Consider the following 115,343-nt stretch of genomic DNA (forward strand, 5'->3'; position numbering starts at 1 on the left):
GTCGCCGAGCTGTCCGTCGAGATCACCGAAGAACTGCGTGGGGAGATCCGCCGCCATGGCCAGCACTGACACCACCGATCTCGCCGGGCTCGAAGCCGGCCTGGACGCCCTCGACACCGTCCAGACCACGCGGACGCCCCTGCGCGAGACGCTGGTCCGCCGGGTGCTGCCGCCGGTCACCGCCGTCGCGCTGGTACTGGTGGCATGGCAGGTCCTGGTCTGGGCCGAGGTCGCGCCCAGCTACAAGCTGCCCGCACCGACCGCCGTCTGGGACGAGGTGCGCACCGCCTGGCTGCAGGGCACGCTGTTCGACTACATCTGGACCAGCGTCTCGCGCGGCCTGCTCGGCTTCCTCCTCGCCCTGGCCATCGGCACCCCCCTCGGCCTGCTCGTGGCCCGCGTGAAGTTCGTCCGCGCCGCGATCGGCCCCATCCTGTCCGGCCTGCAGTCGCTGCCGTCGGTGGCCTGGGTGCCGCCGGCCGTGCTGTGGCTGGGTCTGAACAACTCGATGATGTACGCCGTGATCCTGCTCGGCGCGGTCCCCTCCATCGCCAACGGCCTGGTCGCGGGCATCGACCAGATCCCCCCGCTGTTCCTGCGCGCCGGACGCACCCTCGGCGCGACCGGCCTGAAGGGCACCTGGCACATCGTGATGCCGGGCGCACTGCCGGGCTACCTGGCAGGCCTGAAGCAGGGCTGGGCGTTCTCCTGGCGCTCCCTGATGGCCGCCGAGATCATCGCCTCCTCCCCCGACCTCGGCGTGGGGCTCGGCCAGTTGCTGGAGAACGGCCGCAACAACGCCAGCATGTCCCAGGTGTTCCTGGCGATCTTCCTGATCCTGCTCGTCGGCATCGCCATCGACCTGCTCATCTTCAGCCCGCTGGAGCGCTGGGTCCTGCGCGGCCGCGGTCTCCTGGCGAGGAGCTGAGTCCCATGCGCCACCGGCCGGTTCTTCTCGTCATCGCCCACGGCAGCCGCGACCCGCGGCACGCCGCTACCGTGCACGCCCTCGTACGGCGCGTGCGCGCGATGCGGCCCGGACTGCGGGTCGAGACCGGCTTCCTGGACTTCAACATCCCCTCGGTGCAGGGCGTGCTGGAGTCGCTGGCGGCACAGGGCGTGCGCGATGTCGTGGCGCTGCCGCTGCTGCTGACCCGCGCCTTCCACGCCAAGGCGGACATCCCCGCCGTCCTGCGGGACGCGCCGCCGCAGCTGCGGATCCGGCAGACGGAGGTGCTCGGCCCCTCCCCGCTGCTGCTCACGGCGCTGGAGCGGCGGCTGTACGAGGCGGGCCTCACGCCCGCCGACAAGTCCTCGACCGGGGTCGTGCTGGCCTCGGCGGGGTCCACCGACCCGGAGGCGAGCGCGGTGATCGCAGCAATCGCGCGGGAGTGGCGGCACACCGGTTGGTGCGCCGTGCGGCCCGCGTTCGCCTCCGCATCCCTGCCCCGCACCGAGGACGCGGTACGGGAACTGCGCGCCCTCGGCTGCGAGCGGGTGGCCGTCGCGCCGTACGTCCTCGCGCCCGGGTTCCTCCCGGACCGCATCGCGCGGGGCGCCGCCGAGGCCGACGTACTGGCCGATGTGCTCGGCCCGGCGCCGGAAGTGGCACGCGTGCTGCTGGAGCGGTACGACGCGGCTCGTGTGCCGGTGCTGGCGGCGGTCGGTGCCTGACGGGCCTGGGCGGATTCGGTAAAAGTCCCTCTCCCGCCCGGCCGTTCTGCTGGGATGGTCCCCCGGAGAGCGAGCGGGGGGAGAACGGCACCGGTGGCTGGTCGTGGGTTCGGGCACCACTTGGGCTTACCGCGGGCCCTGTCCGGGCTGCCGCTGGCCCCCCTCGTGCCCGGCTACGCCGAACTCGCCGCCGCCCAGCACGCGGCGGGGTTACGGCACCTCGGCGAGGCCCTCGCCCCGGACGGCGGCCTGCGCGTCCTCGACGGTCTCTACGTTCCCGCCGGACGCGGCCGGCGCCGGGTGGACGGCGCCCTGCTCGACGAACTCGCCCGCTCCGGAGGCTCCGTCCCCCGGCTGCTGACGGCGCTGCACCGGCGTGATCCGCAGGCACCGCGCCGCGTGGTGCTGTACCAGCTGATCTGCCTGCTCCAGGACGGCCCGGGCACCGTCCAGGACCTGGGCGTCCACCCGGACGAGACGGCCGGACTGCTCGCGGCGGCCCGCCACCGGGCCACCCTGGACCGGAGGCAGCGCGACGCTGCCGAGTCCCTCGCCGATGCCTGGCAGCACCGCCGTATGCACCGGGCCCGCACCCTGCTGGAGCGGTTACCGAAGGGCGACCCGGAGGTGGAGCGCCTGCGGCTCGCGCTGGCGGCCCGCGCGGCGGCGGTCGACACGGCGCTGACGGCGGCGCGGCGCGCGGAGGGGCGCGGCGGGAAGGACACCGCCAGCGATCACTACCTGCTCGCGCTGGACCTCGCGGCGGACGACCGGCGTGCCCTGCGCGGTCTGGTGCGCGTCCACCGGCCCGAGCATGTGGCCTTCCTGCGGACCGAACTCTCCTCGAACGGCGTCGAGTTGACCTGGGAACGGGCCGGTTCCGACTGGCGGCTGCTGTGTCTGTACCGCACCGAGGACGGCGCGGCCCGGGTGCGTGAGGTGCCCGAGCGGCAGGACACGGCCGTCCCCCTGGGCACGACCGTCCGCTACGCCGCCCTGCCGCTGGAGAACGGACGTGTGACCGGGCCCCCGCTCGTGTCCCACCGGGTGCTCTTCGCACCGGAGGTGACCGGGCTGACGCTGACGGACGGCCCGGAGCGGATCAGGGGGACCTGGCGAAAGCCGCCGGGCGCCGTCGAGGTGACGGTGGAGCGCACGGGTCCGGACGGTACGGCGGTTCGGGTGGAGGCCCGCCCCGACTGCTTCACGGCGGCCGGGCTGCCGGTCGGCCGCCACACGTTCCGGGTGGTGTGCCACTACCGGGCGCCCGACGGGCAGTTGGTGCCCTCTCCCGGGGTCACCGCCACCCACACCGTCCACCCCTGGCCCGAGCCGGTCCGCACCCTCACCGCCACACCCGACGGCCACACCGTACGGTTCGACTGGACCGGAGGAGGACAGGAAGCCGAGGTCCGCCTGGTGGTGTGGCCGGGCCGGGTACCGCCGCCGGCGACGGAGTTGCGCACGGCCGAGCTCCCGCCCGCGATCCTCGTACCGCCCGCCGGGCACACGCGCGTGGCCGCCGTCGCCGTACTCGGCGACCGTGCCCTGGCCGGTCCCACGGTCGATGTCGAGGTGCTCCCGCCGGTGACCGGTCTCGCCGCCCGGCGGCTGCCGCACGGTGCCGCCCTGGTCTCGCTGGACTGGCCCGACGGCACGAGTCACCTCACGGTCGTGTGGGACGGCCCGGACGGCGGCGGCGAGCGGACCGTCACCGCGCACGCCTACCGACGGGGCGGGCTGCGGCTGCAGGTGGGGCCGCGGGGGGTGCGGATCCGCGCGGCGGTCGTGCCGCAGGTGCCCGGTGCCGTCGTCGTGGCGGCGGCCGGCGCCGAGACCGTGCTGCCCCCCGACGCCTCCATCGGCTACCAACTCGTGCGCCACCGGCGCCGGTTCAGGGGCGGCAGCCGTACGCTGCTACGCGTCACCCTCTTCGCCCCCGCCGAGGAGAGCGGCCCGGACGTCCCGGAGTTCGTGTGCGTCGCGCGCAGCGGCACCCTCCGCCCGCGCAGCGCCACCGACGGGACGACCGTGCTGCGCATCCCCGGTGCCGACCTGACCCGGCACGGCACGGTCGAGCAGGAGTTGCCGGCCGCGCCCTGCCCGCTCCCGTACACCCTGCGCGGCTTCCTGCTGGGCGAGCACGCGGCCGCCGTACGCCTCGAAGAACCGTCCCCCGCGACCCTGGTGGTGCGCTGAGCCATGACGACCGTGATCTGCCCCTACTGCTTCGCCCGCTCCTCCGCCGCGAAGCTGCCGTACCGCTGTCTGATGAGCCCGACCGGAGTGCGCGGCGGGACGCCCTGCGGGCCCGAACGCGACGATATCTGGGCCGGGTTCATGGGTCCGGGGGTGCCGCCGGGCGCCCGGATGCGCGGGCCGGTGTTCGCGCCGGACCGGCGGGCCAGGTGGCGGTTCGGCTCGGGCAGCAGTGTGCCGTGCCCGGGGTGCGGGGTGGGCACGACGACCCGGGTGTGCGGGACCTGCCACAGCGACCTGCCGAGCGACTACTGCGACCAGGACAGCCGGATCATCGCGCTGGTCGGCGCGAAGGCCTCCGGCAAGAGCACCTACGCCGCCGTCCTGGTCAACGAGTTGAACCAGCGTGTCGGACAGGCCTACCACGCCTCGCTGGCCGCCATGGGGCAGAGCACCCAGCAGCGGGACCGGGAGATGGCGGAGGACCTCTACGAGCGGCTGCGGCTGCCGGACGCCACCAGACCGGCCGCCCTCGGCTTCAACGACCCGCTGCTGTACCGGCTCAGCGTGCCCCGGCGCGGCCGGCTCGGCTCGGGCACCCGGCACACCGCGCTGGTCTTCTTCGACGCGGCCGGCGAGGATCTCGCGGGCGCCGAGGCGATGGACCGCTACACCCGCTATCTCAGCGCCGCGGACGGCATCGTCCTGCTGGTCGACCCGCTCCAACTCGGCTCCGTACGCGACCGCTTGCCCGTCCACGACGGTCCCCCGCTGCCGGTGGTGGAGACCCCGCCGCAGCAGATCGCCGCCGACCTGGCGCGCCGGCTGCGCGCCCACGGCAAGGGCGGTTCGCGCGGGCGGGTGTCCACCCCGATCGCGGTGGCGGTGACCAAGACGGACATGCTCAAGCCGCTGCTCGATCCGCACTCGCCGCTGCTGCGCAACGCGGCCCACCCGGACGGGGAGTTCGACGAGGACGACCGGCTCGCCGCGCACGAGGAGGTCCGCGCGCTGATGGCGGAGTGGGACTCGGGCGCGCTGGTGCGGCAACTGGAGCTGGACTTCGCCGAGTTGTCGCTGTTCGGGCTGTCGGCGCTGGGTGCGCCGCCGCCCGCCGACTCGCCCGCGGACGCGCCCAAGTCGGGGCCGCAGCCGATACGGGTGGAGGACCCGCTCCTGTGGCTGCTGGCCCGGCGCGGGGTGCTGCCGGTCCGTACGACGGGGAAGGGGCGAGGCGAGTGACGCCGGCGCAACTGCACTACACGTCCGCGCCGCCCGGGCCCGACGGTTCGGGTTTCCGGTTCACGGCGGTCAGCCCGGGGGTGCCGCAGGGCGTGCTGCGGGAGGCCGAGCAGCTCATCGGCTACGAGCCGCCGCGGGACTTCCCTGCCCGGCCCGACGCCGAACAGCTCAAGGGCTTCCCGAAGGCATTCAGCTTCAGCGAACTGTCCGACGGCGGCCGCCTGTTGAGCCGCTCGGTCTACACGGGCGTCGACTACAGCGGCCGCTGGGGCAACTTCCACGCGCACGCCCTGCATCTGCCGCCCGGGACCCGGCTGCCGGACGGCGCGCTGCCCATCACCGCCTGGGAGTCGCCGCGCTGGGCCGACACCACTCCCCCGGACGGCCGGCCCGCGCCCATCGACCGGTTCGAGCCGTCGGGGCTGCTGCGCACCGAGGGGCTGGTGGCGTTCGCGGTGTCCCGGGCCGGGTGGCTCGCGCCGTTCTTCGCGGACCTGCGCGCGGTCGCGGAGGATCCCGGGACCGGGCAGATCGTGCTCGTGGAGCACGACAGCGCGGACGTGGCCCAGTGGATCGTGCTCGCCTGCACGGTGCTGCCGAGGGAGCAGGCGCACCGGCTGACGTTCACGACCTACACCCGGCGGCCGCAGCAGGCGCGCCAGCAGATCGTGGGGGCGCTGCCGTCGTCGGAGCAGGTGGCGCCGGATCACCGGTACCGGGTGCACGACTGCACCGGCCGGCCGCCGTCGGAACCGGTCACCGACACCTTGGCCGAGGTGTACGCCCGTATCTGGCTGGCGGCGCGGCCCGATCTGCTCCGTGACTCGGGAGACGGACTCGGTCCGCTCACCGTGGCGGCGCTGACGGCGGGCATCGAGCTGCGGCCGGACGCCCGGGCGGCCGCGGCACGGTGGGCGGCCGGGAACGCCCTGCCCGAGGCCACGCTGACCGCGTTGATCGCCGGGCTGTGCGCGGCCGGGGAGAGCGACGAGGAGGAAGCGGCCGCGCTGGTCAGCCTGTGGGAGCGGCTGGACGGACGGGTGCCCACGGCCGTGTCCGCGCCGCTCGCCGCGCGGGTGCTCACGTCCGCCGTGCGCGGCGGGGGCCCGGTGCCCGCGCTGCGCGCCGGGTCGCTCACCCCGGCGACCCATGCCGAACTGGCCCGGGATCTCGCGCCCGCCCTGCGCGCCGGGGTCGCGGACACCGGCCGGCCCGCCGACGGACGGCCGCTCGCCCTGCTGCGGGTCGCCGATCTGCTCGACGTCGACTGCCAGGATCTGCTCCCCGGGCTGGCGGAGCGGCTCGCCCGCGCCCTGGTGGCCGTGGCACCGGACGAGCTCTCGGCCGTGGCGGAGGAGCAGCCCGTGGGGCACCCCGCGTGGCGGGCGCCCGAGACGGCCGTACCGTCCGCTCCCGGGGTGGGCACCCCGGCGCTGCTCGACGCCGTGCGTGACCATCCGGCGCTGCGGATCGCGCTGTTCGCCGCGCTGGACGCGCTCGCGGCCGCCGATCCGCGGGGCGCCGCACGGCCGTTGGCCGGGTCGGAGCTGCCCGTGCAGTTGCCGCCGGCCTTCCCGCATCTGCGGATGTGCGTGCTGACGGAGCCGGCGCGCGAGGGCGATCGGCTCGGCCGTTTCCACGGTCTGCTGCGCACCGGCGGGGTCTCCCCGCACGCCGACACCGCGGTGCTGCGGACCGCGCTCGACCTGGTGTGGCCCGGGGAGCTGCCGACGGGGCAGGAGGCGAGTCTGCTGCTCAACGAGCTGGGCTCGGATCTGCACCGGGCGGCAGGGACCCGGGACCTGCTGATCGAGGCCGCGCTCGCCGCGCCGCCCGACGACCCCGACATCCCGGTGCTCGCCGCCGATCTGCTGCGCTGTTTCGGCACGGAGCTGCGGCACGGGCAGCGGGCGGCGCTGCTGTTGCTGGAGTTCGCGGGCCTGCTGGGTACGCCGGGTGAGGGCGAGGACTGGGTGGGCCGGGCGCTGTCGCTGCGCACGGGGGCGGGCGAACCGGTCCCCGAGCCCGTCACGGACCGGGTCTTCGAGGCCCTCGGCAGGCGGCTCATGCGGCCCGACGCGCCGGAGAGCGAGCTGTACGCCCTGGCCCGCTCGGACGAGCCCGCGCTGCTCGCGGCGTACGAACGCGCCGGGCGCTCGGACCGGGTGGGTGACCGGCTGCGGACCGTGCCGTCGTACGTCGCCGTCTGCTTCTGCGCGTGGAGCGCCTTCCCCGGCTCCAGTACCGCCTGGGACGAGACGAGTTCGGCGCTGCTGACGAAGGTGCTGCGGCCGATCGTGAAGGCACTGCCCGCCGAGGACCTGGCCGAGGTGGAGGTGGCGCTCGGCCGCGCGGGCCGGGGCAAGCTGGACGCGTTCCGGACCTGGAACCGGCCCGGCAAGCTCGGGCGGCTCGCGGGCCGGCTGTCCGGGCGCGGGCGGCGCGGTGAGCAGGGCGCCCCGTGGCCCGGGGATCTCGAACCGCCGCACCGGGGAGGCCCCCGATGAACCCCATGCTGCCGCTGTACATCTACCTCGCCTGGTGCGGGCTCATCGCCGCCGGCCTGGGCCTCGGTCGCGTGCTGTGGGAGTTCCTCGGGATCGGGGTGGGCGGCGTCTGGCGGGGACTCGGGCCCTGGCGCAGCGGCAGCCCCGATCAGCGCGTCCCGGCCGTCGTGAGCGACGCCGAGCCCGCCCGGTTCGCCTACTGGTGGCAGCAGATGTGGATCGACGGGGCGACGGCCTCGAGCTACGGCATACGGATCATGTGGACACGGCTTGCCGACCCGTGGCTGGCGCGGATCGCCAAGAACCTGTTCTGCGGCCGCTCCCCCGACGGACTGCGCGCCGACCACCCGGTCGGCGCGGTGGCCCTGGTCGTCTTCGTGGCTCCCGGCACCGCGGCAGGCGCGCTCGTGGGCACCGCCCTGGCCTCGCTGCTGCTCGGCACGGTCCTGGTGATGTTCGCGCTGCTGCTCGCCCTGATCTGGCTGGCCTGCGCGGCGGCCGCACCGGTGCTGTGGGGCGCGGAGCGGGCGTGGACGCTGGCCAGGGGGGTGCGGACCAAGTGCCCCTACCCCGGCTGCTATCGACCGGTGCCGCTCGCCGTGCACCACTGCCCCGGCTGCGGCAAGGGGCATGCCTCGCTACGGCCCGGGCGCTACGGCGTCCTGTGGCACGGGTGCGTGTGCGGGCGCCGGCTGCCGACGACCCGGTTCGCCAAGCGCGGCTCCCTGGCGACCCAGTGCCCGTACTGCGAAAAGAAGTTGCCGCAGATCACCGGCACCACCCGAGTGGTGCACGCGCCGCTGGTCGGCGGTACCTCCTCCGGCAAGACGATGCTGATGGCGGCCATGGTGGAGGGGCTGCACACCTGGGCCAGGCGCGGCGAGCTGACCGTGGAGTACGCCTCGGACGACGACCGCGCCACCGCGAACGATCTCAACCAGGAGCTGCGCCAGACCGGTTCGGTCCGCGCCACCACCGGCGGCCAGCCGCGCGCCCTGATGCTGACGGTCACCCGTGGGCGACGGCGCCGACTGCTCTATCTGTACGACCCGATGGGCGAGTCGGTGAGCGAGGCCGACCGGGTGCGCGCCCAGCAGTACTTGCAGCACGCCAACGGGGTCGTCCTGGTCGCCGATGCGCTGGCCGACCCCAAGGTGCGCGGACGGCTCGGCGCGGACGACAGCGCGAAGGCGAAGTCGGCCCGGCCCTCACCACAGGGCCCGTGGGACACGTTCCAGCGGCTGACGGGCGAGCTGGAGGCGCTGACCGGGCGGCGCGGTCGGCTGTGCGTGGCCACCGTCGTCACCAAGCGGGATGTGCTGGACGGGCTGACGACCCTGCCGGTGCCGGGCGCGGAGATCGATGTCTGGCTGGAACAGATCGGTCTGGGCCCGCTCGTCCGGGCCCTCGGCCACGACTTCAGGGCGGCCCGCTACTGGGCCGTCAGCGCCCAGGCGGCCATCGGCACCGGCCCGTTGGAGAGCGAGCAGCGCAGGGCGGCCGAGCCGGTGCTGTGGCTGCTCGCCGTCTCGGGGCTCGGCACCGGCGCGCTGTCCGGTCCCGGCGGTGGCAAGGAGCGCAGGATCCGGCTGCGCGCGAACGGCGACCAGGAGAGGAAGTACACCCCGGCATGACCGAGGTGACACCGTCCATCGGGCGCTGGCGGCGTGCCATGGCGGGCGTGTTCGTGGCCTCCTTGGCCCTGACCGTGCTCGCCCTGGCCGCGCTGGCGCGATGGCTGCTGACCTGAGACCCACTACCAGCGGAAAGGAAATGGCGTGAGTGACATTCCCGGCGGGCCCATGGCCAACCGGCCGGTCCACTTCATCTGGCTGCTCGACTGCTCGTACTCGATGCAGGGCGAGAAGATCGGCCAGCTCAACTACGCGATCAGAGAAGCGATCCCGGAGATGCGGTCGGTGGCGCACGACAACCCGGCCGCCCAACTCCTGCTGCGCACCATCACGTTCTCCACCTCGGCCCGCTGGCATCATCAGACGCCGGTCCGGGTCGACGACTTCACCTGGCAGGACGTTCAGGTGGACGGTATGACCAACCTCGGTGAGGCGCTCACCCTGGTCTCGCGGGAGCTGCAGAGCCCGCCGATGCCGCAGCGGGCGCTGAAGCCGGTGCTGGCGCTGGTGTCGGACGGGGTGCCCACGGACGACTGGAAGGCCGGTCTGAAGGCGATCGACGCGACGCCGTGGGGCCGTAAGGCGGTCCGGGTGGCCATCGCGATCGGCGCCGACGCCGATCGCACGGTGCTCCAGGACTTCCTCGGCAACCCCGAGCTCCAGCCGCTGGACGCCAACAGCCCCAAGCAGCTCGCGGCGGCGATCCGCTGGGCGTCCACCGCGGCCGTGAAGGCCGCCTCGCAGCCGGTCGCGGGGTCCTCGGACCCGCTGGCGAAGCAGCCGTACGCGCCCCCGGTCCTCGACGACGACGATGACGACGACGTGTGGTGACGCTCGGGGTGCGGCGCTGGGAAACGCTGGGCGACAGCGTCCAGGGCGTCGGCAAGCGGTGCAACCAGGACTGGTGGACCTGTGAGGGCGGCGGCTCCTGGGAGGAGCCGCTGGTGCTGGCGGTGGCCGACGGACACGGCTCGGCGGCGCACGCCCGCAGCGAGCTGGGGGCGCGGTTCGCCGTGGACCGCTTCACCGCGCTCGCCGTCTCCTTCGGACGCGCGGCCCGCGACTGCCATGAACCGGGGCGCCTGGCCCGGCTGATGGCCTGCGCCCGGGACGACTTCCCGCGCGCCCTGGTGCAGGAGTGGCGGACGGCCGCCCTCGGCCACTGGGAGCGGCACCGCCCGGTCGCCGACGACGGCGCGGCCGAGCCGGAGCCGGGCGCCAAGCTGCTCCTGTACGGCACGACCCTGATCGGCGCCCTGCTCACGCCGTCGCTGTTCGTGGCGTGGCAGATCGGCGACGGCGATCTCGCGGTGGTCGAGCACGACGGCGCGCTGAACCGGCCGCTGGCACCGGCCGAGGAGGATCTGGGCGACGAGACGGAGTCCCTGTGCGGCGCGCAGGCCTGGCGTGCGGTACGGACGCACTGGGCGCCGCTGTTCGACGAGGCGCGCGGGCCGCGACTTGTGGTGCTCTCGACGGACGGTCTGTCGAAGAGCTTCGCCTCGGCCGACGGCTACCGGGAGTTCGTGGCGGGCCTGGACGGGCGGCTGACGGCGCAGGGCGCCGCGGGGGTGCGGGCCGCGCTGCCCGAGTGGCTGGGGCAGGCCGCGCAGTACTCCGGGGACGACACGACGCTGGTGGCCGCGCTGCGGCCGGTCCACCGGGCACTGGAAACGGAAGAGAAGACGGGGAGTTGAGCGATGAGCGGCATGCTCGACAGTGGAACGCTGCTGGCCGTGGACAACGGCGACGAGGCCGAGATCATCGGCATGCTGGGCGCGGGCGGCCAGGGCGAGGTGTACCGGGTGCGGACCGCGGCCGGGGACAAGGCGCTGAAGTGGTACTACCCGACGAGTGCGACGCCCGAGCAGCAGGCGATCGTCCAGGAGCTGGTGCAGCGCGACTTCGACGACGACCGGTTTCTGTGGCCCGAGGCGTATGTGTCCGCGCACAAGGGCTCGTTCGGCTATCTGATGGGGCTGCGTCCGGAGCGCTTCAAGGGCCTGCCGGACCTGTTCCGCCGCCAACTGCGCACCAGCACCGGGGCGTTGCTGACAGCCTGTCTGTACACCGTGGAGGCCTACCAGGCACTGCACTCGCGGGGTGTCGCCTACCGGGACATCTCCTGGGGCAACGTCTTCTTCGACCCGGCCACCGGTGACGTACTGATCTGCGACAACGACAACGCCGTGGTGGAGGGCGACGCCAGCGGTATCTCGGGGACGATGAAGTTCATGGCCCCGGAGCTGGTGCGCGGCGAACCGGACGCGCGCCCGGGCACCCAGACCGACCTGCACTCGCTCGCCGTCCTGCTGTTCATGCTCCTGATGAACCACCACCCGCTGGAGGGCCGACGCGAGTTGGGCATCCACTGCTTCGACGAGGCGGCGGAGAGGCGGCTGTACGGCAAGAGTCCGCTGTTCGTGTTCGATCCGGCGGACGACTCCAACGCGCCCGACCCGATGGAGCACGCGACGGTGCTGGCGACCTGGTCCGCGGCGGCCGGCACCCTCCAGGAACTCTTCCGCCGCAGCTTCACGACCGGACTGCAGGATCCGCATGCCCGGGTGCGCGAGTCGGAGTGGCGCAACGCGCTGCGGGCGGTGCTGGATGCGCTGGTGGAGTGCGCCTCCTGCGGCCGGGAGAACATGACGGAACCCGGCGAGAACCCTCCCCCGCGCGTCTGTTGGGGGTGCGGGCAGCGGCTGGTGCTGCCGCCCCGGCTGACGGTGACCACGCCGCCGCCGCGCGCCGAGCACCACATCCGGCTGCGCCGGGGGGCCCGCGTCCAGGCCCACCATCTGCTGCCGGAACCGGCGCGGCACGACTGCTCGGACGCCGGCCTGGTGGCCGAACTTGTCGAACACCCGTCGAAGCCGGGCCGGTTCGGCATCGCCAACCGCTCGAAGGAGACCTGGACGGCCGGCCGCTCCGACGGTACGACCCGGCAGGTCGCCCCCGGCCAGACCGTACCGCTGCGCTCGGGTCTGGAACTGGATCTCGGGGGCGGGGTGCGGGCGGTCGTGCGCGCCAGGTGAACGCGGGGGTCAGAACCCGAGCAGGCGCCCGATCTCCTGGGCCAGGACGAGGACGCCGCTGCCCGCCCCGACTCCGGCACCGATGGTCTCCAGGGCGGCCCGGATCCGGCCCTGGTCGGCGGGCCGCCCCTGCTGTCCGGCGTCGGCCAGTTCACCCTGGACGACCTGGGCCTGGGGCACCAGCGCGGGGCTCTCCGCCCGCAGCCGCTCCACGAGCTGGTCGGCCAGCCGCAGCAGGACCGCGGGGTCGGTGCCGTTGTTGTTGATCTCGATCCGGCCGTTGTCGCCCAGGATGGCCGGGCCGTTGACGTTGTTGATGTGGTAGTTGCTGCTCATGGTCCGGCTCCTGTTCCGTTCCCGCGTCAGGGCTTGGGCGGTGGTGTCCCGCCGCCCTGGCCGCTCTGAGATCCACCGCCCTGGGGGCTGCTGTTCTGGTTGATGGTGCCGCCCGCGCCGAAGATGCTGGGCCCGTTGACGGTGTTGACGTGGTAGTTCTGCGTGATGATCTTCTGCGCGCTGTCGAAGGAGCTCGTGTCGACGTTGTGGTCCTTCAGGAAGCGCTCGGTCGCGGTCAGCACCCCCTGCTGCAGGCGGACGAGGTAGTCGAGCGCGTCCATGCGCTCCGCGTAGCCGGCCTGGTCCCAGTCGCCGTACTGCTCGCGCAGGCTGGTGGCGGCGCCGTAGTCGACGATGACGTGCTGGCTCTTGATCTTCCGGCGTAGTTTCCGCAGGGTCCGTTCGTTGTCGTGCAGCCATCGGGAGCGCTCCAGCATGCGTCCCGGGGCGCCGCTCAGTTCGGACCAGGTGTGACCGGTGGCGTACTTGACGAGGCTCCACCAGCGGTCGAGGCGGGCCAGCGGGAGGCTGTCGACCTCGTGGAAGCGGGCTTCGAGCGGCGGGATCGCGTAGGCGGCGACCTCCCAGCTGAGGCTGGGACGGGCGAGGATCGCCCGCAGGTACATGGAGACGATGAGCCGCCCGCCCTCACCGACCCGCTCCAGGCACAGATGGGTCCGCATGCCCGCGCCGGGCCGCTGCAGACCGGCCTGGACGAGCTGCTTGGGGACGTGCGGCTGCGGCCGTCCGGTGCGGTCGGGGACCAGCTCCGGGAGCAGACAGGCGTTGCTGCCGAGGACGTAGAGCCGGTTCCTGGTGCGCAGTCCGTCAAGGCCTGAGATGCCCTCCATATGGCGGGCGACGTAGGTGTGGAGGTCGATGGCGTCGAAGTCGGTCATCGGGAGCTTGGTGCCACCCGGGCCCTCGGCCGGCTCACTGACGTCGATGGGCCCCCAGATGACCTCGCGCTCCTGGAGCCGCTTGCCGCTGCCGACGAACGGATTGACGAGCGCCGTCTCGTCGGCGTACGGCAGGACGTTGGAGCGCTTCAGTTCGTGCAGCCGTGTCTCCGCCGCCTGCTCGACGGGCGGGACGAGCGTCTCGGGTTTCTCGGTGTCGCGGAACACCTGTTGCGCCGCGTCCCTGGCCCGGGCCTGCGTGTGGTGGACGAGGCACCAGGTGACGACGAGGACGCCGAGGGGGCCGTAGACCGCGACGAGGACGAGGGAGGCGCCGCCGGCGATCAGTGACCACAGGGCGAACAGCAGCGAGGCGAGGAACAGGGCGCCGAGCACGGCGAGTTGGCGGTCGAGGACGGTTCTGCGCCGGACGGCCGCGCGGGCATGCCGGGCGACCGCCACGAAGTTGACGCCGAGGGTGAGTCCGATCGCGGTGAGCCGGTCGCCGGTGAGGTCGCGGTCGATGTCCCGGGCGAGGTCGTCATGGAGATGGACCGTGGCGCAGATCCGGCGTGTCACACCGTCCTTGCGGTACTGCGGCAACGAAGGTAGGACTCTCCCCGCCACGGTGACCCCCCTGTCGCCGAAGTCTCGCGGAACTCACTTTAGGGACAACGGCAGTCACTTGTCCGCGAGTTGGCGAGGAGCGTCACGGCGCCCTAACTACGGGTCATGTCCCTGAGCCTGACCACGGTGTTCCAGTTGCGGCTGGTGGCGATCAGGCCCTTGTTCAGGCGCGGCTTGGAGAGCTGCTCGGCGAGCTTGGAGCGGCCGAGGCCGTTCGGGGCGTACAGATACAGACAGCGCTCCCCGAGCCGGAACTCCTCCGGCAGGAAGGCGCCCTGGTCGATCTCGGCGAAGCGCTCGGCGTGGACCGGCTCGGAGAAGTACGTGACGTGCAGCTGCTTGGCCTCCAGCTCCGCCGCCGGGAACGGACAGGCCTCGACGATCGCCGCCAGATAGGCGTGGTCGCGGACGATGACGGCGACCGCGAACCCGAAGCGCTGCTCGATCGCCCCCGTGATCTCCGCGGCCCAGGACTCCTCGTCGCCGTGCCCGGCGGAGAACACGGCCTGGCCGCTCTGGAGGTAGGTGCGCACATCGTCGAGACCGAGCCCTGCCATCAGGACGCGCAGCTCCGCCATCGGGACCTTCTTGGCGCCACCTACGTTGATCCCCCGCAGCAGCGCCGCATACGTCGTCGTCATCCGCACACCATAAGGCGGCCGTCGTGCCCCGTGGGGGTGGGCACGACGGCCGGGTCCGCGAACGCGGACTGCGCTGAACTCTGGCCGATCCGGAGGGTGTCGATCAACCGCCACACGCGCGTGTGACTTATTCAACAAGGTTTTGTAATGACAAACTCCACCCAAATAGATGTAAGGGGCCACCTCCTCCTCACAGGGGAGAAGCCGGGGTCCAGGGGGATGATTCACGCCGTCCTCAGTTCACCGATCAGCACGACGAGATGCCTTTATCCGCCCCATACCTTCAAAACGAAAGGTGACGGCAGGGGGCTGTCACCGCACACAAGGGGGCAAGCCCGTCATGGGGAACGGAGACATACGGGTGCGGGGTCTGGCCGCCCGGGCAGGCGGCTGGAGCGCCCGGCACCGATGGGCTGCCGTCGGCATCTGGCTGCTGTTCGTCGTCCTGGCGATGGGGCTCGGGTCGGCGGCGGGCCGGGTGAACGTGGACGAGAGCCAGTCGCTCAAGGGCGAGACGAAGACCGCCGCGCAGATCATCGACGACGCCGGGATCGACGAGCCGGCCGGTGAGACCGTCCTGGTCCAGGCGAAGGACGGCGGCCTGAAGGCCACCGACACCGAGTTCCGGGCCGCGGTCACCGCGGTGATGGACGCGGTCGAGAAGACCGGCAAGGTCACCGACATCACCTCGCCGTACGACACGGACACCGTCTCGGAGGACGGCCGCAGCGCACTCGTGCAGTTCGACATGCGCGGTGAGGCGGAGACCGCGAGCGAGCGGGTGGAGCCGGTGCTCGACGCCGTGGCGGAGGTCCAGAAGGACCGTCCGGCGCTGACGATCGAGCAGATCGGCGCGGCCAGCATGGGGAAGACGTTCGACGACGCGTTCGGGGACGACTTCCAGAAGGCCGAGTACTCGGCCGTGCCCGTGGCCCTCGGCATTCTGCTCATCGCCTTCGGCGCGCTCGTCGCGGCGCTGCTGCCGGTGCTCCTGGCGATCACCGCGATCATGGCGACGACGGGCCTGATGAGCATCGTCAGCCATGTGATGCCGATGGGCGAGGTCGCCAACTCGGTGATGCTGCTGGTCGGTCTGGCCGTCGGCGTCGACTACTGCCTGTTCTATCTGCGCCGGGAGCGTGAGGAGCGGGCCGCCGGACGCGACCCGCAGACGGCGCTGCGGATCGCCGCCGCCACCAGTGGCCGCGCGATCGTCGTCTCCGGTGTCACGGTGTGTGTGGCGATGGCGGGCATGCTGTTCACCGGGATCGCCGACTTCGAGGCGATGGGCCTGGCCTCGCTGATCGTCGTGGCGGTCGCCATGGTCGGTTCGGTGACCGTGCTTCCCGCGCTGCTGTCGCTGCTGGGCCACCGGGTGGAGAAGGGCCGTATCCCCTTCCTGCACCCGGACAGCAAGCTGCGTCGCAAGCGTGCTCAGGCCAACCGGGACAGCCGCCTGTGGACGGCCGTGCTGGGCGCCGTGCTGAAGCGGCCGATGGTCTCGGTGGTCGTCGCGACCGGTGCGCTGCTCGCGGTCGCCGCGCCCGCGATCGGCATGAAGACCCAGAACCTCACGCTGGACCAGGAGTTCGGCGACTCGCTGCCCATCGTGCAGACCTACAACCGCGTCAACGACGCCTTCCCGGGCGGCTCCGAGCCGGCCGAGGTGGTCGTCAAGGCGGACGACATCAACTCCGCCGAGGTGCAGGGCGCGCTCGCCGACTTCAAGAGGGAGGCCGTGGACTCGGGCGCCTCGCGCGGCCCGGTCGAGATCAAGCTGCACGACGCGCAGAACCTGGCCTTCGTCTACGTCCCGCTGGTCGGCGGCTCCGACCTCGACAAGGCGGGCGAGAACCTGGAGAAGCTGCGCGACGAGGTCCGTCCGGCCACGCTCGGCAAGGTCGACGGCGTCGAGGCGCCGATCACCGGACAGGTCGCGGGCAGCCATGACTTCAACAACCAGCTGGCCGGAGCGGTCGTCCCGGTCTTCGCCTTCGTCGTGGTCTTCGCCTTCCTGCTGATGCTGCTGTCCTTCCGCTCGCTGACGATCGCGATCACCTCGATCGCGCTCAACCTGCTCTCGGTCGGCGCGGCGTACGGCATCCTGGTCGCCATCTTCCAGCACGGCTGGGGCGCGTCCCTGGTGGGCGCGGAGGGCGTCGGCGCCATCATCAGCTGGCTGCCGCTGTTCCTCTTCGTGATCCTGTTCGGCCTGTCGATGGACTACCACGTGTTCGTGGTCTCGCGGATCCGCGAGGCCCGGCTGAAGGGCCGTACGACGAACGAGGCGATCAAGCACGGCGTGGTCACCACGGCGGGTGTCGTCACCAGCGCCGCGGTCATCATGGTCGCCGTGTTCGCGATCTTCGGCACGCTGTCCATGCAGTCCATGAAGCAGATGGGCGTGGGCCTCGCGGCCGCGGTGCTCATCGACGCGACGATCATCCGGGGTGTGCTGCTCCCGGCGGTCATGGCGCTGCTGGGCGAGCGCAACTGGTATCTACCGAAGTGGCTGAACCGGCTGCCGGACCTGACGCACGACGAGGCGCCGGAGGCGGTCACCCGGCAGGCGCGGGACGACGAGGGGGAGCGCGTCCCGGTCTGATCCTGACCCCCATGACAGAGGGCCCGTCGGTTCACGGGGGGAACCGACGGGCCCTCACCTGTGCCTATCGCTGGGGGAGTTCGGCCTCGATGCGTCAGCGGGCGTGGCTCCCCGGGCCGGTCAGGGCCCCGAGGCCACCGCGCATCCGATGGAGTCCGTGCAGCCCCGGCCGAGACCGGAGATGTTGATCGCGTTGCGGGCTCCCACGGACGGTACGTCAGGAGGCGGTGCCGGGGGGTCCACAGCTGGTTTTCACCTCTGGTAGCGGGCGAGGACCAGGTTCCCGTCCTCCTCCAGCCGTTCACGCAGCTCGTCGAGTCCGATGGCCCCGCTGTAGTACTCCTGGAGGGCCGGCGTGGCGACCTTGTCCTTCCACTCCGGGTAGCCCCGTACGGACTGGGCGGGCGCCGAGCGCAGATGGGCGGCGAGGGCGGTGCCGGTCGCCCAGTCGTACTCGGCCGTGCGCAGGGCCGGATCCTTGAGGGCCTCGGTGCCGGTGGGCAGCATCCAGTCGCCGAGGGCGAGCCGGACCATGTTCTCCGGCTGGAGCAGGAAGTCGATGAACGCTGCCGCCTCCTTCTTGTACGGGCTGTCCTCGGCGATGGACAGCGTCTGCGGGCTCACGCCCTGGATCAGCCCGTCCGCGCCCGCCGGGGCGGGCAGCACCTGCCAGTCGAAGCCCTCCGGGGCCTGCTGGACGATCTGCTGGCGGTAGGAGAAGCCGAGCGGGACCATCGCGTACCGGCCGCCGAAGAAGCCGGGCAGGGTGTCCGAACCGCCGCTGCCGAGGGTCGAACCGGACGCGCTGCCATCGGAGTTCACCTGATCATGGATCGTCTTCGGGACCACCTCGTCGGCGGCCTCGAAGCGGACCTCGGCCTTGCCGTCGGCATCCCGGTGGAAGAGCTGTCCGCCGGCCGACAGGGAGAGGTTGAGCGTGGCGGACACGGGTTCCTTCAGCGGCCAGGCCACGCCGTATTTCCCCTCGCCGCTGAGCTCCTCGGTGATCCGCCGGAACTCCGGCCAGGTCCAGGGCCGTTCGGGCGTGGGGATGCGCACGCCGGACTCCCTCAACCAGGTGGCGTTGGCGATGAGCACGCGCGGCTCCTGGAGGAACGGCACGCCGTAGATGCCGTCCCCGAAGGTCGTCGTCTGCCAACTCTGCTGCGGGATGTCCGACTTGAGGCGCTCGGGCAGCAGGTCGGTCAGGTCGGCGAGATGGCCGCCGTAGGCGAAGTCGGCGAGGTCGTCGGAGGCGTCGTGGACGATGTCCGGTGCCTCGCCGCCCTCGAAGGAGGTGAGCAACTGGTCGTGGACGCTGTCCCAACTGCCCTGGACATACTCGACCTTGACGTCGGGATGGCTCGCGTTCCACTCCTCCACGAGTTCCTTGTTGACGGCGACGGACTCCTCCTGCCAGGCGAGGGACTGGAAGCGGAGGGTGATCCGGCCGTCGTCGGTGTCACCGCCGCCGGTACAGCCCGCCAGCAGCAGAAGAAGTACGACGATCCAGCGTGCGCGCATCAGTTCTTCACCGCCCCGGCCAGCATGCCGCCCGTGATCCGGCGTTGGACGATCGCGAAGACCACCAGCGAGGGCAACGTGGCGAGGAAGGCGGCCGCGGCCAGCGGGCCGAGGTCGGCGACACCCTCCGCGCCGATGAAGTGGGTGAGGATCACCGGCAGGGTCTGTTTCTCCGGGGTCTTCAGCAGGACCAGCGCGAAGAAGAACTCGTTCCACGCCGTGACGAAGGCGAACAGGCCGGTCGCCACGATGCCCGGCGCGAGCAGGGGCGCGGTCACCGAGACCAGCGTGCGCAGCCGCCCGGCCCCGTCGACGGCGGCCGCCTCCTCCAGCTCGGTCGGCACGGCCCGGACGTATCCGACGAGCATCCACAGCGCGAACGGCAGCGCCCACACGACGTACACCAGGATCAGGCCGAGGAGCGAGTCGATCAGCCGCAGGTTCTTCAGCACCAGGAACAGCGGGATGATCACCAGGACCAGCGGGAAGGCCTGGCTGACGACGACCCAGCCGGTCGCGGCGCGCGCGAGGCGGGTGCGGTGCCGGGCCATGACGTACGCCATGGGAGTCGCGATGACGACGGCGATCAGCGCGCGGAGAGGGCGGCGATCAGGGAGTTCGACGCGGCTTCCAGGAGCGGCTGTTCGTCGAAGGCCTGACGGAAGTTGTCCAGGGTCGGGTTCTCGGGGATCCAGGTGGGGTGGAGGCTGCCGAGTTCGCGGGGCGGTTTGAAGGCGGTGGAGATCAGCCAGAGGAAGGGGAAGGCGAGGAAGACGAGATAGGCGAGCAGGGCGGCGTACTGGCCGACGCGGGCGGTGGTGCGGGTCCTCATGACTCGTCGCCTCCCCTCAGCCGGCCGACGAGGAAGAGGGCGAGCAGGACCGAGATCAGGGCGACCATCACACATCCCATCGCCGCGGCGTAGCCGAACTGCCCGTAGCGGAAGGCCTCTTCGTAGGCGAAGAGCATCGGCAGCCGGGTTCGGCCGCCGGGGCCGCCGCTGGTCAGGACGTAGACCAGGGCGAACGAGTTGAAGTTCCAGATCAGGTTGAGCGCCGTGATCGCGAGGGCGACCGGTCTGAGCGCGGGCCAGGTGACGGTCCAGAAGCGGCGCCAGGCTCCGGCGCCGTCCATGGCGGCGGCCTCGTGGAGTTCGCGCGGGGTGTTCTGGAGGCCGGCGAGCAGGGCGACGGTCGTGGTCGGCATGCCGGCCCAGACGCCGACCACGATCACGGCGGGCAGGGCGGTGGCGAGCCCGGCGAGCCAGTCACGGCCGTCGCCGAGGCCCAGATCCCGGAGCGTCTCATTGAGGACGCCGGCGTCCGGGTTGTAGACCAGCCGCCACATCACCCCGACCACGATCTCCGGCATGGCCCACGGGACGATCGCGAGGGCGCGGGCCGGCCAGCGCAGCTTGAGGTCCTGGTTGAGCAGCAGGGCGAGCCCGAGCGCGAGCAGGAACTGTGGCACGGTGACTCCGACGGCCCAGACCAGGCCGATGCGGAACGACTCCCAGAACAGGGTGTCCTGCAGCAGATCCCGGAAGTTGAGAGCGCCGATCCACTGGGTGGGCTCGGTGCGCCCCGACTGCGAGTCGGTGAAGGCCAGCAGGATCCCGTAGAGCAGCGGACCGACGCTGAGCAGCAGGATCGGGATCAGTGCGGGCAGCACCAGGAACCAGGCGCCGCGGTCGAGCGGCACCTTGCGCGCCGACCGCCTCGTCGCGGTCACCGGGGTCACGTGATCGGCTCCTCGTGGGGCTCGTGACGATCTCGGACTGGGCCTGGTCATGGTCGTGACAGGCCTGTGCGCCGTCAAGACACCGCGCACACGTTCCGACCTGTGCGAATGCGAGACTGGCCGACGGATGACCACGCACCGAGGGCGACATGGAGGCGGACGATGGACGAGACGCGGGCCCGGGAGGTACTGGCCGCGGCGGGGGTGCTGCCCGGTCCGGCGCGGGACGCGGCTCTCCTCGCCCTGGGCGAGAACGCCGTCTTCGCCGCCGGTGACCTGGTCGTCAAGGTGGGCCGCGACGCGGAACTCCTGGACCGGGCCCGGCGCGAACTGGACATCGCGCTGTGGCTGGCGAAGACGGGCGTACCGGCGGTCCGGGCGGCCGAGCCCGAGCCGCTGCTGGTCGAGGGACACCCGGTGACGGTGTGGCACCGCCTGCCCGATCCGGTACGCCCCGCGGAACCCCGAGATTTGGCCGGACTCCTACGGGTCGTACACGCCCTGCCCACGCCGCCCTTCCCCTTGCCGCCGCGCGACCTGCTCGGCGGAGTGGAACGCTGGCTGCGGCTCGCGGGCGACGCGATCGATCCGGCGGACGCGGCGTATCTGCGCGAGCGGCGGGACGGTTTCGCGGAGGCGGCGGGCTTTTTGACGCCGCGATGGCCGGTGGGCCCGATCCATGGCGACGCCCTGCCCCGGAATGTGCACGTCGGTCCCGAGGGGCCTGTCCTGGTCGATCTGGAGACCTTCTCCTCCGACTTCCGCGAGCACGACTTGGTCGTCATGGCCCTCTCCCGCGACCGGTACGGGTTGCCTGCGGCGGCCTATGAGTCGTTCGTCTCCGTGTACGGCTGGGATGTGCGGGAGTGGGAGGGCTGCTCGGTGCTGCGGGGGGCTCGGGAGACGGCCAGTTGTGCGTGGGTGGCTCAGCATGCGCCGAGCAATCCGCAGGCGTTGGAGGAGTTCCGGCGGCGGGTGGCTTCGCTGCGGGAGGGGGATCCGACGGTGCGGTGGTATTCGTTCTGAGCCTAGGGGGTGTTTTGAAAGTCCTGTGCGGTGCCCGCGGTGTTCGGTGCGTGCCCTCGGCGTGCCGGACGAAGGCCCTCGTACTGGACGTACTTGGGTCTTTGGCCGGTGCGGCGAGGGTGCGTGCCGGGCGCCGTGGGTGCTGTGCGGGACTTTCAAAACACCCCCTAGGGGGCTTGGATCGACCTTGCCGCTCTGCGCAGTTCCTTCAGTACCGTGCGGACCGCCTTTCTTGCCGTTCGCTCCGGGCGGTAGAGGGCGTCGATGGTGCGTCTCGCCTGGACTCCGCTGAGGGGTCTCAGGGTCAGGGCCGGGTGGGGGCGCATGGTCCAGCGGGGCATCAGGGCGATGCCTCCTCCCGCGGCCACCGCCTCCGCCACCACAGCGAACTCGTTGATGCGGTGGGCGAGATGGAGCCGGCGGCCGGCCGCCGCGGCGATCGCGTCGATCGTCGCCATCACCGGGAAGCCGTCGTGGACGGTGATCCAGGGTTCGTCGGCCACGTCGCGCGGCGTGACGCGGCGCTTGACGGCCAGGCGGTGGTCCGCGGGCATGGCCACGTCCAGCGGTTCGCGCAGCAGCGTGGTCACCGAGACCGAGTCCGGCCAGGGCCGGGCATGGTCCAGGCGGTGGGCGAGGACGATGTCGTACTCCCTGGTCAGGCGGGGGAAGTCCTCCTGCGGTACGTCCTCGTCGGCGAGCCTCGGCACCGGCTTGCCCGGACCGGCGAGGGCGCGCAGCAGGAGCGGGAAGAACGAGCCGCCCGCGCTGTGGAACGCCGCCACCGACACCTCCCCGTCCGGCCGCCCCACGAACTCCTCGACACTGCCCCGGGCCCGCGCCAGCGCCGTCTCCACCTCCACGGCCGCGCCCGCCAGCGCCTGTCCGGCGTCGGTCAGCACCAGCCGCCTGCCCTGCCGCTCGGTGAGCGGTACCGGGATCGCCCGCTGGAGCAGCCGGAGCTGCTGGGAGATCGCCGACGGCGTCACCAGCAGCGCGTCGGCGACGGCCGTGACACTTCCCAGTTCACCGAGCTCACGCAGGATCCGCAGCTGCCGTTCGTCCATCCCCTCAGTGTAGGAACTCGATGTAGGAGCACTAAAAGATCCTTTTAGAAACTGGCACTGGGCTTCAGAGACGGTCCGGTGCACCGTAGGCACGTGTCCGACGTCCGCCGTACCGATGCGGTACTCCTCCTTGTCGCGATCGTCTGGGGATCGAGCTATCTCTCCGCCCAGACGGCCACCGCCGCCCTGCCCGTCCTGCTGGTGCTCTTCGCCCGCTATGCCCTGTCCGCGCTCGCCTGTCTCGGCCTCGTCCTGTCCCGACGGGGCTCTCGCCGGTGGACCCGGGACGAGCTGCGCGCCGGGGTGCCGCTGGGCCTGACGCAGGCGGCGGTGCTCGTCGTGGAGACGTACGGCGTCGCCCACACCACCGCCGCCAACGCCGGGCTCATCATCAGCCTGACCATCGTGCTCACCCCCCTCCTCGACCGCGCGGGGCGCTCCGGCGGACTGCCGCCCGCCTTCTACGCCGCCACCGGCGTGTGTGTCCTCGCCGTGGCCCTGCTGATGTCCGGCAACGGCTTCCACGCACCCCGTCCCGGCGACCTGCTGATGCTCGGCGCGGCGCTGGTGCGGGCCGGACATGTCGTCCTGGTCGCACGGCTCACCGTCGGCCGGGCGATCCGCCCGCTCCAGCTGACGACGGTGCAGACCCTCGTCGGCACGGCCCTGTTCCTGCCCGCCCTCGCCGGGTCCGGGCTGCCGACTTTGGCCCGCGCCGACTCGGAGACCTGGACCCAGCTGGTGTATCTGGCCCTGTTCTGCAGCGTGTTCGCCTTTCTGGCGCAGACGTGGGCCGTGCAGCGCACCTCCGCGAGCCGGGCCAGCCTGCTCCTGGGCACCGAGCCGCTGTGGGCGGTGGCGGCGGGCATCGCCCTCGGCGGCGAGCATCTCGCCGTGCTCACCGCAGTGGGCGCCGCCCTGATGGTCACCGGCACGTACTGGGGTCAGGCGGTGGAGCGCACCCACCGCACGGCTCCCGCCGGCCACACACCGGATCACCACCCCGCAAAGGAACCCGCAAAGGAACCCGTATGCCGGACCACGACACTCACCAGCGGCTGATCTCCCTTCTCGACGCTTCCTCCGTCTCCTATCAACTCCTCGACCACGAACCCGGGGGCGCCACCGAAGCCGTCTGCGCGCTGCGCGGTCACCCCGCCTCCGAGGCCGCGAAGTGCATCGTGCTCCGGGTCAAGGTCGACCGCCGCACCACCCGGCATGTCCTCGCGGTCGTCCCCGGCGACCGCCGGGTGGACCTGGATGCGGTCCGGGAGCTGTACGCGGCGCGTTACGTCGGCTTCAGCGACGCGGAGACCGCCGAGCGCCTGGCCCGCTCGGTCCCCGGGACGGTCCTCCCCTTCAGCTTCGACCCCGAGCTCGAAGTCGTCGCCGATCCCGAGGTGGTGGCCCAGCCGAAGCTGTACTTCAACGCGGCGCGGCTGGACCGGTCGCTGCTGATGTCGGGCGCCGACTACGCCCTGCTGGCGAACCCGCGCGTGGAACGCATCGCCGGCCCACCCGCCCAGGAGACCGCTGAGAATCTTGAAAACCCGCCCGACTTGCACCGGATTACCCCGATCGACTTTTGCGGGCGAACCTGGGCGATCGGGGCGGCCCAAGCAAGATCTTCAGGACACTTCTAGGCCCGGAACGGAACGTTCAGACCGTCTCGTCCGCCGGCTCCCGCAGCGGCCATATGCCGTCCACCACCGCCGCCGGATCGCCCTTGCGGCGCAGGAAGTCCTGGAAGTCCGCCGCCCATTCGGCGTACCACTGGATCTGGCGGAGGTGCAGTTCCGCCGGGCCGAGGGACGCGATCTTGGGGTGGCGGTCGGCTATCGCGCAGGCGAGCCGGGCCGCGGCGAGGGCGTCGGCCGAGGCGTCATGGGCGGAGTCGAGCGGGACGCCGTACTCCGCGCAGACTGCCTCCAGGTTGCGCTTGCCGCGGCGGTAGCGGTCGACCCAGCGGTCGATGGTGTACGGGTCGACGACGGGGGCGGGGTCCACACCGCCCAGTCGGTCGCGCAGCGACGGCAGTCCGTACCGCCGCAGTTCGGCGGAGAGCAGGCTCAGGTCGAACGCGGCGTTGTAGGCGACGACCGGGACGCCCGTCTTCCAGTAGCCCGCCAGGACGTCCGCGATGGCGTCCGCCACCTGGTCGGCGGGGCGGCCCTCGGTGGCCGCGCGTTCGTTGCTGATCCCGTGCACCGCCACCGCGTCCGCCGGGATCTCCACGCCCGGGTCCGCCAGCCACTCCCGGCGTCCCAGCGCCTGTCCGCCCCCGACCTCGATCACGGCCCCTGTGACGATGCGCGCCTCGGACGGATCCGTCCCGGTCGTCTCCAGGTCGAATCCGATCAGCAGCTCACGGTGCCAGCCCATGGGCGGTCCCCCTTCTTGGTGGTGCTTTCCCCCAGTGGTCTCCACCTTCCCATGAGCCACTGACAATCAGAGGAGCGCATTCCGCTTAGCCGGTCGGGCACTTCGGACAGACGGCCCGAAATGCCCGCACGACTCAGGACACCGGCCGCGAATCCGCCCATGCCACCTCGAACTCCTCGCGGTATGTCGGAAAGAGCCCGCTGTCATCCACATCGCCCGACTTGACCACCCGGTTCCCGCCGCGCAGCACCAGCACCGGCGCCTCCATGCCGCGCGTCCGGCGCAGATAGGACTGCAGGACCGCGATGCCGTCCGAGCCGTCGCCGTCGACCAGGTAGGCCGTGAAGCGCGGCGTCTCGTCGTAGACCTGGATCTCGAAGGCGCCGGGGTCGCGCAGCCGGGAGCGGACCCGGCGCATGTGCAGGATGTTCATCTCGACCGAGCGGCTCAACTCACCGCGCTTGATGCCCAGTTCCCGCTCCCGCCGCTTCACCGCGCTGGAGGCCGGGTTCAGGAACAGCAGCCGCACCCGGCAGCCCGACTCGGCGAGACGCACCAGCCGCCGGCCGGAGAAGTTCTGCACGAGCAGATTGAGACCGATACCGATGGCGTCGAGGCGGCGGGCCCCGCCGAAGATGTCCTCGGCCGGAAACTGCCGCAGCAGCCGCACCCGATCGGGGTGCACGGCCACGACATCGCCGTACCGGTCGCCGACCAGATCCTCGACCGCGTCGACGGGCAGCCGGCGCGCGGACGGTACGTCGCCGCCCGCGCCGAGGATCTCCAGCAGCCGCGCCGAGGCCCGTTCGGCCTGACCGAGCACCGCCTCGGACAGCGCACGGTTGCGGGAGACGACGTTCCGGGTCACCTCCAGCTCGTCCAGGGCGAGTTCGACGTCCCGGCGCTCGTCGATATAGGGCTCGAAGCACGGCCAGTGCTGCACCATCAGCTCGCGCAGCTGCGGCAGCGTCAGAAAGCTGAGGACGTTGTCGTCGGCCGGGTCGAGCAAGTAGCCCTTGCGGCGGCTGACTTCGCGTACCGCGACCGCGCGCTGCACCCACTCCTGTCCGGCGGGTCCGGCCGCGGCCACCACCCACTCGTCGCCGTGGACGGGTTCGTAGACGGGACGCAGAACAGCGGCCACGACCGCGCGCAGCCGTTGTTCGACGAGGTTCAGCCAGATGTAGGCCCGGCCGGCCCGCTGAGCGCGGGTCCGTACCTCGTGCCAGGCGTCGGCGTCCCAGTCCAGTTCCGGTCCGATGGCACCGGCGTCCATGGGGCGCGCCAAGGACACCGTGCCGGGCGGGACGTCTGTGGAGTTCCCCTCGTGACCCTCGTCACCAGGGGGCAGCTCCAGCCCTCCCGAGCCCACCCGCGCACCGCCTTCCGCTCCCCCGAGCACTCCCCGTGTCAACGATCAAGGAAGGGTACTCCGGGACCGGTCGGCGGTGCAGCCGGATGGACAGGTCGTTTCTCAACTGCCCCAGCCGGGCATCCCGTTCGTCCCGGCGAGCTCGGCCGGAGTGAGCGGATTCATAGCGGTGACGTCACGCGGGACGATCGACAGACCCTGCCGGTGGACCGGCATCGGCTGCTGGTCCTCGTCCCTGGCTATGTGGTGGAAGCCCACGTTCACCCAGATCACCGGGTTCTTCAGGGTTTCCCCTTCGACCCACTTGTCGACCGAGTCGGGGTGCTGCCCGGTACCGCAGTCGAGCGGATTGCCGCTCGCGTACTGCTCGCACTTCTTGTACTGCGTGAAGTACATGTCGTGCTTGGTGAATCCGCGGCCGGAGTACTTGGCGTTGGGGCCGGGCACGAGCTCGTAGGAGCGCGGGTGGCCGTCCTTGTTCTTGCCGGTCGCGCTGACCACGCGCCACGAGCGCATGTTCTTGGCGTCGCCCGCGAGTTCCTTGGTGACCTTGGTGCGGGTGGTCTTGTTGGTGGGCGCGCGGTCACCCGGGGCCCTGCGGGCTGACCTTCGCGTCGTACTGCTCGATACGGCCCTTGGAGGAGCCGTCCAGACCGAAGTTGAGCCGCCAGAACACGTTGTGGCTGTGGCTGAGGACCTTGGCGCTCGGGCCCTTGCCTATCGGCCAGCCCCGGCCGTCGGCCGCGTCGTAGTCCTGCGGGGCGAGGCTGCCGGTGGCACCGACGTTCATGTGGATGGTGCCGTCGTCCTGGAAGCGCCACTCGGTGATGTACTCGTACCAGCTGACCTTGTTGACGGCGTAGACGAGCAGGTCCCTGCCCTGTTTTTGGTACAGCTTCTCGGCGCCGTTCAGCGGCTGGTTGAGCATGCGGTACGCGTGCCCACGCGCGCGTGTCGTGGTGCACAGGCCCTTGACGTCACGGGTGTCGGTGGACTCGGGCGCCCGGACCTTGACGGTCCTGATGGTGCCGCCCGGGCACTCGCCCGCTGCCAGGTTCTGCAGACCGTCCCCGAAGAAGTAGGTCGTCAGATCCTCGTACTCCTCCGAGCCGTCGTCGTAGGGAACGTGGATCTGGGCGAGCTTGGAGCTGTTGAGCACCTTGATCGGCTTGGCCTCGCCGGGCGGCTGGTAGGTGATGTCCTTCAGGATCATCCCGGCCATGGGCTCCTGGCGCCAGCACATGCGCCAGGTCGTGCCGTTGGAGAGCTTCTGCTCGATACGGAAGGCCGCGCTGCAGTCGGGGGCGGCGGCCTGGGCCGCCTCGGGCTGGGCGGCGGCCGGTCCAGCGCCCGCGGCCGCGCCCGCCGTCAGTCCGGCCACGGCGAAGGCGGCCAGGGCCGTCCGTGTGCGGGCACGGCGCACTCTGTCGACGCGCATGAAGACATGACTCCCTTGCACAAGGAGTGAGGTAGGAAAGGTGAACCGATCAGCGGTCGAGCTCGGCGACCGCGCGGGCGCTCAGGTCGATCACCAGATGCCGCATGTCGATCCACGGCCCGTTGAGGGCGTTCGGGAACAGCCGCGCACAGCGGTGCTCGCCGCACTTGTCGAGTGCGGCCGGCTGGGCGCCCGGAGCGCCCCGGATGACCATGGAGTCGAGCTCCAGCTGGTCCGGGGAGGTGAGCTCCTTGCCGATGCCGTCCTTGTAGTCGGCCTTCAGACCCGCGCTGAGCGGGCTGGCCAGAAGGATCTTCGCGGCCTCGGTGTTCTCGGTGCGGGTGAGCGGCGGCTGAACGTCGCGCCGGGTGCCGGTCTGCTCGACCTTGCCGGTGTCGAGGTTCACGGTCTTGGTGACGAGCGTGTCGTCCTTGTAGTCATAGACCATCACGTCGGCACGCCGGGGCGCGTTCCGGTCGTCGAGCTCGTCGGCCTCGGGCTCGGCCAGGTCGATGACGAGTCGCTGCGGGCCGCGGTCCCCGTCGACATCCTCGCTGGATCTGAACAGCTGCCGGTTGAGGGCGATCCGCTCGACCCGGGCCAGCTCGTCGTCGGTGAGCGGGTCGCGCCCGGTGCCCTTGTCGCCCTCGGCCGGGGCCTGCTGGACGACGCCGGGCTCGACGGCCTGGTCCTGGCCCCGGCCCTGCGCCTGTCCGTCGGCGGCCTGCTGGGCGCCCGCGTTCGTGCCTCCCGTTTCGTCGGCCCCCGCCGTGCCCGGCAGGGTGACCGCGACCATCGCCGCGGTCCCGGCCAGCGCTATGGCCACACCCGCCACCCCTTGCCCAGATGGCGGCGCACTGCCTCGCGCACGTCTTTCCCCCTACTCCCCCTGGGTCCCCGGGAGTATTCGATTGCCCCACTGGTTCGGCATACCGGGTATGCCTGGTCGATCGGTAAGAGGGTCGTAAGTCATAGGTGGTTCCATCACTTTCGGGGAGACTCGAAGCCAAGGCGCCCCCGACGGCGCGGTCCACCTGAAAGAGTCGTGTGCATGCAGGTCTGGCCTGGAGAGGCGTATCCACTCGGTGCCACCTACGACGGCGCCGGCACGAATTTCGCGGTCTTCACGGAGTCCGCGAACCGAGTAGAGCTGTGTCTGCTGCACGACGACGGCTCGGAGACGGCGGTGGAACTACGGGAGAGCGACGCGTTCGTGCGGCACGCGTACGTGCCGGGCGTCATGCCGGGACAGCGGTACGGATTCCGGGTGCACGGGCCGTACGCCCCCGAGCGGGGGCTGCGCTGCAACTCCGCCAAGCTGCTCCTCGATCCGTACGCGAAGGCGGTCAGCGGCTCCATCCGCTGGGGCGAGGAGGTGTACGGCTACCACTTCGACGCGCCCGACGAGCGCAACGACCTGGACTCGGCGCCGCACACCATGTCGTCGGTCGTGGTGAACCCGTACTTCGACTGGGGCGACGACCGGCGCCCGCGCACCGAGTACCACCACACGGTGATCTACGAGGCCCATGTCAAGGGCCTCAGCATGCGGCACCCCGGACTGCCCGAGGAACTGCGTGGCACCTACGCGGCGCTCGCACACCCGGCGCTCATCGAGCACCTGACCGAACTGGGCGTGACGGCGCTGGAGCTGATGCCCGTACACCAGTTCGTGAACGACCACCGTCTGGTGGACATGGGCCTGAACAACTACTGGGGCTACAACACGATCGGCTTCTTCGCCCCGCACAACGCGTACGCGTCCTGGGGTGACCGCGGCCAGCAGGTCCTGGAGTTCAAGTCGGCGGTGAAGGCGCTGCACGAGGCCGGGATCGAGGTGATCCTGGACGTCGTCTACAACCACACCGCCGAGGGGAACCACCTGGGCCCGACGCTGTCCTTCCGGGGCCTGGACAACCTCTCCTACTACCGGCTCACCGACGACCGCCGCTACTACATGGACACCACGGGCACCGGCAACTCCCTGCTCATGCGGTCCCCGCACGTCCTTCAGCTGATCATGGACTCGCTGCGGTACTGGGTCACCGAGATGCATGTCGACGGCTTCCGGTTCGACCTCGCGGCGACCCTGGCCCGGCAGTTCCACGAGGTGGACCGGCTGTCGTCGTTCTTCGACCTGGTGCAGCAGGACCCGGTGGTCTCCCAGGTGAAGCTGATCGCCGAGCCCTGGGACGTGGGCGAGGGCGGCTACCAGGTGGGCAACTTCCCGCCGCTGTGGACGGAGTGGAACGGCAAGTACCGCGACACCGTGCGGGACATGTGGCGCGGCGAGCCGCGCACGCTCGCGGAGTTCGCCTCCCGGCTGACCGGCTCCTCCGATCTGTACCAGGACGACGGGCGGCGCCCGCTGGCCTCCATCAACTTCGTCACCTGCCACGACGGCTTCACCCTGCACGACCTGGTCTCGTACAACCACAAGCACAACCAGGCCAACGGCGAGGACAACCGCGACGGCGAGAGCCACAACCGGTCCTGGAACTGCGGCGCGGAGGGCGAGACCGACGACCCGGCCGTGCTGGAGCTGCGGGCCCGCCAGATCCGTAACTTCATCGCGACGCTGATGCTCTCCCAGGGCGTGCCGATGATCAGCCACGGCGACGAGTTCGCGCGCACCCAGAAGGGCAACAACAACGCCTACTGCCAGGACAGCGAGCTGGCCTGGCTGCAGTGGCCGGATCCCGAGGAGGAGGGCGGCAGCGAGCTGCTGGACTTCACGCGCGCGATGGTGTGGCTGCGCCGGGACCATCCGGTCCTCCGCAGGCGCCGCTTCTTCCACGGGCGGCCGGTGGAGGGCACGCACGACGACCTGTCGGACATCGCCTGGTTCACTCCGCAGGGCAAGGAGATGACCCAGCGGGACTGGAACTCGGCGCAGGCGTCCGCGCTGACGGTGTTCCTCAACGGCAACGCGATCTCCGAGCCCGGCTCGCGCGGGGAGCGCATCACCGACGACTCGTTCCTGCTGATGTTCAACGCCGCGCCGAAGACCCTCGACTTCGTCGTGCCGGTCAACCACGGCCGTCAGTGGCAGGTGGTCGTGGACACCGCGCGCGTGGACGGCGTTCCGCCGGGCACGGGCCCCAAGGTGCAGGCCGGGGACCGGGTGACGCTGGTGGACCGCAGCCTGGTCGTGCTCCAGCGGCCCGTCTAGGGGCGGGTGTTCACGGGCACGCGCGCGTGGCCTTTCGAGGCGTACGACCCCCCGCGCGCGGTCAGCGCGAGGGCGCAGGCAAGGGCGGCGGCCAGGCTCGCCGCCCCGAAGGCCGCGGCGGGGCCGTACGTCTCGGCGAGCCGCCCTGTGACGGCGACCGCCAGGGCCTGGCCGCCGACCAGGGCGCTGGTCGCCATGGCCATCGCCTCGGCCAGCCGTCCCGGCGGCACCACCCGTTCGGTGAGTCCGAACACCGTGATCAGGTGCGGTGCGTAGGCGACGCCAAGGACGGTGACGGCCGCGTACAGCCCGGCGAGGCTGCCCGTCCACAGCAGGGGCAGCGAGAGCGCGAACGCCGACGCCGTGGCCGCCCGCCACCGCGCCGTGAGCCCCACACGCGCGGGTACGGCGGCAATGGCGAGCCCCGCGACGGCGCTCATGACGCCCATCGCGGCGTACACAAGGCCAGCCTGCTCCGGCCGCCCCAACCGCTCCGTGAGCGCGGTGATGCCGGCCTGGCAGGCGCCGAACATAGCCCCTTGGAGGGCGAGGGCGACGCGCAGGGAATGGACGGCACGGGGCATGCGAGCGGGGGCTTCTGGGCGGGATGCCCGCCTCTGGGCCGCCGGGCGGGGCGCGGGTGCATGGGCCGCCGCGCGGGGCACGGGTGCATGGGCCGCCGCGCGGGGCACGGGTGCGTGGCCCTCCGGGCGGGGCACGGGTGCGTGGCCCTCCGGGCGGGGCACGGGTGCGTGGCCCGCCGCGCGGGGCACGGGTGCATGGCCCTCCGCGAGAGGAACGGGTCCGTGGGCCTCCGCGCGGGCAGTGCGTCCGTGGGCTGTTGCGCGGCCCAGGAACCCCCTCAGTCCCTCGCCGCCCTCGCCGCCCTCGCCGCCCTCGCCGCCCGGGATAATTGCACGGCCACCGACCGTGGCGGCCACTGGACGGCCACCGTCCGCCGGGACCGCTGCCAGGCCCCCGCCCGTCGGCCGGGTGGCCACGGCTGTGGGGTGGAGGGCGAAGCCGCTGCCGCACAGGGCCACCAGGAGGGCGGCGGCGAGCAGGGCGTGTGCGGGGTGGGCCAGGACCGCGGCGAGGCCGACCAGGGCGGGGCCCAGCACGAAGGAGATCTCGTCCAGGGTGCTCTCGAAGGAGAGTGCCGCGCCGACCACCGGCTCGGGCGCCCTCTCCCGTCGGGCCAGGGCCACCAGCCGGGCCCGGGCCAGGGGGCCGATCAGCGGCACGCTCGCGCCCGCGCAAGCGCCGAGGAGCGCGAGCAAGGGCGTGCCGAGCCCGGCGAGCGCCCCGGCCACGAGCGCGGTGATCGCGAGGGCGTTGGCGAGGGAGAAGGCGAGTACGACCGTGCGCTGCCCGTGCCGGTCCGCGAGCCGGCCCACCAGCGGACCGCAGAACACCTGCCCGATGGCCAGCGCACCGCCGGTCAGTCCGGCGGCGGCGAGGGAGCCGCTCGTCCGGGCGACCAGCAGCACACTGCCGAACTGGATGGTGGCCGTCGGCAGCCGCCCCAGGAACGACACGCCCGGCAGCAGCGGCCCGGTCAGACCGATCACCTCGCGGTACGTGTCCCGTATGCCGCCGTGCCCGAGAGATCCCATCGCTCGAAGCTAGCCACGCGTGCGGGGGCACGTGGAGAGGACGATGACACGAAGGGCGGCAGGGCGGGTACGTACGTTTCCATGACACCTGAGCGACCTGACCCGGTGGCGCCCACGGCCACGTACCGGCTGCAGCTGCAGCCCGAGTTCCCGTTCGCTGCCGCGGCCGAGGCGGTGCCGTATCTGGCCTCGCTCGGCGTCTCGCATCTGCATCTCTCCCCCGTGCTGGAGGCGGTGCCCGGCTCGACGCACGGCTACGACGTCGTCGACCCCGCGCGTGTGCGTGCGGAACTGGGCGGCGAGGAAGGGCTGCGCGCGCTGGCACGCACCGCGCGGGACCACGGCCTCGGCCTGATCGTGGACATCGTGCCCAACCACATGGCCATGGCACCCCGTCACAACCGCGCCCTGTGGGAGGTGCTGCGCGAGGGCCCCAAGTCGCCGTACGCGCGCTGGTTCGACATCGACTGGGAGGCACAGGGCGGGCAGGTGCTGCTGCCGGTGCTCGGCGGTCCGCTCGGCCATGAGCTCGGCCGCCTGGAGATCGACGGCGGCGTCCTGCGCTACTACGACCAGACGTTCCCGCTGCGCGAGGGCACCGAGGAACTGCCGCTGCCCCAGCTCCTGGACGCCCAGTGGTACCGCCTCGCGTGGTGGCGGCTGGCCCGGACCGAGCTGAACTACCGCCGGTTCTTCAGCATCTCGGAACTGATCGGGGTGCGGGTGGAGGACCCGGAGGTGTTCGAGGCCACCCACGACAAGATCCTCGCGCTGCTGCACGAGGGAGTGATCGACGGGCTGCGCGTCGACCATCCCGACGGCCTCGCCGACCCCGACGCGTATCTGCGGCGGCTGCACGAGGCGACCGGGGGCCGCTGGACGGTCGTGGAGAAGATCCTGTCGGACGGCGAGCAGCTGCCCGCCGCCTGGCCCGTCGCCGGCACCACCGGCTACGACGCGCTGCGGCACATCGACGGCCTCTTCACGGACCCGGCGGGATGCGGGGAACTCCTCGGCCAGTACCGGCGGCTCGCGGCCCCGCAGACGGACCGGGGCGGCCAGTGGGAGGCGACGGTGCGGCGGGCCGCGTACAAGGTGCTCACGCACGAGCTGGCCGCGGAGACCGAGCGGCTGACCCGGGTGGCCGACCGGGTGTGCGCCACCTCGCCGGAGACCGCGCTGCGCGACCGCGCGCCCTGGGCGCTGCGCACCGCGCTCCAGGAGCTGCTGGTCCGTCTTGAGGTCTACCGGCCCTACACCTCCGGCGACCCGGCCGCCGTGGTCACCGAGGAGGCGGCGGCCGAGGCGCGGCACGCCTTCGTCGTCCCCGAGGAGGCCGGCGCGGTCGACGTCGTACGCGATCTGGTGCTCGGGCGGGCCGGGGACGGTCCCGACCACACCGAGTTCCGTACCCGCTTCGCGCAGACGGCGTCGGCGCTGCGGGCCAAGTCAGTGGAGGACACGGCGTTCTACCGCTATGTGCCGCTGCTGTCGGCGACCGAGGTGGGCGGGAACCCGGGCAGTCCCGCGATGTCACCGGAGGACTTCCACGCGTACTGCGCGCGCGTGCAGCGCGACTGGCCGGCGACGGGGACGGTCGTGTCGACGCACGACACCAAGCGCAGCGCCGATGTACGGGCCGCGCTGGCGGTGCTCACCGAGTGCCCGGAGCGCTGGGCGGATGTCCTGGCCGAGGTGACCCGAACCGGCGAGGGGGTGCCGGACGCGCAACTGGCGTGGGCCGCCTGGCAGACGGTGTTCGGGCTCGGTCCCGCGGACCCGGAGCGGGTGCGGGGGGCCCTGCTGAAGCATGTACGCGAGGCCGGGCTGTTCACGAGCTGGACGGAGCAGGAACCGCCGTACGAGGAGGCGGTGGCGGCCTTCGTCGAGGCGGGGCCCTGCGGCCCCCCTGGCGCCCACGTGGCCGACCTGCGTAGCCGGCTGGAACCGCACATCCGGGCCAACGTGCTGGGCATCGCGCTGGTCCATCTGACGATGCCGGGGGTGCCGGACGTGTACCAGGGCACGGAGGGCGAGTACCGGGCCTTGGTGGACCCGGACAACCGGCGGCCCGTGCGCTTCCCGCCCCTGGACGCCGACGAGAAGAACACGCTGACCGCGGCGGCGCTGCGGCTGCGCGCACGCCGGCCGGCCGCCTTCGGTGAGGCGGCGACGTACACGCCGCTGATCGCGGAGGGCCCGGCGGCGGCGCACTGTGTGGCGTTCGCCCGCTCGCAGGAGGTGGTCACCGCGGTGACCCGGCTGTCGCTGCGGCTGGCGGAGGCGGGCGGCTGGCGGGAGACGCGGCTGGAGCTGCCCCCGGGCCGGTGGGCCGACGTCCTGGCGCCGGAGCGGGAGTTCACGGGGCACGCGCGCGTGGAGGAGCTCTTCGAGCGGCTACCGGTGGTGCTGCTGGAGCGGGTCTGAGGGCGCGCCCACGCCCGCCGTGCGCCGCGGGGCGGGCCCTGCGACCGGCTCGTGCCCGCGTGTGCTCCCGGTGCTCGCGCCCGGCGACCGGCGCGTGGTGACGAGGGCCCCCGCTCCGGTCCGCACCGGGGCTCGCGCACCCCGTTCCCCTCCCACGACTCCCGCTGGCACCAACAGCTCTGCCTGCTGGCGGTGAATGCCTCTGGGCGCCCCCTGGAGCCTCCCCCCGTGTGACCTTGACAGTGCACTGCGGCCGTGGGGTACTGCGGATTGCGAAGCCGGGCGGATGTGACGGGGGTGAGTCTCCTGCCGGAGCTGCGCTACCCCACGGTGACCGAAGTCGTCTCGGCGGCCCGGGCGTTGGCGGCACAACGACCGGGTCTGTGCACCCTGCGGCAGGTGGGTGTCTCGCGAGCCGGCCGTCCCCTCCATCTGCTGTCGGTGGGCCGTGCGAGGCCCGCCGTGCTGGTTGTGGCGGGCGCCCACGCCAACGAACCGACCGGCGGCCCCACACTTCTCGCGCTCGCCGAACGCGTCCTGCGCGAACGGGCGTTGCGGGCCGACACCTCCTGGCACTTCCTGCTGTGCGCCGACCCGGACGGGGCCAGCCTGCACGTCACCCCGGCGCCCCGCAGCCTGTTCGACTACCACCTGGGCTTCTTCCGGCCGGCGGGTCCCGAGCAGCCGGAGTGGTCGCCCGCCGTGCTGCCGCCCGACCGGCTGCCGCCGGAGACCCGCGCCCTGACCGGGGTCATCGACGAACTGCGCCCCTACCTCCAGGCGACCCTGCACGGCACCGATCTGGGCGGCAGCTGGGTGCAGTTGACGAAGGACCTGCCCGGGCTCGCCGAGCCGTTCGCCAAGTCGGCGGCGGAGCTGAACATCCCGGTGGAGACGGGTGCCTCGGACGCCGCGGGCTGGCCCGCGTCCGGGCCCGGCGTGCATGTGATGCCGGCGCCGGGGGCGGGAGCGGCGTACCCGAGCATGCCCGACGACGCCCGGCACAGCACCTGGCACCACGTCCACCGGTACGGCGGTCTGACGGCGGTCGTGGAGGTGCCGATGTGGGCGAGTGACCTGGTCGACGACCCCGTACCGCATCCGGCGCCGGCGGCGGCGATGCGGCGGCTCGCGGGCCGGCTGATACGGGACGCGCTGGAGGTGGAGCGGGTGCTCACCGAGGTGCTGCCCCGTCTGGACGGCGTCGACGGGCCCCTGCTGCGGGCCTCGCGGTGGGCGCTGGAGCTGGTGCCGGGGCTGGCGGCGGACTGGACGCACACGGTCCCGGCGGACAACACGCGCGCGTATATCGGCAGTGTGGACGCCTTCGGGCGCCGGCTGCCGCTGCGGTCGGCCGCCATGCTGCTGCGGGTGCTGCAGGAGGCCGAGGACCGTGCGGCGCCGGCCCTGGAACGGCTCGTGGCGTCCTGGAGCAGTTCCTTCGAGCGACGGTTCCGGGCCCGCTGGGTGCCCTTGGAGCACCAGATCGAGCACCAGTCCCGCACGGTCGTCGCGGCGGCCCTGCACGCGCGTGACCGGGCGGCGTGAACCGCCACGCGCGCGTGCAGCGCTCGCAGCCTGTCAGTCGTCCAGGGCGAACACCGCCCCCGTCCGCGCCTCCATCTCGCAGGCGTTGCCGAAGGTCCCCCGGTACTCGATCGGGCGGCCGTTCCACTGGCCGCTCGCCTTGGCGGACACGGGGGCGTAGATCATCGGGCAGACCGTGTCCTTCGGCGTCATGCGGTCGATGTCGCCGTCGACGGCGGCCAGTTCGGCGCAGGCCTCGGCAGCGCTCGTGTGGCCTTGTGGCGGGTTGCACATCAGCAGCGTGCCGCGGGTGTCGCTGGACTGGGCGTTCCCCGTGGTGAGCGTGAGGTAGAGCCAGTTGCCCGGGAGGGTCTCCCGCTCGGCGGCCTGCGCCGGAACCGTCGCGAGGACGAGGAGCGAGGCGGCCGCAAGCAGGGCGCCCCGGACACCGGCCCGTCCCGCCTTCACTGTGGTGGAGTGTGTCATTCCCGATGCATCGGCACCGCGGCCTCGGAACCCCACCCCGGCTCACCCGAACGGGAACGCGCGCGTGTGTGCCGCGAGGCCAGGTCGAACGCGGCGAGCACCACTCGGGACTGGTATTCGACCTGGCGTGCGACCGGTATCCACCGTGCCCCGCAGCCGTCGCGGTAGTCGGCGCACCACAGGTCGATGAGCCGGTCCAGCTCCGGCAGCACACCGGCCGGGTCGTGGCCCGCGCCGGTCACCAGCCGGTGCAGCAGCCCCGCGGTGCGCAGCGCCAGCCGCCGCCCGGCGATGCGCAGGGTGGCCAGGTGGGCTGTGCTGAGCAGGGGCAGCGGCTGGGCGTCGGCCGTGACCATGTCGGGGTCCCACGCGTCGGCGAGGCCGGGACAGACCAGTAAATAGTCGTCGACCGGGGCGAGGAGCTGCGCGGTGTCGCGGGTGGCGGGCAGATGGTGGCGGAGGCGGGCGAGAAGCCGTGCCAGGAGCCGGGAGTCGTGCCGCAGGGCCCGGCTGATCGTGCGCAGGACAGTGGCCGCGTCGGCAGGGGTGGTGTCGTCCTCCACAGCGGCCACGCCCCACATGGGTGCCTCCACCACCGCCGTCACCGTGCCGTAGCGGTAGGGGTGGAACCACGTCGACTCCACGGCGGCCTCGGTGATGGCCGCGGCGAGGTCGCCCCGGCGTGGCGGCGGGATCCGGTAGACGGCGGGACCGAGACGCGGCCAGTACAGGGTGTCGTACGGGCCGAGTTCGCGGGGGATGCCGAGGCGGGCCGCGGTGTGCGCGAGGCGGCGCGGGAAGCCGGGCAGGTCGTGGGTGAGCTCGACGAAGCCGCCGCCGACGTCGACGCCGTGCAGCGAGCACTGGAGGAAGGGCCGCAGTTCGTCCTGGAGGGCGAGCAGGGCGCGGGTCTCGGGCAGCGTGGCCTGCTCCGCGCCGTCGGGCAGCCATTCGGGCTGTTCCAGAAAGCCGGGGCGGAAGAAGTTCCGGAAGTAGCGGCCGAGGGTGTACGGGCCCTGCAGCCAGCCCTCGTTGCGGCGCAGGCCGTCGGGGTCGAGGCAGAGCAGGAGGTTCCAGGTGGCGTCGGCGTCCTCGTGGCGGCGGGGGTCGGCGAGGACGCGTTCGGCGAGCCGGAGGGCGGTGGCACCGCCCACGGGTTCATTGGCGTGCGGTCCCGCGACGACGAGGGCATGGCGGCTGCCGTGGCCGACGGACAGCAGCCACAGGGGACTGCCCGCGCGGGAGGTTCCGACACGGCGCAGCCGCGCGTCCGAGGGATGGCGGGTGACGAACGCGGCCGCCCGGGCGCCCAGTTCGTCGGCGCTCGGGTAGCGGAGGAGTGGCAGCAGGGCGCACCTCCGCGAGCCGGTGCCGTCGATTCACCTGATGTGCATGGGGTACGCACAGTCAGTCACGACTTCGACGGGTACGTCAACACCCGCGCATGCACAGGGATTTCCCCCACCGCACCCCGTAAAGCCAAGGCCAGAGCTAAGGTTCGGCTCAGTTCACGGCGAGCCGGAACGCCAGCTGCCCGAAGCCGACCTGATCGCCCTCGCGGACGACGGCCGCCCCGATGACCCGTCGGCCGTTCACCGTCGTGCCGTTGGTCGAGCCGAGGTCCCGCAGTACCCACATACCGCCGTGGCGGGTCAGTTCGGCGTGCACGCGCGAGACCGTCTCGTGGGTCAGACGCAGACCGTTGGCGGGGTCGCGGCCGATGCGCAGCGGGTGGCCGCCGCCGGGGTGGGGCAGCAGCAGTTTGGGCAGCCGCTCGGCCTGCCAGGCCCTGCGCAGCCGTACACCGAACCCGGAGACCGCCTCGACCGTGCCGAAGAGCAGCCGGGAGAACCGGTTCTCCTGGGGCAGGTCGGCGGTGAGGACGAGCAGTTCGTCGGCGCGGCGGGCGGCGAGGGCCAGCTCCATGCGCCGGATGAACGTGTCATGCGAGAGACGGCCCATGGCGACGCCGTCACGGAGCACCTTCAGCGCCTTGTCGCGCTCCGCGTCGGAGAGCCGCGCGGGGTACGTGTTGAATTCGAATGACGACGTCACGCTCGTGATTGTCGGACAGCCGGGCCGGAGTGTCCAGAAAACCGGAAAACACCCGCCACGCGTGCGTACCCCACGACACCCGCCGCAAAAGGGAAGATTCAAAAGCGGATTGATCTCGTTTGAAGCACCATGGACGGGCTACATCACGGTGAGCAGACGAAGGGGAACCGTCCGTGCAGTTCGAGGTGTGGGCACCGCAGGCCGGCCGTGTGACGCTCCATTACGGGGACGCCACGCGCGCGTTGGAGCGCGATCCGGAGCGAGAGGGCTGGTGGCAGGGGGAGGCGGACGCGGAGGACGGCACCCGGTACGGCTACGCGCTGGACGACGGGCCGGTGCTGCCCGACCCGCGCTCACGCCGCCAGCCGGACGGACCCGACGGGCGCAGCGCCGTCGTGGACCACGGGCGCTACACCTGGCGCGCCGAATGGGCCGGGCGTCCGCTGCCGGGCGCGGTCCTCTACGAGCTGCACGTGGGCACGTACACCCGCGAGGGCACCCTGGACGCGGCCGCCGAGCGGCTGGGGCATCTCGTCGAACTCGGCGTCACTCACATCGAGTTGATGCCGGTGTGCCCCTTCCCGGGCCGGCACGGCTGGGGGTACGAGGGGGTGTCGCTGTGGGCGGTGCACGAGCCCTACGGCGGCCCCGAGGCGCTGAAACGGTTTGTCGACCGGGCGCATGAACTCGGCCTCGGTGTGGTCCTCGACGTGGTGCACAACCACCTCGGCCCCTCGGGCAACTATCTGCCCGCCTTCGGGCCGTACTTCACCGAGACCCACCACACGCCCTGGGGCGCCGCCGTCAACCTGGACGCGCCCGGCTCCGACGATGTGCGCGACTACCTCGTGGGCAGCGCGCTGGCGTGGCTGCGCGACTACCGGATCGACGGGCTGCGCCTGGACGCGGTGCACGCGCTGCGGGACACGCGCGCGTGCCACTTCCTGGAGGAGCTGTCGACGGCGGTGGACTCGCTGGCGGCCGAGCTGGACCTGCCGCTGTTCCTGATCGCCGAGTCCGACCTGAACGACCCCCGGATCATCACCCCGCGCGAGGAGGGCGGGCTCGGGCTCCAGGCACAGTGGAACGACGATTTCCATCACGCCCTGCACGCCGCGCTGACGGGCGAGTCCCAGGGCTACTACGCCGACTTCGGGCGCTCCCCCTTCGCCGCCGTCGCCAAGACCCTTACCGGCGGGTACTTCCACGACGGCACGTACTCCAGCTTCCGGGGCCGGCGCCACGGGCGGGCGCTGGACCGCTCGCGGGTGGCCGGGCACCGGCTGCTGGGCTACAGCCAGACCCACGACCAGGTCGGCAACCGCGCCCAGGGCGACCGGCCGGCGGCCACCCTCTCCCCCGGCCTGCTGGCCTGCGCGGCCACGCTGACCCTGACCGCGCCCTTCACGCCCATGCTGTTCATGGGCGAGGAGTGGGCGGCGGCAACGCCCTGGCAGTTCTTCACCGACCACACCGACCCCGAACTCGCCGAGGCGGTACGGCGCGGCAGACGCCGGGAGTTCGCCGCGCACGGCTGGGCCGAGGAGGACGTACCCGATCCGCAGGATCCGGCGACCCGGGACCGCTCCTGTCTGGACTGGTCCGAGCCCGAGCGTGAACCCCACGCGCGGGTGCTGGCCTGGTACCGCCGGCTGATCGCCCTGCGGCACGAGCAGCCGGACCTCACCGACCCCGACCTCGCCGACACCAAGGTCGCCCACGACGAGCAGCAGCGCTGGCTCGCCTTCCGGCGCGGGGACGTACGCGTGGCCGTCAACCTCGCCAAGGAACCGGCCCGGATCCCGCTGGGGCCCCGTCACGCGCGCGTACTGGCCGCGTGGGAGCCCGTGGAGGGGCCGGGCGAGGACGGGGTGCTGCGCCTGCCCGGGGAGTCGTGTGTGGTGCTGCTCCAGGAGTGAGCCCTAGGGGGTGTTTTGAAAGTCCCGCACAGCACCCACGGCGCCCGGCACGCACCCTCGCCGCACCGGCCAAAGACCCAAGTACGTCCAGTACGAGGGCCTTCGTCCGGCACGCCGAGGGCACGCACCGAACACCGCGGGCACCGCACAGGACTTTCAAAACACCCCCTAGGACTCCTCGTCCCGCAGCTCGGTCACCCGCTCCAGCAGGATCGCCTCCCAGGCCAGCTCCAGTTGCCGCCGCAGGAGTGGCAGGGAGGCGCGGGGCGTGCCGTCGAGGGCGTCGGCCAGGTGGACGACGGTGTCGCAGCGGGCCAGCCACAGGCCGCGCAGACAGGGGCGGGCGCCATAGCCGGCGAGGGTGGCGGCGCGGACGGCGGCCGGGGAGCCGACGGCGCGGGCGAGACCCGCGATGTCCTCGGCCGGGTCGCCGACCACGGTGTCGGTCCAGCCGAGCACGGCGCGCACCCGGCCGTCGGCGCTGACCACCAGGTGCTCGCCGGTCAGGCCGTGGTGGACGAGGACGGCGCCGGCGGACTGGGCGGCGAGCTGGACCGCGGCCGGCTGGGTGAGCTGGTGCATCCGGGCGGGATCGAACTCGTCGGCCGCGGCGAGGCGCCCTGCCGCGCGTTCGGCACGGCGCCGCAGCGCTTCCAGGGAGCGCGGTCCGGTGCGCGGCACGCCGAGCGCTTCGGCCTGCCGCAGGGGGACCTCGCGCAGCCCGGTGAGCAGTCCGGCCAGGTCGGCCTCGCCAAGGGCGGACACGTCGTGCTCCTGGGCCGAGCCGCCGGGCACCTTGGTGTCCAGCGTGTAGGTCAGCCCGGCCGCCCACTCGCCGTGCGCGACGCTCGTCGGCACGGCGACCGGGAGGTGAGGGCGGACGAGGTCGCGCAGCCGCAGCTCGCGGCGCTGCCGGACGGCGGTCTCACGGTCGGGGGCGAGGCGCAGCACATGGCGGGCGCCGACCCACCAGGTGACGGGCTCGGCGCCCTCGGCGACGGGCCGGACCTCGGGTCCTGCGGTGTCGTCCGCACCGTCCTTGAGCAGGGAACGGACCAGTCGGCGGACGGTGTCCGCGGTGGGTGTCGGTGCCTGGGTCATGGGTCGCGCCGTCTGTCACTAGAGGGGTGCTGGGACTCCTGGGGCCGTTCAGTCCACTATGACCATCTCGCGGGTCGTCGTGTTGAGACGCCGGCCGCCGTCCTCGGTGACCGTGACGATGTCCTCGATACGGACCCCGAACCTGCCCGGCAGATAGATGCCGGGCTCCACGGAGAAGCACATCCCGGGCACGAGCGGCTGCTCCTCGCCCTCGATCATGTACGGCGGCTCGTGCGTGGTGACGCCGATGCCGTGCCCGGTGCGGTGGATGAAGTACTCGCCGTACCCGGCGCCCGTGATGACCGCGCGGGCGGCCCGGTCCACCTCCTGGCAGGCGACGCCCGGCCGTACGGCCCGGAAGCCCGCCTCCTGGGCCTCGCGCACGATGTCGTGGATCCGGCGCTCCTCGTCGGTGGGCTCGCCGACGTGGACCGTGCGGGAGGTGTCGGAGCCGTAGCCGCCGAGCAGGCCGCCGAAGTCGAGGACGACCATGTCGCCGCGCTCGATGACACGGTCCCCGGCCTCGTGGTGCGGATCGGCGCCGTTCGGGCCGGAGGCGACGATCGTGAAGTCGACGGTCTCGTGCCCGTGCTCCCGCAGCAGCCGGGCCAGGTCCGCGGCGACCTCGGACTCCGCGCGCCCGGCGAAGGGAACCTTCCGGATCTCCTCGTACGTTGCGTCCGCAGCCGCGCCCGCGGCTGCCAACCGCTCCAGTTCGGCCGTGTCCTTGACGGCGCGGAGCATCGGCAGCGCCTCGGTGAGGGAGGCGTAGGAGGAGTCGGGGAGGGTCCTCGCCAGGCCCAGCAGATGCATGGCCCAGGCGTTGTCGCTGATGCCGAACCGGCCGCCCGCATCGAGCAGGGCCGCGGTGGCGGCGTAGGGGTCCTTGCCGTCGGTCCAGTCGCGCAGGGCCAGGGCGGGCCCCCCGGTCGCCTTCGCGGCGTCGGGGGCCTCCAGCGCCGGGACGATCAGGGCGGGATCCTGTCCCGGGACGAGGACGAGCAGGGTGAGCCGTTCGGTGACGGGCGGTGCGTAGCCGGTGAGCCACACCAGGTCGGGGCCGGGCGCGACGAGCAGCCCGGCGAGACCGGAGTCGGCGGCCGCCCGCGCGGCGCGCTCCATTCGGGCGCGGTAGTCGTCGGCGGTGAAGGGAGCGGGCGTACGGGCGGTCATCCGGGCCTCCCTGGGCGGGTGAAGGAGACTACGGGCAGCATCCTGCCCGGACGGCGGGGGCGGCGCGAGCCGGTCGACGGGTCTTTCGGGGCCGCCGTCAGCCCTCCAGGGCCATGCGGACACCGAGTAGCAGCAGCACGCCTCCGGAGACCTGTTCCAGCCGCCTGCGCACTCCCGCGCGGGACAGCAGGCTCTTCATCCGGCCCACGAACCACACGTACAGGCCGTAGTAGCCGATCTCGTAGACCGCCCACAGCGCGGCGAGGCCCACCATCGCGGGCAGGTGCGGGGCGCCGTCGGGAACGAACTGCGGCAGGAAGGACAGGGCGAAGACGGCCGCCTTGGGGTTGGCGAGGTTCAGCAGCAGCCCCGCGCGGTAGGAAGCCCAACCGCTCCGGGCGCCGCCCTCCTCGGCCGCGTTCTCCGGCTCGTGTCGTGTGCGGCGCGCCGCTCGCAGCGTCTGGACGCCGAAGCCGACGAGGACCACCGCGCCGACGACGCGCATCACGTCGTACGCGATCTCCGAGGCCGTCAGCAGGGCGGTGAGGCCGAAGGCGGCGACGACGCCCCAGACGAAGACGCCGGTCTCGTTGCCGAGCACGGTCAGAAAGCCGGAGCGGCGGCTGCGCAGCGACTGCCGGATGATCAGGACCGTGCTGGGCCCGGGTGAGGCTGCCACCAGGGTGCAGGCACCCAGGAAGGCTACGAGAGTGGTCAGCATGGGGTCATGGTGGCCGGGACGCGGTCCCGGGGACAGGGGTTTTCCGTCACCGGTCAGGTGACGACCCCCGGGACGACGGTCAGCTGCTGATAGCCCCCGCTCTCATGACGCACCGTCAGGGTGACCTCGGTGCCAGGGCGGGCCCGGGCGACCGCGCGGGCGAGGTCGGCGGCGTTGTCGATCCGGGTCGTGCCGAAGACGAGGAGGACGTCACCGCGGACCAGGCCCGCCGAGTAACCGGGGCCCGGCACATGGACGCCGACGACCTGGGCGCCCGCCTTCTCGGCGTCCACGGCCACCAGGCCCAGGGTGGCGGTGGCGGGCGTGGGCGCCGGGCTCGGGGTGGCGGTGGCGGGCGTGGGCGCCGGGCTCGGGGTGGCGGACGGGGTGGGGCGAGGGCCTGGATCCACCGAGGCCGGCGGGGCGCCGGGCGCCGCCTTCTGGAGCTCGGCGAGTCTGCTCATGCCGATCACCGTGGCTCCCACCGTGCCGAGTCCGACGCCGGACAGGACCAGGACCGTGCCGACGAACAGCGCGAACAGCAGGGTCGTGAGCCGGCGTCCGCGCCGGCGCGCGGCGTGCGGGCGACGGGAGGGTGCCGGCCTCTTGCCACCGCCGGGCTCCTGGCCGGGCATCGGCTTGGGACGCAACGCGGTCTGTTCCATGGCTCGCCTCCGGCTGGAGGCTACGGATCACCTCCGGCAGGAGGACTACCCGGGGCGCCGGCGCACGACGTGCCACGAACGAGTGAGACTGACCGGTGGTCAGGAGCGGAAGCCTCCCTCCTCACGGGCCGTCACTCCTCACGGGACGTCACTCCTCACGGGCCGTGAGTGCGGCCGCCAGTTCCCGCGCCGCCCCCTGGAGCGAGCCCGCGTGCACCAGTTCCGTGCGGTGCACGAGCCGTGGGGCGGTGATCGGCACGGCGACGCCGCCCGGCACCGCCGTCGCCACCGAGCGGGGCAGCAGCGTCAGTCCGTGCCCCGCCGCGGCCAGCGCGATCAGGAGGCGCACGTCCGTCCCCTCGTAGCGCAGGGAGGGGCGGAAGCCGTGGCCGCCGCCCGCCGCGCGGAGTTGGGTGAGCGGCAGACCCGCCTCGGGGGCGTCCAGCCAGCGGGCGTCGGCGAGGTCGCCGAGGCGCAGGCCGGGGCGCCGGGCCAGGGGATGCGTGTCCGGCAGCAGCACGCACACCGGCTCCTCGCCCGCGCCGCGCGTGGTCAGCGGTGCCACGTCGGGCAGCCGCAGCGGGTCGCTGGGAGCGGCGAGACCGTCGACGAGGCCGAGATCCGCGGTGCCGGTGGCGACGGCCGCCGGGATCTCGTCCCGGGGCGCGACTTTCAAGGTCACCCCGGCGGCCGGGAGCACGGCGAGGGCCCGGGGGCCGAGGGCGGTCGGTGCGGCGGCGAGCGTCAGACTGTGGGTGGGCGCGGCGGCCATCCGTACGACCTCCGCACGCGCCGCCTCCAGGCGCAACAGCAAGGGCCCGGCGTGCTCCAGCAGCCGTTCGCCGGCCGCCGTGGGGGCGACAGGCCTGCGGGTGAGCAGCGGGGTGCCGAGGTCCTGTTCGAGGGCCGCGATGTGCTGCGACACCGCCGACTGGGTGTAGCCGAGTTCGCGCGCGGCCTCGGAGAAGGAGGCGCGGCGGGCGACGGTGACGTAGGTGCGCAGCAGATGCGGGTCCATGCCCACCAGGGTCCCATCAGCTTTGCTTATCGATAGTGCAGGGATCATCGTTGGACGTGAACTCGGCCTCCCGCCCAGGATGAAGGGCATGACCGAGACCCCAGCGCTGATCGCCCTCGTCGGCGACCGCTCCCCCAATGTCGTGTCCCACACCCGTATCCCCCTGCTGCTCGACGCCCTCGCCGTCCGTGAGCGGCTGGTTCTCGACGCGTACTGGATCCCGACCGAGGAGGCCGGCGAGCCGGGGGCGGTGGACGGGTTCGACGCGGTGTGGGTGGTGCCGGGAAGCCCGTACCGCAGCGAGGCCGGTGTGATCGCGGCGATCCGCACCGCACGGGAGGAGGGCATCCCGTTCCTGGGGACGTGCGCCGGGTTCCAGCACGCGGTGCTGGAGTACGCCCGCCATGTCTGCGGCCTCACCGGCGTGGCGCACGCGGAGAACGACCCCTCCGCCGAGGACCTGATCATCGAGCCGCTGGCCTGCTCGCTGGTGGGTCACGAGGCCGTGGTCGTGGTCGAGCCGGACTCGCTCGCGCAGTCCGTGATCGGCTCGGATCGGACGGTCGAGCGCTATTTCTGCGCGTACGGCCCCTCGCGCCACCTCGACACCCTGACCGCGCACGGCCTGCGCTTCTCCGGGCGGGACGAGGACGGACAGGTCCGGATCGCCGAACTGCCCGGCCACCCCTTCTTCCTGGCCTCGCTCTTCCAGCCGGAGCTGTCCGGTGACGGCTCGCGACCGCACCCGATGGTCAAGGCCTGGGCCCGGGCCGCCGTGGAGCACGCACGTCAGCCCGTGTGAGCCGGGGGCGCATGGTGTCGGCCTCGGTGGGCTCGACGGGGCGGCGGGCCCGTTGTCAGTGACGGCTGTTACGTTCTGTGACATGACCGATCACGCACTGCGAAAGCTGCGCCAGGACCCGCACCTGGCCGAACTGGCCGCGTTCCCGTTCGACTTCGACCTGAGCCGCGCGACCCACGGCCATGTCGAGCCGGTCCGCCTCGCCTCGGGCGAACCGATAGAGGTCGTCGCGGGCACGGGCGCGGGCGGTACGTTTTTCGTGTGCGCGGACGGCTCGATGCTCTACGCCGACTCGGAGGGCGGGGCCGGGATCATCGGCTCCAGTGTCGACGAGGCGCTGGAGGTGGTGATCGGCCTGCCCTGCTGGTTCGACTGCGTGGACCTGTCCCCTCAGGACGGCGAGGAGGCGATCCTCGCGCGCGTCGCGGAGGCGGAGGAGGAACTCCGCGAGGACTACGACATCGACGAGGCCCGGGCCGAACTCCGCGCCGCCCTGGGCTTCCCCGACCGTTCCCCGGTCGAGCTGGTGACCCTGCTGCACACCGCGCTCCTGCGCACCGAGCCCGACTTCCTCCTGCTCGCCGAGGAAGAGGGCTTCGCCTACCGGCTGCTCGACGAGCACCCCCGTCCACCGCTGTGGGAGCCGGTGCTCGCCCAGGGCCGCGTGGATCTGGCCCTGTTGCGGGCGGGCGACCGTGCCGCGTGGGACTCGGTGGCCGGGGATCCCGTACGGCGTCGACTCGCCCTGCGGGCCGCGCAGTTCGACCGGGCGGAGGGCGACCTGGCGCTGCTCAGACACCTACTGCGGCGCGAGACGGAGTCGTCGATGACGGACGAACTGCGGCTCGCCGCGGTCCTCGTGGGGCTGCGCGGTGACGTCGCCGATCTGCCGCTGCTGCACGAGGTCCGCGAGACGGACTTCGACACGCACTGCGGGCTCAGCGAGATCCCCGAACCGGGATCGGACGCGGCCGAGTTGCGGCGCTGGGCCGAAAAGCTGGACGAGTGGATGGTCGGCGCGGACCCTGCCGACGAATCGCTCGCCACCTGGACCGAACTGGCCCTGGACCAAGGCATGACCGAACTCGCCCGGGTCGCCCTGATCCGCGAGCTCGACGAAATCTTCCTGGACCAGAGCACACTGCGACGGCCCAGTGACCCGACCCGACCGGAGACGTCACAGCTCGACCGGCTCGCCCGGGAACTGGAGCGGGCGGGCGACCTCCCCCAGGCGCTGCGCGCCTTGCGCCTGAACGCCAGGCTCCAGGAAACGGCGTGGGACCGGATCTCGGGCCGGCTGGACCAGGCCCGGTTGGAGCGCGCGTGCGGACAACTCCCCCAGGCCACCGGCTCATTGGGATCCATACGCGCCATCCTGGCCGACCCCGGCGACGACTCCCTCCGCCACTGGACCCACGTGAACTTCGGCCGCTTCATAGCCGAGGAGCACTACGCCCTCACCCGAGCGCTCGTCGACGCCGATCTCCCGGAGGCGGCCCGCACCCTGCTCACCGCTGCCGACGCGATACTCGGCGAGCTCTCGGGGAACGCCGCCAAGGGCGTCCGGGAGCTCGCCGAGGAGACCGCCGAGCGGGTGCGGGACGTCAAGGACCTCAGCTGACGGGCAGGGCGGGCGGCCGGTCCGGCAGGAAGCCGTGGGCGCGGCGGACCAGGTAGTCGGACTTGTAGCGGTCGACCTCGCGGTGCCAGTTCAGGATGCCCGCCATCCAGTTCTGCAGGTCGGACACATAGGTCCGCATGGCGTCGCGGGCCTCGTCCGAGAGGTCGAAGTCGTCGTACACGACCGGCAGTTCATGCGCGACGACATGCTCGAACTGCTGCATGCGCTGGGTCGTCAGGTCGTGCACCACGCCGAGGGCGGTCGGGTAGTCGCAGCCGAAGAAGTTCTGCACGACGAGGATCGAGTTGTGGATCTCGCCCTCGTACTCGATCTCCTTCTGGTACGAGAAGACATCGTTGAGGAGGCAGGCATAGTCGACAGCGGCGTTCTCCAGCGAGCGCACCGGACCGCTGCGGTACACCTCCGGCGGCACCGAGGGGCCGTGGCCCATCCGGCACAGGGCCATGGTGAGGTCGGAGCCGAAGGTGGCGCGGCGCATCTCCAGATAGTCGACCGGGTCGGGGATACGGTTCTGGAGCTGGTTGTTCAGCTCCCACACCCAGCTCTCGGTCATGACATTGACCGCGTCCTTGAGGGTGCGCCGTTGCTCGGGCGTCATCTCGGCGGTCGTGCGCGCCCACAGGTCGACGAGTGCGCGTTCCATGGCGTTGGCGGGGACGACGAGGACCTCCTCGCCGTCGACGGGCATACAGGCCGCCAGGCGCTCGGTGGTGAGACGGGCGGCGGCCAGGTCGCGGCGGTGACCGAAGACCAGGGGGTAGTAGTCGTCGCCGTAGGTGCCCCAGGCGAGCCAGTGGGCGCTGAGGTCGAGGGCCTCCGGGGTCGCGTCCGGGTCCAGGCCCGCCGAGCACAGGGCCAGATCGGCGGCGGCGAGTTTGTCCTCGTCCCAGACGCCCTCCTCCAGGATGCCCATGCGATGGGACCACTCGACGAGACCCTGGCGGGCTCCCGGAAGGTGCGGGCAGAGCTCCACCTGGAAGGGCATGTAGAGGTCGGGGATCACGGACGGTCCGACCTTCTGGTACGGCACATGCGTGTAGGCGCGCATGCGTTCGGCGCCGGCCGAGGCGAGCAGGGCGCCGATGTCGGCGGCGGAGGTGCCGGATCCGGAGAGGCCGTGCCAGGGGGTGGTGGAGCGGGCGTGCTCGTTCATGTACCGGCTGGAGCGCATGTGCCACTCGTGGCCGCCGGACTGCCAGTCCTGGAGCCCCTGGGTGTAGGCGGCGACGGCGGCGACCTCGTCCGGCGTCAGGCCCCGGTCCAGGGCCAGCGCGGGGACCTCGGTGAGGGCGGTGTGCTCGAACTGGTGGAGCCGGGAGGTGAGGACGTCGTTGACGGTGTCGGCGGCCTCCTGGGTCGTACAGCCGAAGAAGGTCTCAAGCACCAGGACGCCGTTGCTGAGCTCGCCCTCGTCCTCGACCTCGCGCTGGTAGGAGAACAGGTCGTTGCGCAGGTGCACGGCGTCGGAGAAGGTCTCCATCAGCACCCTCATCGGCCTGGTCCCGGACACGGCGGCGGGGACCTCGGCGCGCGCGTACTCCACCAGACCCGCGGACCAGGGGGCGCCGCCCACCTTGCGGCGCATCTCGATGTACTCGACCGGGTTGGCGATCCGGCCCTCGTTGATGTTGGACAGCTCCCACATGGACTCGTTGAGCAGATGCTCGGTGGCGACGGCGAAGCGGCGGCGCCAGTCGGCGGACATCGCGGGGACCGTGCGCGTCCACAGGTCGGCGAGACCGGCCTCGACCGGGTTCTCGGGCTCGGGCATCGGTGTCGACAGGTCCATCGGCATGAACAGCGCGAGCCGGTCGAGGTGGGCCTTGCCGGCGGCGCGGTCCTGGGTGCGCTTGTACATGTCGAGGAAGTGGTCGTCGAAGAAGAAGACCCACACGTACCAGTCGGTGATCAGGGAGAGGGCGGGTCCGTCGCATTCGGGGTGGGTGTAGGCGCAGAGCAGTCCGTAGTCGTGTGCTTCGAGGTCGGACTGCTCCCAGATCCCGGAGCCCTCCAGCATGCCCATCTCGCGTGCCCACGCGGTCGAGTGGGCGCGGGCCTCGTCGACATGCGGGTTGAGCCGCGCGGGATACGGCATGTAGAAGTGCGGGAGTTCGAAGGGCTGCGTCATGGCCGGGCACTACCCGGCGCCCCGGGGCGCCATCCTCGGGCCGGGACATGATCACACCATCGCGTGAATCCGGGATGAACCTCCGAATTCCCAGGGAACCTTGTGGCGTTCACCTCTACGCGCGCAGACCACGGAGGTTCTCGTGTCCCCTCCTCACGAGGTGTCCTTCTCCTCACGCGAGTGTCCCTCTCCCACGGGAGGTCCCGATGAACCAGCCCGACGCCCTGTCCCGTCGTACCGCCCTCGCCTCGCTCACCGGGGCGGCGGCGGCCGGCACCGCCGCGTGGCCGGCCGCAGCGGCCCCTGCGGCCGAACGCCACGGCCGCGCGGTCCGGTTCGCCACCTTCAACGCCTCCCTCAACCGCTCCGCGGAGGGCGCGCTCGTCGCCGACCTGTCCACCCCGGACAACGTCCAGGCGCGCAATGTCGCGGAGACGATCCAACGGGCCGACCCCGATGGGCTGTTGATCAGCGAGTTCGACCACGACGCGGGCGGCACCGCGGTCCGCCTCTACTGGACAACTACCTGGCCGTCGGCCAGCGCGGTGCCGAGCCCGGTACGTCCGCTGAAACGCGCGCTCTTGCCCTGCCCGGGCCGGGGCGCCACCGTAAGCGCATGACCTCCTTCTCGCTCCCCCATGAGCTGCACGGCGACGGCGCCCACAAGGTGTTCGCGGTGCACGGCTGGTTCGCCGACCGGTCCGCGTACGCGAGCGTCCTGCCCGACCTCGACGTCACGTCCTTCACCTACGCGCTGGTCGATCTGCGCGGCTACGGCGAGGCGAAGGACGCCGTCGGCATGTACTCGACGGCCGAGGCGGCGCAGGACCTCCTGGAGCTGGCCGACCGGCTCGGCTGGGAGCGGTTCTCGGTCGTGGGTCACTCGATGGGCGGGTCGGTGGCCCAGCGGCTGATGGGTCTTGCGCCCGGGCGGCTGCGCCGGATCGTGGGGGTCTCTCCGGTGCCCGCCTCGGGGCTGCCGCTCCCGGCCGAGCAGTGGGAGCTCTTCGCGGACTCGGCGCACCTGCCGGAGCACCGCCGCACGATCATCGACTTCACCACCGGCGGCGTCCGCCCCGCCGCCTGGCTGGACCGCATGGTCCGCCGCTCGCTCGAGGTCAGCGACCCGAAGGCGTTCCGGGCCTGGCTGGACTCCTGGGCGGGGGAGGACTTCCACGCCGAGGTGGCGGGCGTCCGGGTGCCCGCGCTGGCTGTCGCCGGCCGGCTCGACCCCGCGCTGTCGGCCGGGCTGCTGCGGGAGACCTGGCGGCGCTGGTATCCGTACGGCGAGGTGCGGGAGCTGTCCGGCGCCGGGCACTACGCCATGGACGAGACCCCACTGGAGCTGATCCAGGTGGTGGAGGCCTTCCTCGACGCCGATGACGAGGACGAGGCGGACGAGGCGCACGAGGCGGACGAGGCTGTTCTGACGGCCGAGGGCGAGGAGGCGTGACCGTCCGCCCGTCCCCGCCCGTCCCCGACGTCTTCGATCCCCGCCAGTACGCCACCGGCGTCCCCTACGCCGCCTACCGCGTCCTGCGCGACCACCACCCGGTGGCCTGGCAGGACGAGCCCGAGGTGCTGGGCTGGCCGGCCGGTCCCGGGTTCTGGGCGGTGACCCGGCACGCGGACGTGGTCCGGGTGCTCAAGGACCCGCTGACGTACTCGTCCCAGCTGGGCGCCACCCAGATCCGGGATCCGGACCCGGAGGACCTGCCGTTCATCCGGCGCATGATGCTCAATCAGGATCCGCCGGGACACGGCAGGTTGAGACGGCTGGTGAGCCGGGCGTTCACGCCGGGACGCGTCGACCGTTTCACCGCCGTGGCCGAGAAGCGCGCCCAGGACCTGTTCGCGGGCGCCCTGGAGGCGGCCCGTGAGGCGGACGGCACCGTCGATCTGGTCGCCGCCGTCACCGACGACTACGCCCTGCTCAACCTGGCCGACCTGCTCGGCGTCCCGGAACCGGACCGCGAGCTGCTGCTGCACTGGACCCAGCGGGTCATCGGCTACCAGGATCCCGACGAGGCGGGCCCGCCGGTGCTGGACGACGCGGGCAAGCCGGTCAACCCGCGCTCCCCTGCGATGCTGCGGGACATGTTCGCGTACGCCCGCCAACTGGCCGCGTACAAAAGGCGCTACCCGGCCGACGACGTCCTCACCATCCTCGCGCACGACGCCGAACTCACCTCCGCCGAGCTGGAGATGTTCTTCTTTCTGCTCACGATCGCCGGGAACGACACCGTGCGCGCCGCGGCACCGGGCGGGCTGCTGGCGCTGGCGGAGCACCCGGGGCCGTACGAGCGCCTGCGCGCCGGGGCGATCGAACTCGCTTCCGCCGTTGAGGAGTTGCTGCGCTGGCATCCGCCGGTGCTGACCTTCCGCCGTACCGCCGACTACGACACCGAGCTCGCTGGGCGGCGGATCCGGGCCGGGGACAAGGTCGTCGTCTTCCATGCCTCCGCCAACCGCGACGAACGGGTCTTCACGGAGCCGGACCGGCTGGACCTGACCCGTGCGCCGAATCCGCACATCTCCTTCGGCGACGGCCCGCACGTCTGCCTCGGCGCGCACTTCGCCCGGCTGCAACTGCGGGTGCTGTACCGGGAGGCGATGCGGGCGCTGCCGGTGCTGCGCACCGCGGGTCCGGCGGGGCGGCTGGTGTCGAACTTCATCAACGGGACCAAGTCACTGCCGGTGCAGGTGACATGAGTCAGCGGCGCACCTGGATCAGGGCGTGTGTCCCGCTGGTGCGCCAGCGCTGGTCCTCGGCCGCGGTCAGTGCGGCCTCCGTTCCGGCCCGAAGGCCGGTGATCACTTCGGACTTCAGGGTGCGCAGGGCGGCGACCGGGCCGGGGAAGCAGGCGGTGACGTCGGCGAAGGCGGTGGTCGGCGGCCATCTGCGGTCGCCCACCAGGCGCCGGTAGTTGAGGTCGCCCTTGAGCACGGTCAGGGTCGCCGGGGTGAGTTCCGCGCGGAAGTCGTCGGGCATCCGCTCGTACGGCAGGGGCGCGCAGGAGAACGGGTGGGCGCGGACCGTGAGCCGGCCGTCGGTCAGCGCCGCCCACAGCGCGTCGCCGTATGCCCGCGCCGAACCCGGTGCGGACCTGAGCCGGCGCAGGGAGTCGAGTACGTCGGCGGGGGTGGCGTCGGAGACGAAGTACGGGTACGGCTTCACCTGGAGGACGGCCCGCTGGATGCGCCGCCGGGTGAGGAGGTGGGCGATCAGGAGCAGGTCGGGGATGAGTTCGCGGCCCGCGTTGTCGGCGACCAGGCAGAGCAGCGGGGCCGGGGCGGCGGGCGGCATCAGCGACCAGAGGGCCGCGCTGTCGTCGGCGACCAGAGGCGGGGTGCCCTCCGGCGTCGTACCGTCGGCCGCGGACAGCCGGAAGCCGAGGTCCGCGCGGTTGCCCCACAGGGAGCCGTGCAGCAGGGCCCGGTCCTGCTCGGCCTCGGACCGGCCGGCCAGCTCGTCCAGCGCGGCCAGCTCCTCGTCCGTCTCGGCGGAGTCGAGCTCGGCCAGCTTGGCGGGCCGGAAGGGGTCGATGCCCTGCCAGGCGCCGGGGGTGAAGAAGCCGACGGCGTCGAGGAGTCGGCGGTAGAAGTAGCTCTCCGCCCACAGCCACGGCACGTCGGTCCAGGGGCGTCCGGAGTAGGCGGCGGTGCCCCACTCCTGCCACCGGTCCCGGTCGTGGGCATCGGCGGGGAGGGGTTCGATCACGCCCTTGGTGCAGTCGTCGAGGAGCGCGTCGAGCGCGGCCTGCCGCTCGGGGCCGTACGGGAAGGCCTCGCGCACCTGGCGGATGATCGCGGGATGCCGCTCGGTGAGGACGCTGTGCGGGAAGGAGCCGGGTTCGTCGCCGAGGATCACGGGCGGGGTGTCGTGCATGCGGCCGACCGTATCGCGCACCGGGCCGGTTTCAGCCGCCACGGGCCTCCCGCTCCAGTTGGGTGGCGAGGGTGAGGTAGCGGGGGCGGCGGGGCACCGGGACCATGCCGCGGATGAGGAAGTGCCACATCTCGGCGACCCGGCGGGGCTGCCGCGCGACGGGTTCGAGCGAGCGGCCGACGACTCGGGTGCCGACGAAGAAGCAGACGAGGGAGTGGGCCGCGGCATCGACGTCGACGTCCGGATGGACGTCCGACTCCTTGACGGCGCCGAGGAGTTTGTGGGAGGCGATGTCCAGCCATTCCGTGAAGGGGTGTTGCAGGGGCGCCTTCACGGCCACTCCCCCGGTGGCCAGCCGGAGCCCGGCGCGGGGGATCGGGCCTTCGACCGACAGCCGGGTGACGCCGAAGGTGGTCCGCATCAGCGCCTCCAGGGAGGAGTAGCCGCGGGCGTCCATCTCGCCGGCTATCTGGCGGGAGGCCTGGGACTGCAGCTCCATGATCGCGCGGGCCAGGTCCTCCTTCGCCGCGAAGTGGAAGTACAGGGCACCCTTGGTGACTTGGGCGTGCTCGACGATGTCGCTCAGACTGGTCGATTCGTAGCCGCGACGATCGAACAGGTCAGCGGCAGCGGTGATGATCGTCGCGCGGGTCTGTTCCGCGCGTAACTGCCTCGCCATCGGCTTGAACACTCCTGGGGCGGAAAAGAACGGGTCATGCCGTTTGTTTTTTACTCCCCGTACACAATAGCTCACCGCCCAGCCGTACCCACCCGGCATGCGAAGACTGCCGAGTCCCCCTGGATGCCGACGACTTGGATCTGCTCCTCGGGACCGCGCTGCGCCTCGATCCATGTGGGCAGGTCCAGTTCGGCATAGCGGTCGAAGGTCGCGTGGAACGACACCGGAGCGCGCTGTCCGCCGCACACCGCCCGGCCGGCCTGGCCGGCCGCCTCCAGAAGCAGCATGCCGGGGACATGGTCAAGTGGATGGTCGAAGAAAACGGGATGTGCGGTATCTACTCGCAACTGCCATCGCCCCGGCCGGTCCGGCGGGGCCAGCACCACATCGGCGGGGACCGTGCGGCCCACCAGGGCGGGCGCCAGTCCGGCCGGCGGGGGCAGCGCGCTGACGGTGGCGGGCGTACGGCCGCCGCGCAGCCTGCGGTAGACGGACTCGCTGGTCCAGGACGCGGCGAAGTACGCGCTCGCGACCTGCGTGTTCTCTATGATCACGGCTGCGGTGAGGCGGAACGCGGTCACCCGGCCCGCGCGTCGGCGGACGCCGAAGATCTTGATGGCGACGGTCGGTTCGGCGGGTACGGGGCCCACGGCCAGGTGCTCCGCACGGGTGCTGACGGACAGCTCCTGGAGTACGAACCGCTGGCCCAGCGGCACGTCGTACTCGGTGTGCGCGAGAAGCGTTCCGCTCTGTCGGACGGTTTCGGTCACGAGCAGCGGGTCGTACGCCCTACGGTCGCTCGACACGTGTAACGGGTGGGCTCGCGGCCACTGCGCGGCTACCCTGAACTGGTCGGTTCCGATCCGGTGCCAGCCGGTGAGAAGGGTCTCGGCGACGGCCGCGCGGTGCACCAGCTGACGGGGCACGGTGGCCGTGAGGGTCTCGGAAGCCGTGGGGAAATAGGCGAGTTGCGGCAATTGAGGCATGTCTCTCCCTGGCTCCCCCGACAGTGTTGACAGACGGCGAGGTGCCCGTGCCGTGAGCGCTAGAGTACGAGCCGACCGGTTTGTTTTCAATGAGACCAGGGTGACCAGGATCGGTACGCGTCCGGGCCGTCGTACCGTGGGCCATCCGGTCAACTCGGCGCCTCGGAGGGGCCCTTATGGCGAAGCAGGAGCGCGCCATCAGGACGCGCAGAGCGATCCTGGAAGCCGCAGGCGCGGTGTTCGACGAGCACGGCTACGCCTCGACGACGATCTCCATGGTGCTGGAGCGGGCCGAAGTCACCAAGGGCGCCCTGTATTTCCACTTCCCTTCCAAGGAGTCCCTCGCCCAGGCCGTACTGGACGAGCAGGTGCCGTTCGGCACGGTGCCGCCGCAGCCGTGCAAGCTCCAGGAGATCGTGGACATGAGCTTCGTCTACGGGCGGCGACTGCTGCACAACCCGCTGTTGCAGGGCAGTGTGCGACTGACCGTGGACCAGGCCACGCCGCCCGGGGTCGATCACAGCGGACCGTTCCGGCAGTGGGCGGACCATGTGGTCGAACTGCTGGAAGAGGCCGAGAAGCAGGGTGAGTTGCTGCCCACGGTCGTACCGAGGGAGACGGTGGAGCTGCTGGTCGGTTCCTTCGCCGGTATCCAGCTGATGTCCCGGGCGCTGACCGGGCGGGAGGATCTCGGGCACCGGATCTCGGTGCTGTGGGCGCATGTCCTGCCGAGCATCGCGGTCCCGGGGCTCCTGGGCCGGCTCGACACCGCCCCGGACCGGGGTGCGCGCATCCTGGCCGCTCTCGACGAGGACGGGGAGCTGATGCAGGGGGCCGAGCCGTGATCCTGCTGACCGGAGCGACCGGAACCGTCGGCGGTCTGGCCGCGCGCCGACTGCGCGGCACCACTCCCCTGCGGCTGCTGACCCGCCGCCCGGACCGGGCCACGGACCTCGCCGGACCCCACATCGAGGTGGCAGGCGGCGACTTCGACGACCCGGCGAGCCTACGGCGGGCACTGACCGGTGTGACGTCCGCTCTGCTGGTCACCGCGAACCCGCTGACCCACGCCCATGACGAGAACTTCCTGGCGGCGGCCCGCGCGTGCGGGGTGCGGCATGTCGTGAAGCTGTCGTCGCTCGCGGTCACCGACCCGGACGCCACCGACCTGATCACGAACTGGCAGCGCGGGAACGAGCAACTCCTCGGCGACTCGGGCTTGTTGTGGACGCTGCTGCGCCCCCGTGCCTTCATGTCCAACACCCTCGGCTGGGCCATCTCCATCCGCGCGGAGGACGTCGTGAGGGCGGCGGGCGGGACGGCGGTCAACGCCACCGTCGATCCACGGGACATCGCCGACGTGGCCGTGCTGACGCTGCTGAAGCCCGAGGCCCACGCCGGGCAGGAGTACGCGCTCACCGGTCCCGAGGCCCTCAGCGCCGTGGACCAGACGAAGATCCTCGGCGAGCTGCTGGAACGGCCGTTGCGCTTCGAGGAGTTGAGCGAGGCGGAGGCGCTGCGACGGCTGCGGGGCCGCTATCCGGAGCCGATCGCGCAGGCGCTCGCCGAGAGCGCGGCGCGCGGACGGGCCGGGGCGAAGTCGCAGGTGGACCCGGCCGTCGCGGAACTGCTGGGGCGGCCCGCGGGGAGCTATCGGCCCTGGGCACTGGATCATCTGGCGGCGTTCCGGGACCGGACATGACGACGGGCCGGCCGATGCCCCATCCGCACCGGCCGACCCGTCCGCTGTTGTGGACCCGCTTCGCTCAGAAAGTCAGCTTCCAGCTGTTGAGCGTGCCCGTGTCCTGCGCCGCCGTGTCCTGCACCCGCAGCTTCCAGGTGCCGTTGGCGACCTCGCTGGAGGCGTTCACCGTGTAGGTGGCGACGACGTTGTCCGCGGAGTCCGAGGAGCTGGCGGACTTCAGGCGGTACGTCGAACCGTCCGGCGCGACCAGGTCGATGACCAGGTCACCGCGGTAGGTGTGGGTGAGGTCCACGCCGACCTGGAGCGCCGAGGGGGCGTTGCCGGTGCGGCCCGAGACGGTGATCGGGGACTCGATCGTGGCGTTGTCCGGGACCGCGACGGCCGAGGTGCTGGTGAAGGTGGTGCCCCCCGTGGAGCCGCCGGACCCGCTCACCGCCTGCACCGTCTTGGCCGCGTCGGCGAGCCCTGCACCACAGCCGCCGGAGCAAGTACCGGGAAGCGCACGCGAGTTGGTCTTGATCGCGGACTCGATCTGGGCCGGGGTCAGCGCGGGGTTCTTCGACTTCATCAGCGCGACCAGGCCCGCGATGTGCGGGGCGGCCATGCTGGTGCCCTGGTAGTACTCGTAGCTCTCGGCGCCCGGACCCGCCGCACCGGCGTTGAGGGTGGACAGGATGCCGTTCGCGGTGACGGAGTTGGTCTCACCGCCAGGAGCGGCGATGTCCACGACCGTGCCGTAGTTGGAGTAGTAGGAGCGGTTGCCCTGGCGGTCGGCGGCGGCGACGCTGATGACGTTGGAGCAGCTGGCCGGCGAGTAGTTGGCCGCGTTGGCGTTGCTGTTGCCCGCCGCGACGACGACCGTGGTGCCGCGGTTCACGGCGGCGTTGATCGCGTTCTGGGTCGCGGTGGTGCAGGCCCCGCCGCCACCGAGGCTCATGTTGATGACCTTGGCGACGTTGGTGTTGGCCGGGACACCGGAGACCGTACCGCCGGACGCCCAGGTGATGGCGTCGATGATGTCGGAGTCGTAGCCGCCGCACTTGCCGAGGACGCGCAGCGGGGAGACCTTCGCGCCGTAGGCGATACCGGCGACGCCCTTGCCGTTGTTGGTCGCCGCGGCGATGGTGCCGGCGACGTGGGTGCCGTGCCAGGAGGAGTCGGAGGCCGGGTCACCGGACTGGCACTCGTTCGCGGCGGTCCAGTCGCCCGGGTCGGCCGGGTTGCTGTCACGGCCGCCGCCGTCGTTGGCGACGGTGGCGTCCGAGATGAAGTCGTAGCCGCCGACGATGTTCGCCGCGAGGTCGGAGTGGGCGACATAGCCGGTGTCGATCACGGCGACGGTCACGCCGGTGCCGGTGGCGAGGTCCCAGGCACCCGGCACGTTCATGCCCGCGGTGCTCTCGAACAGGTCCCACTGCTTGCTGTACTCGGTGTCGTTCGGCGTGGCCAGCGGCTTGTTGAGGCGGTCCGGTACGACGTAGGAGACCTGCGGGTCGGCCTGGTACTCGGCGATGACGTCGGCGACATCCGCCTTGGTGAGGTCCTCACCGAGGTCGACGAGGGCGGCACCGGTGCCGAGACGGCGCTGGAAGTCCAGCTGCTCGCCGGCCTCCTTGCCCTTGGCGGCGGCGTCCGCGTCGGCGGCCTTGTTCGACTTCGCCTCGGCGGCGCCGGACTTGTAGCCGACGATGAGCCGTTCGGCCGGAGCGCCGGGGGCGGCCTCGCTGGTGGCGGCGGGGGCTTCCTGGGGAGCGGCGGACTCCTGGGCGACGGCGACCGAGGCGGTAGCGGCCGTGAACAGCGCGATGGAGACCGCGGCGACGGATATCAGCTTCCGTCTTACGGAGGGAGAGGTACGCAAGGGCTTGGCCTTTCGTGGCCGTCATCCGGGCAGCGCGGAGCGGCGGTCGATGCGCTTCGTCCTCGAAGCGGAGGGGGGTGAACCGAAAACCGAAAAGCGTGCGCGGTGGCCGGCCAGGCGCGGTGGGGCCGACCCGTCCGGGGTTACCTGTGGGTCGGCTGTGCTGGAACGATAGGCAAACAGAAGGTCATAGGGATACAGGGGAAACCCTCGATCCGGCCGGAAACCACCCCTTGCCGTCGCACAGTTGACCGCTTGTGTCCCTTTTTGCCTGGGCTCGTGCCCCGCTGAACGCGCCGGGCCTGCGGCCCGTAGTGGACAGAAGCAGTCCGTCCCGCACCGGCCGAGGAGACCTTCAGATGACCCGGACCCACGCTCGGCGAGCCGCCGCGGCGGCGGCCCCTGTGCTGCTCGCCCTGTGGTCCGCGACCCCGGCCGCCGCGCACGGCGCGGCCACGGATCCGGTCAGCCGGGTGACGGCCTGCTCCGCCGAGGGCAAGAGCGCCGCTCGCTCGGCGGCATGCCGGGCGGCGGTCGCCGCGAACGGCGCACCGTTCACGGCCTGGGACAACCTGCGGATCGCGAATGTGAACGGCCGGGACCGGCAGACCATCCCCGACGGACAGTTGTGCAGCGGCGGACTGCCCGACTACCGGGGCCTCGACCTCCCCCGCTCCGACTGGCCGTCGACCCGTCTGACCCCGGGCGCCACCCTGACCATGCGGTACGTCTCGACGATCCCGCACACCGGCTCGTTCCGCCTGTATCTCACCGAGCAGGGCTACGACCCGACCCGGCCCCTCACCTGGTCCGACCTGCCGGAGCGGCCGTTCGCCGAGGTACGGGACCCGGCGCTGACGGACGGCGCGTACCGGATCCGGGCGACCCTGCCGGCGGACCGGACGGGGCGGCATGTGCTGTACACGGTGTGGCAGAACAGCAGTACGCCGGATACGTACTACTCCTGCTCGGACGTGGTGTTCCCGGCGAAGGAAGCGGCGAAGGAGACCGCGAAGCCGACGTCGCCTTCACCGGCCTCTCGGGCAACCTCGCCGGCCTCGCCCACACCGCCACCGACGGATGCGACTCCGGCGGCCTCGACGGCCGGCTCCGACCCGGGCCCCTCGACCCCGCTGCTCGCGGGCGGCGCCGCCGCGGTGCTGGTACTCGCTGGAGGCGCCGCCCTGGTTCGTCGGCTTCGGCGCCCTCACAGCTGACGCACATTCAACTCCCTTTTCTCACAAGCGCCTTGACCCTCAGCTGTAACCCCGAGTAACTTCCTCGACGCTGCTGCCGAGTACGCGGGAGGCGGGGGAGCTCGCCTGAACCGGGCTTCCCCGCTCTCGCCCGCTCTGCCGAACCCCGTTCGAAATCTCGTCCATTGACCCGCATTGGCCGCCCCCGCCCACGGAGTCCAGATGACCTCGAACCCGCACCCCTCCCGCAGAACCCTCCTCCGCCTGGCCGCCACCGCCCCGCTCGCCGCGACCGGCGCGCTGACGCTCGGTGCCGGAACCGCGCACGCCGCGGACTCGGCGTATGTCATGGCCTACTTCACCGAGTCCACCACCATGCTGGAGGCCGACTACGGCCTGCACCTCGCCGTCAGCACCGACGGCCTGCGCTGGACACCGCTCAACCAGAACGCCCCCGTGGTCACCCCGACCCTCGGTGCCGGCGGGCTGCGCGACCCGTTCGTACTGCGCAAGCAGGACGGCACGTTCGTGGTGATCGCGACGGACCTGAGCGGCACCGACTGGAGCCGTACCAGCGTCTACATCCATGTCTGGGACTCGGTGGACCTGCGCACCTTCACCGGCTACCGGCTGCTGAAGCTGCACGACATGACCACCACGCACAGCTGGGCCCCGGAGGCCTACTGGGACGCCGGGCGGGGGCAGTACGGCATTCTCTACTCGTCGGTGAACAGCAGCGGCCACAACGTGATCATGGTGAGCTACACCACCGACTTCCGGACGACGACCAGCCCCCAGGTCTTCTTCGACCCCGGCTACGACATCATCGACGGCAACCTCACCATCGGCGTGAACGGCGTCAACTACCTCTACTACAAGAGGGATCAGGCGCTGGTCGGGGCACGGTCGACCTCCCTGGACCCGGGCAGCTTCACGCCGTTCAGCACCCCGGTCGCGCACGGCGGCACCGAGGCGCCCACGGTGGTGAAGTCACTGACGTCCAACACCTGGTATCTGTGGGGAGACACCTACACGCCCAACGGCGTCTTCTACGCCTGGCAGTCGAGCGACCTCGCCTCCGGGACCTGGACCGCGGTCGACCAGAAGCTGTACACCCAGCCCCTCAATTCCAAGCACTGCGGCATCCACCCGATCACCTCGACCGAGTACACCAATCTGCTCACGAAGTGGGGCGCGCCCGCCTGGAACCGGCTCAAGTCCTACAACTTCCCGGCCCGCTACGTCCGGCACAGCGGCTTCGCCGGACGGATCGACGCGTACCCCTTCGATCCGTTCCCCGACTCCCAGTGGAAGCTGGTGCCGGGGCTCGCGGACTCGTCCGGGGTGTCGTTCCAGTCGGTCAACTACCCGACGCGCTATCTGCGGCATTACAACTACGCGCTGCAACTGGACGTGAACGACGGCACGTCGGCGTTCGCCGGGGACGCGACCTTCCACCGTACGGCGGGGCTGGCCGACGCGTCCTGGTCGTCGTTCCGGTCGTACAACAACCCGACCCGGTACATACGTCACTACAACTACGCGCTGCGGATCGATCCGGTCTCCACGGCTACGGAGCGGCAGGACGCGACGTTCCAGGTCGGGTACTGATGTCTCCTCGTCAGCTCAGGCCCGCCGACTTCAGCCAGGCCTTGGCCACGTCCAGCGGGTCCTTGTTCTCCAGCTGGACCTGGGAGTCCAGGTCCAGCAGGGTCTTGGTGTCGAGCTTGGCGGAGACCGCGTTGAGGGCGTCGACGCCCTCCTGCGGCAGGCCCGACTTGTAGACCAGCGGGGTCACGTTGGCGAAGCCGAAGAGGTTCTCCGGGTCCTGGAGAACGACGAACTTCTCCTTGGTGATCGTCGGGTCCGTGGTGAAGATGTCCGCGGCCTGCACGGTGTTCTTCGTCAGCGCCGCCTGGGTCAGCGGGCCGCCGGCGTCGAGCGCCTTGAAGGACTTGAACTCCAGGCCGTAGACGTCCTTCAGGCCCACCAGGCCCTGCTGCCGGGTCTGGAACTCGGGCGAACCGCCGATGACCAGCTCAGGAGCGATGTCCTTGAGGTCCGCGAGGGTGGACTCGCCGGTGAGGTTGTACTTCTTGGCGGTCGCCGCGTTGATGCTGACGGAGTCCTTGTCCTCGGCGGGCGAGGACTCCAGCAGCGTCAGCTTCTTGTCCAGCTTGGTCTTCACCGCCGCGTTCACCTCGTCGGCGGACTTCTGCACGGCCTTCGGGTCCAGGTACGCCAGCAGCGAGCCGTTGTATTCCGGCAGCACGGTGATAGAGCCGTTCTTGAGCAGGCCGTACGTCGTCTCGCGGCTGCCGATGTTGGGCTTGTAGGTGACCTTGATGCCCTTGGCCTTCAGGGCCTCGCCGTAGATGTCGGCGAGCAGGATGGACTCGGCGAAGTTGTTGGAGCCGACGACGACGGTGTCGCCGCTCGCCTTGTCTCCCGCAAGGGGATTGTCGTTCTCGTCGTCGGAGGAGCCACATCCCGCGAGCAGGGCCGCGGTGGCGGCCAGCGCGACGATGGACCTGCTGCGTGAGGCGGTAGAAGTCACGATTCCCGTTCCGGACTCAGAGATTGGAGGACGGTGGTTCTTCAGTTTCTGAACTGATCCAATCCAGCGGGTTCTTGATCAGTCAAGGGAATCCGGGTCACCGATTGGCCTCAATGCGTAGTCGGTTGTGATCGCATGTGAAGACGAACGACTCAAGAGGCGATAGTCTCCACGGCAGTTGACGCCGGGCGCTGAGGAGGAAAGGTGTCCACGAAAGAGGTGGACGCGTCCACCGCGACACACGACTCCCCTCTCGGCATACGGCGGCTCACCGACCGCTGGCCCTTCCGGCGCAAGCTCAACCTCCTGGTCGGCGTGCCGCTCGCCGTCGTGGCCGTCCTGCTCACCTACCTCATCACCGGTCAGCTGGACCAGTCCTCCTCGGCCTCCGACGCGGCCCGTCTGGTCCGGGACAGCGCCGAGGTGGCCACCCTCGTGGACCGGGTGGAGGCCGAGCACCAACAGGCGATCCTGCTCTCCGTACGGCACGAGGCCGCTGCCGACGGTGACGCCCGGCCCTCCACGGACGCCTACGACAAGGCGCAGGCCGCCGTGGACGCCCAGGTCGTCAAGGTCCGCGAGACCTTCGGCGACCGGCTCCCGGACACCGAGGCGCGGGCCCTCAGGGAGATCAGCGCGCTCGGCGGCCTCCGCGACACCATCGAGCAGGGCTATCTGCCCGCCGACAACATCGACCCGGCGTACGCGGGTGCGGCCAAGGGCGTCATCGACGGCCTCGGCCTGGACCGCAACTCCTCCCTCGCGGCCACCTTCACCGGCAACCTCCTCGACTCGCTGCTGCGCGCCGACGCCGCCCACAGCGCCTTCGAGACCGGGGTGTTCTCCGCGGCGACCGGCGACTCCAACGCGCTCATCGAGTTCATCGGCGCGGTCGGCTCCTACGAGGTGTACACCTACCAGGCCGACCGCTTCGCCCGGTTCGCCACCGCCGAGCAGGCCGAGGAGCTGCGCGGCATCGAGCACAGTTCCCCGCAGGCCACCATCGGCCGCCAGTACGCGGAGCTGCAGATCGACCCCAGCTCGCTCCAGGCCGACTCCCCCGCCGAGATCCGGCAGGCCTTCCGGGCGGCGCTCGACTCCTACCCCGCCTACCGTGAGCAGGCCGAGATCCGGCTCGGTATCACCGCCTCCCTCATCGACCAGATCGCCGACCGCGCCGACGAGGCCTCCGGCGACGCCGCCTGGCGCGCGGGACTGCTGCTCGCGCTCGCCCTGTCCGGCTTCGCCCTGTGGCTCGCCCTCTCCGTCGCGGTCCGCCGCTCGGTGGTGCGGCCCGTGCAGGCCCTCACCGGCGCCGCCCGGGAGGTCGCCGAGGTCGCGGACCGCGAGCTGGCCCGGGTCGCCGACGACGACGCCGAGGACGACGGCCCGCCCCGGCTGCGCGGGGTGCCGGTCACCGCACGCGACGAGATCGGTGACCTCGCCGACGCGTTCAACCGCGTCCAGACCACCGCGGCCGCGCTGCTGGAACGCCAGGTGCTCAGCCGCCGCAACGTCGCCGAGATGTTCGGCAACGTCGGCCGCCGCGTCAGCAACCTCACCACCCGCCAGCTCGCCCTGATCGACGCGGTCGAGCGCGGGGAGACCGACCCGGAGCTGCTGGAGCGGCTGTACAGCATCGACCACATCGCGGTCCGGCTGCGCCGTAACGCCGACAGCCTGATGCTGCTCGCCGGGATCCGCGAGGCGGGCCTCGGCTCCGGCCCGCTTCCCCTCACCACCGTGGTCCGTGCCGCGCTCGGGCAGATCGAGGGCTTCCAGCGGGTACGGCTGACCGCGCGCTCCGAAGCCGCGGTGGAGCCGGACGTCATCGGCGACCTGACGCTGATGGTGGCCGAACTCCTGGAGAACGCCGTGTCGTTCTCGCCCGCGGGCAGCCCCGTCGAGGTGACGGTGGCGAGCGCCGAGGACGACACCGCGTCGATCGTGATCGCCGACCACGGCCTCGGCATGAGCGCCGAGCGGCTCGCCGAGGAGAACGCCCGGCTGGTCCGCCGTGAGCGACTCGACCTGGTGCCGACGAAGGTGCTGGGCCTGTTCGTGGTCGGCACGCTGGCGCGCCGCTGGGAGATCGGCGTGACGCTGACCCGGACGCCGGGCGGGGGTGTCACGGCGGAGGTGAGCGTGCCGACGTCGCTGCTGCTTCCGGCGCCCGCGGAGCCGGTGCCGGCACCGGCCGAGGTGCCCGCGGCGACGGCATCCGGGCCGCTCCCCGCGGCCGCCGCACAGGACGACTCGGGCCCCCTCCCCCGCCGGCTCCCCCGGCGTGAGGGCGCCGCCCCCGCCGATCACGCTCGTGCCGACCGGCCCGAGACCTCCACCAGGGCCCATGCCGACGGCCCCCGCCCGCTGCGCCGCCGCGTCCGCGGTGCCACCCTGCGCACCTCCGAGGACACCGGCGCCCACCAGATCCTGCCCCAGACTCCCCGCCCCACCGACGCGGACGCCGTACGGTCCGCGCTGGAGGAGTTCGAGGCGGCCGTGGAGCGGGCGCACCGCGACAGCGACAGCGACTGCGACAGCGACACCACCGAAGCCCACCCGATCCCCGAACAGCGGGACCCGAACCACCTCCCGGAAGGAGCGGAGCAGTGAGCACGTCCACAGGAGGCACCACGCCGGCCGAACTCCAGGCCGCCGCAGCCGACTTCACCTGGCTGCTGAATCGCTTCGCCACGGAGACCGCGGGTGTCGTCGACGCCATCGCCGTCTCCTCCGACGGACTGCTGATCGCGGTGTCCGAGCTGCGTGAGCACGCCGACTCCGAGCGGCTCGCCGCGATCGTCTCCGGCATCACCAGCCTGGCCGCCGGAGCCTCCGGCAACTACGGCCTGGGCGGACTCAACAAGGTCATCATCGATCTGGAGGGCGGCCATGTCCTGGTCTCCGCGATCGGCAGCGGCGCCGTGCTCGGCGTGGTCACCGACAAGGAGGCCAAACTGGGCAACATCGCCTACGAGATGACGCTGTTCGCCAACCGCGCCGGTGCCGCGCTCAGCCCCCAGCTCGTGCTGGAGCTGAAGAACAGCGTCGGCGCCACCTCGGCGCGCTGACCGGGCGGTACGGACCTCATGGCGGACGGCACCCCACCCCCGGGCGACGACCCGGTCGGCCCCGCCCCCGCCGTAAGGCCGTTCCTGGTCACCGCCGGCCGGGTGGCGCCGAGCGCTTCCGGCCGGACGATGCCCGTCGAGACCCAGGTGGTGGCCACCGCCTCGGGGCTCGACGCGCTCTCCCTGCTCTCGTTCGAACAGCACGACATCGTCGCCGTGTGCCGGCAGCCGCAGTCCATCGCGGAGATCGCGGCACGGCTGCGGCTGCATCTGAACGTGGTCCGCGTCCTCGCCGAGGACCTGCGGGCCGAGGGGCGGCTGACGGTGCATGTGCCGAACTCCGAGGCCGTCCACGATTCATCCGTACTGCGAAGAGTGATCGATGGCCTGCGCGCCATCCCCGACTCCCGGGGGGTACTCCGTGACACCGACTGAACCGGCCGCCGCCGTACGACCGCCGCTGCCGGTCAAGATGGTGATCGCGGGGGGATTCGGCGTGGGCAAGACGACCGCCGTCGGCTCCATCTCCGAGATCGAGCCGCTGACCACCGAGGCCGCGATCACCGAAGTCGCGGCCGGAGTCGACGATCTCACCCTTACTCCGCGCAAGACCACCACCACCGTCGCCATGGACTTCGGGTGCATCACCATCGACCCGACGTTGAAGCTCTATCTGTTCGGTACGCCCGGCCAGGAGCGGTTCGGGTTCATGTGGGACGACATCGTGGAGGGGGCGGTGGGTGGCCTGGTCATCGTGGATACGCGACGGCTCGACGACTGTTATGCGGCCGTCGACTACTTCGAGCACCGGCAGATCCCGTTCGCGGTGGCGGTGAACGCGTTCGACGGGAAGGTGGAGCACGAGCTGGACGACGTGCGCTGGGCGCTCGACGTGAGCGCAGGGGTGCCGGTCGTCGTGTTCGACGCCCGGGAGCGCGGCTCGGTACGTGACGCGCTGCTGGTCGTCCTGGAGCAGGCCCTGGCCCGCACCGAAGCCTGACTAGCCGACGTTCGCCCTGCGCACTCCACGAGACACCGTGAGTCTTGCCACCGCCCAGAACAACCCCAGTGTCGCCAGCGCCATCGCCGCCACCAGCGTCGCTCCGCCCACGACTTTCTCGTAGTCCCGCTGGTACAGGCCGTCCACGATGTAGCGGCCCAGGCCGCCGAAGCTGACGTAGGCCGCGATCGTCGCCGTCGAGACGATCTGGATGGCGGCCGAGCGCAGGCCGCTCAGTATCAAGGGCAGTGCCACGGGAAGTTCCACCCGGAACAGCACCCCTGGCTCCGCCATGCCCATCCCCCGCGCCGCGTCCACCGGGGCGGGGTCGACCGAGCGCATCGCCTCGTACGTCGTGACCAGGATCGGGGGGATCGCGAGGACCACCAGCGGGATCATGACGGGGGCCATGCCCAGGCCCAGCAGGACGAACATCAGGACCATCAGGCCGAAGCTGGGCAGTGCGCGGCCCGCCGTGGCAATGAGCGCGAGCGTGTTGCCGCCGCGGCCGGTGTGGCCGGTGAGCAGGCCGACCGGGAGGCCGATGGCGGCGGCGATACCGAGGGCCATCAGGGTGTAGCCGAGGTGTTCGGCGAGGCGGGTGGGGATGCCGTCGTAGCCCTTCCAGTGGGCGGTGTCGCTGAAGAAGGCGTCGATGTAGTTGAGGATGTTCACCGGACGGCCTCCTTCGTCACCAGCGGGCGACGCGTGCCGCGCGGCATCCACGGCGTGAGCAGGATCCGTACGGCGATCAGTGCGGCGTCCACCAGGATGGCGAGGACGGCGGTGCCCACGACCGAGAGCCAGATCAGGCGGGGCTGGTTGTAGATCATGCCGCTGTTGAGGAGGTTGCCGAGGGCGCCCTGATTGCCGATCAGCATGCCCACGCTGACCAGGGAGATGCTCGACACCGAGGCGACCCGCAGGCCGGCGATGATCGCGGGCGCGGCGATCGGCAACTGGACCTGGAGATAGCGGCGTACGGGGCCGAAGCCCATGGCGGTCGCGGCGGCGAGTGTCTCCTGCGGGACCGATCGGACGCCGTCGACGATCGCCGGGACGAGCACCACCAGGCTGTAGACGCCGAGCGGGATCATCACGGTGAGTTCGGACAGGCCCGTGTAGTCGATGAGGATCACGAAGAAGGCCAGCGACGGGATCGCGTACAGGACGGTCGTCACCCACAGCACCGGCGGGTACAACCAGCGCAGCCGCACGCAGAGTTGGGCGATCGGCAGCGACAGCAGCAGTCCGGCGAGCACCGGGAGCAGCGCCTCGCGCAAGTGGAGGGTGACCAGGCCGAGGTAGCTGTTCTGGAGGTCGCTCGGCATGTCGAACAGCTCGCTCATGGCGCGACCTTCTCCGTCCCGGCGCTCCGAGCGCTCTTCGCGCTCTGGGCGTGGGCGCCCCGGATCGCCTCGCCGATGGTCGCTTGCGAGACCACCCCGGACGCCCGGCCCTCGGCGTCCACGGCGACCGCCCAGCCGGTCGGCGAGAGCACCGCGCAGTCGAGCGCGGCCCGCAGCGAGTCCGTACCGGCGACGAACGGCCGCCCATGGGGCAGCAGTCGATCCGCGTCGATCTCCCCGTCCGACTCGGTCCAGCCGAGCGGTCTGCCGTCCAGGTCCGTGACGAGGAGATAGGGGGCCTCCGCCCTGTCGCGGGCGGCGATCTGCTCGGCCGTGGCGTCGATCGCGACGATCGGCGCGGTGAGCAACTCCAGGCCCGCGGCGGGGAAGAAGGACAGCCGCCGGATGCCCCGGTCCGTGCCGAGGAAGTCCTCCACGAAGGCGTCGGCGGGGTTCGTCAGCAGTTCCGCGGGCGGGGCGAACTGGGCGAGGTGACCGCCGGTACGCATGACGGCGACCATCGTGCCGAGCTTGACGGCCTCGTCGATGTCGTGCGTGACGAAGACGATGGTCTTGCCCAGCTCCTCCTGGATCCTGAGGAGTTCGTCCTGGAGCCCCTTGCGGACGACCGGGTCGACGGCGGAGAACGGCTCGTCCATGAGCAGCACCGGCGGATCGGCGGCGAGCGCCCGGGCCACGCCGACGCGCTGCTGCTGTCCGCCGGAGAGCTGGTACGGATACCGTTTGGCGAGGGCGCCGTCGAGGCCCACCCGCTCCATCAGCTCCCGCGCCCGGGCCCGGGACTTCTCCTTGCCCCAGCCGAGCATGCGGGGCACGGTGGCGATGTTGTCCAGGATCGTGCGGTGCTGGAAGAGACCGGCGTTCTGGATGACGTAACCCATCGACCGGCGCAGGGTGTTGACCGGCTGCTGCTGGATGTCCTTGCCGTCGAGGAGGATGGTGCCCTCGCTGGGCTCGACCATCCGGTTGATCATCCGCAGGGTCGTCGTCTTGCCGCAGCCCGAGGGTCCGACGAGGACGGTGATCGAGCGGTCGGGTATCTCCAGCGACAGCCGGTCGACCGCCACCGTGCCGTCCGGGTACCGCTTGGTGACTGAATCTATCCGTATCAAAACGCCGAATACCCTTCGGGTCTGGCTGAAGTCGCCCGCTTCCGGCCGGGGTTGAGCAGGCCGTTGCGGGGAGAGTCTAGACCGCCATTGTTGCGGGCCCTTGGCAGGTGTGTGCAGGTCACCAGATCTGAACTCCGCCTCCCATGCCGCGCGCTCGCACCGCGGTCTCCTCGATGATTCCCGGCCGCGACCCGATGTGGTCGGCGTGCTGCCCGGCCGTCCGGTCCGGTCGGCAGGTGAGCGTGGCGAGCTCCGCCAGGTTCTCCCGGACCAGGGCACATTCGGCCAGGAACGCCGGGATCTCGTCGGGCGCGACGAGGTCGCCCTGGACCAGCGCCGGGAAGAAGCGCGCCGAGGGAACGGATCGCCCGCGAGCCCCGGACGAGGGTGCGCCAGCTCTCGGGACCTGCCAGGTCCAGGACGCCCTCGGGTGTGTGCTGCACCTCGACGTCCCCGTCTCCCCGGACCAGGAGGATCTCCACGGTCAGACTCATGGCCGCAGTTCACCATGGTGGGCAGCGCGCGAACGACCCGTTTTCCGGCGGGCGCCCCGGATGTCGGCCGAAGCCGTCCGCGTCCCTCAAGGTGGAGTCATGAGCGAACAGCAGCGGTTCGACGTGTGGCGGGCCGGAGCCGCCTACGAGCGGTTCATGGGCCGGTGGAGCCGGAAGGTCGCCGAGCGTTTCACCGCCCTGGCCGGCCACCGGGACGGGCAGCGCTGGCTGGACGTCGGATGCGGGACCGGGGCGCTGTCGGCGGTGCTCTCCGCCCGGTGCCGGCCTGCGCTGGTGCTGGGCTGCGACCGGTCCGCGGAGCTGGTGGCGACGGCCCGGGACACGGCGTACGGTCCGGTGCGGTTCGTCGTGGCGGACGCGCGGGCGCTGCCTGTGCGGGACGGCGCCTGTGACGCCGCCGTCAGCGGGCTCATGCTGAACTTCCTTGCCGAGCCCGCGGAGGGCGTCGCCGAGATGGCCCGGGCGGTCCGCCCCGGCGGCCAGGTCACCGCGTACGTCTGGGACTACGCCGAGGGCATGGAGCTGCTGCGCCGGTTCTGGGACGCGGCCACGGCGATGGATCCGGCGGCGGCCGGGCTGGACGAGGGGCGCCGGTTCCCGATGTGCCGGCCGGACCCGCTGCACGCGCTGTGGACGCGGGCCGGTCTGGAGGACGTGTGGGTCACCCCGATCGTCATCCGGACCGTCTTCTCCGACCTCGCCGATCTGTGGTCCCCGTTCCTCGCGGGCCAGGGCCCGGCGCCGGGCTACGTCGCCGGCCTGCCGCCCGACGACCGGGAACGGCTGCGGGACACGCTCGCCGAGACGCTCCCCCGGGACCCGGACGGCTCCATCGAGCTGTCGGCCCGGGCCTGGTCGGTGAGCGGGATCAAGCCGTGACGGACCCGGTCGGTGAACGGCGAAGAGAGGTGAACGGCGAAGAGAGGTGAACGGCGGAGAGAGGTGAACGGCGGAGAGAGGTGAACGGCGAAGAGAGGTGAACGGCGAAGAGAGGTGACCGGCGTAAGAGGTGACCGGCGTAAGAGGTGACCGGCGTCAAGCCGTAGCGGCCACCGCCACCGGCAGTCCCTCCGTCCGCAGCACCCGCCGCTCCGCGTCCACCGCGAACACCTCGCACCCCGGTCGGGAGGACGCCCACGCGATGCCCTCCGCGCCCATCGCGAACGCCGCCGTGGCCGTGCCGTCCGCCTCCGTCAGCGAGTCCGCGACGACCGTGACGCTGAGCAGCCCGGTCGCCGGACGCCCGGTGCGGCCGTCGAGGATGTGCGCGCCCCGCTCGTAGAGCGCGGAGGTCGCGACCGCCCCCTCGGTGATCTCCAGCACCGTGCAGAGCCTGTCGGCCTGTTCCGGATGCCGTACCCCCACCCTCCAGGGCCCGCCCGCGGCGACCACGTCACCTCCGGCGTTCAGACAGAACCGCTCCACCCCGGCCGCCTTCAGCAGCTCCGCGGCCCGCTGCACCGACCAGCCCTTGACCACCGCGCAGGGATCGAGGCCCCGCCCGGGCAGCCGTACGTCGAAGGCGCCGCCGGTGGCGACCCGGTACTCCTCGCACAGGCCGAGGATCTCGGCGAGGTCGGCGCTGACCTCGCCGAGGCCGATCTCGCCCCGGTCGAGCCGGGACACCTCACTGCCGGGCTTGAACGGGCTGAACCGTTCGTCGACCTCGCGCAGCCAGGCGAACACGGCGTCCATGGCCGTGCCGGGAACCTGCTCGTCGTCCACCCGGAGCGAGACCGGGAACCCCATCACCTGCTCGACGCGCCGCACCTCAGGCGCCCTTCGCGTCGAGGGCGGCCTGGAGGGACTCCTTGTAGCCGTCGCTGGTGATCGTGGCGCCGGACACGGTGTCGATGTCCGCGCTCTGTGCTTCGAGGGTCGCCTCGATCAGCTTCGGGACGGCAGCGGTGGTCTGGGGGTGGCCGGGCTGCCGAAGCATCCGTACGGAGGCGATGGTGTCGCCCTCGAACGTCACCTCCACCTGCACGGCACCCTTCTCGGTGTTCACGGTGGAACCGGCGACGACCTCGGAGGCCGCTTCCGTGGGTGAGGACGACGCCGACGCGGAGGCGTCCTGCTCGTCCAGGGCGGCCTGGAGGGACTCCTTGTACCCCTCGCTCGTGATCGTCGCCCCCGACACCGTGTCGATGTCCGCGCTCTGCGCCTCCAGCGTCGCCTCGATCAGCTTCGGCACCGCGGCCGTCGTCTGCGGATGGACCGGCTGCTGGAGCATCCGTACGGAGGCGATCCTGTCGCCGTCGAAGGTCACCTCCACCTGCACGGCACCCTTCTCGGTGTTCACCACCGAGCCCTCGATCACCAGGGCGGAGCTGCCCGACGAGGAAGTAGAGGAGGACGCGGAGGACGCGGAGGGCGCCGGCGCGACCGCCTCCGTGGACGTCGTGTCCGTCGACGGTGCGTAGCGCCACAGGGGGACCAGACCGACGGCGGTCAGGACCAGGACGGGTATGGCTCGCTTCACGGTGTCCCTCTCATCCCGCCAGGCTGAAACGCTCGAAGTGGATCTGCGGCTTGGGCACGCCCAGCTCGCGCAGGCTGCCCAGGACCGCGCTCATCATCGGGGGCGGTCCGCACAGGAAGACGTCCCGGTCGGCGATGTCCGGGACCATCCGGGTCAGCTCGGCGGGGGCCAGCTTGTCGGGGTGGACGGGGCCGGTCACCAGGTGCAGCTCGGCGCCCTTGGCGAGGGCCAGCTCGCGCAGTTCGTCGTAGAGCACCGCGTCCCGGTCGGTGGCGACCCGGTAGACGACCACGGCGTGCCCGTGCAGCTCCTCCAGCAACGCCCGGATCGGCGTGACGCCGACGCCGCCGGCGATCAGCACGGCCTCGGGGCGGGTGCGGTGCAGGGCGGTGAAGGCGCCGTAGGGGCCCTCGGCGAAGACGCGGGTACCGGCCTTGAGGTGGCGCAGGCCCGCGCTGCCGTCGCCGGCCGCCTTGGCGGTGAGCCGGAGCGTGCGGCCGTCGGGGGCGGCCGACAGGGAGAAGGGGTTCGCCTGCCACCAGCGGTCCTTCGTCAGGAACCGCCACAGGAAGAACTGGCCGGCGCGGGCGGGCAGCCGGTCCAGGTCGCGGCCGGTGATGTAGACGGAGACCACGTTGTCGGACTCGGGGACGACCGCCGAGACGCGCAGCCGGTGGCGCCAGTTCCGCCACAGCGGCAGGACCAGGCGGCCCACGAACACCGCGCCGAGGGCGACGGTCCACAGGGCGTACCAGTACGTCGTGGCGGCCGACGACGACGTGAACGTCGTACCGACCGCGACCTGGTGGGTGAAGGCCAGCACCACGGCGAGGTAGGTGTACAGGTGGATGAAGTGCCAGGTCTCGTACGCGAGCCGGCGGCGGGCGAAGCGTCCGGAGACCGCGCCGACCACGAGGATGATCACGAACGCGGCGACGGCGCGCAGTACGCCCTCGACGGTCTCGGCGAGGTCGACCAGCCGGCTGACCGGGTCCAGGCCGGAGGAGTCGGCGTAGCCGAAGGTGATGAAGACGGCGTGCGCGAGCAGCGTCCACAGGATGCCGAAGCCGGTCCAGCGGTGCCAGGAGGTCAGCCGGTCCATGCCGATCCGGCGGTCCAGCCAGGGCAGCCGGGCCACCAGCAGCAGCTGGAACGCCATCAGCAGGGCGCCGTAGAGGCCGAAGAGCCGGCCGAGGACGAGCAGGGCGTTGGAGGCGCCGAAGCCCGCGTCGACGAAGAAGTAGGTCACCACGGCCGCGTTCGCGGCCAGCCCGGCGTACAGGCCGGTGCGGGCCACCACCCTCGGGCGTATCGCCGTGGGCGGCGCGGGGGGCGATTGGACGGTCGTCACGGGCGGCAGCTCCTCATGGGGGTACGGGGCCGGGGGTACGAGCTTGTCCGGCAGAAGCTGTCGATCACCTGTCGCACATCTTTCAAGTGGTTATCGATGTGACGGCGGCGGACGACAGGGCTGTGGTGCGGGGGGCCGGGTGACGCAGTATGAGCGGGTGGAAAAAGTACGACTGCTCGTCGTGGACGACGACCCGCCGATCGCCGACCTCGTCGCGACGGTCGCCCGGTACGAGGGCTGGGAAGCGGTCACCGCGAACTCCGGCGAGGAGGCGCTGCGCCGCGCCGCCGAGTTCCGTCCGGACATCGTCGTGCTCGATCTGATGCTGCCGGACGTGGACGGCTTCGGCGTGCTGGATCGGCTGCGCCGCTCCGGGACGATGGTGCCGGTGGTGTTCCTCACCGCCCGCGACGGCGTCGCCGACCGGGTGGCGGGGCTGACCCGGGGCGGCGACGACTACCTGGTCAAGCCGTTCGCGGTGGAGGAGCTGATGGCGAGGCTGCGGACCGTGCTGCGGCGCAGCACAGGACCCGGCTTCCAGCGCTCGGTGCTGCGGGTCGGCGATCTGACGATGGACGAGGACACCCGCGAGGTGCGCCGCGCCGAGAAACTGCTTACGCTCACCCCGACCGAGTACGAGGTACTGCGCTATCTGATGCGCAAGTCGCCGACCGTGCAGACCAAGGCGCAGATCCTGGACCATGTGTGGGAGTACGGCTTCGGCGGCCGCTCCAATGTCGTGGAGCTGGTCGTCAGCCGGCTGCGCCGCAAGCTCGACGACTCCGGCCCGCCGATGATCCACACCGTGCGGGGCTTCGGGTACGTCGTCCGGCAGGCCGCCGAGTGATCGGGAGACTGCGGCGGGCGTACGGCAGACTGCGGCTCGGTACCCGGCTGGCGCTGGGGCTGGGCGTGCTGTCCCTGGTGGTGTTCGCCGTCGTCGGCACCGCGCTGACGACGTACATGCGCGACTATCTGTCGGCCCAGCTCGACACCCAGCTCGCGCAGGGCCAGATCGCCCAGTCCAAGAGCATCGCGAACTACGGCACGCTCTCGGGCAAGAAGTACTACAGCTGGTTCTACGCGGTGTACGACGTGACGGACGGCACGCCCGTGCTGCGCAGGCCCGAGGACCCCGCCGACCTGCCGGAGGACGTCGAGGACTTCACCGCCCTGGCCCGGGCGCAGACCGCCGCGTCCACGGAGGTCCTGCGCACCGAGCACCTCAAGGGCGTGGGCGAGTACCGGCTGCGCGCCTGCGAGGTGGAGCCCGGGGTGGTGCTGGTCAGCGCCGCGCCGATGGACGACATCGACGACACGGTGGGTCAGCTGGTCACCATCCAGGCGGTCACCTTCGGGCTCGCACTGCTGGCCCTGGTGGTGGCCGGTCGGTCGCTGCTGCGGCGCGGTCTGAAGCCGCTGAGCGACATGGCGCACACCGCCCGGGGCATCACCTCGCACGATCTGACGGACTCGGCCCGGCTGCCGGTGCGGCACGACGGGCGCAGCGGCGGGCCCGAGGTGGAGGAGCTGCGGACCGCGTTCAACACCATGCTGGAGCACATCGACGAGTCCCTCGCGGTGCGCGCGGAGGCCGAGCAGCGGCTGCGCCGCTTCGTCGCGGACGCCTCGCACGAGCTGCGGACGCCGTTGATGTCGGTACGCGGCTACGCGGACCTCTTCCAGTACGCGGCCGCCAACGCCCCCGAGGAGCGCGACAAGCACCTGGCCCGGCTGCGCGCCGAGGCGGCCCGGATGGGCTTCCTGCTGGACGACCTGCTGCTGCTCGCCCGCCTCGACGCGGCGGAGGCCGAGACCCCGCTGCGCCCGCGGGAGACCGATCTGGTGGAGCTGGTCCAGGAGGCCGCGGACGCCTTCCGCGCGAGCCACGCGGACCATCCGCTGACGCTGACGCCCGGCCCTTCGGCACTGCCCGCGTATGTGGACCCGCAGCGCGTCCGCCAGGTCCTGGACAACCTCCTCACCAACGCGGCGATGCACACCCCGCCCGGCACGGAGGTCTCCGTGGCGCTGTCGGTCTCGGGCGGCATGGCCCGGATCCGGGTCGCCGACGCGGGCCCCGGCATCCCGCCGGGCGACCGTGAACGCGTCTTCGACCGCTTCTACCGGGTCGACAAGGCCCGCAGCCGCGACCGCGGCGGCAGCGGCTTGGGCCTCGCCGTGGCCAGTTCCCTGATCCGCGCCCACGGCGGCACGATCGAGCTGTCCGGCGAGCCGGGGTCGACGGTCTTCACGGTCTCGCTGAGTCTTACGAAGCCATGACGTGACGGGCGCGGCCCGACTGTCCTTGCTGTTCCCGGCCCTAGCGTGGGCGCATGCGCGTACTGGTCACCGGCGGTGCCGGGTTCATCGGGTCCCACATCGTGACGGCCCTGGAGGAGCACGGGCACGAACCCGTCGTCTACGACATCCGCACTGACCCGGCGTACGACGTACGGGATCCCACCGCCGTCGCTCGCGCCCTGTCCGGCGTGGACGCGGTGTGCCACCAGGCGGCGATGGTCGGCCTCGGCACCGGTTTCTCGGACGCGCCGGAGTACGTCTCCCGCAACGACCTCGGCACCGCCGTCCTGCTCACCGCCATGGCGGAGGCGGGCGTACGGCGGCTGGTGCTCGCCGGGTCGATGGTGGTCTACGGCGAGGGCCGCTACACCTGCGCCCGGCACGGTGCCGTCCGCCCGGGACCGCGTGCCGTGGCCGACCTGGACGCCGGCCGCTTCGAGCCGCGCTGCCCGGGGTGCGGGGACGAACTGTCACCGGGTCTTGTCGCGGAGGACGCACCGGTGGACCCCAGGAACGTGTACGCCACGACCAAGCTCGCCCAGGAGCATCTGGCGGCGGCCTGGGCCCGGGTGACGGACGCTCAGGCGATCTCGCTGCGCTACCACAACGTGTACGGGCCGGGCATGCCCAGCAACACCCCCTACGCCGGAGTCGCCTCCTTCTTCCGCTCCGCCCTCGCCCGCGGCGAGTCCCCCCGCGTCTTCGAGGACGGCCGCCAGCGACGGGACTTCGTGCACGTACGGGATGTTGCGGCAGCCAACTTGGCGGCCCTGGAAGCGACTTCACCCCCGGGCACGCTCGTCGCCTACAACACGGGCAGCGGCGACCCGCACACGGTCGGCGAAATGGCCCACGCGCTGGCGGCGGCCCACGGCGGCCCCGACCCGGTGGTGACCGGGGAGTACCGCCTGGGCGACGTCCGGCACATCACGGCCGACTCGTCCAGGTTGCGGGCGGAGTTGGGCTGGACGGCGGAGGTGGGGTTCGAGGAGGGGATGCGGGAGTTGAGATCCAGCCCCTCCGGCGTTTGAGGAGCGGGGGTCTGGGGGCGGAGCCCCCGGGGATGGGACGGGTAGGGGCGGCGGGGGCGAAAACCCCGCCCGTCACGCCTCACCCACCGGCAGTGTCACCTCGAACCGACACCCCCCAGGCACATTGCGAACCGCGGCCCGCCCCTGATGCGCCTCCACAATCCCCCGCACGATCGCCAGACCGAGCCCCGCCCCCGCCGGGGGCGTACGCGCATCGCTCCCCCGCCACCCGGTGTCGAACACCCGCGGCAGATCCTCCTCGGGAATGCCCCCGCAGCCATCGGTGACCGACAACACCACCCCATCGGCGGAGCGTTCGGCGGCCACAGCAACCGTCCCGTCCGAAGGCGTACGCCGAATGGCATTGACGAGCAGATTGCCAAGAACGCGGCTCATCTCCTTCCCGTCCACCTCGACCGGCACCGGCTCCACACGATCCCCGACAAGCCGTACGCCATGCTCGCGCGCAAGAGGGTCCGCTCCCGCGAGGGCATCACCGACGAGGTCGTAGAGCGAGATCCGGCTGGGGCTCAGCGCCAGCGCCCCCGCGTGGATGCGGGAGAGCTCGAAGAGGTCACCGACCATGGCGTTGAGCCGCTCGACCTCGGTACGGATCTGCTTCAGATACCGGTCGGGATCGGCGGCGACCCCGTCCTCCAGCGCCTCGGACATCGCGCGCAGCCCGGCCAGCGGGGTACGCAGATCGTGGGAGATCCAGGCGACGAGTTCCCGGCGGGAGGACTCCAGGGCCCGCTCACGCTCGCGGGACTCGGCGAGCCGGGCACTGGTGGTCTCCAACTCACGGCTGAGGGCGGCAAGTTCGGCGGTCGCGGGACCGTCGGGCGAGGTGAAGGCCCCACCGTCGCCGAAGGAACGCGCGGCAAGGGCGAGGGCACGGCTGCGGGCGACGACCCACCGGCCCAGCAGCAGGGCGGTGGCCAGCGAGACCACGGCGGCCATGGCGACGACCAGCGTGACGACCTTCAGGTCGTGCTCGGACAGGAACATCGCCTGCGCGACCGCGAGGGTGCCCGCCAGCATCGCGGTGACGGCGACCGCGGCGACCACCGTGAGGTGCACGGCGAGCGAGCGGCGCCGGATCAGCCGCAGGACGCCCGCGCCGAGCACCCCGGCGGCGGCGGCGCCGAGGAAGGCGAACAGGGCGATGAGAAGGGTGTCACGCACGGTCGGCCTCCTCGAACCGGTAGCCGACGCCCCACACGGTCTGGATCAGCCGGGGGCGGGCCGGATCGTCCTCGACCTTGCCGCGCAGCCGGCGCACATGGACGGTGACGGTCGACAGATCGCCGAAGTCCCAGCCCCACACCTCGCGCATCAGGTCCTCGCGGCTGAACACCCGCCCCGGGTGCCGAAGGAAGAAGGTGAGCAGGTCGAACTCGCGGAGGGTGAGGGCGAGTTCGGTGCCCTGCTTGGCCGCGCGGCGGGCCGCGGGGTCGACCGAGAGGCCCGCGGCGCGCAGCAGTCCCGCGGGCTGCGCGGGGCGGACGCGGCGCAGTACCGACTCGACGCGCAGGACGAGTTCGCGGGGGCTGAAGGGCTTGGTGACGTAGTCGTCGGCGCCGACCTCCAGGCCGAGGATGCGGTCGTCCTCGTCACCGCGCGCGGTGAGCATGATGACCGGCACGGGGCCCTGCCCCCGCATCCGCCGGCACACCTCCAGGCCGTCCATGCCGGGCAGCATCAGGTCCAGGACGACGAGGTCCGGCCAGTGCTCGGCGGCCCGGGCAAGGGCGTCCGGGCCGTCGCCGGCGTGGTCGACGACGTATCCGGCGCGGTCGAGGTAGCCGGAGACGACCTCGGCGACGGTCGGGTCGTCGTCGACGACGAGGACCCGGGGCTGGTGCTGTTCCATGCCGCCAGCCTCGCACCACGCGCGCGCATGTGCGCCGGTCCCCTGCTGACGTCCTTGTTTCGTAAGGAGCCGCTGCCCGATACGCCCGTTTTACGCTCGTAGGGTGAACGGTGTGACCCCCTCTTCCGCTTCAGAACCGGACCCGGCGTCGGTCGACGTCGTCCTCCCCTGTCTCGACGAGGCCGAAGCGCTGCCGTGGGTGCTGGAGCGCATCCCGCGGGGCTGGCGCGCGCTCGTCGTCGACAACGGCTCCACGGACGGCTCGGCCGCCGTCGCCCGCGCGCTCGGCGCGACCGTGGTGCGTGAGGAGCGGCGCGGTTTCGGCGCCGCCTGTCACGCGGGCCTGACCGCCGCCACCGCCGAGGTGGTGTGCTTCTGCGACTGCGACGCCTCCCTGGACCCGTCCGACCTGGTCCCGTTCGTGGACCGGGTCCGCTCCGGCGAGGCCGACCTGGTGCTCGGCCGGCGCCGTCCGCAGGGCCGGGGCGCCTGGCCGGCACACGCCCGCGCCGGGAACCTCGCGCTCTCCCACCTGCTGCGCCGCCGTACCGGACTGCGGCTGCACGACCTGGGGCCGCTGCGCGCGGCCCGCCGCGAGCCGCTGCTCACCCTCGGCCTGACCGACCGGCGCAGCGGCTATCCGCTCCAGATGGTGGTGCGCGCCTCCGACCTCGGCTGGCGGGTCGCCGAGTACGACGTGCCGTACCGCCCGCGCACCGGCGCCTCCAAGGTGACCGGCACCTGGCGGGGGACCTGGCAGGCCGTACGGGACATGAGCCGGGTCCTGTCGGAACGGGAGGAGGCACGCGTATGACCACCCTCCTCGTCATCGCCAAGGAGCCCAGGCCCGGCCGGGTCAAGACCCGGCTGACCCCGCCCTTCACCCCCGAGGAGGCGGCGGCGCTGGCCGAGGCCGCGCTCGCGGACACGCTGGACGTGGTGGCCCGGACGCCCGCGCGGCGCCGGGTGCTGGTGCTGGACGGAACGCCCGGCCCCTGGCTGCCGCCCGGGTTCGACGTCGTCCCGCAGTGCGCGGGCGGCCTCGACGAACGGCTGGCCGACGCCTTCGGGCACTGCACGGGACCGGCCCTGCTCATCGGCATGGACACCCCGCAGGTGACACCGGAGCTGCTGACCGCCGACTTCACGGACTGCGACGCCTGCTTCGGCCCCGCCGAGGACGGCGGCTTCTGGGCGCTGGGCCTGGCCGCACCGGACCCGTCGCTCCTGCGGGGCATCCCGATGTCGACCCCGCACACGGGCACCGCCCAGCGGGCCCGGCTCGCCGGACTGCGGGTGCGGGACCTGCCGGTACTGCGGGACGTGGACACGGCGTACGACGCCAGGGCCGTCGCCGGGACGGCGGCCGGAACCCGGTTCGCGGCGCTGCTGGGACGGCTCACAGCGGTGGGGCCCCGGTGAACGCGGGACGAGCGGCGAGAGACGCGGCGCGGGCGCCGATACTGCCCAAGCCGCGGTCGGTCGTGCCGCCCGGGGCGGCAACCGGCCCGCAGTCGGACGGCACCCCGTCAGCGGCGGGCCGCGCGACCGGCTCCCGCGACACCCCGGACCCCGGCACCACACCGGCGCCGGGCCGCGCACCCACCGCCGGCACCACCGCCACGGACCCCCGCCCCTGGTCCGCCGACCCCTACGCCCGTGCCCTCCGTGCCGAACGCGGCCCCCTCTTCCTGCGCCGGGCCGACGGCTGGCTGCTGCCGCTGGAGGTGGAGCGCTGGTGTGCTCGCGCCGACGCTGCGGACCTGGAGGTACTGCGGCGCTGCGAGGGACCCGTGCTCGACGTCGGCTGCGGCCCCGGCCGACTTGTGGCGGCCCTCGGCGCGCAGGGCCGTCCCGCGCTCGGCATCGACGTCAGCGAGGCCGCCGTGGCCCGCACCCTGCGGCTCGGCGGGCAGGCCCTGCGCCGCTCGGTCTTCGAACCGCTGCCCGCCGAGGGCCGTTGGGGCACCGCGCTGCTCATCGACGGCAACATCGGCATCGGCGGCGACCCGGGCGCACTTCTCGACCGGATGACTCAACTCCTCAGGAACGGCGGCCTGTTGATCACCGAGACCGTGCCGGTGCTCGATCTCGACGAGCGGGTCCTGGTGCATGTCACCGATGCCCGGGGCGCCGCCGGAACGCCGTTCCCGTGGGCCCGGCTCGGCACGCCCGCCCTGCTGCGCCTCGCGGAGCGCGCCGGCTGGCGTGCCGTGGGTCAGTGGACCGTCGGCGGGCGCTCCTTCGCCGCCCTGCGCAGCCGCAGCACGAACAGCGCCGCCGAAGCGCCGAACAGCACGGCCGTGATGAGCAGCCAGCGGGCGAGGAAGTCGTCCGCCGACAGTCCGGTCGAGGATTCGTAGCGGTCCGTCACCCGCCCGGTGATCAGCGGGAACCATACGAGGAGCAGCAGCGCGGAGAGGGCGGCGGGCACCCTGACGTACATCACGTGCCGTCCGGCCGCCGCCCCGAGCGCCCGGTCCGCCGCCGCGTACAGCGGCAGCAGCACCAGGTCGTGCACGACGGCCGCGCCCACGAACCACAGCACGATCTCGAACCAGTCCCCGTCCAGCAGCCGCACACCCGCGTATCCGGCGAGCGCGAACGAGCAGGCGAGCAGGAGGAGTTGGAGTGGGCTGCCGAGGGGAAGCCGCAGTCGCATCACAGGTCTCCGAACGTCATCCGGGCCACCCACTTGGTGTTGAGCACTCCGGGTGCCGCGGGCACGATGACCCGCGCCGGGTGGCCGTGGTCGGGGGACAGCTCCTCGCCGTTGACGAACAGGGCGAGCAGCGAGCGCGGGTCGGCGACCTGGTTGGCGCGCAGGGCGGCCCGGCGGAACGCGCCGCGTTGTTGCAGCGACTCCACGAAGAGGTCCGGCGGATCGTCGTACCCGGCGAGCGCGGCGAGGTCCCGCAGCCGTACGCCACGCCACCACTGGTCGGAGGTCGACCAGCCCTCGACGCAGGCGATGGGCAACGCGGCGCTGTGCAGAGGGAGTTGGAGCAGATCGGCGCGGCTGAGGCGGACGGTTCCGGTGCGGCCGGTGACAACGAGCCGCCACGCCTCGTCGGTCGTGTCCGCGGGGCGGATTCTCGCGTAGGCCGCCGTCTTGTTGATCTGGAAGCCGTTGGGGCCGTCGCCCGGTTCGGCGGGGCCGTGCGGGGCGAGCAGGGCCGTCCAGCGCAGCCCGTCGAAGTTCTGCCCGACGGTCGTGGCGAACAGCAGCAGCGAACCGCCCCCGACGAACCACAGGGCACCGCGCCGGGAGACGGTGGGCTCGGCGGGGGCCGGGGAGACGAGGTCGCTCTGCTCCTCACGCGCCTCCTTCATCCGCCGCAGATTGCGCAGCACCGTCGGCGTCTTGAGCGCCACATGCGCGACGAACGCGGCGATGAACACCCACGCCCCGTAGAAGTGCAGCGGGTAGAAGGAGCCCGGGAAGATGTAGTCGAGCTGGACGTTGAGCACTCCGGTGACGAACTCGAACAGCGCGCCGCCGACCAGGAGCAGCAGCGAGATCCGTTCCAGCGCGTGGGCCACCGAGCGGGCGGGCGGCAGCGTGAACAGCCGCGGTACGACCGACCACAGCTTGGCCAGCAGCACCGGGATCAGGGTGATGCCGAGGGTGACGTGGATGCCCTGGTTGAGCCGGTACAGCCAGTGCGGATCGGTCGGCCAGGAGAACAGGTAGAAGCCGAGGATCCCCTTGTCCGGGGTCTGGTCGTTCACCGGCGACAGGTCCGGGTTGTAGGCCGCGTACGACACCAGACCCGTCACGAACAGCACCGTGATCCCGCCGAGCAGCACCACGCCCAGCACCGAGGTGAGCCAGGGGCCGCGCAGCGGGCTGCGCCAGAAACCGGGCGCGAAGGGAGACCGTTTCATGCCCCGACCGTAGGCCGGGAGCACCCCGGGACAGCGCTCACGAACCATGACGAATCTCTGACGTCCGCGCCTGTCAGCCGTCCGGTCGAGGCCCGCCGTCCTAGCGTGCGGATGTGACCCGCCTTCCCTCCCGCGATCTGCGCCGCGACCTGTACGCCGCCACGGCCGCCGCGCTGCTCTTCGCGACCGCCGCCCTGGTCGGTACCGCGATCGAGCGCCGTGACGGCACCCTCTTCGTCAACTGGCCGCCGCTGCTGGCGGACTGGGGCCCGCACACCGGACCCGGCACCGCGGCCGCGATCGTCGTCGCGGTGGCGGTGGTGGCGTACGGCCCACCGCTCGCCGCCCGGCTGCCCTGGCGCGGACTGCTGCTCACCGTGTGGGGCGCGGGCATGGCGTGGACCTTCTCGCTGGCCCTGGTCGACGGCTGGCAGCGCGGCATCGCCCGCCGGCTGACGACCCGCTACGAGTACCTCCAGGTCATCGACCGCTTCCACGACATCCCGGCCACCCTGCGGGACTTCACGGACCACATCCTGATCGGCTCCCCCGACCAATGGCCCGCGCACATCGCCGGCCACCCCCCGGCGGCCACGCTCACCTTCGTGTACCTGGACCGGATCGGCCTGGGCGGCGGCGCCTGGGCCGGCGTGTGGTGCATCGTCGTCGGTGCCACCGCCGCCCTCGCGATCCTCGTCACCGTCCGCACCCTGGCCGACGAGAAACTCGCCCGCCGCGCCGCGCCGTTCCTGGTCCTGGCGCCGGGCGCGGTGTGGCTCGGCACGTCCGCCGACGGCTGGTTCGCGGCTGTGGCCGCCTGGGCGGTGGCGCTGCTGGCACTCGCGGTGACGGGCCACGGACCACGCTGGACGGGCCTCGCCTCCGGCCTCCTGTTCGGCCTGACGGTGTATCTGTCGTACGGCCTGACGCTGTACGTCGTGATCGCCGCGGCCGTGCTGTTCCTGGGCTCCGAGCGCCTGCGGCCGCTGCTGTTCGCGGTGGCCGGGTTCCTGGTGGTGCCGATCGTGTTCACCGCGCTGGGCTTCTACTGGTGGGAGGCCTACGACCTGCTGGTCACCCGCTACAACCAGGGCGCCGGCGGCACCCGGCCGCAGTCCTACTGGGTGTGGGCCAACCTCGCCTGCCAGGTGCTCGTGGTGGGCCTCGCGACGGCGGCGGGACTGCGGCGGACCGGGGTGGCGCTGCTGATGCGGCGGGAGAGCACCGCGGGCTTCCGGCTCGCGGTGCTGGTGGGCGCCGCGCTTCTCGCGCTGCTCGTCGCCGATCTGTCCGGGATGAGCAAGGCGGAGACGGAGCGGATCTGGCTGCCGTTCGCGCTGTGGCTGCTGCCGTCCTGCGCGTTCCTGACGGGGCCGCGCGGCTGGCTCGCCGTACAGGCCGTGCTCGCGCTGCTCGTCAACCACCTGCTGTGGACGGGCTGGTGATCACGGCAGGGGCTGCTCGGTCCAGATGACCTTGCCGTGCGGGGTGTAGCGGGTGCCCCAGCGTTCGGTGAGCTGGGCGACGAGGAAGAGCCCGCGGCCGCCCTCGTCCTCGGTACGGGCCCGGCGCAGCCTCGGCGAGGTGCCGCTGCCGTCGGAGACCTCGCAGATCAGGGCGCGGTCGCGGAGCAGACGCAGCTGGACGGGGCCGGTGGCGTGCCGGATGGCGTTGGTGACCAGTTCGCTGGCGACGAGTTCGGTGGTGAACGCCAGGTCGTCCAGGCCCCAGGCGGCGAGTTGCCCGGTGACCGCGGCGCGGGAGCGGGAGACGACCGCCGGATCGCTCGGCAGGTCCCACTGGGCGACCCGGTCGGGCCCGAGGACATGGGTGCGGGCGACCAGCAGCGCCACGTCGTCGCTGGGGCGGGCCGGGAGCAGCGCGTCGAGCACGGCCTCGCAGGTGTCCTCGGGGGCGCGCCCGGCGCGGGTGAGGACCTGGCGCAGCCGGTCGAGGCCGGTGTCGATGTCCTGGTGACGGTCCTCGACCAGACCGTCGGTGTAGAGCACGAGCTGGCTGCCCTCGGCGAGTTCGAGCTCCACCGTCTCGAAGGGCATCCCGCCCAGACCGAGCGGCGGAGCGGACGGCAGGTCGACGAAGTCCACCGAGCCGTCGGGGTGGACGACCGCGGGCAGCGGGTGCCCGGCGCGGGTGAGGGTGCAGCGCCGGGACACCGGGTCGTAGACCGCGAACAGACAGGTGGCGCCGATACCGCAGGTCTCGGCGGGGGCGTTCTCCAGCGCCCAGCCCTCGCCCCGGTCAAGGCGCCCCACCAGGTCGTCGAGGTGGGTGAGGAGATCGTCCGGAGGCAGGTCCAGGGAGCAGAAGTTGTGCACGGCCGTGCGCAGCCGGCCCATCGTGGCGGCGGCGTGCAGCCCGTGCCCGACGACATCGCCGACGACCAGGGCCACCCGCGCCCCGGAGAGCGGGATGACGTCGAACCAGTCGCCGCCCACGTCGGCCTGTGCGGGCAGATACCGGTAGGCGACCTCGACGGCGCTCTGCTCTGGCCGCCCCCGGGGCAGCAGACTGCGCTGGAGGGCGAGGGCGGTGTTGTGCTCGCGGGTGAAGCGGCGGGCGTTGTCTATGCACATCGCGGCCCGGCCGCCCAGCTCCTGGGCGAGGGAGAGGTCGTCGTCCTCGAAGGGGGCGGGGTTGGCGCAGCGGTAGAAGCTGACCACCCCGAGGGTGGCGCCGCGGGCCCTGAGCGGGACGGTGATCAGGGAGTGCGCCCCGGCCGCGAGCACCCGCTCCAGACGTGCCGGATCCTGCGCGAACCAGCCGCCCGCCTCGGACAGCACGGGCTCCAGCACCGCACGGCCGCTCTCCAGACTGCGGGCCTGCGGGGTGGAGGCGACATAGGCGAAGCCGTCGCCGACGTGGTACAGCCGTGGCTCGTCGCGCCGGCTGCGCAGGGCGACCCGGCGCAGCGGGACGTCCGCCCCCAGCGGCTCGGGCTCCTCCCCGTTCCGTACGGCGTCGGGCAGGTCCACGGCGGCGAAGTCGGCGAAGCGGGGGACGGCGACCTCGGCGACCTCCTCGGCGGTGCGGGTGACATCGAGGGTGGCGCCGATGCGCACCCCGGCCTCGTGCAGCAACTCCAGCCGCCTGCGCGCCAGGAGGGCGAGCCGTCCGACGCCGGGCTCCCCGACGAGCACCAGCCGCCCGCCGGCTCCGTCGCCGGTGACGGCGGGGGCGGCGACGAGGTGGGCCGTGGTCGGAGGGGGCGTGGGCGGGGTGAGGGGGACCGGGCGGGGGTGGCCGAGGATGCGGGCCTCGACGACCACGCCGGTCTCCCCGGCCGCGCCGACGACCTGGCGGCGCAGCAGGGTGGCGATCCGGCCGCCGGTCAGGTTCACCTCGTCGAGGGTGCGGTGGGGCGAGGCGAGCAGCGCCTCGGCCTTCTCGCGCAGGACGGCCAGGTCGATACGGCCGAGTCCGGTGCCGCCGTCCGCTTCCGGTCCCGCCTCGTGGGTGGCCCGCCGGTAGGCGGCGAGCAGCGCCCGCTCCCGTTGGGTGGCCTGGTCCAGCAGCAGGCCCTCGATGGCCTGGGCGGCCTCCCGGACCAGCCGGAGCATGATCGGGTCGCCGTCGTCGCGCAGACAGGTCAGATCCAGGACGGCCTCGATCCGCCCGCTGAGCGGGTCGCGGACCGGGGCGCCGGCGCAGGCGAAGGGCTGCAGACAGTCGGCGAAGTGCTCCCGGCCGACGATCTGGACGGGACCACGCTCGACCAGCGTGGTGCCCACGCCGTTGGTGCCGGCGACCGGTTCGGAGGCGTTGAAGCCGGGAGCGAAGCTCACCGCGTCGAGCCGGGCGAGCAGCGCGCGGTCGCTGCCGAGCCGCTGGACCATCCGCCCCTGTCCGTCGCACAGCGCGATGGTCGTGCCCAGCTCGGCGAGGGACTCGGCCAGCTTCCCGAGGACGGGTTCGGCGGCGCGCAGGAACCGCTCGCCGAGCGCCGCATCGGGCTCGTACGGGATGAGCAGCCGGTCCGGTTCGAGCCCCGCCGAGCGGCACCGCTTCCAGGAGTCCAGCACCGAGTCCCGGACGTCCGAGTCGACGCGGGCTCCGGCGAGGAAGCGTTCATGGGCATCGACGAGTCCGCCGATGTCGTCCCAGGCGACGGACAAAAGGCTCACTTCCCTCAGGCGATTTCACCCTAGACCCTATGTGACCCACATCACAACAATCCGTGAAGGGGGCTCGGGCCCCCTCGACGGCCTCCGGGTGCCGCAGGTGTGACGCATGACACGCCTTGCCGCCGGAAGTTTTACCGGCAGCGATGATTGTTCCGCGCCGCCCGCCCGTATCTCCTGATGTCCGAGCCGTTCGCCTCAGGAGGTCCGATGCGCATCTCGCGCAGCACGGCGGGAACCGTCTTCGTTGGCGGCGCCCTGGTGCTCACCCTCTCCGCTCTCGCGTACCCCGCGATGCTCGGGGTGGAGAACACCTCGTCCGACACGTCCCGCATCATCGCCAACACCCGTTGGGGGCCGCTCACGGAGGCGGACCGGGACTTCGTGGTCAAGGTGCGCGCGGCCGGGCTGTGGGAGTACCCGCTGGGTGAGATGGCGTTGGAGCGCGGCACCACCCCGGCGATGAAGGAGGCGGGGGCGCATCTGCTCGTCGGTCACTCGGGCCTCGACGCGCTGTGCCGCAAGATCGCACCCGAGCTCGGGATCACGCTGCCGAACCAGCCCAGCCCGCAGCAGCAGCAGTTCGTGGCGACCGCGGACTCCAAGAGCGGCAAGGAGTTCGACTCCACCGCGGTCACCATCATGCGGGTGGCCCATGGCCGGATCTTCCCGACCGTCGCCAGCATCCGGGCCAGCACACAGAACACGCTGGTGCGGCAGCTGGCGGACCTGACCAACGACACGGTCCTGGACCACATCACCGTGCTGGAGAAGACCGGCCTGGTCAACTACGAACAGGTCAACTTCCAGCAGACCTCGTCCCCGAAGCTCCCCGATGAACAGCTCACCCCGCCCCCGCCGCAGCCCGGATCGCCGATCGTCGTCCTCAAGCCCCGCCCGGACCTGAACGTCAACACGGCCTCGCCCCAGCCGAGTCCGAGCGGCACGGTCGGCTGAGCCCCGCTCACAGCGGCTTCGCAGGCCAGTCCAGCAGCCGTGCGCCGATCACCGCGGTCTGGAGCGTGTAGCGCTGCACCGGGTCGGCCGGGTCGGCGCCGGTCAGCTGCCGGACGCGGTCCAGACGGTAGGTCAGGGCGCGCACGCTGAGCGACAGCCGGCGGGCCGCCTCGGCTGCCACACAGCCGGCGTCGAAATACGCCGTGAGCGTCTCCAGCAGCGGCCCGGCGCCGCCGCGGGCCTGGCGCAGCGGGCCGAGAACGCTGGCCACCAGATCGGCCATGGCCTGCCGGTCCCGGGTGAGGACGGGGTACACGAGCAGGTCGGAGGCGTGCAGCACCGACTCGGTGAGGTCCAGCCGTTCGGCGAGGTCGAGGGCGTTCAGGGCCTCCTCGTACGACTGGACGACGCCGGCCGGTCCGGTGTGCGCCCGGCCGATCGCCACCTGGCCGCCGTCGGTGGCGGCGTGGGCGTGCTTGGCGAAGTGGGCGAGGACGTCGTCGTGGTGGCCGGGGGCGATGCAGACCATCCGGCCGTCCTTGGTGGTGAGCAGGATGCTGCGGTCCCCGAACCGGCCGATCAGCGCGCGCTCCACCTCGCGAGGGACGGGGTCCCCGTCGTCGTAGCCGGTCCGGCCGCTGGCCACGGCCACGGCGTGCGCGTGCGACAGCCGCAGCCCGTAGCGTTCCGCGCGCTGCGCGAGCAGGCCGAGGTCGCTGCGGCCGTACAGCAGATCGTCCACGAACTCCCGGCGGGCGGCCTCCTCCTGGCGGACGGCGTCCCGCTGGGCGCGTTCGTAGCCCTCGGCGAAGGCGTCGAGGGCCTGGGCGGCGACGGCCAGGACGGCGTCCACGGAGATGCCGTTCCCGGTCGGCCGGTGGGCGCGGGTCTCGGCCATGTGGGCGGCGACCATGGCACGCAGTCCGAGCCCGGCCTCGGCGGCCCGTTCGCCCAGCACACGGCGGGAGTCGAGCTCCGCGCGGGTGAGCCGGCGGCCGGTCGCGGAGGCGTCGGCGAGGATGCCGGAGTAGCCGGTCAGATACTCCGCGAACGCGTCCGGCTCCGCCATGCGCGCTACCCCGCTCTCCGCTGGTGTCCTGTCTCGAACTGACACCGTTTTCTACGTCGTTTTCTGACGACTTTCCAGCGCGGAAGCCTGTGCGGGGCCGCGCGAACGAGATGGACCCAGGGCGCCGCCCGACCGGTCAGCCGGTCTTCCAGCCGTTGCGGGTGTCGATCCGCTCCCATTCCAGGGCCCATTGTGCGAGGCGGCGGCGCTCCATCAGCTGCCGTACCACCCAGACCGTGCCGAGGACGACTCCTGCCGCGCACAGGGCGGCCAGCGTGCCGCCGGAGACGGCCTGCAGCCTGATCTCGCCGCTGCTCAGGGGCTCGGCCGTGACCTGGCCGCGGCCGTCGGTCCAGACGGGGACCGCGGCCCCTGCCTTGGTCCTGGGCGCCACGCGCGCCTCGTCGGTGTGGCTGGTGCCGTCGGGATCGGTCCAGCTCACCTTGGCCCACACCCGGTAGTCGGCCGGCACCCGGGCGGGCACCCTGCCGTCCGCGTCCTCCACCAGCACCGCCGACACCCGCCGGCTCTGCGCCCGCTGCTCCTCGGCGGCCCGCTCCACCGCGCCGACCGCGACGACGCCCGCCAGCACCCCGCCCACCAGGGCCAGCACCCATCCGCCGAGCACCACCCAGGCCTCGACGAGGTCGCAGCGCCGCCTGAGCGGGCTGCGCCGCCACCGCCACATCCGTATGCGCTCGCACTGTCCCTCAGCCATCGGCAGACACCCCCTGGAGAGCCCCGACAGCACACTCCCAGTGTGCGCCTGTCCCGCGGGTACCGCGCTGGCTGGGTCCTTGCCCGCCCTCATCAACAGTTCAATCAAGGTGGCCGAAAATCTACTGTCGGCGGGGCTCTCCGTGCCCAAGCCGCATACGGCGAAAGTCAGTTCGCCTAAGTTGTGCACCATCTGATCAACGAAGCCACCGCAGGAGGCCGCACAGTGTCGGACGTCGATCCCCAGATCCGCGCGTCGATGGAGATACGCGCCCGCATCGACACGACGAAGCCGCACTCCGCGCGCTTCTGGAACTACTTCGTCGGCGGCAAGGACAACTACGAGGTCGACCGGGAGATCGGCGACCACATCAAGGAGATCTTCCCCGGCCTGGTCGATGTCGCGGTCACCAGCCGGCACTTCCTGGGCCGTGCCGTCCGGCACCTCGCCGGGGAGCAGGGCATCCGCCAGTTCCTGGACATCGGCACCGGTCTGCCCACCGCCGACAACACCCATGAGGTCGCCCAGCGCGTCGCCCCGGACGCGCGCATCGTCTACGTCGACAACGACCCCATCGTCCTGGCCCACGCCAACGCCCTGCTCACCAGCACCCCCGAGGGCAGGACGGCCTATCTGGACGCGGACCTGTACGACCCGAAGGCCGTCCTCGCCGCCGCCGAGGAGACCCTCGACCTGTCCCAGCCGGTCGCCCTGATGATCCTGAACACCCTGGGCCATGTCGCCGACCACGCGCAGGCCAAGGACCTGGTGCAGCGGCTGATGGCGGGCCTGCCGTCGGGCAGCTACCTGGTGATCAGCGACAGCACCGCCACCAGCGAGGGCATGATCGCCGCGTCGGAGGCCTACAACGCGAGCGGCGCGGTGCCGTACTACGTGCGCAGCATCGAGGAGATCGCCGCCTTCTTCGACGGCCTGGAGCTGGTGGAGCCGGGCGTCGTCCAGGTCACCGAGTGGCGCCCGGACGAGACCGGCCCGCAGACGCCCAAGGTCGCCGTGGACGCCTACTGCGGAGTGGGCCGCAAAGCGTAGGCCGGCTCATTGCCGAGGGGGCCGTTCCACAGCGGCGGAACGGCTCCCGCCGGCACCACAACCCGCGCCCTGACCCGTTTCTTCGATGAGCCGTCGGTTTCCGGACTCCGCGTCGTCACATCCAGCGGGCACCTTTCGCTCGTCCCCACTGCTTCGCCTTGTGATCCGTCCGCCCTGCGCCGCGTGGGCGTGACGCGGAAGGACGACGTGCGCCATGTCCCTTCTCCCGCTCCCCGCCCCCGCTCCGGCCACCCCGCTCCCCGCCTCGGCCGCCGCCCCCGCCCGCTGGTACTCCGCCTCCCCCGGCCGGCTCGCCCGTCATGTGCTGACCGTCCTGCCGCTCGTACTGATCGGCGTCTGGATGGCGGCCGACTGGCGCGGTCTGTACGACGGTGTCTCCCGGCTGACCGCCGCCGACCCCTGGTGGCTGCTGGCGGGGGCCGGCTTCGCGTGTCTGACCTGGGTGGCCGCCGCCGTCGTCCGGCAGGGCGCGATCCCCGAGCGGCTGCCGCCCCTGCTGCTGGTCGCCTCGCAGTTCGCCGCGGGCGCCGCGAACCATGTGCTCCCGGCGAGCATCGGCGCCCACGCCGTCACCCTGCGTTTCCTCCAGGGCCAGGGCATACCCCTGCCCCGGGCCGCCGCCTCGCTCGCCCTGTATTCCCTGGTCAAACCGATCGCGAAGACGTTCGTGCTGCTCGCCCTGCTGCTGGCGGCCCCGGAGCTGATCCGTGGTGAGGGGCTCGTCCCGGACGGCGGAACGCTGCTGATGGCCGCCGTGGGCGTGGCGACCGTCCTGGCCACGTCGGCCCTGCTCCTGGCGACCGTGCGGCCGCTGCGCCGTGGCTGTCTCGGGTTCCTGCACACCGCGCTGACCGACGCGCGGCTGCTGCACACCATGCCGAGCCGGGTGCTCGCGCTGTGGGGCGGGGCGGCCGTCACCCCGCTGCTGCAGGCGGGCGTGGTCGCGTCGGTGGGGGCCTCGCTCGGGCTGCCGCTCTCGTGGGCGCAGATGGTGTTCGCGTTCCTCGCCGCCAGTACGGCCGTCGGGGCGGTGCCCGCGCCGGGCGGGATCGGTCCGGTGGACGCGGCGCTGGTGTTCACGATGGTCACGTTCGGCGCCGCCCTGGCACCGGCCACGGCGACCGTGATCGGCTACCGCGTGCTGACGGTGTGGCTCCCGTTGGTGCCGGGGATGCTGGTGCTCTCCGCGCTGGTGCACCGCAAGGTGCTCTGATCCACCTACGGTGTGCAGGCCAACGGGCCGTACCTGGACACCGGTGGTACGACGCCGCCCTACGGCCACTGCGTGTCGGAGGTGGGTCCGGAGCGGTGCTGGAGGCGGGCGGCGAGGACCGCCACGTCGTCCTCGGCGTGCCGGGCGTCGAGGCGGGCGAGCACGGTGTCGAGGACGTCCTGGACACCGGTGGCGGACGAGAAACTGAGCCTGGCCAGCCGGTCCAGGGACTGGTCGATGTCCTCACCGCGCCGCTCGACGAGGCCGTCGGTGAAGAGCATGAGCGCCTGGGAGGGGTCGAGGCGGTAGGTGGCCGGTTCGTAGCCGCCGAGCCCGGTGCCCAGGGGCGGGCCGACCGGCACCGGGAGCAGGGAGACCTTGCCGTCTCCGTCGATCACGGCCGGGGGCAGATGGCCGGCGGCGGCCAGCGTGACCAGTCCGCGCACGGGGTCCACGCGCGCGATGAGACAGGTCGCCGGGCGGCGCTCCGGCTCGGCGGAGGCGATGTCGTCGAGCTGGCGCAGTACCCGGTGCGGGGGCAGGTCGGCGGAGGCTATGTAGCGCAGGGCCGAGCGGTAGGCCGTCATGTCGACGGCTGCGTCCAGGCCGTGCCCCATGACGTCGCCGACGACGAGCAGCGTACGGCCGAAGTGCAGCCGTACGGTCTCGCACCAGTCGCCGCCGACCAGGGCGCGCTGTCCGACGGGCAGATAGCGGATGGCGACGTCGAGATTGGGATGCGGGCGGCCGGGTTCGGCGAGCAGGGCCCGCTGGAGCTTGCCGACGGTGCCGCTCACCGCGTCGTGCTCGCGGGCGTGCCGGATGTTCGAGGCGGCGCGCTCGGCCAGGAGCGCGACCACTTCCTCTTCCTCCTGGCTGAAGGGCGCCCCTTCCCGGGCGCAGACCAGCACGCCGTAGCGGTGGCCGTTGACGGCGAGGGGCACGCAGAGCGCGGGCCGGCAGCCGCCGAAGGTGAGCCGTACGGCGCCGTGCTCGCCCGTCTTCCGGGCCACCTCGTCGGCCCAGCGGGCGTCGGGCAGCACCGCGGGGTTCCCGCAGACGGCGTCGTACTCCGCGCCCGCCTCACCCCGCCCGCGCAGGACCGCCACCGCGGCGCCCACCTGTCCGGCGACCTCCTGGGTCAGCTCGGCGCAGGTGGTGTCCTCGTCCAGGGTGGTGCCGATGCGGGCGGCCGCGGAGCGCAGCGCGCTCAACTGGGAGCCGCCGGCACCCCACGGGGGCGAGCCGGCGGAATCGGCCTGCTCAGCCTTCGCCGGACTCTGAAACGACTCGAACGATCGCGCCACAACGACCACCCTAAAAGCATGCCGAACCAGACAGGTAACGACCAGGTTTTTTCCTTTCGAACGCCTGTACGTCGCTCCTGTGCTGCGCCCCAGCCGCGCGCCCCGGGTCGGCCAGGGTGTCAGGTGGGGGTCCACGATCAGTTCCTCGTACGTCTCGTGGTCAGTCCGAACTCCGTCGTGAGGTCACGGATCGCGAGGACAGCGGCCTCGGTGGTGGGGAGGCGCGGTTTCCCGGTCACTCCCGTGTCGCCGGAGGCTCGGTGGGCGACGGCGCGGGCGGGCCGAGGAGGACGGCCCGGGCCACGGCCGGGGCGAACAGGGCGGTGACGGGCTCGGAGAGGGTCAGGACCGCCCGGAAGGCGCGTCCCACGACAGGGTCGCCGGGAGACCGCTCCTGGACCCGGCCCAGGTACCAGCCGGCCACCCGGTCCGCGAGCCCGCTGCCGGTCGCGTTGCCAACCGCCCCCGGCATCGAGCGGTCCGCCCCGGCGGAGATGTCCCACGCCTGCCGTGACGCCCCGAGCAGCGCCCGCTGCACGCGCCGTGTCGTGGGCGTCCGGCGCCGGTCGGCCAGCGCGTCACGCAAAGCGACCGCGCTCATCGCGGCGACGGCCATGCCCTGGCCGTAGATCGGGTTGAAGGTGCACAGGGCGTCGCCGGTGGCCAGGAACCCGGCCGGGCGGCGGCCGGGCAGGTCGTAGCGGCGCCGGATGTTCGCGGTCCGCCGGTAGCCGAACGCCGGCGACAGCGGTTCGGCGTCCTCCAGCCACCGGTCCAGGAGCGGATGCCCCAGCCGCTTGGTGTACGTCACGAACTCGTCGGCGCCCGTGGGCGGTTCGTCGCCGCGCAGCCCCGAGACGATGACCAGATGACTGCCGTCCTCCAGCGGCAGCGCACCGCCGCCGTGGAGTTGCTCGGGGCCGGGATAGACGTAGTAGCCGAGCGTCTCGCCGTCGAGGACGCCGTCCCTGCCCCGGTAGACGCGGGAGGCGTAGGCGAGCCCGGTGTCGATGGTCTCCTCGTGCGGGCCCTCGGCGCCGATCGCCTCAAGCCACCGCGGAGCCTTCGTGCCGCTGCCGGAGGCGTCGACCACCAGGTCGGCCTCCAGGGGCCGTTGCTCCGCGCGGGCGTCGCCGGACCGGTCCCGCAGCAGCACGCCCCGCACGCGGGACGCGTCGCCGAGGAGCCCGACGACATCGGTTCCCTCCACCACGCTGATCAACGGGTTGGCGAGGACCCGCTGCCGCACCAGCGCCTCAAGCTGCGCGCGGGAACCGGTGTGGATGTGTGTCGTCGCGGCCACCCGGCGCAGCCAGCGCCCGCTCTGCCAGAGCACCATGTCCGACGGCATGCCCACGCGCGGCGCCCCCGCCTCCCGCAACTGGGCCGAAAAGCCCGGCAGCAGCGACTCCATGGCCACCTGACCGCCCTGGAGCAGGACATGAGGATGCCGGCCCTGCGGTACGCCGGGCCGGGACTCGGTGCCCTCCGGAAACCGGTCGCGCTCGACAACGGTCACCCGGTCGGCGTGCCCGGCCAGGACATGCGCCGCGAGGAGCCCCGCGAGGCTCCCGCCCACGACGACCGCATGCCGCCCGCCCCGACGGCCCGTCTCTCCGGCAGAGTTCACCGATCCACTCCCCTGGTCGCCACGTTACGAGAAGGCTCAAGTATCCCGTGCCGTGAAGGGGGTTGACCGAGTTCCAGCCCTTTCGCGAGTCGCAGTCAGCCCTCGTCGGGCGTCAGCCGCAGCGAGATGCTGTTGATGCAGTACCGCTGATCGGTCGGCGTGGCATACCCCTCGCCCTCAAAGACATGCCCGAGGTGGGAGCCGCACCGAGCGCACCGCACCTCCGTGCGCACCATGCCGTGCGAGGTGTCCGAGAGCAGTTCCACCGCGTCGGTGTCCTTCGGGTCGAAGAAGGACGGCCAGCCGCAGTGGGACTCGAACTTGGTGTCCGAGGTGAACAGTTCGGCACCGCAGGCGCGGCAGGAGTAGACGCCCTTGGTCTTGGTGTCGGTGTACTCACCGGTGAACGCCGGCTCGGTACCGGCCTGCCGCAGCACGGCGTACTCGGCCGGGGTCAGTTCCGCGCGCCACTGCTCGTCCGGCTTCTCGACGTCGTACGACATGCGCCTCAGCCCCTCACTTCGACAGACGGTCCAGGATCTGCGGGCCGAGGTCCGTCACGTCGCCCGCGCCCATGGTGAGAACGAGATCACCCGGCTTCGCCATTCCCGCCACGACGGAAGCGACCTCGCCCTTGTCGTGCACGGGTGTCACATCGGCGCCCGCGACCCGGGCCGCGTCGATGATCAGCTCGCTGGTGACCCCGGGGATCGGGTCCTCACGGGCGGGGTAGATGTCCAGCACCAGCGAGGCGTCCGCGAGAGCCAGCGACTGCCCCATCTCCTTGCCCAGCTCCTGCGTCCGCGAGAACAGGTGCGGCTGGAAGACGACGAGGATACGGGCGTCCCCGGCGGCGGCGCGCATGGCCTCCAGATCCGCCGTCATCTCCGTCGGGTGGTGCGCGTAGGAGTCGATGACCTGGACCCCGGCGGCCTCGCCCTTGAGCTGAAGGCGCCGCTTGACGCCGGTGTAGGCGGCGATGGCCGGGGCGAGCCCGGCGGCCGGAATCCCGAGCGCCGCACCCGCCGCCAGCGCGGCCACGGCGTTGTGGGCGTAGTGCCGGCCGGGCACGGAGACGGTGAAGCTGAGCTCCTGACCGTCCAGCACGACGGTCACCTCGCTCTTCAGGCCCTGGGCGATGACGGACAGCACCCGCACATCGGCGTCCTGGGATTCGCCGTACGTCACGACACGGACGCCGTCGAGGCGGCGGGTGAGCTCGCGCGCGCCCTCGTGATCGGCGGAGATCACCAGCGTGCCGCCGGGCACGATCCGGCCCGCGAAGGTCTCGAAGGACTCGTAGATCTCGTCCATCGACGCGTAGTTCGCGTGATGGTCCAGCTCCACGTTGAGCACGATCGCCACCTCGGGCGCGTACTTGTGGAAGCTGCGGTCCGACTCGTCGGCCTCGGCGACGAAGATCTCACCGTCGCCGTGCAGCGCGTTGGACCCCGGCGCGTCCAGGTCCCCGCCGATCGCGTACGACGGCTTCAGCCCGAGCGCGCTCAGGGACACGGCCAGCATCGAGGTGGTGGTGGTCTTGCCGTGCGTACCGGCGACGGCGATGGGCCGCAGCCCGTCCATCAGCGCGGCGAGCGCGTCGGACCGGTGCACGACCGGAATCCCCAGCTCGGCCGCGCGGGCCAGCTCGGGATTGTCGCTCCGGATCGCCGACGACACGACGACACAGCTCGCGTCGTCGGCAAGATGCTCAGCGGCATGCCCGATATGCACGGTCGCACCCAGCGCCCGCAGCGCCTCGGCGGTGGCGGACTCCTTGGCGTCACTGCCGGCCACGACGGCCCCGCGCTGAGCGAGGATCTTCGCAATACCCGACATCCCGGCCCCGCCGATGCCGATGAAGTGCGGTCGGTCCATGGCGGGGGGAAGTCCGGCAGCCATGCGTGTATCTCCCAAGATCCGGTACGACGACGAAGGTGCCCCCAGCCTATGGGGTGCGGCGACCACCCGAAGAACTACGCCTTGCTGTGCGAGAACAGCTTCAGCACCGGCACCCCCACCTTGTGCCGGGCCCGGGAAGCCCAGTCCCGGTGGAAGAACTCCTCCACGTAGTGGGGATCGGTGAGGACGATCACCTCGTCCGCCCCCACCTCGTCCACCAGGGACTTCAGCGCATCCAGCGGATGATCCTCGATCAGCCGCCCCTCCGCCTCGTTCCCGGACGTCCGCAATGCCTGCAGGGACACGGCGAGCGCCCGCTCCCCGAAGCCCTTCGCCTCCTCGCCCTCCGGCGTCTCCCGCTCCCGCGCCGCCTCGTCCAGTTCCCCGAGCGCCACGTCGTCGATGGCCCGCAGCAGGCGATCCGCCTGGTCGCCGCGCGGCTGGAGCAGCACATGGAAGGAGACCGGCTCGTCCCCGTGCAACGTGGTGACGAACTCCACGTCTGCGGACGTCAGAGCCTTCTCGATCATCAATACGCTTCTGAACACCAGGCGCCCCTTCTCCTGCAGGCCCTGCGAGGGCCTGCGGAAACCATCCTGCCCCGTGATCGCACGGGGACTGCGAGTTTTAGTGTGCCCGCCGAAAGCTAAACGGAACGGCTTATTCCGCCGTTTCCCCCGCGCCCCCCGTCAGACCCGCCCGTACCGGGTGAAGAGAAAGCCCTCCTCCTCCAGCAGGGACACCAGTGCGAATTGCCGGGGCACGTCCACCGCGGGCCCGTCAGCGATCCGCTGCGCGTCTCCCGCCGTGAGCATCGGGGACACCGTCAGACAGATCTCGTCGAGTACCCCGGCGGCCACCAGCTGACCGAGCAGCCTCGGCCCGCCCTCGGTCAGCAGCCTCCGGTACCCGAGCCCGGCGAGGGCCCGTACGGCACGGGCGGGCTCCACACCCGCGCCGTCACCGGCGAACAGCACCCGCGCGCCCGCCTTCTCCGCCGCGGCTACACGGTCCGGGGCCGCGGCGGCACCGGTCAGCAGGACGGTCGGCACCAGCGGCGAGGTGAACAGCGGCAGGGAGAAGTCCAGATCGAGGGAGGCGCTGACGATCGCGATGGCGGGCGCGGGCGCCTGCCCGGCCGCCTCCCGCCGCGCCGTGAACTCCGCACGCGCGCGTGCCGGGCGGTACCCCTCCAGGCGTACCGTTTCCGCACCGACGACCACCACATCCGCCAGCGCCCGCAGGGTGCCGAAGATCCGCATGTCGGTCGCGCTGGAGATCGGCTGCGACTTGCCGTCGTACTGGGCGGCCCCGTCGAGCGTGGAGACCATGTTGGCGCGCAGCCAGGGCTCGGCGGAGTCGCGATAGGCGTAGACCTCGGCCAGCTCGTCGAGGCTCCACTCACGGTCGTCCGTCTGATCGGTCACAGGGAACAGGCGTCGCATGCGGGCAGTGTTCCACGCGCGGGTGGGGACGTATCGCCGCGAGCATTCCCCACCGGCCCGCACCAGGAAAGCCCCCCACGCGCCACCCTCTAAAATCGGTGAACGTGTCCTCCTCCACCACCGCCGGCGAGTCCCCCATAGCCGAAGCGACCCCCCTCTCCCTCTGCTCCCGCGAGCCGCGCGTCCCCGCGGAGCGCCTGGTCGCCGAGATGGTCCCGCCACCCCGCTTCGACTCGGTCCGCTTCAGCACCTACATCCCGGACCCGAACCAGCCGAGCCAGACGGAGGCGGTCCAGGTCCTGGAGTCCTTCGCGGCGGGACTCGGCGGAGCGCACGCGGTGGGCGGCGGCAAGCGGGGCTTCTTCGGCCTCGGCAGGCCCAAGGCGCCCAAGACCCCCGCGGGCCCCCGGGGCGTCTATCTGGACGGCGGCTACGGCGTGGGCAAGACCCACCTCCTCGCCTCCCTCTGGCACGCCACCCCCGCCGAGCCGTCCCTCAAGGCGTTCGGCACGTTCGTGGAGCTGACCAACCTGGTCGGCGCCCTGGGCTTCCAGCAGACGGTCAAGACACTCTCCGGGCACCGTCTCCTGTGCATCGACGAGTTCGAGCTCGACGACCCCGGCGACACCGTCCTCGTCTCCACCCTGCTCGGCAAGCTCGTCGACGCCGGTGTCGCCCTCGCCGCCACCTCCAACACCCTCCCCGGCAAGCTCGGCGAGGGCCGGTTCGCGGCGGCCGACTTCCTGCGGGAGATCCAGGGCCTGTCGGCGCACTTCCGCCCGCTGCGCATCGACGGCGAGGACTACCGCCACCGCGGTCTGCCCGAGGCCCCGGCGCCGTTCGGCGACGAGCAGGTGACGAAGGCGGCGTACGCCACCGAGGGCGCCTCGCTCGACGGCTTCCCGCAGCTGCTGGAGCACCTGGCCAAGGTCCACCCCAGCCGGTACGGCGCGCTGACCGACGGTGTGACGGCCGTGTGCCTGACCGATGTGCGGCCGGTTCCGGACCAGTCGACGGCGCTCAGGCTCGTGGTGCTCGCGGACCGGCTCTACGACCGTGAAGTGCCGGTGCTGGCCTCGGGGCTGCCGTTCGATCAGCTGTTCAGCGAGGAGATGCTGAAGGGCGGCTACCGCAAGAAGTACTTCCGCGCGATCTCCCGCCTCACCGCGCTGGCCCGGGACGCCAAGAGCATCGTTCGAACCGACTAGTTCACGCCAAGCCGGCCACGCATTTCAGGCTCTCTTCAGCCCGAAACCTTAAGTTAACCCTGCAAACAACTTCGAAGGGTTAACGTGTTTCTTGACCAGTCGTTGACCAACCATTGGTCTGTACAAGAGGTGTGAACTGCGGGGAGGGAGGCGAATGTTCCGACGTACGACGGCCCGTGCCGCCATGACGACCCTCGCCGCCGTCCTGCTCGCCCTCCAGTTCTTCGCTCCCGCCGCCTCCTTCGCGAAAGCGCACACAGCCGGTCACGCAGAGGCCAAAGCCAAGCCCGGAATCGCACTGCTTTCGAAGGCGCTGCGTGAGGAGTCGCTCACACCCGGCCACTGCGAGCCGGCGAACGGCCCAACCGGGCCGCTGCGCACCCGCGACCGGGTCGGCACCCTCGACTCGGGACCGCCGGCGCCCGAGCGCCCCCTGACGGCGCTGGACCCCGCGGCCGACCACGAACCGGTGGCGCCCGGCGCCGCGCACCACCGCACATCGAGACCCTCGACGGCCCACACCCCGGCCGCGCTCCAGGTCTTCCGCTGCTGAGAAGCGGAGCAGGTCCCCCACTCCGCTTTGTCCTGCCCGTCCGACGCGCCATCGCGGCGCGCCAGGAGGATCACCACATATGCAGCCCCTCATCGACAACGCCCGTGCGTTCGGACAGCGCCCTGAGGAGTTCGCCAAGCTCGCCGAAGGCCAGTCCCCGCAGGTGCTGTTCATCACCTGCTCCGACTCCCGAGTCGTTCCGGCCCTGATCACGGGCGCCCGCCCCGGCGAGCTCTTCGAGCTGCGCACCGCGGGCAACATCGTCCCGCCGTACGCCTCCGAGCACCCCACCAGCGAGGCGGCCACCATCGAGTACGCCGTGGAAGTCCTCGGCGTCAGCGACATCGTGGTCTGCGGCCACTCCCACTGCGGTGCCGTCGGCGCGCTGGTGCGCGGCGACGACCTGAACGCCGTACCCGCCGTGCGCGACTGGCTGGCGCACGCGGCCCCGCGCCCGAGCGGAGCGGCCGAGGACCCGGCCGTCGCCGAGGGCGTGCAGAGCCATGTGCTCGCGCAGCTACTGCGACTGCGCTCGTACCCGTTCATCGAGAAGAAGCTGAAGGAACGTCAACTGACCCTGCACGGCTGGTACTACGAGGTCCACACCGGCGCCGTGCGCGAACACCGCGCGGACACCGACACGTTCGAGGCGCTGTGAGCACGATGATGACCAAACACCCTCATCTGCGGCAGGACTTCGCCGCCTCCCTGGTCGTCTTCTTGGTCGCGCTGCCGCTGTGCGTGGGCGTGGCCGTCGCCTCCGGAGTCCCGGCCGAACTGGGCCTGGTCACCGGCATCGTGGGCGGCATCGTCACCGGTGCGATGCGGGGCAGCAGCCTCCAGGTGTCCGGCCCGGCGGCGGGCCTGACCGTGCTGGTCTTCGAGGCCGTGCAGGAGTTCGGGCTGCCCGCCCTCGGTGTGATCGTGCTGGCCACCGGCGTGCTCCAGCTCCTCATGGGCGCCCTGAAGCTGGGCCGCTGGTTCCGGGCCATCTCGGTCTCGGTCGTCGAGGGCATGCTGGCCGGCATCGGCCTCGTGCTCATCGCCGGACAGCTGTACGCCATGGCCGACGCCGAGGCGCCGGCCTCGGGCCTGGCGAAGATAGCCGGACTGCCCGGTGCGCTCGCCGACGCCTTCGGCGACACCGGGGCGCTGGCCTCGCTGGGGCTCGGCGCGGGCACCGTCGCCGTCCTGGTGCTGTGGAAGCGGATGCCGGGCGCGCTGCGCACGGTGCCCGGTCCGCTCGCCGCGGTCGGCCTCGCGACCCTGGTCGCGGTGGTGTTCTCACTGCCCGTGGCCACCGTCGAGGTGAAGGGGCTGCTGGGCTCGATCCAGCCGCCCTCGCTGAGCTCCTTCGGCGAACTGGCCGATGTGGGACTGCTCGCCACCATCATCGCCTTCACGCTGATCGCGTCCGCGGAGTCGCTGTTCAGTGCTGCGGCCGTGGACCGGCTGCACGACGGTCCACGCACCGAGTACGACAAGGAGCTGATCGCCCAGGGCGCGGGCAACACCGTGTGCGGGGCGCTCGGCGCGCTGCCGATGACCGCGGTGATCGTGCGCAGCGCGGCCAATGTCCAGGCCGGGGCCCGGACCAAGGCCTCCCGGGTGCTGCACGGCGTATGGCTGCTGCTGTTCGCGGCGCTGCTGCCGTCCGTGCTGGCCTACATACCGATCCCGGCGCTGGCGGGCATCCTGGTGCACGCCGGATCCAAGCTCATCCCCGTGACGGCGGTCCGCTCGCTGTGGCGCGAGCACCGCGGGGAGGCGCTGATCCTCATGGTCACGGCCGTGTCGATCGTCGCCGTCAGCATGTTCGAGGGCGTCCTCATCGGTCTCGCGCTGGCCGTCGCCAAGACAGCCTGGGAGGCCTCGCACCTCAAGCTGGAGGTCATAGACAAGGGCGCGGGACCGGTCCAGGCGTACCTGTCCGGCAACGCCACCTTCCTGCGGCTGCCCAAGATCCTCGACAGTCTGGAGGCGCTGCCTCAGGACCGGCCGGTGGAGCTGGACCTGTCCGGCCTGCACCACCTGGACCACGCCTGCCGAACGGCACTGGAGAGCTGGGCCGAACGGCACAGCGCGGCCGGTACCGAACCGGTGCGGGTCACCAGTCCCTGACGCCCGTCCTCGGTCCGGGGCCGATCTGGCCCCGGACCGAGGCATACCGCCACAGGGAACTGGGGCATATCGTCTAATAAGCGAGTACACCGGACCTCTGACGGGAGGTCGTCATGGTCGAGGAGCTGCTGGCCACCGGCGCTGCCGTCGGTGCCGCCGGGCTGGTCTATCTCGCCGCCGCGGCGCGGATCGTCAAGCAGTACGAGCGTGGGGTCGTCTTCCGGCTGGGGCGGCTGCGCGGTGCCGTGCGCCAGCCGGGGCTGGCCCTGATCGTGCCGGGCGTGGAGCGGCTGCGCCGGGTCAACATGCAGATCGTGACGATGCCGGTGCCGGCCCAGGAGGGCATCACCCGGGACAACGTCACCGTGCGGGTGGACGCGGTCGTGTACTTCAAGGTCGTGGACGCTTCCGCGGCGGTCGTCAACGTCGAGGACTACCGGTTCGCCGTCTCCCAGATGGCGCAGACCTCGCTGCGGTCGATCATCGGCAAGAGCGATCTGGACGATCTGCTGTCCAACCGGGAGAAGCTCAACCAGGGCCTGGAGCTGATGATCGACAGCCCGGCCGTCGGCTGGGGTGTGCAGATCGACCGCGTGGAGATCAAGGACGTCTCCCTGCCGGAATCGATGAAGCGCTCCATGGCCCGCCAGGCGGAGGCCGACCGGGAGCGGCGGGCCCGGATCATCAACGCCGACGCCGAACTCCAGGCGTCGAAGAAGCTGGCCGAGGCGGCACAGCAGATGGAGGACACCCCCTCCGCCCTCCAGTTGCGGCTGCTCCAGACGGTGGTGGCGGTCGCGGCCGAGAAGAACTCGACGCTGGTACTGCCGTTCCCCGTGGAGCTGTTGCGGTTCCTGGAGAGGGCCCAGCAGCCGGTGCCGGACCGCCCCGAAGGGAAGTGAACTCGCTCTACGCGCGTGGTTCACCTGGCCGGGACCAGATGGTAGACACGGCGTCGACACAGTCCTGTCCGCCAGCAGGAAGGTTCCACCATGCCCAAACACGGCATCCAGAGCCGCCGTCAGATGCTCGCCCGTACCGGCGCCTTGGGCGCTTCGATCGCCTTCGCCGGAAACCTGAGCGACCTCTTCGCGGGCACCGCCGCCGCGCAGAACCTGGGCCACACGGGCTACGGCCCCCTCGTCCCCGACCCGAACGGCCTCCTCGACCTGCCGGAAGGTTTCCGCTACCGGGTCCTGTCCCGCGAGGGCGACCCCCTGCGCTCGGGAGAAGGCAAGGTCCCGTCGAACCACGACGGCATGACCGCCCTCCCGGGCCGCCACGGCAGAGTCCACCTGGTCCGCAACCACGAGAACCGCCACACCGCGAAGCTCCCCGTCCCGACCGTCGAGGGTCTGACGTACGACCCGCAGGGCAAGGGCGGCTGTACGACGCTGACTCTGGACGCCCACGGCAAGGTCCTGTCCGAACGCGTCGCGATCGCCGGCACGGCGGTCAACTGCGCGGGCGGGCCCACGCCTTGGGGCACCTGGCTGACCTGCGAGGAGACCGAGGACAAGGCGGGCACCAACGGCTACACCAAGGACCACGGCTTCATCTTCGAGGTGGACCCGGCGAACCCGCACCGCAGCGGCGCGGTACCGCTGACGGCGATGGGCCGCCTCCAGCACGAGGCGGTGGCGGTGGACCCGAGGCGAGGCATCGTCTACGAAACGGAGGACGCCTTCCTCAAGCCCTTCGGCCTGTTCTACCGCTTCCTCCCCAACGAGCCGCTGGGCGGCGGAGGTTCCCTGCGGGCGGGCGGTCGTCTCCAGGCGATGCGCCTGCCCGGAGTACCGGACCTCTCCTCGATCCAGGAACCGGGAGCGACCTTCGAGCACATCGAGTGGGCGGACGTACCGGACCCGCTGGCCACCGAAACCCCCATCCGCCTCCAGGACTTCGGCCCCCGGGGCATCACCCACGCCCAGAAGCTGGAGGGCTGCTACTGGGGCGGCCGCTCGGTCTACTTCGTCTCGTCCTTCGCCCGCAGCGCCGAGGGCTCGGCGGCCGACCACTACGGCCAGATCTGGCGCTACGACCCCGAGCGCCGCCGCCTGTCCCTGGTGATCGTCTTCGGCCCCGACACGGACGTCCAGCTCCCCGGCGAATCACCCGACAACATCTGCCTCGCCCCCACCGGCGGCCTCATGGTCTGCGAGGACGGCAACGGCGCCCAGCACGTCTTCGGCGTCACCCGCGACGGCGAGGTCTACGCCATGGCCCGCAACGCACAGAACATCGGCACCCCGGACGCCCCCGAGTGGGGCGAGTTCGCCGGCGTCACCTTCTCCCCCGACGGCCAGACGATGTACCTCAACTGCTACACCCCGGGGACGACGTTCGCGGTGAGGGGTCCCTGGGGCGGGTGACCGGCCTCTGACCGGGTGAAACGGCACCGTGTCGGCGGCGCCCGCGATCGGACAAAGGGCATATCACCGTAATTCTCATACGGTGATCACTCGTGTACGCGGCATCACCGCCGCCTGTGTCCTGGGCGCCGCACTCGCCGCCTGCGGCGCCCCCCAGGCCCCCCGAGCCGCTCGCCCGGCCCCCTCCGCGACCTCCGTGGCCCCGTCGAAGCCGCCGACCCTCGCGCCGGGGCCCGCCGGGATCACGCCCGTGTTCAAGAACGGGAGCCGGAGCGCGGAGAAGACCGTCGCGCTCACCTTCGACGCCGATATGACCGCCGACCAGGGGCCGAGGGCGGCGGCCGGGGAGCGGTTCGACAATCCCGGGCTCATCGCCGCGCTGAGGGAGCTGGAGGTGCCCGCGACCGTGTTCATGACCGGTCGGTGGGCCGAGGAGTACCCCGCGCAGGCGCGGGGCATCGGGCGGGATCCGCTCTTCGAAGTCGCCAGTCACTCCTACAGCCATTACGCCTTCACCGAGGACTGCTACGGGCTGCCGACCGTCTCCGGGGAGCGGATGCGGGCGGATGTGGAGCGGGCGTACGCGGCCTTCCGGAAGGCGGGGGTGCCCGACGCGATGCCGTACTTCCGCTTCCCCGGCGGCTGTTACGACCGGCGGGCGCTGAAGGAGCTCACCCCGGCCGGCGTGACCGCCGTGCAGTGGGACGTGGTCGGCGGGGACGCCTTCGCCACCGACGCCGATGCCGTGGCCCGGCAGGTGCTGGACGGGGTGCGGCCGGGGTCGGTCGTCGTCATGCACTGCACCCGCAGCGCCGCCCCGGCCACCGAGCGCGCCATCCGCACGATCGTGCCCGAGCTGCGGCGGCAGGGATTCCGGTTCGTGAAGGTGTCCGAGCTGATCGGGGCCGCCCAGGACCGGCGGTGAGGGTTCTACGCTGGAGACATGAGCGACGCCGACTACTGCACGATCGCCGACTTGACCAAGCCGCCCTGGGGGTCCCCCCAAGCCCTTGAGGCAGTGGGGGAGGACGGGCCGCCGTACGCCGAGTGTGTGCTGTGCCGGGAGCCGACCGAGTACCCGGAGTCGTACAAGGGGCTCACGCTGTGCCCGGTGTGCGAGTGGCGCGAGGCCGAGCGGACCGCCTGTTCAGGGTGATCTGCGGGAGCTGACCGCGCAGGCCAGGGCGGTCGCCGCGGCCGTGAACAGGGCCGCCCCGGCCAGTGGCAGCAGGGGCAGCGGGACCGTGCCCGAGCGGGAGCCGGTGACCAGTCCGCTGACCGCGGCCTGCGCAGGCGAGCCGGTCACCACCACGGACAGCGGGGCCGTCAGCAGCATCGCGGGGATCGCGCGGCCGGTCGAGCGCAGCAGCGGCCAGGTCGTCAGCGCGCCCACGGCCGTGCCGAGCAGGGCGCAGACCAGGGCGGCGAGCAGTCCGGACGCGCCGGCCGGGAGGCGGGGCACGGTGGTTTGGTGGTCCGCGGTCGTCGGGTCGCTGATCAGCGTCACCACCAAGGTCGCCGGCGCGCCCAGGGTCGCCGCCGCCATCAGGGCCACGAGCAGGGGCGCCAGGTGCGCTCGCCCCGGGCCTACGGCTGCGGATACGCAACCCCTGGCCGCGGAGGGCTCGTTGGTGACGCAGATCCGTACCAGCCAGGCGGCGACCGGGAGCAGGCCGCTGCCGCGTAGCCGAGCGAGTCGAGTACGGCTGGCCGCTCTGGACACAGACGGCCAGGAACACGGCGTACAGGATGAACGGCGGCAGCCGGCGCTGGGAGCGGACGAGCAGGGCGGTCTGGTAGCGGAGCAGGGCGGTCATGGGGTCTCCGCACTGCCCACGGCCACCACGTGCCACGGCGGGCGGGACGTCAGCAACGCCCGGAGCAGGACGTCGGAGTGGGATGCGGGGACCGTGATGCGCCGCCCGCCGGGCCCTGGGATCGGGTTCGGCGCACTTGGCCGTAGGCGGTGCCGGGGGCGGCCGGTGATCCGGGCGGCGGCCCACGTTGTCCGGACGAAGATCGCGTTGCAGGGGGGCCATCCTGTTGTATCGCGGGTGCCGGTCGGTGGGGGCTTGTCGCGCAGTTCCCCGCGCCCCTTTGCGTCGCACCAGGTGCCGATCTCCGACTGGCAGACTGGGACACGTGAACCCAGAACCTGCGTCCGCCTCCGACAGCCCCTTCCGCTCCGAGCCCAGCGCACGCGACCACGCGCCCCAGTTCGTGCTGCCGCTCGTCGTCCGGATCGAGCGCGGGGCTCCGCCCGCCCGTACCGACGCCCTGGAGACCGCCGCCCGTGCCGTGCTGGTGATGCTCGGGGACGCGCGGTCCGCCGGGGACGGGGAGTGGGCCGAGGCCGTGCGGGACTGGCAGGACGCGCGGATCCGTAAGGTCGTACGGCGGGCTCGGGGCGCCGAATGGCGGCGGGCCGAGGCGCTGCCGGGGATCACGGTGACGGGCAAGGCGGCGGAGGTACGGGTCTTCCCGCCCGTCCCCCTCGACGGCTGGCCCAAGGACCTCGCGCGGCTCCAGGTCTCCGGTACCGACCTCGACGACCCGGAGCCGCCGGTGGCGGCCGATCCCACCGCGCCGGTGCTGTGGCTCAACCCCGACCTCGACATGTCGGCCGGCAAGGCGATGGCCCAGGCCGGACACGGCGCCCAACTCGCCTGGTGGGAGCTCTCCGACGAGGAGCGCAGCGCCTGGCGCGACGCGGGCTTCCCGCTCTCCGTCCGCAGGGCGGACCGCCGCCACTGGCCGGAGCTCACCACGAGCGGTCTGCCGGTCGTCCGGGACGCGGGCTTCACGGAGATCGCTCCTGGATCGTGCACGGTGGTCGCCGACCACCCGGCCCTGCGCTAGGGGGTGTTTTGAAAGTCCCGCACAGCACCCACGGCGCCCGGCACGCACCCTCGCCGCACCGGCCAAAGACCCAAGTACGTCCAGTACGAGGGCCTTCGTCCGGCACGCCGAGGGCACGCACCGAACACCGCGGGCACCGCACAGGACTTTCAAAACACCCCCTAGCCCAACCTCAAATGTTGCTCTGAAGCCCCGGCCGAAGGGGTTCACCTCCCGCGACCGGGGCCATACCCCCTCCACGCACGTGAAGGAGGGGGACGACGATGGAGCGACTGGGTACGGGGATCGGGTGGCGGCCGGAGATCTCGGACGCCGTGGAACGCATGCCGGGCATCGACTGGGTCGAGGTCGTCGCCGAGAACGTGTGTCCCGGGCATCTCCCCGAGGCGCTGCTGCGGCTGCGTGAGCGCGGGGTCACGGTCGTCCCGCACGGGGTCTCGCTCGGGCTCGGCGGCGCCGACCGGCCCGACGAGGGACGGCTGACCGCCCTCGCCGAGCGGGCCGAGGCGCTGGGCTCGCCGCTGGTCACCGAGCACATCGCGTTCGTGCGGGCGGGCGGCCCGCTGACCGCGACGCCGCGTCTGGAGGCGGGCCACCTGCTGCCCGTCCCGCGCACCCGGGACGCCCTCGGCGTGCTGTGCGAGAACATCCGTATCGCCCAGGACGCCCTCCCCGTGCCGCTCGCCGTCGAGAACATCGCCGCGCTGATCTCCTGGCCCGGCGAGGAGATGACCGAGGGACAGTTCCTGTACGAACTGGCCGACCGCACCGGAGTGCGGCTGCTCATCGATGTCGCCAACCTGCACACCAACCACGTCAACCGGGGCGAGGATCCGGCCGAGGCCCTCGCCGAACTCCCCCTGGAGGCCATCGCGTACGTCCATGTCGCGGGCGGCTTCGAGCGGGACGGCGTCTGGCACGACAGCCACGCCCACCCGGTCCCGCGGCCGGTGCTCGACATCCTCACCGACCTCGCCTCCCGGGTCGCCCCGCCCGGCGTGCTGCTGGAACGCGACGAGAACTTCCCCGAGCCGGCCGAGCTGGAGCGGGAGTTGGCGGAGATCCGGGCGGCCGTCGAGAAGGGCGGGCAGAAGCCGACGCCCGGCGGCACCGCACCGGCCACCGCTCCGGAACCGGCCCCCGGTCCCGCCCGCGAGCGCCTCGCCCTCTCCCAGGCCGCGCTGCTCTCCGCGCTCGTCGCCGGGACGCCCGTGCCCGAGGGATTCGACCGCACGCGTCTGGGCGTCCAGGCGCGGGCGCTCGCCGGGAAGCGGGCGGACGTCGTGGCGAAGGTCGCGCCCGAACTGCCCGCGCTCCTCGGCCCGCGGTACCGTCCCGCCTTCCTCGCCTACGCCCAGCGCAACCCCATGACCAGCGGCTACCGAAGTGACGCGCTCGACTTCGCCGGTCAACTGCTCAACGGGGAAGGGGCGTTGGACCCCGACGCCCAAAAGGACCTGAGGCAGTGGTGGCTGGAGCGCTCGGGCCCGGCCCCGCGCCCGCACTCGCGTCTGGCGCGGATACGGCGGACTTTGACCCGCTGGTGAACGAGGGGCCCCTGATCAATAACCATTAATTGAGGAACCCCCACGGCGAGCAACCACGTCCGCGAGAGCGGCGGCGGTTTAGCCGCAAAAAGGGGAACGTCACATACCGGCAACCGTCCGTCCGGATTGTGAACAAGGCATGGCGTTCTCAGGTGCGTTTGGCATAGAAACACGGCATGTTCTGGGTCCTTCTTCTGCTCCTGGCCTGGGCCGTCGCCGGCACCGCGTGCACCCGGCTGTGCCTGGCCGCCGTCCACGCTGCGGCCGCCGACGTGAACGCGGGCCGAGAGCACGATCTGACGCTGTACGAGGCCGCGTTCCTGTCGGGCGGCCCTCGCCGGGTCGCCGATCTGACCCTGGTCTCCATGGCCCGCCAGCGCCGGCTGCTGCTCGCCCGCACCGGCTGGGCGACGGTCGTCGACCCGCGCGGCCGGGACGATATCGAACGGTCCGTCATAGGGGCCATAGGTCCCGAGGGCCAGTCCCGTATCGCGCCGGTGCGGGACGCCGCTGCCGAGGCGGAGGCGGTGGGCAGCCTCGCCGACCGGCTGGTCCGGGCCGGTCTCGCCGTGCCCGACGGAGCCCGCAGCGGCATCGTGGCCGCGATCCGCCAGGTGCAGCTCGCCGCGGCGGCCGTCCTGGCGTTGGGCGCGACCGCACTGCTCATGCCGGGCGCGGCCGACATGCCCCGCCATCTGGTCGCCCTCTGGTTCGGGCTGCCGCTGGCGCTCACCCTGAGCTGTCTGGCCATCGCGCGCGCCGAGATCCACCCGTACTCGCGCTGGGCCTCCCCGGCCGGGCAGCGACTGCTGGGCACCCTGTCCCGGCACACGGGCGGCGGGGACGACCGTACGTACCTCACCACGGTCGCCGTACGCGGCGTCCGCGCGATCGGTGAGCCGGATCTGCGGGCGGCCTTCGAGCGGCACGAGCCCCTCTGGCGCGACTGACACGCGGGGGGCGCGCAGGGGGCATTGGCGCCGACACCGGCCGGACGGTGCTTGCCTTCGCCCACAGCCGAACGAAACATCCCCTTTGTTGCATCCGTGCACCGAAGGGATACGCGATGAGAGCCCCCGCCCTTTACTCGGCCGCGGGGTCGTTGCTCCTGACGACCCTCACCGCCACCCCGGCCGGCAGCGCGGAGGCCGTCCCCGGGCTTGCCGAACTGCGCGGCACCGCGGTGGCCGCCGCCCGCGCGAAGGCACGCGGCATCGCCTTCGGCTCCTGCTCCGAGGAGCAGGACATGCCGGGCAGCCTGCAGTGCGGCACGGTCAGCGTCCCGCTCGACTACGCGTCTCCGAACGGCAAGCAGATCAAGCTGACGGTCAGCCGCGTGCGGGCCACCCACAAGGACCCGCACAACAGCAAGCGCCGGGTGCCGCGGCAGGGCGCCCTGGTCTTCAACCCCGGGGGCCCCGGGGCCTCGGGCATGTACTTCCCGCTGATCGGTCTGATGCCCGAGTGGAAGCGCCTCGCGGCGGCCTACGACCTCGTCGGCTACGCCCCGCGCGGGGTGGGCCGCAGCGCTCCCCTGTCCTGCCAGGACCCCAAGCACTTCTTCAAGGGCCCCTCACAGGCGCCCACGCACCCCTCCGAGTCGTACAAGCGGGAGCGCATCGCGCAGGCCAAGGCGTACGCGCGCGGCTGCGCCAAGCGGTCCGGCAGCGCGCTGAGGCACTACCACTCCCTCAACAACGCCCGCGACCTCGACGTCCTGCGCGCGGCGCTGGGCGAGGAGAAGCTGACGTTCATGGGCGCCTCGTACGGCACGTACTACGGCGCGCTGTACGCGACGCTCTTCCCCTCGCGGGTGCGGCGGATGGTGTTCGACGCGGCGGTGAACCCCGATCCGGAGCAGATCTGGTACCGCAACAACCTCGACCAGTCTGCCGCGTTCGAGGGCCGCTGGGCGGACTTCCGGGAGTGGATCGCCAAGCACGACAAGGTGTACGGGCTCGGTGACACCCCGGCGAAGGTGCTGCGCAGCTACGAGAGGGCGAGCGCGCGGCTGGCCGCCGAACCGGCGGGCGGGAAGGTGGGGCCGGGCCAGTTGCAGGGGGCGCTTCTCCAGGCCGGGTACTACGAGGACTACTGGCCGTACCGGGCGCAGGCGCTGTCGGCGTATCTCAAGGGCGACCCGAAGCCGCTGATCGAGATCGCCGCACCGGTGCGGGAGGCCGCTGTCGAGGCGGAGAACAGCAGGGCCGTGTACACGGCCGTCGAGTGCAACGACGCGGCCTGGCCCACCGAGTGGAGTGTGTGGGACCGGGACAACACGCGGCTCGCCCGGGTGGCGCCGTTCGAGACGTGGGACAACGTGTGGATGAATCTGCCCTGCGCGTACTGGCCCGCGCCGCGTCAGCAGCCGCTCGATGTGCGGACGGGGCCCGGTGAGCTGCCGCCGACGCTGATTCTCGCCGCCGAGCGGGACGCTGCCGCGCCGTATCAGGGGGCGCTGGAGTTGCATCGGCGGCTTGGGGACTCGGTGTTGGTGACCGAGCGGGATACGGGGACGCATGGGATCGCGGGTGGGCCGAATCCTTGCGTCAACGCGTATGTGGACGCGTATTTGCTGGAGGGGCGGCTTCCGGGGCGGCGCACTGCGTGTGCGTCGCGACCGGAGCCTCGTCCTGCCAAGTGAGGTTGTCGGCCGACTGCGGGACCGTCGTGGTCGCGCAGTTCCCCGCGCCCCTAGGAAGTCATGCGAGCCCGGCGATCAAGTCGCTCACCGATTTCCGGCGGCCCGTGTAGAACGGGACCTCCTCGCGTACGTGCATCCGGGCCTCGGACGCCCGCAGGTGGCGCATCAGGTCCACGATGCGGTACAGCTCGTCCGCCTCGAAGGCGAGGATCCACTCGTAGTCGCCCAGCGAGAAGGAGGCGACCGTGTTGGCGCGGACGTCCGGGTAGCCGCGGGCCATCTTGCCGTGGTCGGCGAGCATGCGGCGGCGGTCCTCGTCGGGGAGGAGGTACCAGTCGTACGAGCGCACGAAGGGGTAGACGCTGACGTAGTCGCGGGGCGTCTCGTCGGCGAGGAACGCCGGGATGTGCGAGCGGTTGAACTCGGCGGGGCGGTGCAGCGCCATGTTCGACCAGACCGGCTCCAGCGCGCGGCCCAGCTTGGTGCGGCGGAAGAGGTTGTACGCCTCCTGCAGCTGGTCGCTGGTCTCGGCGTGCCACCAGATCATGACGTCGGCGTCGGCGCGCAGCCCGGACACGTCGTAGGTGCCGCGGATCGTCACGTCCTTCGCGGCGAGCTGGTCGAACAGCTCCTGGACCTCGTCGGCGTAGCCCGCGCGGTCCTCGGGGAGCACGTCCTTCAGCTTGAAGACGGACCAGAGGGTGTAGCGGATGACCTCGTTGAGGTCCTTGGCCAGCTTGCCCTTGTTCGGGATCCTGCCGGACTCGGTGGTGGGGGCGTCGTCACTCATGGTCCTTATTCTCCTGCTCCTCCGTGCAGACTCTGCACCGGGTGGGCGGTGAGCTCCTGCACAGCGCGCAGGTCACCGTGGATCTGGTCGACGGCCGCGTACGCGCTCGCGATGCACGCCGGGATGCCCACCCCGTCGTAGGCCGCGCCGCACACGGCCAGGCCAGGCACCTCGCCGAAGTGCTCGCGGATCCGGGCCACGCGCGCGTGGTGGCCGACGGGGTACTGGGGCAGGCCGTCGGTCCAGCGGGTGACGCGGGTGGCGACCGGGGTGGCGGTCAGGCCGGTCGCCGTCCTGAGGTCGTGCCGGGAGACCTCGACGAGGCCGGCGTCGTCCCGCTGGAGGATCTCCGTCTCGCCGTACCGCCCGACCGAGGTGCGCAGCACCAGCAGGTCCGGGTCCTCGTCGGCGATCCAGCCCCACTTCTGGGAGGCGAAGGTCGAGGCCTTGATAGTGCGGCCGTCGACGGGCGGCACCAGGAAGCCGCTGCCCTCGGGGAGCGCGATGTCGGCGCGCCGGTAGGCGAGGGTGACCAGGGCCATGGAGGCGTACTCGACGGCGGCCAGCTCGCTCGCGGCAGCCGGGACTTCGGCGCGCAGCAGCTCAGCGGCGGCACGCGCGGGTACGGCGACGACGACCGCGTCCGCGTGCAGGGTCCGGTCGCCGGCGACGACCCGCCAGCCGGACGCCTCGCGGCGCAGTTCGGTGACCGGCGCGCCGGTGAGGATCTCGCCGCCCCTGGCCCGTACCGACTCAGCGACGGCGAGCGGAAGCGTGCCGATGCCGCCCTCGATGCCCATGAACACCGGGCCGGTCTGTTGGCTGGCAGCCGCCTTCGCCTGGATCCCGCGGACCGCCTCGGTCAGGGAGTCATGGGTCTGCGCGGCCTGGAAGAGCTGCGGGACGGCCGAGCGCATCGAGATGCGGTAGGCGTCGCCCGCGTACACCCCGCCCAGCAGCGGCTCGACCAGCCGGTCGACGACCTCGCGGCCCAGCCGCTCCGCCACATACGCGCCGACCGCCACGTCGTCGCCGACCTCGGTGCGGGGCAGTTCGGCGTCGCGCTCGATCCGGGCGAGACCCTCCTCGGACAGAACGCCGACCAGGGCGGCGGCGGTGCCGGGCACGCCCATGACATGGCCCTTGGGCATGGGGCGCAGGGCGCCGCGGGTCCACAGGGAGGCGGTGGCGGTGGCCGGTGGCTGAAGGCGCTCGGCGAGGCCGACCTCGCGGGCGAGAGCGACGGCCTCGGGGCGGCGCGCCATCATCGACTCGGCGCCCAGGTCGACGCGGACACCCGCGATCTCGCCGGGCAGCAGCTTGCCGCCGATCCGGTCCGAGGCCTCCAGCACGGTCACACGTCTGCCGCCGGCCATCAGCCGGTGGGCCGCCGCGAGGCCGGCGATCCCGGCGCCGATGACGACGACCTGCCCCTGTTCCGCTGGAGTGTCCGCTGCGTGCATGATCCCACTCTCTCAAACGCCACTGACACTCCCGCCAGGGCCGTTCGCCCTTCGGTGCCGGAGCGCGTGTGCCCGCCCCGAGTCCCGACCGTGACCGCATCGGAACCGTCGGGGGCCAACGTCCGGGCCTCTTCCGGCGTCGAAGAAGCATCAGCCGTCACGACCCTCGGGGGTAACACCACCATGCGCGCACGACGTTCCGTACGACCCGCCCATGCCGTCGCCGGCCTCCTGCTGGCGGCAGCCCTGGCGCTGGCCGGATGCGCCGGCGGCGCCGACTCCAGCGACTCCGCCGGCAGCAACGAGGCCGCCAAGTCCCAGGCGGACAGCGCCGCGGGCCCGGCCGCCGGCGACTCGGGGGCCGCGAAGGCGGACGCCCCGCCCAAGATCACCGCGAGCCGCATCATCCGCACCGCCTCACTGACCGTGCAGGTCAAGGACGTACCGAAGGCCCTCGACGAGGCCCGTACGACCATCGAGAACGCGGGCGGCTACGTCGGCAACGAGACGACCACCCGCGACGAGCGGGGCAAGGAGCGCACCCGGGTCGTGCTGCGCGTGCCCGTCGACTCCTACGCGGACGTCCTCGCCGACCTGGAGGGCGCCGGCAAGCTGCTGGACCGCACCGCCAAGGCGCAGGACGTCACCGACCAGGTCGTCGACGTGGACAGCCGCATCAAGTCGCAGCGGGCCAGCGTGGCCCGCATCCGTGAGCTGATGGACCAGGCCACCAAGCTGAGCGATGTGGTGACGCTGGAGGGCGAGCTGAGCACCCGCCAGGCGGACCTGGAGTCCCTGCTGGCCCAGCAGGCCTCCCTGAAGGACCGCACGAGCCTCGCCACCATCACCCTCTCGCTGTCCGAGACACCGGTGAGGAAGGCGACGGCCGAGGACGACGACCCCGGGGTCGTGGACGCGCTGACGGGCGGCTGGGACGCCTTCGTGACGATGCTGCGGTGGATCGTCATGGCCGTCGCCGCGGTGCTGCCGTTCGCCGTGGGTGCGGCCCTGCTGATCGTGCTCTGGCTGCGGCTGGTCCACCCTCGTCTGACGCGCCGC

General features: G+C 72.1%; 96 protein-coding genes and 5 pseudogenes (1 of these 101 running past the window's edge). 54 read left to right on the forward strand and 47 right to left on the reverse strand.

What is annotated here, in order from left to right; all coding sequences use genetic code 11:
• Positions 1-55 precede the first annotated feature (55 nt).
• The 9 genes from RMT89_RS03230 to RMT89_RS03270 all read left to right on the forward strand — a co-directional run bounded on the left by RMT89_RS03230 (position 56) and on the right by RMT89_RS03270 (position 12,294).
• Positions 56-928 carry an ABC transporter permease gene (locus RMT89_RS03230; protein ID WP_315882366.1) on the forward strand — a complete coding sequence of 291 codons (873 nt, stop codon included), beginning with the start codon at positions 56-58 and terminating at the stop codon, positions 926-928.
• 5 nt (positions 929-933) lie between these two features.
• Complete coding sequence (locus tag RMT89_RS03235; protein ID WP_315882367.1) at positions 934-1,674, forward strand: sirohydrochlorin chelatase; 741 nt, start codon at positions 934-936, stop codon at positions 1,672-1,674.
• A gap of 120 nt (positions 1,675-1,794) precedes the next feature.
• Positions 1,795-3,873: a hypothetical protein gene (locus RMT89_RS03240; RefSeq protein WP_315882368.1), complete on the forward strand. Its 2,079-nt coding sequence runs from the start codon at positions 1,795-1,797 to the stop codon at positions 3,871-3,873.
• Positions 3,874-3,876: 3 nt separating this feature from the next.
• Positions 3,877-5,115 (forward strand): TRAFAC clade GTPase domain-containing protein, encoded by a 1,239-nt coding sequence (locus RMT89_RS03245; protein ID WP_315882369.1) that lies wholly within the window; start codon positions 3,877-3,879, stop codon positions 5,113-5,115.
• The gene (locus tag RMT89_RS03250; protein WP_315882370.1) at positions 5,112-7,622 is read left to right on the forward strand and encodes a GTPase-associated protein 1-related protein; all 2,511 of its coding nucleotides are present in this window, start codon (positions 5,112-5,114) and stop codon (positions 7,620-7,622) included. The genes RMT89_RS03245 and RMT89_RS03250 overlap by 4 nt, the downstream gene beginning before the upstream one ends.
• Complete coding sequence (locus RMT89_RS03255; RefSeq protein WP_315882371.1) at positions 7,619-9,256, forward strand: TRAFAC clade GTPase domain-containing protein; 1,638 nt, start codon at positions 7,619-7,621, stop codon at positions 9,254-9,256. The genes RMT89_RS03250 and RMT89_RS03255 overlap by 4 nt, the downstream gene beginning before the upstream one ends.
• Positions 9,257-9,424: 168 nt before the next feature.
• Positions 9,425-10,087, forward strand: a complete 663-nt coding sequence (locus RMT89_RS03260) for a tellurium resistance protein (RefSeq protein ID WP_315882522.1) — start codon at positions 9,425-9,427, stop codon at positions 10,085-10,087.
• Positions 10,081-10,953 (forward strand): protein phosphatase 2C domain-containing protein, encoded by an 873-nt coding sequence (locus RMT89_RS03265; protein WP_315882372.1) that lies wholly within the window; start codon positions 10,081-10,083, stop codon positions 10,951-10,953. Before RMT89_RS03260 ends, RMT89_RS03265 begins: the two co-directional genes overlap by 7 nt.
• Positions 10,954-10,956: 3 nt before the next feature.
• Positions 10,957-12,294 carry a protein kinase domain-containing protein gene (locus tag RMT89_RS03270; protein WP_315882373.1) on the forward strand — a complete coding sequence of 446 codons (1,338 nt, stop codon included), beginning with the start codon at positions 10,957-10,959 and terminating at the stop codon, positions 12,292-12,294.
• A gap of 9 nt (positions 12,295-12,303) precedes the next feature.
• On the opposite strand, the gene RMT89_RS03275 is transcribed toward RMT89_RS03270, so the two are convergent.
• The 3 genes from RMT89_RS03275 to RMT89_RS03285 all read right to left on the reverse strand — a co-directional run bounded on the left by RMT89_RS03275 (position 12,304) and on the right by RMT89_RS03285 (position 14,797).
• Positions 12,304-12,630 (reverse strand): hypothetical protein, encoded by a 327-nt coding sequence (locus RMT89_RS03275; RefSeq protein ID WP_315882374.1) that lies wholly within the window; start codon positions 12,628-12,630, stop codon positions 12,304-12,306.
• A gap of 26 nt (positions 12,631-12,656) precedes the next feature.
• Entirely contained in the window at positions 12,657-14,108 is a 1,452-nt protein-coding gene (locus RMT89_RS03280) for a hypothetical protein (RefSeq protein WP_315882375.1), read from the reverse strand.
• A 140-nt stretch (positions 14,109-14,248) separates the two neighbouring features.
• Complete coding sequence (locus RMT89_RS03285) at positions 14,249-14,797, reverse strand: DUF1697 domain-containing protein (RefSeq protein ID WP_315882376.1); 549 nt, start codon at positions 14,795-14,797, stop codon at positions 14,249-14,251.
• A gap of 340 nt (positions 14,798-15,137) precedes the next feature.
• On the opposite strand from RMT89_RS03285, the gene RMT89_RS03290 reads away from it, so the two are divergent.
• Positions 15,138-17,402 carry an MMPL family transporter gene (locus RMT89_RS03290; protein ID WP_315882377.1) on the forward strand — a complete coding sequence of 755 codons (2,265 nt, stop codon included), beginning with the start codon at positions 15,138-15,140 and terminating at the stop codon, positions 17,400-17,402.
• Positions 17,403-17,654: 252 nt separating this feature from the next.
• On the opposite strand, the gene RMT89_RS03295 is transcribed toward RMT89_RS03290, so the two are convergent.
• From RMT89_RS03295 to RMT89_RS03305, 3 genes and pseudogenes are all read right to left on the reverse strand, one after another.
• Entirely contained in the window at positions 17,655-18,926 is a 1,272-nt protein-coding gene (locus RMT89_RS03295) for a sugar ABC transporter substrate-binding protein (protein WP_315882378.1), read from the reverse strand.
• Positions 18,926-19,758 (reverse strand): annotated as a pseudogene (locus tag RMT89_RS03300) (carbohydrate ABC transporter permease). The gene RMT89_RS03295 and the pseudogene RMT89_RS03300 overlap by 1 nt, the downstream one beginning before the upstream one ends.
• Positions 19,755-20,666 (reverse strand): sugar ABC transporter permease, encoded by a 912-nt coding sequence (locus tag RMT89_RS03305; RefSeq protein WP_315882379.1) that lies wholly within the window; start codon positions 20,664-20,666, stop codon positions 19,755-19,757. The pseudogene RMT89_RS03300 and the gene RMT89_RS03305 overlap by 4 nt, the downstream one beginning before the upstream one ends.
• Before the next feature lie 162 nt (positions 20,667-20,828).
• On the opposite strand from RMT89_RS03305, the gene RMT89_RS03310 reads away from it, so the two are divergent.
• Positions 20,829-21,692 (forward strand): aminoglycoside phosphotransferase family protein, encoded by an 864-nt coding sequence (locus RMT89_RS03310; protein WP_315882380.1) that lies wholly within the window; start codon positions 20,829-20,831, stop codon positions 21,690-21,692.
• A 167-nt stretch (positions 21,693-21,859) separates the two neighbouring features.
• On the opposite strand, the gene RMT89_RS03315 is transcribed toward RMT89_RS03310, so the two are convergent.
• The gene (locus RMT89_RS03315) at positions 21,860-22,759 is read right to left on the reverse strand and encodes a LysR family transcriptional regulator (protein ID WP_315882381.1); all 900 of its coding nucleotides are present in this window, start codon (positions 22,757-22,759) and stop codon (positions 21,860-21,862) included.
• 93 nt (positions 22,760-22,852) lie between these two features.
• Between RMT89_RS03315 and RMT89_RS03320 the strand changes: the two genes are divergently transcribed.
• Both RMT89_RS03320 and RMT89_RS03325 read left to right on the forward strand, forming a co-directional pair.
• Entirely contained in the window at positions 22,853-23,821 is a 969-nt protein-coding gene (locus tag RMT89_RS03320) for a DMT family transporter (RefSeq protein WP_315882382.1), read from the forward strand.
• Positions 23,791-24,288 (forward strand): annotated as a pseudogene (locus RMT89_RS03325) (YbaK/EbsC family protein); the annotation flags it as partial. The gene RMT89_RS03320 and the pseudogene RMT89_RS03325, both read left to right, overlap by 31 nt.
• A gap of 130 nt (positions 24,289-24,418) precedes the next feature.
• On the opposite strand, the gene RMT89_RS03330 reads toward RMT89_RS03325, so the two are convergent.
• The 4 genes and pseudogenes from RMT89_RS03330 to RMT89_RS03345 form a co-directional block, all read right to left on the reverse strand.
• Positions 24,419-25,141 carry a 3'-5' exonuclease gene (locus tag RMT89_RS03330; protein WP_315882383.1) on the reverse strand — a complete coding sequence of 241 codons (723 nt, stop codon included), beginning with the start codon at positions 25,139-25,141 and terminating at the stop codon, positions 24,419-24,421.
• A gap of 133 nt (positions 25,142-25,274) precedes the next feature.
• Positions 25,275-26,513, reverse strand: a complete 1,239-nt coding sequence (locus tag RMT89_RS03335) for an SAV2148 family HEPN domain-containing protein (protein ID WP_315882523.1) — start codon at positions 26,511-26,513, stop codon at positions 25,275-25,277.
• Between the two features lie 102 nt (positions 26,514-26,615).
• Positions 26,616-27,951 (reverse strand): annotated as a pseudogene (locus tag RMT89_RS03340) (copper amine oxidase).
• 49 nt (positions 27,952-28,000) lie between these two features.
• A pseudogene (locus RMT89_RS03345) lies at positions 28,001-28,821 on the reverse strand (Tat pathway signal sequence domain protein).
• A gap of 181 nt (positions 28,822-29,002) precedes the next feature.
• Here RMT89_RS03345 and glgX point away from each other — a divergent pair.
• Positions 29,003-31,123 carry a glycogen debranching protein GlgX gene (glgX, locus tag RMT89_RS03350; RefSeq protein WP_315882384.1) on the forward strand — a complete coding sequence of 707 codons (2,121 nt, stop codon included), beginning with the start codon at positions 29,003-29,005 and terminating at the stop codon, positions 31,121-31,123.
• Here glgX and RMT89_RS03355 read toward each other — a convergent pair.
• The gene (locus tag RMT89_RS03355; RefSeq protein ID WP_315882385.1) at positions 31,120-32,739 is read right to left on the reverse strand and encodes an MFS transporter; all 1,620 of its coding nucleotides are present in this window, start codon (positions 32,737-32,739) and stop codon (positions 31,120-31,122) included. The two genes, glgX and RMT89_RS03355, sit on opposite strands and share 4 nt — an antisense overlap.
• An 81-nt stretch (positions 32,740-32,820) precedes the next feature.
• Here RMT89_RS03355 and treY point away from each other — a divergent pair, with 81 nt between their 5' ends.
• Complete coding sequence (gene treY, locus RMT89_RS03360) at positions 32,821-35,166, forward strand: malto-oligosyltrehalose synthase (RefSeq protein ID WP_315882386.1); 2,346 nt, start codon at positions 32,821-32,823, stop codon at positions 35,164-35,166.
• A 297-nt stretch (positions 35,167-35,463) separates the two neighbouring features.
• The gene (locus RMT89_RS03365; RefSeq protein WP_315882387.1) at positions 35,464-36,714 is read left to right on the forward strand and encodes a M14 family zinc carboxypeptidase; all 1,251 of its coding nucleotides are present in this window, start codon (positions 35,464-35,466) and stop codon (positions 36,712-36,714) included.
• 33 nt (positions 36,715-36,747) lie between these two features.
• Here the strand turns inward: RMT89_RS03365 and RMT89_RS03370 are convergent, their stop codons facing one another.
• The 3 genes from RMT89_RS03370 to RMT89_RS03380 form a co-directional block, all read right to left on the reverse strand.
• Positions 36,748-37,179, reverse strand: a complete 432-nt coding sequence (locus RMT89_RS03370) for an SSI family serine proteinase inhibitor (RefSeq protein ID WP_315882388.1) — start codon at positions 37,177-37,179, stop codon at positions 36,748-36,750.
• On the reverse strand, positions 37,176-38,492 hold the full coding sequence (locus RMT89_RS03375) for a M14 family zinc carboxypeptidase (RefSeq protein WP_315882524.1): 1,317 nt from the start codon (positions 38,490-38,492) through the stop codon (positions 37,176-37,178). The genes RMT89_RS03370 and RMT89_RS03375 overlap by 4 nt, the downstream gene beginning before the upstream one ends.
• 190 nt (positions 38,493-38,682) lie before the next feature.
• Complete coding sequence (locus RMT89_RS03380) at positions 38,683-39,234, reverse strand: DUF1707 and FHA domain-containing protein (RefSeq protein ID WP_315882389.1); 552 nt, start codon at positions 39,232-39,234, stop codon at positions 38,683-38,685.
• Positions 39,235-39,407: 173 nt separating this feature from the next.
• On the opposite strand from RMT89_RS03380, the gene treZ reads away from it, so the two are divergent.
• Positions 39,408-41,153: a malto-oligosyltrehalose trehalohydrolase gene (treZ, locus tag RMT89_RS03385; RefSeq protein WP_315882390.1), complete on the forward strand. Its 1,746-nt coding sequence runs from the start codon at positions 39,408-39,410 to the stop codon at positions 41,151-41,153.
• 168 nt (positions 41,154-41,321) lie between these two features.
• Here treZ and RMT89_RS03390 read toward each other — a convergent pair whose 3' ends face one another.
• From RMT89_RS03390 to RMT89_RS03410, 5 genes are all read right to left on the reverse strand, one after another.
• Entirely contained in the window at positions 41,322-42,254 is a 933-nt protein-coding gene (locus RMT89_RS03390; RefSeq protein WP_315882391.1) for an aminoglycoside phosphotransferase family protein, read from the reverse strand.
• 48 nt (positions 42,255-42,302) lie between these two features.
• Positions 42,303-43,427, reverse strand: coding sequence for an aminopeptidase P family protein (locus tag RMT89_RS03395; protein ID WP_315882392.1), 1,125 nt, complete (start codon positions 43,425-43,427; stop codon positions 42,303-42,305).
• 97 nt (positions 43,428-43,524) lie between these two features.
• Positions 43,525-44,148, reverse strand: coding sequence for a LysE family translocator (locus tag RMT89_RS03400; protein ID WP_315882393.1), 624 nt, complete (start codon positions 44,146-44,148; stop codon positions 43,525-43,527).
• Between the two features lie 53 nt (positions 44,149-44,201).
• Positions 44,202-44,813, reverse strand: coding sequence for a PDZ domain-containing protein (locus RMT89_RS03405; protein ID WP_315882394.1), 612 nt, complete (start codon positions 44,811-44,813; stop codon positions 44,202-44,204).
• Between the two features lie 148 nt (positions 44,814-44,961).
• A complete protein-coding gene (locus tag RMT89_RS03410; protein ID WP_315882395.1) occupies positions 44,962-45,831 on the reverse strand; it encodes a LysR family transcriptional regulator in 870 nt (289 codons plus the stop codon).
• An 88-nt stretch (positions 45,832-45,919) separates the two neighbouring features.
• Between RMT89_RS03410 and RMT89_RS03415 the strand changes: the two genes are divergently transcribed.
• Both RMT89_RS03415 and RMT89_RS03420 read left to right on the forward strand, forming a co-directional pair.
• The gene (locus RMT89_RS03415) at positions 45,920-46,633 is read left to right on the forward strand and encodes a glutamine amidotransferase-related protein (protein ID WP_315882396.1); all 714 of its coding nucleotides are present in this window, start codon (positions 45,920-45,922) and stop codon (positions 46,631-46,633) included.
• Positions 46,634-46,715: 82 nt separating this feature from the next.
• Complete coding sequence (locus RMT89_RS03420; protein WP_315882397.1) at positions 46,716-48,254, forward strand: hypothetical protein; 1,539 nt, start codon at positions 46,716-46,718, stop codon at positions 48,252-48,254.
• Here RMT89_RS03420 and cyc2 read toward each other — a convergent pair.
• Complete coding sequence (gene cyc2, locus RMT89_RS03425; protein WP_315882398.1) at positions 48,247-50,403, reverse strand: germacradienol/geosmin synthase Cyc2; 2,157 nt, start codon at positions 50,401-50,403, stop codon at positions 48,247-48,249. The two genes, RMT89_RS03420 and cyc2, sit on opposite strands and share 8 nt — an antisense overlap.
• A gap of 206 nt (positions 50,404-50,609) precedes the next feature.
• Between cyc2 and RMT89_RS03430 the strand changes: the two genes are divergently transcribed.
• Genes RMT89_RS03430 through RMT89_RS03440 form a run of 3 tightly spaced genes read left to right on the forward strand, consistent with a single transcriptional unit; the run spans position 50,610 to position 53,115 of the window.
• Positions 50,610-51,023, forward strand: a complete 414-nt coding sequence (locus RMT89_RS03430; protein WP_315882399.1) for a hypothetical protein — start codon at positions 50,610-50,612, stop codon at positions 51,021-51,023.
• A complete protein-coding gene (locus RMT89_RS03435; RefSeq protein WP_315882400.1) occupies positions 51,020-51,856 on the forward strand; it encodes an alpha/beta hydrolase in 837 nt (278 codons plus the stop codon). The genes RMT89_RS03430 and RMT89_RS03435 overlap by 4 nt, the downstream gene beginning before the upstream one ends.
• Positions 51,853-53,115 (forward strand): cytochrome P450, encoded by a 1,263-nt coding sequence (locus tag RMT89_RS03440; RefSeq protein ID WP_315882401.1) that lies wholly within the window; start codon positions 51,853-51,855, stop codon positions 53,113-53,115. The genes RMT89_RS03435 and RMT89_RS03440 overlap by 4 nt, the downstream gene beginning before the upstream one ends.
• 1 nt (position 53,116) lies before the next feature.
• Here RMT89_RS03440 and RMT89_RS03445 read toward each other — a convergent pair whose 3' ends face one another.
• The 3 genes from RMT89_RS03445 to RMT89_RS03455 all read right to left on the reverse strand — a co-directional run bounded on the left by RMT89_RS03445 (position 53,117) and on the right by RMT89_RS03455 (position 55,957).
• Positions 53,117-54,292, reverse strand: coding sequence for a damage-control phosphatase ARMT1 family protein (locus RMT89_RS03445; RefSeq protein WP_315882402.1), 1,176 nt, complete (start codon positions 54,290-54,292; stop codon positions 53,117-53,119).
• Positions 54,293-54,323: 31 nt separating this feature from the next.
• Positions 54,324-54,971 (reverse strand): ScbR family autoregulator-binding transcription factor, encoded by a 648-nt coding sequence (locus RMT89_RS03450; RefSeq protein ID WP_315882403.1) that lies wholly within the window; start codon positions 54,969-54,971, stop codon positions 54,324-54,326.
• Positions 54,972-55,042: 71 nt separating this feature from the next.
• On the reverse strand, positions 55,043-55,957 hold the full coding sequence (locus tag RMT89_RS03455) for a ScbA/BarX family gamma-butyrolactone biosynthesis protein (protein ID WP_315882404.1): 915 nt from the start codon (positions 55,955-55,957) through the stop codon (positions 55,043-55,045).
• Positions 55,958-56,133: 176 nt separating this feature from the next.
• On the opposite strand from RMT89_RS03455, the gene RMT89_RS03460 reads away from it, so the two are divergent.
• Both RMT89_RS03460 and RMT89_RS03465 read left to right on the forward strand, forming a co-directional pair.
• On the forward strand, positions 56,134-56,802 hold the full coding sequence (locus RMT89_RS03460; RefSeq protein ID WP_315882405.1) for a ScbR family autoregulator-binding transcription factor: 669 nt from the start codon (positions 56,134-56,136) through the stop codon (positions 56,800-56,802).
• Complete coding sequence (locus RMT89_RS03465) at positions 56,799-57,659, forward strand: NAD(P)H-binding protein (protein ID WP_315882406.1); 861 nt, start codon at positions 56,799-56,801, stop codon at positions 57,657-57,659. Before RMT89_RS03460 ends, RMT89_RS03465 begins: the two co-directional genes overlap by 4 nt.
• A 64-nt stretch (positions 57,660-57,723) precedes the next feature.
• Here the strand turns inward: RMT89_RS03465 and RMT89_RS03470 are convergent, their stop codons facing one another.
• Complete coding sequence (locus tag RMT89_RS03470) at positions 57,724-59,523, reverse strand: S8 family serine peptidase (protein ID WP_315882407.1); 1,800 nt, start codon at positions 59,521-59,523, stop codon at positions 57,724-57,726.
• Positions 59,524-59,882: 359 nt separating this feature from the next.
• On the opposite strand from RMT89_RS03470, the gene RMT89_RS03475 reads away from it, so the two are divergent.
• Both RMT89_RS03475 and RMT89_RS03480 read left to right on the forward strand, forming a co-directional pair.
• Positions 59,883-60,740, forward strand: a complete 858-nt coding sequence (locus RMT89_RS03475; protein WP_315882408.1) for a lytic polysaccharide monooxygenase — start codon at positions 59,883-59,885, stop codon at positions 60,738-60,740.
• Between the two features lie 201 nt (positions 60,741-60,941).
• On the forward strand, positions 60,942-62,330 hold the full coding sequence (locus RMT89_RS03480; RefSeq protein ID WP_315882409.1) for a glycoside hydrolase family 43 protein: 1,389 nt from the start codon (positions 60,942-60,944) through the stop codon (positions 62,328-62,330).
• Positions 62,331-62,340: 10 nt separating this feature from the next.
• Here the strand turns inward: RMT89_RS03480 and RMT89_RS03485 are convergent, their stop codons facing one another.
• Positions 62,341-63,276 (reverse strand): ABC transporter substrate-binding protein, encoded by a 936-nt coding sequence (locus tag RMT89_RS03485; protein WP_315882410.1) that lies wholly within the window; start codon positions 63,274-63,276, stop codon positions 62,341-62,343.
• A gap of 204 nt (positions 63,277-63,480) precedes the next feature.
• Between RMT89_RS03485 and RMT89_RS03490 the strand changes: the two genes are divergently transcribed.
• The 4 genes from RMT89_RS03490 to RMT89_RS03505 are packed head-to-tail and all read left to right on the forward strand — an operon-like array spanning position 63,481 to position 67,350.
• Positions 63,481-65,892: an ATP-binding protein gene (locus RMT89_RS03490; RefSeq protein ID WP_315882411.1), complete on the forward strand. Its 2,412-nt coding sequence runs from the start codon at positions 63,481-63,483 to the stop codon at positions 65,890-65,892.
• Positions 65,889-66,350: a roadblock/LC7 domain-containing protein gene (locus RMT89_RS03495; RefSeq protein WP_315882412.1), complete on the forward strand. Its 462-nt coding sequence runs from the start codon at positions 65,889-65,891 to the stop codon at positions 66,348-66,350. Before RMT89_RS03490 ends, RMT89_RS03495 begins: the two co-directional genes overlap by 4 nt.
• Positions 66,351-66,368: 18 nt before the next feature.
• Entirely contained in the window at positions 66,369-66,785 is a 417-nt protein-coding gene (locus RMT89_RS03500; RefSeq protein WP_315882413.1) for a DUF742 domain-containing protein, read from the forward strand.
• On the forward strand, positions 66,772-67,350 hold the full coding sequence (locus RMT89_RS03505) for a GTP-binding protein (RefSeq protein ID WP_399497519.1): 579 nt from the start codon (positions 66,772-66,774) through the stop codon (positions 67,348-67,350). Before RMT89_RS03500 ends, RMT89_RS03505 begins: the two co-directional genes overlap by 14 nt.
• Here RMT89_RS03505 and RMT89_RS03510 read toward each other — a convergent pair whose 3' ends face one another.
• The 3 genes from RMT89_RS03510 to RMT89_RS03520 are packed head-to-tail and all read right to left on the reverse strand — an operon-like array spanning position 67,351 to position 69,832.
• Positions 67,351-68,025 (reverse strand): ABC transporter permease, encoded by a 675-nt coding sequence (locus RMT89_RS03510; protein WP_315882415.1) that lies wholly within the window; start codon positions 68,023-68,025, stop codon positions 67,351-67,353.
• On the reverse strand, positions 68,022-68,699 hold the full coding sequence (locus RMT89_RS03515) for an ABC transporter permease subunit (RefSeq protein ID WP_315882416.1): 678 nt from the start codon (positions 68,697-68,699) through the stop codon (positions 68,022-68,024). The genes RMT89_RS03510 and RMT89_RS03515 overlap by 4 nt, the downstream gene beginning before the upstream one ends.
• Complete coding sequence (locus RMT89_RS03520; RefSeq protein ID WP_315882417.1) at positions 68,696-69,832, reverse strand: ABC transporter ATP-binding protein; 1,137 nt, start codon at positions 69,830-69,832, stop codon at positions 68,696-68,698. The genes RMT89_RS03515 and RMT89_RS03520 overlap by 4 nt, the downstream gene beginning before the upstream one ends.
• Before the next feature lie 593 nt (positions 69,833-70,425).
• On the opposite strand from RMT89_RS03520, the gene RMT89_RS03525 reads away from it, so the two are divergent.
• Positions 70,426-71,226 carry a methyltransferase domain-containing protein gene (locus RMT89_RS03525; RefSeq protein WP_315882418.1) on the forward strand — a complete coding sequence of 267 codons (801 nt, stop codon included), beginning with the start codon at positions 70,426-70,428 and terminating at the stop codon, positions 71,224-71,226.
• Positions 71,227-71,382: 156 nt separating this feature from the next.
• Here RMT89_RS03525 and RMT89_RS03530 read toward each other — a convergent pair whose 3' ends face one another.
• Genes RMT89_RS03530 through RMT89_RS03540 form a run of 3 tightly spaced genes read right to left on the reverse strand, consistent with a single transcriptional unit; the run spans position 71,383 to position 74,180 of the window.
• Complete coding sequence (locus RMT89_RS03530) at positions 71,383-72,117, reverse strand: FAD:protein FMN transferase (RefSeq protein WP_315882419.1); 735 nt, start codon at positions 72,115-72,117, stop codon at positions 71,383-71,385.
• Position 72,118: 1 nt separating this feature from the next.
• Positions 72,119-72,829, reverse strand: coding sequence for an FMN-binding protein (locus RMT89_RS03535; RefSeq protein WP_315882420.1), 711 nt, complete (start codon positions 72,827-72,829; stop codon positions 72,119-72,121).
• Between the two features lie 10 nt (positions 72,830-72,839).
• Positions 72,840-74,180 (reverse strand): ferredoxin reductase family protein, encoded by a 1,341-nt coding sequence (locus tag RMT89_RS03540; protein WP_315882421.1) that lies wholly within the window; start codon positions 74,178-74,180, stop codon positions 72,840-72,842.
• Positions 74,181-74,337: 157 nt separating this feature from the next.
• Between RMT89_RS03540 and RMT89_RS03545 the strand changes: the two genes are divergently transcribed.
• Genes RMT89_RS03545 through RMT89_RS03555 form a run of 3 tightly spaced genes read left to right on the forward strand, consistent with a single transcriptional unit; the run spans position 74,338 to position 77,515 of the window.
• Entirely contained in the window at positions 74,338-75,027 is a 690-nt protein-coding gene (locus tag RMT89_RS03545) for a response regulator transcription factor (RefSeq protein WP_315882422.1), read from the forward strand.
• Positions 75,024-76,463 carry a HAMP domain-containing sensor histidine kinase gene (locus RMT89_RS03550; RefSeq protein ID WP_315882423.1) on the forward strand — a complete coding sequence of 480 codons (1,440 nt, stop codon included), beginning with the start codon at positions 75,024-75,026 and terminating at the stop codon, positions 76,461-76,463. The genes RMT89_RS03545 and RMT89_RS03550 overlap by 4 nt, the downstream gene beginning before the upstream one ends.
• Positions 76,464-76,516: 53 nt before the next feature.
• Positions 76,517-77,515, forward strand: coding sequence for an NAD-dependent epimerase/dehydratase family protein (locus RMT89_RS03555; RefSeq protein WP_315882424.1), 999 nt, complete (start codon positions 76,517-76,519; stop codon positions 77,513-77,515).
• 72 nt (positions 77,516-77,587) lie between these two features.
• Here the strand turns inward: RMT89_RS03555 and RMT89_RS03560 are convergent, their stop codons facing one another.
• Both RMT89_RS03560 and RMT89_RS03565 read right to left on the reverse strand, forming a co-directional pair.
• Entirely contained in the window at positions 77,588-78,700 is a 1,113-nt protein-coding gene (locus RMT89_RS03560) for a HAMP domain-containing sensor histidine kinase (RefSeq protein WP_315882425.1), read from the reverse strand.
• On the reverse strand, positions 78,693-79,388 hold the full coding sequence (locus tag RMT89_RS03565; RefSeq protein WP_315882426.1) for a response regulator transcription factor: 696 nt from the start codon (positions 79,386-79,388) through the stop codon (positions 78,693-78,695). Before RMT89_RS03565 ends, RMT89_RS03560 begins: the two co-directional genes overlap by 8 nt.
• A 112-nt stretch (positions 79,389-79,500) precedes the next feature.
• Between RMT89_RS03565 and RMT89_RS03570 the strand changes: the two genes are divergently transcribed.
• The 3 genes from RMT89_RS03570 to RMT89_RS03580 are packed head-to-tail and all read left to right on the forward strand — an operon-like array spanning position 79,501 to position 81,751.
• On the forward strand, positions 79,501-80,202 hold the full coding sequence (locus RMT89_RS03570; protein ID WP_399497524.1) for a glycosyltransferase family 2 protein: 702 nt from the start codon (positions 79,501-79,503) through the stop codon (positions 80,200-80,202).
• Entirely contained in the window at positions 80,199-80,810 is a 612-nt protein-coding gene (locus RMT89_RS03575; RefSeq protein ID WP_315882428.1) for a DUF2064 domain-containing protein, read from the forward strand. Before RMT89_RS03570 ends, RMT89_RS03575 begins: the two co-directional genes overlap by 4 nt.
• Positions 80,807-81,751 (forward strand): methyltransferase domain-containing protein, encoded by a 945-nt coding sequence (locus RMT89_RS03580; protein WP_315882429.1) that lies wholly within the window; start codon positions 80,807-80,809, stop codon positions 81,749-81,751. The genes RMT89_RS03575 and RMT89_RS03580 overlap by 4 nt, the downstream gene beginning before the upstream one ends.
• 298 nt (positions 81,752-82,049) lie before the next feature.
• Here the strand turns inward: RMT89_RS03580 and RMT89_RS03585 are convergent, their stop codons facing one another.
• Positions 82,050-83,276: a molybdopterin-dependent oxidoreductase gene (locus RMT89_RS03585; protein WP_315882430.1), complete on the reverse strand. Its 1,227-nt coding sequence runs from the start codon at positions 83,274-83,276 to the stop codon at positions 82,050-82,052.
• A 113-nt stretch (positions 83,277-83,389) separates the two neighbouring features.
• On the opposite strand from RMT89_RS03585, the gene RMT89_RS03590 reads away from it, so the two are divergent.
• The gene (locus tag RMT89_RS03590) at positions 83,390-84,721 is read left to right on the forward strand and encodes a hypothetical protein (RefSeq protein ID WP_315882431.1); all 1,332 of its coding nucleotides are present in this window, start codon (positions 83,390-83,392) and stop codon (positions 84,719-84,721) included.
• Here the strand turns inward: RMT89_RS03590 and RMT89_RS03595 are convergent, their stop codons facing one another.
• Positions 84,722-87,409, reverse strand: coding sequence for a SpoIIE family protein phosphatase (locus tag RMT89_RS03595; protein WP_315882525.1), 2,688 nt, complete (start codon positions 87,407-87,409; stop codon positions 84,722-84,724).
• A gap of 216 nt (positions 87,410-87,625) precedes the next feature.
• On the opposite strand from RMT89_RS03595, the gene RMT89_RS03600 reads away from it, so the two are divergent.
• Positions 87,626-88,372, forward strand: coding sequence for a DUF4142 domain-containing protein (locus tag RMT89_RS03600; protein ID WP_315882432.1), 747 nt, complete (start codon positions 87,626-87,628; stop codon positions 88,370-88,372).
• A gap of 7 nt (positions 88,373-88,379) precedes the next feature.
• Here RMT89_RS03600 and RMT89_RS03605 read toward each other — a convergent pair whose 3' ends face one another.
• On the reverse strand, positions 88,380-89,441 hold the full coding sequence (locus tag RMT89_RS03605; RefSeq protein ID WP_315882433.1) for a helix-turn-helix domain-containing protein: 1,062 nt from the start codon (positions 89,439-89,441) through the stop codon (positions 88,380-88,382).
• A 136-nt stretch (positions 89,442-89,577) separates the two neighbouring features.
• Positions 89,578-90,159, reverse strand: a complete 582-nt coding sequence (locus RMT89_RS03610) for a hypothetical protein (RefSeq protein ID WP_315882434.1) — start codon at positions 90,157-90,159, stop codon at positions 89,578-89,580.
• Between the two features lie 258 nt (positions 90,160-90,417).
• On the opposite strand from RMT89_RS03610, the gene RMT89_RS03615 reads away from it, so the two are divergent.
• Positions 90,418-91,209 carry an SAM-dependent methyltransferase gene (locus RMT89_RS03615; protein WP_315882526.1) on the forward strand — a complete coding sequence of 264 codons (792 nt, stop codon included), beginning with the start codon at positions 90,418-90,420 and terminating at the stop codon, positions 91,207-91,209.
• Positions 91,210-91,423: 214 nt separating this feature from the next.
• Entirely contained in the window at positions 91,424-92,443 is a 1,020-nt protein-coding gene (locus RMT89_RS03620; protein ID WP_315882435.1) for a lysylphosphatidylglycerol synthase transmembrane domain-containing protein, read from the forward strand.
• A gap of 59 nt (positions 92,444-92,502) precedes the next feature.
• On the opposite strand, the gene RMT89_RS03625 is transcribed toward RMT89_RS03620, so the two are convergent.
• From RMT89_RS03625 to RMT89_RS03650, 6 genes are all read right to left on the reverse strand, one after another.
• Positions 92,503-93,750, reverse strand: a complete 1,248-nt coding sequence (locus tag RMT89_RS03625; protein WP_315882436.1) for a GAF domain-containing SpoIIE family protein phosphatase — start codon at positions 93,748-93,750, stop codon at positions 92,503-92,505.
• Positions 93,751-93,985: 235 nt separating this feature from the next.
• Positions 93,986-95,329 carry an FAD-dependent monooxygenase gene (locus RMT89_RS03630; RefSeq protein ID WP_315882527.1) on the reverse strand — a complete coding sequence of 448 codons (1,344 nt, stop codon included), beginning with the start codon at positions 95,327-95,329 and terminating at the stop codon, positions 93,986-93,988.
• 146 nt (positions 95,330-95,475) lie between these two features.
• Complete coding sequence (gene msrB, locus RMT89_RS03635; RefSeq protein WP_315882437.1) at positions 95,476-95,883, reverse strand: peptide-methionine (R)-S-oxide reductase MsrB; 408 nt, start codon at positions 95,881-95,883, stop codon at positions 95,476-95,478.
• A gap of 13 nt (positions 95,884-95,896) precedes the next feature.
• Positions 95,897-97,282 carry a UDP-N-acetylmuramate--L-alanine ligase gene (gene murC, locus RMT89_RS03640; RefSeq protein ID WP_315882438.1) on the reverse strand — a complete coding sequence of 462 codons (1,386 nt, stop codon included), beginning with the start codon at positions 97,280-97,282 and terminating at the stop codon, positions 95,897-95,899.
• 74 nt (positions 97,283-97,356) lie between these two features.
• A complete protein-coding gene (locus RMT89_RS03645; RefSeq protein WP_315882439.1) occupies positions 97,357-97,812 on the reverse strand; it encodes an indole-3-glycerol phosphate synthase in 456 nt (151 codons plus the stop codon).
• A gap of 159 nt (positions 97,813-97,971) precedes the next feature.
• Positions 97,972-98,727: a pyrimidine reductase family protein gene (locus RMT89_RS03650; RefSeq protein ID WP_315882440.1), complete on the reverse strand. Its 756-nt coding sequence runs from the start codon at positions 98,725-98,727 to the stop codon at positions 97,972-97,974.
• Positions 98,728-98,831: 104 nt separating this feature from the next.
• On the opposite strand from RMT89_RS03650, the gene zapE reads away from it, so the two are divergent.
• From zapE to RMT89_RS03690, 8 genes are all read left to right on the forward strand, one after another.
• Entirely contained in the window at positions 98,832-99,935 is a 1,104-nt protein-coding gene (gene zapE / locus RMT89_RS03655) for a cell division protein ZapE (protein ID WP_315882441.1), read from the forward strand.
• A gap of 154 nt (positions 99,936-100,089) precedes the next feature.
• Positions 100,090-100,488, forward strand: coding sequence for a hypothetical protein (locus tag RMT89_RS03660; protein ID WP_315882442.1), 399 nt, complete (start codon positions 100,090-100,092; stop codon positions 100,486-100,488).
• Between the two features lie 79 nt (positions 100,489-100,567).
• A complete protein-coding gene (locus RMT89_RS03665) occupies positions 100,568-101,146 on the forward strand; it encodes a carbonic anhydrase (RefSeq protein WP_315882443.1) in 579 nt (192 codons plus the stop codon).
• A gap of 5 nt (positions 101,147-101,151) precedes the next feature.
• Positions 101,152-102,609: a SulP family inorganic anion transporter gene (locus tag RMT89_RS03670; RefSeq protein ID WP_315882528.1), complete on the forward strand. Its 1,458-nt coding sequence runs from the start codon at positions 101,152-101,154 to the stop codon at positions 102,607-102,609.
• Between the two features lie 113 nt (positions 102,610-102,722).
• Positions 102,723-103,511: a slipin family protein gene (locus RMT89_RS03675; protein ID WP_315882444.1), complete on the forward strand. Its 789-nt coding sequence runs from the start codon at positions 102,723-102,725 to the stop codon at positions 103,509-103,511.
• Positions 103,512-103,601: 90 nt separating this feature from the next.
• Positions 103,602-104,981 (forward strand): PhoX family protein, encoded by a 1,380-nt coding sequence (locus RMT89_RS03680; protein ID WP_315882445.1) that lies wholly within the window; start codon positions 103,602-103,604, stop codon positions 104,979-104,981.
• 82 nt (positions 104,982-105,063) lie between these two features.
• Positions 105,064-105,906, forward strand: a complete 843-nt coding sequence (locus tag RMT89_RS03685) for a polysaccharide deacetylase family protein (RefSeq protein WP_315882446.1) — start codon at positions 105,064-105,066, stop codon at positions 105,904-105,906.
• 18 nt (positions 105,907-105,924) lie between these two features.
• A complete protein-coding gene (locus RMT89_RS03690; protein ID WP_315882447.1) occupies positions 105,925-106,137 on the forward strand; it encodes a hypothetical protein in 213 nt (70 codons plus the stop codon).
• Here the strand turns inward: RMT89_RS03690 and RMT89_RS03695 are convergent.
• Positions 106,129-106,798, reverse strand: a pseudogene (locus tag RMT89_RS03695) (ABC transporter). The gene RMT89_RS03690 and the pseudogene RMT89_RS03695 sit on opposite strands and share 9 nt — an antisense overlap.
• Positions 106,799-107,123: 325 nt before the next feature.
• Between RMT89_RS03695 and RMT89_RS03705 the strand changes: the two are divergent.
• The 4 genes from RMT89_RS03705 to RMT89_RS03720 all read left to right on the forward strand — a co-directional run bounded on the left by RMT89_RS03705 (position 107,124) and on the right by RMT89_RS03720 (position 112,031).
• Entirely contained in the window at positions 107,124-107,840 is a 717-nt protein-coding gene (locus RMT89_RS03705; RefSeq protein WP_315882448.1) for a peptidyl-tRNA hydrolase, read from the forward strand.
• Positions 107,841-108,103: 263 nt separating this feature from the next.
• The gene (locus RMT89_RS03710; protein ID WP_315882449.1) at positions 108,104-109,387 is read left to right on the forward strand and encodes a DUF692 domain-containing protein; all 1,284 of its coding nucleotides are present in this window, start codon (positions 108,104-108,106) and stop codon (positions 109,385-109,387) included.
• A 176-nt stretch (positions 109,388-109,563) separates the two neighbouring features.
• Entirely contained in the window at positions 109,564-110,337 is a 774-nt protein-coding gene (locus RMT89_RS03715; protein WP_315882450.1) for a TIGR04222 domain-containing membrane protein, read from the forward strand.
• A 116-nt stretch (positions 110,338-110,453) separates the two neighbouring features.
• Positions 110,454-112,031 (forward strand): alpha/beta hydrolase, encoded by a 1,578-nt coding sequence (locus RMT89_RS03720; protein ID WP_315882451.1) that lies wholly within the window; start codon positions 110,454-110,456, stop codon positions 112,029-112,031.
• A 58-nt stretch (positions 112,032-112,089) separates the two neighbouring features.
• Here the strand turns inward: RMT89_RS03720 and hemQ are convergent, their stop codons facing one another.
• Positions 112,090-112,821, reverse strand: coding sequence for a hydrogen peroxide-dependent heme synthase (gene hemQ / locus RMT89_RS03725; RefSeq protein ID WP_315882452.1), 732 nt, complete (start codon positions 112,819-112,821; stop codon positions 112,090-112,092).
• A gap of 5 nt (positions 112,822-112,826) precedes the next feature.
• Entirely contained in the window at positions 112,827-114,284 is a 1,458-nt protein-coding gene (gene hemG / locus RMT89_RS03730; RefSeq protein ID WP_315882453.1) for a protoporphyrinogen oxidase, read from the reverse strand.
• A 183-nt stretch (positions 114,285-114,467) separates the two neighbouring features.
• Between hemG and RMT89_RS03735 the strand changes: the two genes are divergently transcribed.
• Positions 114,468-115,343, forward strand: the 5' portion of a protein-coding gene (locus RMT89_RS03735) for a DUF4349 domain-containing protein (protein WP_315882454.1). 84 nt of this gene lie beyond the right edge of the window; 876 of the gene's 960 nt are visible here — the first part of the coding sequence; the start codon lies at positions 114,468-114,470; its stop codon lies off the right edge, out of view.

This window comes from Streptomyces sp. P17, assembly GCF_032436805.1.
Classification (GTDB): Bacteria; Actinomycetota; Actinomycetes; order Streptomycetales; family Streptomycetaceae; genus Streptomyces.

Bases quoted from the DNA above. Each gene is read 5' to 3' on its own strand.
- RMT89_RS03230 (WP_315882366.1), top strand. From the start codon at position 56: ATGGCCAGCACTGACACCACCGATCTCGCCGGGCTCGAAGCCGGCCTG.
- RMT89_RS03235 (WP_315882367.1), top strand. From the start codon at position 934: ATGCGCCACCGGCCGGTTCTTCTCGTCATCGCCCACGGCAGCCGCGAC.
- RMT89_RS03245 (WP_315882369.1), top strand. From the start codon at position 3,877: ATGACGACCGTGATCTGCCCCTACTGCTTCGCCCGCTCCTCCGCCGCG.
- RMT89_RS03255 (WP_315882371.1), top strand. From the start codon at position 7,619: ATGAACCCCATGCTGCCGCTGTACATCTACCTCGCCTGGTGCGGGCTC.
- RMT89_RS03260 (WP_315882522.1), top strand. From the start codon at position 9,425: ATGGCCAACCGGCCGGTCCACTTCATCTGGCTGCTCGACTGCTCGTAC.
- RMT89_RS03270 (WP_315882373.1), top strand. From the start codon at position 10,957: ATGAGCGGCATGCTCGACAGTGGAACGCTGCTGGCCGTGGACAACGGC.
- RMT89_RS03275 (WP_315882374.1), bottom strand. From the start codon at position 12,630: ATGAGCAGCAACTACCACATCAACAACGTCAACGGCCCGGCCATCCTG.
- RMT89_RS03285 (WP_315882376.1), bottom strand. From the start codon at position 14,797: ATGACGACGACGTATGCGGCGCTGCTGCGGGGGATCAACGTAGGTGGC.
- RMT89_RS03290 (WP_315882377.1), top strand. From the start codon at position 15,138: ATGGGGAACGGAGACATACGGGTGCGGGGTCTGGCCGCCCGGGCAGGC.
- RMT89_RS03295 (WP_315882378.1), bottom strand. From the start codon at position 18,926: ATGCGCGCACGCTGGATCGTCGTACTTCTTCTGCTGCTGGCGGGCTGT.
- RMT89_RS03310 (WP_315882380.1), top strand. From the start codon at position 20,829: ATGGACGAGACGCGGGCCCGGGAGGTACTGGCCGCGGCGGGGGTGCTG.
- RMT89_RS03315 (WP_315882381.1), bottom strand. From the start codon at position 22,759: ATGGACGAACGGCAGCTGCGGATCCTGCGTGAGCTCGGTGAACTGGGA.
- RMT89_RS03330 (WP_315882383.1), bottom strand. From the start codon at position 25,141: ATGGGCTGGCACCGTGAGCTGCTGATCGGATTCGACCTGGAGACGACC.
- glgX (WP_315882384.1), top strand. From the start codon at position 29,003: ATGCAGGTCTGGCCTGGAGAGGCGTATCCACTCGGTGCCACCTACGAC.
- RMT89_RS03355 (WP_315882385.1), bottom strand. From the start codon at position 32,739: ATGGGATCTCTCGGGCACGGCGGCATACGGGACACGTACCGCGAGGTG.
- treY (WP_315882386.1), top strand. From the start codon at position 32,821: ATGACACCTGAGCGACCTGACCCGGTGGCGCCCACGGCCACGTACCGG.
- RMT89_RS03370 (WP_315882388.1), bottom strand. From the start codon at position 37,179: ATGACACACTCCACCACAGTGAAGGCGGGACGGGCCGGTGTCCGGGGC.
- RMT89_RS03390 (WP_315882391.1), bottom strand. From the start codon at position 42,254: ATGACCCAGGCACCGACACCCACCGCGGACACCGTCCGCCGACTGGTC.
- RMT89_RS03395 (WP_315882392.1), bottom strand. From the start codon at position 43,427: ATGACCGCCCGTACGCCCGCTCCCTTCACCGCCGACGACTACCGCGCC.
- RMT89_RS03400 (WP_315882393.1), bottom strand. From the start codon at position 44,148: ATGCTGACCACTCTCGTAGCCTTCCTGGGTGCCTGCACCCTGGTGGCA.
- RMT89_RS03405 (WP_315882394.1), bottom strand. From the start codon at position 44,813: ATGGAACAGACCGCGTTGCGTCCCAAGCCGATGCCCGGCCAGGAGCCC.
- RMT89_RS03410 (WP_315882395.1), bottom strand. From the start codon at position 45,831: ATGGACCCGCATCTGCTGCGCACCTACGTCACCGTCGCCCGCCGCGCC.
- RMT89_RS03415 (WP_315882396.1), top strand. From the start codon at position 45,920: ATGACCGAGACCCCAGCGCTGATCGCCCTCGTCGGCGACCGCTCCCCC.
- RMT89_RS03420 (WP_315882397.1), top strand. From the start codon at position 46,716: ATGACCGATCACGCACTGCGAAAGCTGCGCCAGGACCCGCACCTGGCC.
- cyc2 (WP_315882398.1), bottom strand. From the start codon at position 50,403: ATGACGCAGCCCTTCGAACTCCCGCACTTCTACATGCCGTATCCCGCG.
- RMT89_RS03430 (WP_315882399.1), top strand. From the start codon at position 50,610: ATGAACCAGCCCGACGCCCTGTCCCGTCGTACCGCCCTCGCCTCGCTC.
- RMT89_RS03435 (WP_315882400.1), top strand. From the start codon at position 51,020: ATGACCTCCTTCTCGCTCCCCCATGAGCTGCACGGCGACGGCGCCCAC.
- RMT89_RS03445 (WP_315882402.1), bottom strand. From the start codon at position 54,292: ATGCACGACACCCCGCCCGTGATCCTCGGCGACGAACCCGGCTCCTTC.
- RMT89_RS03450 (WP_315882403.1), bottom strand. From the start codon at position 54,971: ATGGCGAGGCAGTTACGCGCGGAACAGACCCGCGCGACGATCATCACC.
- RMT89_RS03455 (WP_315882404.1), bottom strand. From the start codon at position 55,957: ATGCCTCAATTGCCGCAACTCGCCTATTTCCCCACGGCTTCCGAGACC.
- RMT89_RS03460 (WP_315882405.1), top strand. From the start codon at position 56,134: ATGGCGAAGCAGGAGCGCGCCATCAGGACGCGCAGAGCGATCCTGGAA.
- RMT89_RS03475 (WP_315882408.1), top strand. From the start codon at position 59,883: ATGACCCGGACCCACGCTCGGCGAGCCGCCGCGGCGGCGGCCCCTGTG.
- RMT89_RS03480 (WP_315882409.1), top strand. From the start codon at position 60,942: ATGACCTCGAACCCGCACCCCTCCCGCAGAACCCTCCTCCGCCTGGCC.
- RMT89_RS03500 (WP_315882413.1), top strand. From the start codon at position 66,369: ATGGCGGACGGCACCCCACCCCCGGGCGACGACCCGGTCGGCCCCGCC.
- RMT89_RS03515 (WP_315882416.1), bottom strand. From the start codon at position 68,699: ATGAGCGAGCTGTTCGACATGCCGAGCGACCTCCAGAACAGCTACCTC.
- RMT89_RS03525 (WP_315882418.1), top strand. From the start codon at position 70,426: ATGAGCGAACAGCAGCGGTTCGACGTGTGGCGGGCCGGAGCCGCCTAC.
- RMT89_RS03555 (WP_315882424.1), top strand. From the start codon at position 76,517: ATGCGCGTACTGGTCACCGGCGGTGCCGGGTTCATCGGGTCCCACATC.
- RMT89_RS03565 (WP_315882426.1), bottom strand. From the start codon at position 79,388: ATGGAACAGCACCAGCCCCGGGTCCTCGTCGTCGACGACGACCCGACC.
- RMT89_RS03575 (WP_315882428.1), top strand. From the start codon at position 80,199: ATGACCACCCTCCTCGTCATCGCCAAGGAGCCCAGGCCCGGCCGGGTC.
- RMT89_RS03585 (WP_315882430.1), bottom strand. From the start codon at position 83,276: ATGAAACGGTCTCCCTTCGCGCCCGGTTTCTGGCGCAGCCCGCTGCGC.
- RMT89_RS03600 (WP_315882432.1), top strand. From the start codon at position 87,626: ATGCGCATCTCGCGCAGCACGGCGGGAACCGTCTTCGTTGGCGGCGCC.
- RMT89_RS03605 (WP_315882433.1), bottom strand. From the start codon at position 89,441: ATGGCGGAGCCGGACGCGTTCGCGGAGTATCTGACCGGCTACTCCGGC.
- RMT89_RS03610 (WP_315882434.1), bottom strand. From the start codon at position 90,159: ATGGCTGAGGGACAGTGCGAGCGCATACGGATGTGGCGGTGGCGGCGC.
- RMT89_RS03615 (WP_315882526.1), top strand. From the start codon at position 90,418: ATGGAGATACGCGCCCGCATCGACACGACGAAGCCGCACTCCGCGCGC.
- RMT89_RS03620 (WP_315882435.1), top strand. From the start codon at position 91,424: ATGTCCCTTCTCCCGCTCCCCGCCCCCGCTCCGGCCACCCCGCTCCCC.
- msrB (WP_315882437.1), bottom strand. From the start codon at position 95,883: ATGTCGTACGACGTCGAGAAGCCGGACGAGCAGTGGCGCGCGGAACTG.
- murC (WP_315882438.1), bottom strand. From the start codon at position 97,282: ATGGCTGCCGGACTTCCCCCCGCCATGGACCGACCGCACTTCATCGGC.
- RMT89_RS03645 (WP_315882439.1), bottom strand. From the start codon at position 97,812: ATGATCGAGAAGGCTCTGACGTCCGCAGACGTGGAGTTCGTCACCACG.
- RMT89_RS03650 (WP_315882440.1), bottom strand. From the start codon at position 98,727: ATGCGACGCCTGTTCCCTGTGACCGATCAGACGGACGACCGTGAGTGG.
- RMT89_RS03660 (WP_315882442.1), top strand. From the start codon at position 100,090: ATGTTCCGACGTACGACGGCCCGTGCCGCCATGACGACCCTCGCCGCC.
- RMT89_RS03665 (WP_315882443.1), top strand. From the start codon at position 100,568: ATGCAGCCCCTCATCGACAACGCCCGTGCGTTCGGACAGCGCCCTGAG.
- RMT89_RS03670 (WP_315882528.1), top strand. From the start codon at position 101,152: ATGATGACCAAACACCCTCATCTGCGGCAGGACTTCGCCGCCTCCCTG.
- RMT89_RS03675 (WP_315882444.1), top strand. From the start codon at position 102,723: ATGGTCGAGGAGCTGCTGGCCACCGGCGCTGCCGTCGGTGCCGCCGGG.
- RMT89_RS03680 (WP_315882445.1), top strand. From the start codon at position 103,602: ATGCCCAAACACGGCATCCAGAGCCGCCGTCAGATGCTCGCCCGTACC.
- RMT89_RS03690 (WP_315882447.1), top strand. From the start codon at position 105,925: ATGAGCGACGCCGACTACTGCACGATCGCCGACTTGACCAAGCCGCCC.
- RMT89_RS03710 (WP_315882449.1), top strand. From the start codon at position 108,104: ATGGAGCGACTGGGTACGGGGATCGGGTGGCGGCCGGAGATCTCGGAC.
- RMT89_RS03715 (WP_315882450.1), top strand. From the start codon at position 109,564: ATGTTCTGGGTCCTTCTTCTGCTCCTGGCCTGGGCCGTCGCCGGCACC.
- RMT89_RS03720 (WP_315882451.1), top strand. From the start codon at position 110,454: ATGAGAGCCCCCGCCCTTTACTCGGCCGCGGGGTCGTTGCTCCTGACG.
- hemQ (WP_315882452.1), bottom strand. From the start codon at position 112,821: ATGAGTGACGACGCCCCCACCACCGAGTCCGGCAGGATCCCGAACAAG.
- hemG (WP_315882453.1), bottom strand. From the start codon at position 114,284: ATGCACGCAGCGGACACTCCAGCGGAACAGGGGCAGGTCGTCGTCATC.